We start from the raw sequence: 115,343 nt of genomic DNA, 5'->3' as shown, positions 1-115,343 counted from the left end.
GTGCTAATCCCTGCGGCGGAAAGAAGCGCCAGCGTGACGGGCAGGCCAACCGCGAGTGTCTTTTTGCGTCGCCAGGCGGCCAGCCAGCGCGACATCGCTCTGCTGGCCGGAACCGGGCGTACCGGCATTCCACGGCACAGCCAGGGGTGCCAGAAAATTACCGTCAGACAGGAGGCGCTCAGCCCCACGGCGGCAAACAGCGCCATCTGGCGGATCCCCGGGAAGGGGGCCAGCATCATAATCAGGTACGCCACGACGGTCGTCAGAAGCGCCAGCAGCAGGGCATAACGCACTTTGGCCAGACTTTGCCACGGTGAATTTTCGCCACCGTGCACCAGCCGTTCGGTCAGGTAATAGAGGGTGTAATCGGCCGAAATCCCGATGATGCTCATGCTCATCACCAGCGTCATCAGGTGCAGTTCGCCAAAGAACAGCAGGGTGGCGACCGTGCCCGCCAGCGCGCCGATGGCAATGGAGATCGCGCACAGCAGCAACGGACGCAGGGAGCGGAACGTCGCCACAATCAGCAGGAACACCCCCAGAAGGGTGGCGACACCCAGCGTGGAGATATCCCGTTTGGCCTGCTGGCTGGCGTAATCGCTGTAAAACACCGTGCCGCGAGACAGCAGTTGCGCCTGTGGGTAATGCGTTTTCAGCGTCGCCTGCAGCGCGTTCAGGGTGGTCACCAGCCGGTGGGTTTGCTGCATATCAAAGGAGGAACCGGCCAGCTCGCCGTGCAGCAGATACCAGTAGTTTCCGGCGTCATCCTGTGTCACCAGCCAGCCATCCATCAGCCGCAGCTTCTGGCCGTTTAGCGCCAGCGCGAGCTGCGCGCCGCGCATCAGCATCAGCGGATCGTTTTGCAGCTCCTTGCCGCTCACGCCGGAAAAGGCTGAATAGAGCTGAGATAACACCCACTGCGCCTGCGCTTCACCGCCGTTTTGCAGGCGGGCGCGGGTGGCGGGGTCAATCAGCCCGTTGCGGTGCTGCCAGAAGAACTCGCCCCAGGCTTTTTGCCCGGTGGCGTCCATGGGCCCTTTAACTTCGCTCAGCGCACCGCTGCGTTGCAGCAGCATCAGCCACTGCTGCGCCACGCGCGGATCGGGTTTTTTGCCGGGGCTGACCAGCCAGACAAGCTGACGGTCGAGCCGCTGCATAAACCCGTCGTTAAGCGCCGGAGGGATCGCCCCCAGCGTCTGTGTCGGCAACATAGCCAGCACGCTGCTGTTCAGGCGCGCGCCGGGCAGCAGCGACACCAGCAGGCCCAGCAGGATCAGGCATACCGTGGCCCACAGCAGCGCCGGGCGCAGCGATTTACGGTGCGGCAAAGCGTTGGCGTTCGTCATCGGTCAGGCTGGCGGGTGTCAGTCGGTGGCGGGAGAGGGTGATATCCGTGTGGTCGCCCTGTTTATCGTTAAGACGAACAGACTCCAGATACGTCGCACCGCCCAAATCGAGGGTGGTGAAAAGGGTATTCAGCGGCGTTGTTGTAGGGGTGAGCACCAGCGACCAACGGCCTTCCCCCTGGTCTTTAAAATCGATGCGGAAATTGTCTTTCAGCACCTTGCGGTCGGCCTGGAACAACGCCCGCAGCAGGTGGTTGAACTGGAACATCTGCGGATTATTGTCGGCGGTAATGGTCTGCGGCGGCTGGCCGTTGATGGTCTGCACCATCCGTTTGTCATCCAGCAGCAGCGTCATGGGAAACGGGGCCTTTTGATCCCACAGCAGGCCGCTGTCACGGGCGATCACCATCTCGCCCTGCGAGCGCAGTGGCTGCGGCATGTCTTTAATCGTGCGAACCTGTTCGAAGTGCGCGCGCACCACAGGTTGCTCTGCGAACCGCTGTTGCAGTTCATCCAGCGTCACGGCGCTGACCAGCGGGCTGAATATCAGCGCCAGCAAAGGCAACCATTTCATGGCGTGACTCCCATACGTTCAAACAAGATCCCCGGGCTGACAAAGCACATTTCGCGGGTGGCCTCGTCGACCGCCACCTGGATGGTGTAACCGGTGGTGGTGCGTTTACCGGTCTGCGCATCGAAGATTTGATAGGCAATGCGCAGGCGGTTTTCATACTCTTCAATGTGCGCCCGGACCCGGATGCGTTGCTCAAACGTCACTGCATCGCGGTATTTCACCCGCGTATCGACCACCGGCCAGACATAGCCGGAGGCTTTCATCTGGCGATAGCCGTAGTCGAACTGATTGAGCAGCGCTTCGCGGGCTATTTCAAAGTAGCGGAAATAGTTGCCGTGCCAGACCACGCCCATCATGTCGACGTCGTGGAACGGGACGGTGATTTCAACTTCCGTCGTAAAGCGGGGATCGGTCAACACCCTTTACTCCTTCTCGCTGATTTCGGGCAGTTGCCAGAAATCGAAAAAATTAAACCAGTCGAGCGGCGACAGTAAGGCGTAATGTTCCAGCCGCTGCGCGTAGCGATCGACGGTATGTTGCAGCGCCTGCTGACGTTCACCGCGCGGCAGCAGCAGCGGGTCGGCAAACGGTTCGCAGTGCAGGGTCAGCCTCCCCTGCTGGCTGAGGGCAAAAATCAGCACCACCGGACAGCGCAGAATGGACGCCAGGATAAACGGCCCCTGCGGGAATGGCGCGGGCTGGCCCATAAACTCGCTCCAGATCACGCGCCAGCTGCCGCCGCGCTGTGGCGTGACGGCGATACGATCGCCCACGATGGCCACCCATTCGCCGCGATCCAGCTTTTCTTTGATCAGGATAGCGGTCTCCGGGCCGATGTCAGTGACGGGCATCAGGTGAATGCCCGCCTGCGGCGCCATCTCTTCCATAATCTGCTTAAAGCGTTGGGCGTTATCGCTAAAGACCAGGGCGTTGATGGTTTTCCCCCCTTCACGCTGCGCCAGCGCCCGGCAGGCTTCCACGTCGCCAAGATGCGAGGCCAGCAGCAGTTTACCCTGTGGATCGTCCAGCCCCAGCGCCTCGCGGGCACCCGGTGCAAACACCAGATCGCGATGCAGCTTCATCTCGCCGCGCCAGCTGGCCACCTTGTTCAGCATGGCATGACCAAAACGCAGGAAGTGAAAAAAGCTGTGCAGGCGGGGAGGCTGAGGGATCTGTCGCTGTGCCATGACCTCTTTAACCCGCCTCAGCCATTGCTGCGACGCCTGACGCGCCGGGCGGGCGGTGAGCCAGTAAACGGCGGTGACCGGCCACAGCAGGAGGGTGAAGGCCTTGCGTCCAAGCAACTGCCAGACGCGTAACATCAGGCGCATGCCCCATAGCCCTTTGACCTCCTGCTGTTGCGCCCAGTGCTGCGGGCGACGGCGCATCAGCAGGGAGGGGATGCGCGGCAACATCCCCAGGAACAGACGGGTATGCATCAGCGAGATGCGCACGTTGTCTTTTAGCGCATCGAAGTGGGATACACCGTCTGCCGGATAGGTGACGCGGGTGGGCAGAAAATAGCTGGGCGTGCCCTGCCAGTAGAGGCGGACCATGACTTCAGTATCAAAGTCCATGCGCTTGCCGAGCGGGGTACGTGCGGCAAGCTGCATCACCGGCGCAATCGGGTAGACCCGAAAGCCGCACATGCTGTCTTTAAGCTGCAGGGACAACGTTTCAATCCAGACCCAGACGTGCGTTATCCAGCGACCGTAGAGACGCGAACGGGGTATGGAGTCATCGTAAACGGGCTGACCGGAAATCAGCGCCTCGGGGTGACGTTGCGCCAGCGCCAGAAAGCGGGGGAGATCTTCAATGGCGTGCTGGCCGTCGGCGTCCACCTGGATTGCATGAGTGAAGCCGCGCTCTGCGCAGGCTTTCAGCCCCGCCATCACTGCCGCGCCTTTGCCGCTGTTTTTCGCCAGACGCAGCAGTGTAACCTGCGGATGCTGCTCTGCTAACTGCGCCAGGGTGTGGCGCGTGTTCTCTTCGCTGCCATCGTCAACCACCAGGCACGGGAGGTCAAACGGTGCCAGACGTGCGAGCACCGCGGCCATCATCGCACCGTGGTTGTAGCAGGGGATCAACACGCAGGGGCGGAACGTTACTGACATAGGCGAATCTTCCCGCTGCTGGCGGTATGGCGTTCACTGCCCGCATGGCGCTGGTAGCTGAAGCTGAGCATCTGACGGGCAGGGTGCCAGTCAAGGATCAGCGTCACCGTGTTGTCCGGCAACAGCGGGGCCGCAAACTTCACATTCTGAATGCTGTGAAAACGGTAGCCCGGTGCCATCAGGGTGATGGCGTAATGCATGACCCAGTCGAGTTGTGCAACGCCAGGGAGCAGCGGCTGGACGGCAAAATGCCCCTTAAACCAGAGCAGGTCAGGGTCAAGGTAAAGCGTGATCTCCAGATGCTCCGGATGAGTCTGGTGGCGTTCGATTTCATGAATCTTCATGAAATAACTCCTGTAGCTGTGCAGTCACGCGCTTGTTCATGCTGTTGACCGGGATTTCATCGACAATGCGCCAGTAGCGGGGCACGGCAACCGGTTCAAGGCAGGGGCGAAGGGCGCGACGCCACGCGGATTCCTGGGCATTTTTACCCCCGTTGTCTCTGTGCAAACGCGCCGCGTCACTGAGTACCAGCAGCACGCCAATGGCCTGACGACCACGGCGAGTGACCGCCACTGCGGCGGCGTCACAGATGCCGTCCAGCGCCAGTAACCGCTGCTCAATCTCATCAAGCGAAATGCGTTTATCTTCAATTTTGACCACCCGACCACGGCGTCCAACGATGTTGAACTGCCCGTCAGCCGCGAAATGCAGGATATCATCCAGCACGATTCCTTCAGCCTCGCGGATCAGTGGCGACGTCACCCGATCGCCGTGGAACGTCACGCCAGGAAACGGCTGCCAGAGCGTTGTCTCATCCTGACGGTGACGCCAGGCCATAACGCCCGTTTCGGTGCTGCCGTAAATTTCGTCGGGCCAGACGTTCAGCCAGTCATGACAAGGAATGATGTCGCGCCAGGGCAGTTCGCCCCCGGCCGAGAGCAGCAGGGCAACCGGAGGCGGCACCAGCGAGGTATCGAGCCGCTTGAGGAATGCCGGGCTGCTGATAAAGAGGTACCGTTTGTTCTGCGGCAGCGCTGACAGCTGTTCCGCATACTGCAGCAGGGAGGCGTGCAGCGGCAGGCCAAGCGCCATGGGTAATACAACACGAAACGTCAGGCCATACAGATGATGCAACACCACGGAGGCCACGACGCTACAGCCTGCCAGCCGTTCGCCAAACCGATCAGCGAGCAGACGGGCTTCCCGATCCAGGCCGATCACCGGCTTAATCACCCGCTGCGGCGCGCCGGTGGAGCCAGAGGTGAAAAGCTCGATCACCTGCATATCGTCAATGGCAGGCAAGGGGGAAAAGGGGGTGTTTGTCGGCACAGTGGCGGTGACCAACCGCTGCCGCCCCGAAAAGTCGAGCGCTGCGTCGCTCAGGACGCCGCTGAACATGGCCCGCTGTTCGTTAAGCTGCGCCGCCCGGCTGTGACCGGGGAGCACGGGGGTTTTACCCGCATGAAGCGCCGCCAGCAGAGCGACGATAAAAAGATAGCCGTTTTCAAAACAGAGCGCCCAGCGCTCGCCCTCTTCCTGACGCAGCGCGTCGACCAGTTGCGTAACATCGTGGCGCAGATCGCCCAGCGTCCAGATACGATCGTCAAGCCAGGCGACAGGCGTCTCATCAGGACGTGGGGCGTTTAGCCACTGACTCAGAGGAAGCGGTTTATCCATCGTTTTTTATTACCCGTTGTCGCACCAGCCATTCACCCGCCATTAACGTTCCCATCAGGATGTAGGAAAGCATCCCGTTCCACAGTGTCCACAGGCGCAGGTCGGCGTACAGCACGGTAAACAGCGCGACTGCGCCGTTGCCGATAAAAAAGCCGCACCAGACTTTCGTCACTTTACGCGTGTAACGCACCCCGGCAGGAGACAGGTGGGGCTCCCGTATCCGCGCCAGCCGTTCCACCATCGGCATGGACGTCCACAACGAGCCCCCAAAGACCACCAGCATCACCAGATTAACGACCACCGGATAAAACAGCACCCACAGGTGAGCGTGGAAAAGGCTCGCCACGCACAGCACTGCCCCGGCCAGCGTCACGCTCAGGAAAACGTAGCGTAAGGGGCCGCGCTGCTGGCGCGTCTGCCAGGCACGCAGCAGCAACACCAGCGCCATCAGGGGCAATATCCACGGCAAATGGTGGCTTGCAAGGCCATAACCAATCAAAAACGGCCAGGCCAGCAGCATCAACCCCGTCAGTATCGGGATGAGCGGAATGGCAGGCACGTCAGGCGTCGCGCTGGAGTTGTTCCACAACGTCGACGATGTCCTGAACGGTACGCACCGCTTTGAAGGTTTCAGGCTTAATTTTATGGCCCGTCTTCTTCTGCAGGTTAACCACCATATCCACGGCATCAATGCTGTCGAGATCCAGATCTTCGTAAAGCCGGGCCTGCGGCGTAATGAGCTCAGGGTCGAGTTCAAAAAGTTTAATAAGAAGCGCAGAGACTTCCTGATAAATGGTTTCTTGTTCTGTCATAGCGGGTCATTCTCAGGCGCGTTGTTGATGAATAAAAGCGGCGAGCGTGGCAACGGAATAGAAGTGCTGACGCATCTCGTCGCTCTCGGCAGAAAGCACTACGCCGTACTGATTTTTCACAGCCAGCCCCAGCTCCAGGGCATCAATAGAGTCCAGACCCAGTCCGTCACCAAACAGCGGAGCGTCGGTGTCGATATCCTCTGGGGTAAGTTCTTCCAGATTCAGCGTAGAGATAATGAGATTCTTAATTTCAAGATAGAGCGCTTGCATCTTTCATTCCTGACAAAGATTGAAGACCGGATGTTAATTGCTGCTGCATATGCCGGTTTAACTGCCTTGCCGCCAGCGCAGGTTCGTGCTGGCTCGCATCGTAAAAATCATGAATGTTGATGCGTTCGCGAACATCCACGGTAAAAATGGGTTTATTAGGCGGCACATTGTACCAGCGACTCTGTTTATCCAGCATGCGTTCACTACAGTGGATCACCACCACGCGCAGAGAGCTGTTGCACCGCACGGCAATATTCGCCGCCCCCCGCTGCAGGGTAATGGCTTCGCCCACGCGGGTGCGGGTGCCTTCCGGAAAGATAAGCAGGGTGTCGCCCTGCGCCAGACGCTGCTGGCTGGCACGAAGCAGCGTTTCTGCTTCGCTGTTGATCAGGTAATCGGCTGCACGGATCACGCCGCTGACAAAGGGGTTACCCAGCAGCGCGCTTTTCACCAGACAGTCGGTTTCGTTCATCACCGAGGCGAGGATCACATAGTCCAGCAGCGAAGGATGGTTGGCTATCACCAGGCAGCCGCGCTCGGCGCGCAGCACGTCCAGGTTGTTGAAGCGGTAATCCAGCACGCCGGTTCCGCGAACGACCGCCAGGAACAGCCGAAAACTGGCGGAAATGCTGCGTCGCGCCAGTCGACGGCGTGCCGTGCGATCGCGCTGAAAAATCAGCAGCAGGTTAAACCAGACCAGCGACAGCAGCAGCCCGCCGAGGCCAAACAGGGCGAAGCAGAACCCGGTCATCAGCATGCGCCAAAACCGATCGAGGCGGGAGAGGATCTGGCTCATTGGCGCGTCCACTGCCACTGCAAACGCTCGCCCGCCAGGGCAAATTGCCGCGCGTCGCTCAGGTAATGTCGCAGGAACTGAAGGCTTTGCGGCAGCGCGGGCTCTTCCCCTGTGCTTTCGCGATGGGTTTCACAGCAGAGCGCGTCACCGGCTTCAATCACCAGCGCAAGAGCGTAAGGCCAGACGGGCATCTGCGGCGGGAGCCCGGCGTGATAAAACGCGGGCAGAACGCCGTCAAAATCCACCAGCAAAACGCGGGAATAGCCCGCGTGAAGCAGACTCAACACTTCGCACAAACTTTGCTGGAAGGTGTCCATCCCGGCGGAGACCGAGGATGAGACAATCGGCTGACCTGCGGTGATCGTAAGATTGCCGACCGCGGCGTTATGCACAGACATTGCAAAATCGGTGGGGGAGACGGGTTGCTCCGTCGCCAGCGCTTGCAGAATACGGTAGTTGCGTTCCAGCTCACCATGGCGGCTGCTGTAGACCACGGCATCGATACGATGTTTGCGCAGCATCGCAAGACCAATATCCACCGCCAGCTTACTGCCCGAATTGAGGCGGCGGGCGGTCATCATCGGCAGTTCGGTCAGTTTCGCAAGCGGCGCGGCGGGATCGATGGCGTCAGACTGGCGCGACCATGCCTGCCATGCGCCGGCATCGCTGAGTCCTGGCGCTCTGGCCTGCCAGTCGATAATGGTGAGGGTAAATTTCATCTACGCGCGTCCGCGATAAACCTGTTTCTGTGATTTTTACTTCGCAAGCGCGATGTTACAGCGTACATCGTACAGTGTTGTCGCAGGCTTGCGAATAACGTTTCTCCTAAAAATTTCCCGTAGAGTCATGTTCCGTCTCACCCCAGACGATTAACCGGGAAGCCGACTCTTGGGTCGTCCCGGCCCCAGCAGTATCGCCAGTTTGCTGCCGCCTTTGGTGGTCTCCATCCAGATTTTACAGACGCTGGTGAGCGGTACCGACAGCAGCATCCCAACCGGGCCCAGCAGCCATCCCCAAATCAGTAAGGATAAGAACACCACCAGCGTCGACATCCCCAGCCGGTGGCCCATCATCCGTGGCTCAAGAATATTCCCCAGCACCATATGCACCACGAGGAACAGCGCCCCCACCAGCATGCACTCATAGAAGCCATTAAACAGAAACGCCTGAATCATGGGCGGCACGGCGGAGAGGACCGCGCCAATGTTGGGCACGTAGTTCAGCAAAAACGCCAGCACTCCCCACATCAACGCGAACTGCACGCCCATCAGCATCAGCCCCAGCCAGACAATCACGCCGGTCCAGACGCTCAACAGGGTTTTTAATGCCAGATATTTGGAGACGCCCTTTAACGCGCGGTGTAAACCGGCGATGTGAATTTGCGGATTATTCAGCGCAAAGCGCAGCTTATAGGGCACGTGGCGCACTTCGAACAGCATAAACACCACCGTCATGACCAGCAGCAAAATGCTGGCCATGGCGCCGGACAGGCCGGTCATCAGCGTGGTGGCGTAGGTCATGATTTTTTCGGAATCCATCCGGCGCAACATCCGTTCCGGCGAAATATGCAGGTTCAGAAACGGCATCATCTCCTGAAGCGCCACGATCTTGCGCGTCAGCTCTTTGTTGTATTGCGGCAGCATCGTGGAGAACTCGCTCAGCGAGGCGGCCAGCACGCCGAAGAGGGCGGTGAGGGCAATCAGCATCACGATTACCACAATGGTTATGGCCACCGGGCGGCTGATACCCCGGCGCAAAAACCAGGTCACCAGCGGGTTAAGCACAATGGCAAAAAAGAGCGCCAGCAGAAGCTGGACAATAATATCGGCGGCAGCATGGATACCGGCGAGGATCACCACCAGAGAGGCGAGTTTTAACAGGATGTGGAGTCCTGCTTTGTCGGGCGGGTTAGGGGTCATGCGTGTTCCTTAATGTGATTGCCCGTTAAGTGTAGTGCGCGGGTTCCGCTTCGTCTGGCACCGTTAATCTGAAAGTCGCTGCTGATTTTCTGCTGGCGTCGTGGTAATAGTGAAACACTGTTGCAAAAATCCAGGTAAAACCCCATGCCCGAACCTGCCGCCGAACCGGCATTAAGCGGATTGCGCCTTAATCTGCGCATTGTCTCCGTTGTGATTTTTAACTTTGCCAGTTACCTGACGATTGGCCTGCCGCTGGCGGTCTTGCCGGGCTACGTCCATGACGTGATGGGGTTTAGCGCATTCTGGGCGGGGCTGGTGATTAGCCTGCAGTACTTCGCCACGCTGTTGAGCCGCCCACATGCGGGTCGCTACGCGGATCTGTTCGGGCCGAAGAGCATTGTGATTACGGGATTATGCGGCTGTTTTCTCAGTGGCCTGAGCTACCTGCTGGCGGCAACGACCAGCCACTGGCCGTTGGTCAGCCTGGTGCTGTTGTGCCTGGGCCGGGTGATCCTGGGGATTGGGCAAAGCCTGGCAGGAACCGGTTCGACGCTGTGGGGGGTAGGCGTGGTCGGGGCACCGCACATTGGCCGGGTGATCTCCTGGAACGGCATTGTCACCTACGGGGCAATGGCGCTTGGCGCCCCGCTTGGGGTGATGTGCTATGCGTATGGCGGACTGTACGGCCTGGCGGGCACCATTATGGTGGTCGCGCTGGTGGCGATCCTGTTTGCCCTGCCGCGTCCGAAAGTGAAGGCCAGCAAAGGTAAACCGCTGCCGTTCCGGGCAGTGCTGGGGCGCGTCTGGCCGTATGGTATGGCACTGGCGCTGGCAACCACCGGCTTTGGGGTGATCGCCACCTTTATCACCCTGTTTTATGACGCCAAAGGCTGGGACGGGGCGGCCTTTGCGTTAACCCTGTTCAGCTGTGCGTTTGTGGGTGCCCGTTTGCTCTTCCCGAACGGTATTAACCGCCTGGGCGGGCTGAATGTGGCGATGATCTGCTTTGCCGTTGAGATTGTCGGGCTGCTGCTGACCGGTATCGCTACCGCGCCGTGGACGGCAAAAATTGGCGTGTTCTTCGCCGGAGCCGGTTTTTCGCTGGTCTTCCCGGCGCTGGGCGTGGTGGCGGTGAAAGCCGTGCCGCCGCAGAATCAGGGTGCGGCGCTGGCAACCTACACGGTGTTTATGGATATGTCGTTGGGCATTACCGGGCCGCTGGCAGGGCTGGTAATGGCCTGGGCAGGCGTGCCGGTTATCTATCTTGCGGCTGCGGGTCTGGTGGTGATGGCCCTGATGCTCACGTGGCGGCTAAAAAAATGGCCCCCGGTGCAGGCACCGGAGGCCACGTCATCATCCTGACGCGTTACTGAATCACGATGGTGTTGATGATGTTTTCAGCGGCAGTCTGCGCTTTCTGCTGATCTTCCGCTGGCAGGGTGATCTGCAGGGTCAGCAGTTTGTTATCCACCTTACCCAGCACCACGGAAGAGTAAGCCGTCTGACCTTTCGCAGAGATAATGCTGTCCAGCTGCTGCAGCGTGTGGCCTTTCAGTTCGATGGACTTGTTGGTCACCACCTGCAGCTGCGGGTCGCGGCTGCGCTGCTGATCTTCCAGACGTTTGGACAGCACGGCCAGGTCTTCGCTGGTGTCGTCGCCCACAATCACAATCACTGCTTTCTGCCCGGTTGCATCGGAATAGACGTGCATGTTGTTCGCCTGGGTACCCAGCTTGCCGCTCTGGTCAGTCATATCCGCTGGCAGAGAGAAGCTGAGTTTACCGTCCAGCAGGTTCACCGGCTGACCGGTTGCGTTGCTCTCTGCAGACGCGCCCTGAGCAGGCGTTTTCGTGTCGCTGTTATCACAGGCTGCAAGGCCGACAACCAGCAGGCCAATCCCGACATATTTAACCAGATTGCGCATTGACTTCTTCCTTTCGATAAACGGCCATAACGGCTCATTTGTCCATCTTATCACAACTGATAAAGCGAACCCTTAACCAGCCTGCAATGCTGTGATTTCAGATTTATCTGCCAGTCTTTTCAGCAGCATATTCAGCAACACGCCGTACATCGGCAGGAAGAACACAATGCTGATAAGCACTTTGAAGCAGTAGTCCACCAGCGCAATTTCCATCCAGTGTTCGGCCATAAACGCATCCGGGCTGTGCCAGAAAGCGATAAAGAAGAAGGCCAGCGTATCGCTGACGTTGCCGAACAGCGTCGAGGCGGTGGGCGCCATCCACCAGCGGTGATTCTGACGCAGGCGGTTAAACACATGCACGTCGAGGATCTGCCCCAGCGCATAGGCCATAAAGCTTGCGGTGGCGATACGGGCGACAAACAGGTTGAAGTGGGTTAACGCTTCAAAGCCCTGCCAGCTTCCCATGTAAAACAGGGAGGAAATGACGTACGACACGAACAGCGCCGGCAGCATGACCGCAAAAATAATGCGGCGAGCCAGCGGTGCGCCAAAAATTCGCACGGTCAGATCGGTGGCGAGAAAAATAAACGGGAAGCTGAACGCGCCCCAGGTGGTATGGAAACCAAAGATGGCGATCGGCAACTGCACCAGATAGTTACTGGAGGTGATCACCAGCAGATGAAAAAGCGAAAGCCAGAACAACGCTTTTACGCGCTGCGATTCAGAAAACGGCGTCATATTGTGACCTTTTTATACGTTGGGGTGAGGGAACCCAATAAAAACCGCAGCATGATACTGCTTTGACGGGACTTTGCAATGGTTAGTTTTTACGCAACCGTTAACCTGGTTTGCATTGCTGGCTACGGGGCGTAAACTACAGCCGTTTTTATCTGACCGAGAACACCATGACCGATCTGTTTTCCACTCCAGACCACACCCTTGATGCGCAGGGCCTCCGCTGCCCTGAGCCGGTAATGATGGTGCGCAAAACCGTGCGCAATATGCAAACCGGCGAAACGCTGCTGATCATCGCTGACGATCCGGCAACCACCCGCGATATCCCCGGTTTTTGTACCTTTATGGAGCATGAACTGGTGGCACAGCAGACCGAAGCGCTGCCGTACCGGTATTTGATCCGTAAGGGGTAACCCCCTTACTGCATGCCCAGCAATCCCGGCAGCCACAGCGAAATCGCCGGGATGTACGTTACCATTCCCAGCACCACCAGCAGCATGCCGTAAAACGGTAGCATTGCGCGCACCACATGTTCGATTTTCTGCTTGCTCACCGCACTGGCCACAAACAGCACCGATCCCACCGGCGGCGTGATAAGCCCGATCCCCAGATTCACCATCATGATCATCCCGAAATGCACCGGGTCGATCCCCAACGCATTGGTCACCGGCAACAGCACCGGCGTCAGGATCAGAATGATCGGCGCCATATCCATCAGGGTGCCAATCAGCAGCAGCATGATGTTGAGGTACATCAGGATCACGTACTTGTTATCCGAGAGCGAGGTGAAGAACGCCGTGATGCGCACGGGCAACTGCATGTAGGTCATCACCGCGCCAAACGCCGCCGCAAAGCCAATCAAGATCATCACGATAGTGACCGTTTTCACCGTCCGGCACATCAGCTTCGGCAGTTCGCTCCACTTATAGTCGCGGTAGATAAACATGGTGACAAAGAACGCCCACAGGCAGGCGACTGCCGCGGATTCGGTGGCGGTAAATATCCCGGACAATATGCCGCCGAGGATAATCACCACCGTCATCAGCCCCCACAGGGCATCGAGAAATATCTTCAGCGCCTGTTTAAAGGGGATCTTTTCGCCTTTTGGATAGCCGCGCTTATGGGCAAAGCACAGACATAGCGCCATCAGGCACAGCCCCAGCAGCAGCCCCGGCAGCACGCCTGCGATAAACAGCGTGGCGATGGAGACCGTACCGCCTGCGGCCAGCGAGTAGATCACCGAGTTGTGGCTGGGCGGGATTAAAATCGCCTGCACCGACCCGCTGGCGGTGACCGCCGCCGCATACTCGCGGGGATACCCCTTTCTCTCCATCTCCGGGATCATCACGCTGCCGATGGAGGCCGTATCCGCCACCGATGAACCGGAAATCGCGCCGAAAAAGGTAGAAGCCACAATATTCACCAGCGACAGCCCGCCGCGAATAAAACCGACAAAGACATACGCGAAATTCACCAGCCGCCGGGCGATGCCGCCTTCCGCCATGATCGCCCCCGCCAGGATGAAAAACGGGATCGCCAGCAGGGTAAATTTGTTAACCCCGCTGGTGATTTGGATCATCAGCGCCTCGAGCGGTAACTCGATCCACAACGCGCCCGCAACGGCGCTTAAGCCGACGGCAAACGCCACCGGCATACCCAGCGCCAGCAAAATGGCGAGGGTGAATAACAAAACGAATGCATCCATTGTTCACCCCTTAACTGTGGTTGCCGATCAGCACCACAGGACGGTTTTCCTGTGAGCCAAACAGCAGACGTTCAATGACAAACAGGATCAGCACCGCAGAACCAATCGGCAGCGGCAGATAACTCTCCCCTGACGTCAGGATCGGAAACTCGGCGACCGGCTGCTCCCAGAGCTCGACACACAGCCAGTAGCTGTACCAGAACATAATCAGCGAGATCAGCAGCATCAGCAGATCCACCACGCGCGCACACGCTGTTTTCAGCATGTCCGGCAGTCGGTCGGTCAGCATGTTCACCGCGATGTGTGACCCTGCGCGATAGCTCACCGCCGCGCCGATAAACGTAAAGGTCACCATGCAGATGATGGCAATCGGTTCCGGCCAGGATTCACCGCGATTCAGGACATAGCGCGAGAAGATGCCAATCGGGATCACCACCGTCATGACCAGCAGCGCGCATCCCGCTACGCCCATGGCGAGCAGATACAGCCGGTCCATCCACTTCAGGTAGAGTTCGGACATACGCTCTCCGTTTACTGAACGTCAGCAATGGCTTTCATCAGGTCCTGATGCTTTTCGCCATACTGCGCGCGCACCGGCTCTGTGGCTTTGATAAATACCGATTTGTCGATCTCGTGGAACTGCACGCCACCGGCTTTCATCTTCGCCAGCGCCTCGGCGTTATAGGCCTGCCACAGCTTGCGCTGTTCGAACTGCGCTTCGCGCGCCAGGGTCAGGATTTTCTGCTGTTCGTCTGCGCTGAGCTTGTCCCATTTCACTTTCGAGTAGAGCAGCATTTCCGGGGTAATGAAGTGGCCGCTGAGGGTATAGTTTTTGGCGATCGGCATATAGTTATGGGCGATGAAGGTCGGCGGATTATTCTCAGCGCCGTCGATTACGCCGGTCTGCATGCCGCTGTAGACCTCACTGACCCCCATCGCCACCGAGTTAGCCCCCATGTCTTTCAGTGTCGCCAGCGCCACCGGGCTTCCCTGAACGCGGATTTTTTTGCCTTTCAGATCCTCCGGTTTGACGATCGGCGTTTTGGTGATCGGGTTACGGGTGCCGGAGTCCATCCAGCCAAGAAACACCAGCCGTGATTTGGGATTGGCGGTCAGTTTGTCGCCAATCTGCTTGCCGATATCGCCGTCGATGACGTTGTGCATGTGGTCTTCATCGCGGAACACATAGGGCAGGGTAAAGACTTCGATATCGGGCAGGATCGCCGCCACCGGCGCCATGGAGACACGGATCATGTCGATCGCCCCCATCTGCGCCTGTTCAATCATCTGCTTTTCATCCCCGAGCACGCCGCCGGGAAAGACCTTGATCTCCAGCTTGCCGTCGGTTTGTTGTTTGAGTTTCTCCCCCATGTGCTGCACGGCCACTACGTTCGGGTAGCCTTCAGGATGTACGTCGGCGGCTTTAATGGTTTGTGCAGAGACAGAGCAGGCAAAAGCAGACAGACACAGGGCAGCCAGTAACGGCTTGAAGGTCGTTTTCATCGAGTCAACTCCAGGGTAGTGAGGTAAGCGTTAAAACAGTGTTTTATTTTTGTACGCTTAAAAATTAGACCATGGCCTGGAAAGCGGAGGTGAAGCGCCTCACAAAAGCGCAAATTTATGAAACGATGGTTTAGATTTGTGGGAAAGGAAGGCCGGGTGGCTGTTACACCTTACCCGGCCAGGCGTGCATTGCGTGTTATTTGCGTCGCAGTAAGCGGAGCGCGTTGGCCGTCACCAGCACCGTCGCGCCGGTATCCGCTAGCACCGCCAGCCACAGCCCGGTGATACCGAGCAGGGTGGTGACGAGAAAAATCCCCTTAAGCCCCAGGGCGATGCTGATGTTCTGGCGAATATTGGCGCGCGTGGCGCGGGCCAGGGAAATCATCTGCGCCAGCCCGGTCAGGCGGTTATGGGTGAGCGCGGCATCGGCGGTCTCCAGCGCCACGTCGGTGCCGCTGCCCATGGCAATGCCGATGGTGGACGCTTTCATCGCCGGTGCATCGTTGATCCCGTCGCCGACCATCGCCAGCGGGGCGAATGCGTTCAGTTCCGTGACCGCGCTGACTTTATCCGCGGGCAGCAATCCGGCCTTGAATTCCAGCCCCAGCTCACCGGCAATTGCCGCCGCCGCGCGCGGATTATCGCCGGTCAGGATCACGCCCTGTACGCCAAGCTGATGCAGCGCCGTCACGGCCTCTTTAGCGTCATCGCGCAGGGTGTCGCGCAGCGCCAGCATCCCTTTCGCGACGCCGTCCTGCATGACGGTCACGACAGTTTGTCCGGTCTGTTCTAACGCCTCAACCTCTGGGTTAGAAGACTTACCCGCCGCGACAATCAGCACCTTTTTACCGTCGATGTCGGCCTCAATCCCGGACCCGACCAGCGCCCGCTGTGCCGTTGCCGTCGGAATGGCCAGCCCGCGCGACTGCGCTTCACGCACAATCGCCTGCGCCAGCGGGTGAGTGGAACCCTGCTCAACGGCGGCGGCCAGCGTAAGCAGTTCATCTTCACCGATATCCTGTGGATACACGCCAGTGACCTGCGGCTTGCCGACGGTCAGCGTGCCGGTTTTATCGAACGCGATATGCTGAACCTGGCTCAGCTGCTCCAGCGCCGCGCCGCCCTTAATCAGCGCCCCGCGACGTGCCGCCGCTGCCAGCCCGGAGGTAATCGCCGCAGGCGTGGAGATCACCAGCGCGCACGGGCAGCCAATCAGCAGCAGGGTCAGACCTTTATAAATCCAGCCTTCCCACGGCGCGCCAAAGAACAGCGGCGGGACGATAGTGACCAGCAGGGCAACCAGCATGATGGTGGGGGTGTAAATCCGGCTGAAGCGGTCGATAAATCGCTCGACGGGGGCGCGACGCTCCTCGGCCTCTTCGATCAGCTTCAGGATACGGTCGATAGCGCTGTCACCCGGTTCGGAAAGCACCGTGAGCTGGACCAGACGGTCGACGCTGGTGGCGCCCGCAGGCACTTTTTCACCGGCCGCGCGTTCAACCGGAATCGACTCCCCGGTGAGGGCGCTTTCGTCGAAGCTCGCGGTGGCGGTGAGCAGGGTACCGTCCGCAGGCAGGCGCCCTCCGGCAGCGACTTCAATCACATCGCCCGGACGCAGCGCGTTAATGGCCACCGTCTGGCGTTCGCTTCCGGTCACTCGCGTGGCGGTTTCGGGCTTCAGTGCCATCAGGGCGCTGACCCCTTTACGCGCCCGGCTTGCCGCCCAGCCTTCAAGACGTTCGCCAATTAAGAACAGCAGCAGCACCATGGCCGCTTCCGCTGTGGCACCAATGAACAGCGCGCCGATAGCCGCCACGCTCATCAGCGTTTCGATAGCGAACCAGCTGCCGCTTTTCATCAGCCGCAGCGCCTGGCGGGCAATGGGATACAGCCCGACAAGCGTGGTGGCGATAAACGCCAGATTGCCAAACGGGTGGTTGATCTGCTCCAGACCCCAGCTCAGGGCCATCATAATCACGAGCGCGATAAGGGGCAGATTTTCACGCAGCGGAGCGGTTTTTTCGGCGGGGGCCGTTTCGCTACGCAGGGAGTAACCGGCCTTGCTGACGGCGGACACCACCTGCTGGCTGACGTCATTATCGGCGCTGACCAGCAGTTTTTCGGTGGCAAAGAGCACCTGAACGTGGCTGACGCCTGGGATCTGTTTTACCGCATTTTCGACTTTGCGGGCGCAGGCCGCGCAGTCCATGCCGTTAACCACCCAGCTGTAGCGGTTTCCACTTTCAGGCAGCGGCTGCGCGTTTTGTGTTTCGCACGTCCCTTCACAGCAGCAGTCGTCCTTCGCCGGAACCGGACTGAGCTTAAGTGCGGAAAATTGAGGGACTTTTTTAGGTGTTTCTGGAGTCGACATGGCAGTCTCCGGTAATGATAATTTTCTCATTAACCGCAGCATACACTCTGGAGTCGACTCCAGAGTCAAGGCTTATTTAGATATACAGCGAACGCACAATCAGGAAGTGCCCGGCAAAGTAGCAGGCGGCGGCAATCGCGTTATCAGCCCGGAAACGACGGCGATAGTGGCTGCCCAGCCAGACGATATTCCCGATTAACAGCAGGGCCGCGCCGAAGAAGGCGGACATCGCCGGGGCCGTTGGACGGAAGAACCACAGTTCACCGGCCAGCCACACCATCACCAGCGTCATGGCGATAAACGTGCAGACAGGCAGACGCATCTCTTCCAGCCGCGACCAGATCACCGCAATCAGCAGGGCGCCAATCACCAGCAGCACCAGCGGGAGCGGCCAGAAGAAGGACAGCGTCATCTGGCTGGCGAAGTAGATGGTGTAGAGCAGATGCGACAGGAAGAACGCCCCCACGGCATACAGCAGACGCTGACGCGGCAGCAGGGTTAAGGCATCGCCAATCAGGGAAGCACACAGCCCGGCGAGGACCAGATAGCTGACGGCGTTAAACATCGGCGCTTGCCAGGCAAGCAGCAGGAGCAGCAACAGCGTGACGGGTTTAAACAACCAGCGCTGCCAGGCCGGACCGCGGTACGACGCATCGACATAAAGCCATGCGGAAAAACAGACAGCGATAAATGACCAAAGCATATTAACTCCCTGTATCTGTTAAGGCTGAATAATCAGTTTCATCTTCAGTGTAGTGATGCGGGCAGGCGTTTGGCAATGCCGGGGGAGTCAGGGTATCCTGAATTCCGCATAATCTTATGGGATTGTTGAATGAGCAAGATGCCGCTGTTTTTCATTATCGTGGTGGCGATTATCGTCATTGCCGCCTCGTTCCGTTTTGTGCAGCAGCGCCGCGAGAAGGCGGATAACGACGCCGCGCCGTTGATGCAAAAACGCGTGGTGGTCAGCAACAAACGCGAGAAACCGCTTAACGAACGGCGTTCGCGCCAGCAACAGGTCACCCCTGCGGGAACGACCATGCGCTATGAAGCGAGCTTTAAGCCGGAAACGGGCGGCCTGGAGATGACCTTCCGCCTGGAGGCCCAGCAGTACCATCAGCTGACAGTCGGTGAGAAAGGGATGCTGAGTTACAAAGGGTCGCGGTTTGAGGGGTTTGAACCGGCGCAGTAATCATCCCCTCTCCCTGTGGGAGAGGGCATCAGACCGCACCTTACTTCTTCACCTGCGCCTTAAACTTCTTCATCCACACCAGCAGTTCAAACACGCCGAAAATAAATACGCGCAGCTGCTGCCAGCCGGTCATCTGCGGGCCGTCTTTTGGCAGGCCGTTTTTCAGCATCACCATCTGCAGGGCGTGCATGAACGTGGTAAAGATAAACGCCACGTTCACAAAGATATTCATCGGGCGCGGGAACGGATGCACCAGATTGAGCAGCAAAAATGCCCAGACGCACAGCATCAGCAAACGTCCCAGATTAATCAGTACTGGCATTGGATTCTCCTTGTGCCTGACGATGATACAGACGATAAGCGACCTGACCCGCCACTTTTTCGCGGTGTAAATCCCAGTGAACCGGCACTGGCGGTAGCCCGTTTTCCACTTCGCTTTCAACGTAAATCAGCGCGTCATCCGCCAGCCAGCCGTTGCTTTCCAGCAGGGATAACGTCTCTTCCAGCAGCCCCTTACGGAACGGCGGATCGACAAACACCACGTTGTGCGGCGTGCCTGGCTGCGCGAGGAAGCTGAGCGTATTGGTGTTCACCACTTTGGCGTTGGTGGCTTTCAGCGTCGCCAGATTTTGCTGCAGCGTCTGCGCGACGCCGCGCTCCATCTCCAGCAGCGTGGCGCTGGCGGCGTAGCGCGAGAGGGCTTCCAGCCCTAATGCGCCGCTGCCCGCAAAGCAGTCGAGGCAGTGGGCGTCTACCATTGACGGGGCCAGCCAGTTAAACAGCGTTTCACGCACGCGGTCAGTGGTTGGGCGTAAACCGGGGCTGTCCGGCACCGGGAGTTTCCGGCCTCGCCACTGGCCACCGATAATACGAATTTGACCGGCTGGGGCGCGGTTGGGTTTCTTCATCTCAGGAAAGCTCTGTTAACAATTGGCCTGCGATTGCGGGCGGTGATGTCAATTAAGTAAAGTGTTAGACTATTTCATCATTTTTTTAGCTTCCATGTATATAGCGCCGCGAGGAGTGTAGTCGCAGATGGCAAAACAAAAAAAACGTGGCTTCTTTTCCTGGCTGGGCTTCGGTGAAAAAGAGCAAGAAACAGAACAGAAAACCGAAGAACAACAAGCCGTTGAAGAGCAGTCTCAGCCTGAAACGCCTGTAGAAACCGCCGCGGTTGTTGAAGCGGAAGAGCATGCGCACAGCAAAGAAGAGACTGAAGCCTTTGCTGAAGAGGTGGTTGAGGTCACCGAACAGGTTCAGGAGAGCGAAAAGCCCGAACCTGTTGTTGAAGCGGTTACTGAAGCGCCGCAGGCCGTTATCGAACATGAAGCGTTGCCGCTGCCGGAAGAGGTAAAAGCGGAGGACGTTTCCCCTGAAGAGTGGCAGGCCGAAGCGGAAACCGTGGAAATTGTCGACGCGGTGGAAGAAGAAGCGGCACATGAGCCGGAGCTGACCGACGAAGAGCTGGAAGCCCAGGCGCTGGCCGCTCAGGCGGCTGAAGAAGCGGTTATCGTCGTGCCGGTGGAAGAGCAGGCCGAAGAGGAGATCGTTCAGGAGCAGGAAAAACCGACCAAAGAAGGTTTCTTTGCCCGCCTGAAGCGCAGCCTGTTAAAAACCAAAGAAAACTTAGGTTCCGGATTTATCAGTCTGTTCCGCGGCAAAAAGATCGACGACGATCTGTTTGAAGAGCTGGAAGAGCAACTGCTGATCGCGGACGTTGGGGTGGAAACCACCCGTAAGATCATTACCAACCTGACCGAAGGGGCGAGCCGCAAACAGCTGCGCGACGCCGAAGCGCTGTACGGCTTGCTGAAAGACGAGATGGGTGAAATTCTCGCAAAAGTTGACGAACCGCTTAATATTGAAGGCAAAACGCCATTTGTTATTCTGATGGTTGGCGTTAACGGTGTCGGGAAAACCACCACCATCGGCAAACTGGCGCGTCAGTTCGAGCAGCAGGGTAAATCGGTAATGCTGGCGGCGGGTGATACCTTCCGCGCGGCGGCGGTTGAACAGCTGCAGGTGTGGGGCCAGCGCAACAACATTCCGGTGATTGCGCAGCACACCGGTGCGGATTCCGCGTCCGTGATCTTTGACGCCATCCAGGCGGCGAAGTCTCGTAATGTGGATGTCCTGATTGCCGATACCGCAGGGCGTTTGCAGAACAAATCGCACCTGATGGAAGAGTTGAAGAAAATCGTCCGCGTCATGAAGAAGCTGGACGAAGACGCACCGCATGAAATTATGCTGACCATCGATGCCAGCACCGGACAAAACGCCGTCAGCCAGGCGAAGCTGTTCCATGAAGCGGTAGGACTGACCGGGATCACGCTGACCAAACTGGACGGCACCGCGAAAGGCGGGGTGATCTTCTCTGTGGCCGATCAGTTCGGCATTCCTATTCGTTATATCGGTGTGGGCGAGCGTATTGAGGATTTGCGTCCGTTTAAAGCGGACGACTTTATTGAGGCACTATTTGCCCGAGAGGACTAACAATGATTCGCTTTGAACACGTCAGCAAGGCCTATCTCGGTGGGAGACAAGCGCTGCAGGGGGTGACCTTCCATCTGCAGCCAGGCGAGATGGCATTCCTGACCGGCCATTCCGGCGCGGGGAAAAGTACCCTGCTCAAGCTTATCTGTGGGATTGAACGGCCAAGCGCCGGGAAGATCTTTTTCAGCGGCCATGAGATAAGCCGTCTGAAAAACCGTGAGGTGCCGTTCCTGCGTCGTCAGATCGGGATGATTTTCCAGGATCACCACCTGCTGATGGATCGCACCGTTTTCGATAACGTGGCGATCCCGCTGATTATTGCCGGTGCCAGCTATGATGATATCCGCCGTCGCGTCTCTGCGGCGCTGGATAAGGTCGGGCTGCTGGACAAAGCGAAGAACTTCCCGATCCAGCTCTCCGGCGGTGAACAGCAGCGTGTGGGCATTGCCCGTGCGGTGGTGAACAAACCTGCGGTACTGCTGGCGGATGAACCGACCGGTAACCTGGACGACGCCCTCTCTGAAGGGATTTTGCGTCTGTTTGAGGAATTCAACCGCGTTGGGGTGACGGTATTGATGGCGACGCACGACATCGGGCTGATTTCCCGCCGTTCGTACCGCATGCTGACCCTGAGCGACGGGCATTTGCACGGAGGCCACGGTGAACAAGCGTGATGCAATGAACCAGATTCGGCAGTTCGGGAACCGGTTTGACCGTTTCCGTAAGCCGCAGGGTGGCGGTGACGGTAACCGTAATGCGCCGAAGCGGGCAAAAGCCGCGCCGAAGCCGAATTCCCGCAAAACCAACGTGTTCAATGAACAGGTACGCTACGCCTTCCACGGCGCGTTGCAGGATCTGAAAAGTAAACCGCTGGCGACGTTCCTGACGGTGATGGTTATCGCCATCTCGCTGACGCTGCCAAGCGTCTGCTACATGGTCTATAAGAACGTGAATCAGGCGGCGTCGCAGTATTATCCGTCTCCGCAGATCACGGTCTATCTGGACAAAGCGCTCGACGATAACGCCGCAGCGCAGGTGGTGGGGCAAATCCAGGCCGAGAAGGGCGTGGAGAAGGTGAACTACCTTTCCCGCGAAGAAGCGCTGGGTGAGTTCCGTAACTGGTCAGGCTTTGGCGGTGCGCTGGATATGCTCGAAGAGAACCCGCTACCGGCCGTGGCGGTGGTGATCCCGAAGCTCGACTTCCAGGGGACGGATTCGCTTAATACGCTGCGCGATCGCATCTCTACCATTAAAGGCATTGATGAAGTGCGCATGGACGACAGCTGGTTTGCGCGTCTTGCCGCCCTGACCGGGCTGGTGGGTCGTGTGGCGGCGATGATTGGTGTGCTGATGGTGGCGGCGGTGTTCCTCGTCATCGGTAACAGCGTGCGCCTGAGCATTTTCGCCCGCCGCGACACCATCAACGTGCAAAAGCTGATTGGTGCGACGGATGGCTTCATCCTGCGTCCGTTCCTCTACGGCGGCGCATTGCTCGGTTTTTCCGGCGCATTTCTTTCACTGATATTGTCAGAAATTTTGGTGATGCGGCTCTCCTCCGCCGTGACCGAGGTGGCGCAGGTCTTCGGAACTAAGTTTGATATCAGTGGCTTAGGGTTCGATGAGTGCCTGTTACTGCTGCTGGTTTGCTCCATGATTGGCTGGGTGGCAGCATGGCTGGCGACGGTTCAACATTTACGCCACTTTACTCCCGACTAACAAAAGCGTGATATAATCTTTCCCTGCACCGAGATGTTCGCTCTGCAGGGAAAGCGTCCCTGTTGTCTCTTCCCCTGTTATCATCTCCATGTCACATTTTGTGCGTAATTTATTCACCGTTGCACCTGGAACTTGTGGATAAAATCACTGTCTGATAAAAGAGTGAATGCTAATCTCGTTGCTCAAACGCTTTGGCATGGTTGTTGCCTGATGGGGACAACCTGGACCAGAAGAAACATTGAGAGGAATGAATGACCAAAGAAATGCAAACTTTAGCTTTAGCCCCTGTTGGTAACCTGGAATCGTATATCCGGGCTGCGAACACCTGGCCGATGTTAACGGCCGAGGAAGAAAAGGAGCTTGCTGAAAAGCTGCATTACCAGGGCGATCTGGAAGCAGCGAAAAAGCTGATCCTGTCTCACCTGCGCTTTGTTGTTCACATTGCTCGTAATTATGCGGGCTATGGCCTGCCGCAGGCGGACTTGATTCAGGAAGGTAACATCGGCCTGATGAAGGCTGTACGTCGCTTTAACCCGGAAGTGGGTGTACGACTGGTCTCCTTCGCTGTGCACTGGATCAAAGCAGAGATTCACGAATACGTGCTGCGTAACTGGCGTATCGTGAAAGTCGCCACGACAAAAGCGCAACGCAAACTGTTCTTTAACCTGCGTAAAACCAAGCAGCGTCTGGGCTGGTTCAATCAGGATGAAGTGGAAATGGTGGCGCGCGAGCTGGGTGTTTCCAGCAAAGACGTGCGTGAGATGGAATCCCGTATGGCCGCGCAGGACATGACCTTTGACATGTCTTCTGACGACGATGCGTCCGACAGCCAGCCGATGGCGCCGGTGCTGTATCTGCAGGATAAGACCTCTAACTTTGCTGACGGCATTGAAGAGGACAACTGGGAAGATCAGGCCGCGAACAAGCTGAGCTATGCGATGGAAGGCCTTGACGAGCGTAGCCAGGATATTATCCGTGCCCGCTGGCTGGACGAAGACAACAAGTCCACCCTGCAGGAGCTGGCCGACCGCTACGGCGTCTCCGCTGAACGTGTGCGTCAGCTTGAAAAGAACGCCATGAAGAAACTTCGCGCCGCGATTGAAGCGTAATTTCCGCGAAGTATGACGAGAGCCCCTGGATGCGAATCCGGGGGTTTTGTTTTTTTAACGCCCACTCTGGCGAATTTCTCCCCCCTGGCAAACACTTACTGATGCGCTAAGCAGGCGACTTTCTCAGGGGGACAGGGTGAAAAATAACGAACTGAACGACCGGCGTTTACAGGCGACGCCGCGCGGCATCGGCGTGATGTGTAACTTCTATGCCGATAAAGCTGAAAACGCCACGGTGTGGGACGTCGAGGGCAACGAGTATATCGACTTCGCCGCCGGAATAGCGGTGCTGAACACCGGGCATCGCCATCCAAAAATCATTTCCGCCATTGAAAAACAACTTCACGCCTTCACCCATACGGCGTACCAGATTGTGCCGTACGAAGGTTATGTGTCGCTTGCCGAGCGCATCAACGGGCGCGTGCCGATTGACGGCCCGGCAAAAACCGCTTTCTTCTCAACGGGGGCAGAAGCCGTCGAAAACGCGGTAAAAATTGCCCGCGCATACACCAGACGCCCTGGCCTGATTACCTTTGGTGGCGCCTTCCATGGGCGCACCTTTATGACCATGGCGCTGACCGGGAAAGTCGCACCCTACAAGCTGGGCTTCGGGCCGTTTCCTGGCTCGGTATATCACGCCCAATACCCCAATGAACTGCACGGTGTCAGTACGGTGGAGGCATTAAAAAGCCTGGAGCGTATCTTCAAAGCGGACATTGCCCCGGACCAGGTGGCAGCCATCATTCTTGAACCGGTTCAGGGCGAGGGCGGTTTCAATATCGCACCGGCGGATTTCATGCAGGACCTGCGCGCCCTGTGCGATACCCACGGTATTTTGCTGATCGCCGACGAGGTGCAAAGCGGTTTTGCACGTACCGGGAAACTGTTCTCGATGGAACACCACTGCGTGAAGCCGGATCTGATCACCATGGCGAAAAGCCTGGCGGGCGGGATGCCGCTCTCGGCGGTATCGGGCCGCGCCGAGGTGATGGACGCACCTGCACCTGGCGGACTGGGCGGTACCTATGCCGGTAATCCACTGGCGATCGCCGCCGCACATGCCGTGCTGGACGTGATTGATGAAGAAGACCTCTGCACCCGCTCGGCGCATCTGGGTCATCACCTGGTGGAAGTGCTGAACAAAGCGAAGGAACACTGCCCGTATATCGCGGATATCCGCGCGCAGGGCTCAATGGTGGCGGTGGAGTTTAACGATCCGCAATCCGGGCAGCCGTCACCGGAATTTACCCGTCAGGTGCAGGAGCGAGCCCTGCAGGAAGGCCTTCTGCTTCTGAGTTGCGGTGTGTACGGTAACGTCATCCGCTTCCTTTACCCGCTCACAATCCCTGAAGTGCAGTTCCGTAAAGCGCTGGACATTATTTCTGCGTCGCTGACTCGTTAAAGCCAGAAGCCCGGTGAAATTCCTGCCGGGCTTATCATATATTCATTTCAAATTTGCTATTCCAAAATCATAAAAATGGGGTATGTTTTAGCAGAGTATGCTGAAAAAGCGCGAACAGCACACCTATAAATGAAATAAAGCGCTGCACAACAACATCACAACAATCGTAATAACCATAATAATGGGGAATCTCAGGATGAACATGAAGGGTAAAGCGTTACTGGCAGGATGTATCGCGTTGGCATTCAGCACCATGGCGCAGGCCGATATCAAAGTGGCCGTGGTGGGCGCGATGTCCGGTCCGGTAGCACAGTACGGCGACCAGGAGTTTACGGGCGCAGAGCAGGCGGTTGCCGATATTAATGCGAAGGGCGGTATCAAGGGCGAAAAACTGCAGATCGTAAAATATGATGATGCCTGTGACCCGAAACAAGCGGTTGCCGTGGCGAACAAAGTGGTGAACGACGGCATCAAATACGTTATCGGTCACCTGTGCTCCTCTTCCACCCAGCCTGCGTCTGATATCTACGAAGACGAAGGCATCCTGATGATCACCCCGGCCGCAACGGCGCCGGAGCTGACGTCGCGCGGTTATAAGCTGATCCTGCGCACCACCGGTCTGGACTCCGATCAGGGCCCAACGGCCGCCAAATACATTGTCGAAAAAGTGAAGCCGAAGCGTATCGCGATCGTTCATGACAAACAGCAGTACGGTGAGGGTCTGGCGCGCTCCGTACAGGATAACCTGAAGAAAGCGAATGCTGACGTCGTGTTCTTTGATGGTATCACCGCCGGTGAGAAAGACTTCTCCACCCTGGTGGCGCGTCTGAAGAAAGAGAATATCGACTTCGTATACTACGGTGGCTACCACCCGGAAATGGGCCAGATCCTGCGTCAGGCTCGTGCTGCGGGTCTGAAAACCCAGTTCATGGGGCCGGAAGGGGTGGCGAACGTTTCCCTGTCTAACATCGCCGGTGAGTCTGCGGAAGGCCTGCTGGTGACCAAGCCGAAGAACTACGACCAGGTTCCTGCGAACAAACCTATCGTAGATGCTATCAAGGCGAAGAAACAGGATCCAAGCGGCGCGTTCGTCTGGACCACCTACGCGGCACTGCAGTCTCTGCAGGCGGGTCTGAACCAGTCAGCCGATCCGGCTGAGATTGCCAGCTGGCTGAAAGCGAACTCTGTTGATACCGTGATGGGGCCGCTCTCCTGGGATGAGAAGGGCGATCTGAAGGGCTTCGAGTTCGGCGTGTTTGACTGGCATGCCAACGGTACTGCTACTGACGCAAAATAATGCTGGTGCGGGTTGATGCCCCCCTCACCCCGGCCCTCTCCCACAGGGAGAGGGAGAAAACCGGGCAATTCCCTCTCCCTGTGGGAGAGGGTTAGGGTGAGGGCATCAGGCCGCACAGTTCACCCCAAACGCTTCTCCCATCCATTTTTCTGCGCCGTAAACCCTAACGCCTGCATAAACGCCGCCATCACGCTACGGTCCTCCACGCCTACGTCGGCCATCCACCAGGAGGTAATGCTCGGGTTTTCACGGATCACGTCTTCAATCAGGTACTGTCCTACGCCGCGACGACGGGTGACGTCACGCACGCGCAGAGAGTCCAGCGCCCCTTCCGCGCCGCTCAGCGTCACGCGCACAGCCGCCAGCAGGCGCTCGTTGAAGCGCGCGGCGTAAATACGGTGGGTCTCGTCAACGTTGAGCGACGAAGGGGAATATTCCGGCCAGATCTTGCCCAGGTCGATATGATCCTGGTCGCTAAAGGTCACCAGACGAACGATAGTCAGTTTCATTAGCTGCTTGTCCAAATCAAATTGAGTAGAGGCAGTGTACTCAATTTATTCGCTCAGCGGCTTCCTCTTTTTATTCCCGTTTGCTAGGGGATTAGTTTTTTGCCAGCGCGAAGTGCAGTTTGAAAACACATGGATCGAAAAATAAGCAGAATTTTAACCTGAATGGCAGTGATTTATTCGGCGCTTTGTACCGTTATTTTATGCTGCAAACTGCACTTTTATTTGTTTATCTCTGCCTGATTTCAGAATATTATCTTTGCTTAATCGCCTGAAAAATAGAGATTTTAGTCTGGTTTTTGATAAAAACCTGCGCTAAACCATTAAGGGCACTGGTAAAAATAGCGTTGTGCATTAAAAGTACAGAATGCTTTTTAACCATAATAAAACAAAATATATACACGACATCACGAATGGGGATTCAGAGATGAAAAGGAACGCGAAGACGTTAATCGCGGGCATGGTTGCATTGTCTCTCTCGCATGCAGCTATGGCGGAAGAGATTAAAGTTGCGGTGGTCGGTGCCATGTCCGGGCCTGTTGCCCAGTGGGGGGACATGGAGTTCAACGGCGCACGTCAGGCAATTAAAGACATCAATGCCAAAGGCGGCATCAAAGGCGACAAGCTGGTGGGCGTGGAGTACGACGACGCCTGCGATCCAAAACAGGCCGTCGCGGTGGCGAACAAAATCGTGAACGATGGCATCCAGTATGTGATCGGCCATCTGTGCTCATCATCCACTCAGCCAGCGTCTGATATCTACGAAGACGAAGGTATTCTGATGATTACCCCCGGTGCCACCAACCCGGAGCTGACCCAGCGCGGCTACCAGCACATTATGCGTACAGCCGGTCTGGACTCCTCCCAGGGGCCAACCGCGGCGAAATACATCCTCGAGACGGTTAAACCGCAGCGCATTGCCATTATTCATGACAAACAGCAGTACGGCGAAGGCCTGGCGCGTTCTGTTCAGGACGGGCTGAAAAAAGGTGGCGCAAATATTGTCTTCTTCGACGGGATTACCGCGGGTGAGAAAGATTTCTCCGCGCTGATCGCTCGTCTGCAAAAAGAGAATATCGACTTTGTTTACTACGGTGGTTATTACCCGGAAATGGGCCAGATGCTGCGCCAGGCGCGCTCGGTCGGTCTGAAAACCCAGTTCATGGGGCCAGAAGGCGTGGGTAACGCCTCCCTGTCTAACATCGCCGGTGATGCCGCTGAAGGCATGCTGGTGACGATGCCAAAACGCTATGACCAGGATCCGGCGAACAAAGCTATCGTAGAGGCGCTCAAGGCGCAGAAGAAAGATCCAAGTGGTCCGTATGTCTGGATCACCTACGCGGCCGTGCAGTCTCTGGCCACCGCGCTGGATCGTACCGGCAGCAAAGAGCCGCTGGATCTGGTGAAAGATTTAAAAGCACACGGGGCGAACACCGTGATTGGGCCGCTGAACTGGGATGAGAAAGGCGATCTGAAGGGATTTGAATTTGGTGTCTTTAAGTGGCACGCCGACGGTTCGTCTTCGGCCGCCAAATAATTATCCCACCGCCCGCACCGCCGGGCGGGTATAAAAAGGTTTGCATATGTCCGAGCAGTTTCTCTATTTCCTGCAGCAGATGTTTAACGGCGTCACGCTGGGAAGCACCTACGCGCTGATTGCCATCGGCTATACGATGGTGTACGGCATTATCGGCATGATCAACTTCGCCCACGGCGAGGTGTACATGATCGGTAGCTACGTCTCCTTTATGATCATCGCCGCGCTGATGATGATGGGTATCGACAGCAGCTGGCTGCTGGTCGCCGCCGGTTTTGTCGGCGCGATTGTGATTGCCAGCGCCTACGGCTGGAGCATCGAGCGGGTGGCCTACCGGCCGGTACGCAGCTCCAAGCGCCTGATTGCCCTCATCTCCGCGATTGGGATGTCTATCTTCCTGCAAAACTACGTCAGCCTGACCGAAGGCTCGCGCGACGTGGCGTTGCCAAGCCTGTTTAACGGCCAGTGGATCGTCGGCGCCAGCGAAAACTTCTCTGCCTCCATCACCACCATGCAGCTGGTTATCTGGGTGGTGACCTTTATTGCGATGCTCGCCCTGACGCTCTTCATCCGCTACTCCCGCATGGGACGTGCCTGCCGCGCCTGCGCGGAAGATCTGAAGATGGCGAGCCTGCTCGGGATTAACACTGACCGCGTGATTGCCCTGACCTTTGTGATCGGCGCGGCGATGGCGGCGGTGGCAGGTGTTCTGCTCGGCCAGTTCTACGGCGTGATTAACCCGTACATCGGCTTTATGGCCGGGATGAAAGCCTTTACCGCGGCGGTACTAGGCGGTATTGGCAGTATTCCTGGCGCGATGATTGGCGGCCTGATTCTGGGCGTGGCAGAAGCGCTCTCCTCAGCGTATCTGAGTACCGAGTATAAAGATGTGGTCTCGTTTGCCCTGCTGATTCTGGTTCTGCTGGTGATGCCTACCGGTATTCTGGGTCGTCCGGAGGTAGAGAAAGTATGAAACCGATGCATTTTGCAATGGCGCTGCTCTCTGCCGCCATGTTCTTCGTGCTGGCGGGCGTCTTTATGGGCATTCAGTTAGAGCTGAACGGCACAAAGCTTGTGGTCGACACCGCCGCAGACATTCGCTGGCAGTGGGTCTTTATCGGCACCGCCGTGGTGTTCCTGTTCCAGCTGCTGCGTCCGCTGTTCCAGAAAACGCTGAAAGGCGTCTCGGGACCGAAGTTTGTCCTGCCGGCTATCGACGGCTCCACCGTGAAGCAGAAGCTGTTCCTCGTGGCGCTGCTGGTGGCTGCGGTGGCGTGGCCGTTCGTGGTCTCGCGCGGCACGGTAGATATCGCCACCCTGACCATGATCTACGTTATTCTGGGTCTGGGCCTGAACGTGGTAGTGGGGCTCTCTGGCCTGCTGGTACTGGGCTACGGCGGTTTCTACGCCATTGGCGCGTATACCTTTGCGCTACTCAATCACTATTACGGCCTCGGCTTCTGGACGTGCCTGCCGCTGGCGGGGCTGGTCTCTGCCGCTGCAGGTTTCCTGCTTGGCTTCCCGGTGCTGCGCCTGCGCGGTGACTACCTGGCGATTGTGACCTTAGGCTTCGGCGAAATCGTCCGTATCCTGCTGCTCAACAATACCGAGGTGACCGGCGGCCCGAACGGCATCAGCCAGATCCCGAAACCGACCTTCTTTGGTCTGGAGTTCAGCCGTACCGCCCGTGAAGGCGGCTGGGATACCTTCAGCAACTTCTTTGGCGTGAAGTATGATCCGTCCGACCGCGTTATCTGGCTCTACATGGTGGCGCTGCTGCTGGTGGTCATCACGCTGTTCGTGATTAACCGCCTGCTGCGTATGCCGCTGGGCCGCGCCTGGGAAGCGCTGCGTGAAGATGAAATCGCCTGCCGCTCCCTGGGCCTCAACCCGACCCGCATCAAGCTGACCGCGTTTACCATCAGCGCCGCGTTTGCTGGTTTTGCCGGCACGCTGTTTGCCGCGCGTCAGGGCTTTGTCAGCCCGGAATCGTTCACCTTTGCCGAATCCGCCTTTGTGCTGGCGATTGTGGTGCTCGGCGGGATGGGCTCGCAGTTCGCCGTGATCCTCGCCGCCATTCTGCTGGTGGTCTCGCGCGAGCTGATGCGTGACTTTAACGAATACAGCATGCTGATGCTGGGTGGTTTGATGGTGCTGATGATGATCTGGCGTCCGCAGGGTCTGCTGCCGATGACCCGTCCACAGCTGAAGCTGAAGAACGGGCAAGCGAAAGGAGAGCAGGCATGAGTCAGCCATTATTATCCGTTAACGGTCTGATGATGCGTTTTGGCGGCCTGCTGGCAGTCAACAATGTGAATCTGGATCTGCACAAGAAAGAGATCGTCTCCCTGATTGGCCCGAACGGCGCGGGAAAAACCACGGTCTTTAACTGCCTGACCGGTTTCTACAAGCCGACGGGCGGCACCATCATGCTGCGCGACCAGCACCTGGAAGGGCTGCCGGGCCAGCAGATTGCCCGCATGGGCGTGGTGCGTACCTTCCAGCACGTGCGTCTGTTCCGCGAGATGACGGTGATTGAGAACCTGCTGGTGGCGCAACACCAGCAGCTGAAAACCGGTCTGTTCTCCGGCCTGCTGAAAACGCCGGCCTTTCGCCGGGCGCAGAGCGAAGCGCTGGATCGTGCGGCGACCTGGCTCGACCGTATCGGTCTGCTGCCGCACGCCAACCGTCAGGCAAGTAACCTTGCGTACGGTGACCAGCGTCGCCTTGAGATCGTGCGCTGCATGGTAACGCAGCCGGAAATCCTGATGCTTGATGAACCCGCAGCGGGTCTGAACCCGAAAGAGACCAAAGAGCTGGACGAGCTGATTGCTGAACTTCGCGATCATCACGACACCACTATCCTGCTGATTGAGCACGATATGAAGCTGGTGATGGGCATTTCAGACCGTATCTACGTGGTGAACCAGGGGACGCCGCTGGCAAACGGCACGCCGGAAGAGATCCGCAACAATCCGGACGTGATCCGCGCATACCTGGGTGAGGCATAAGATGGAAAAAGCGATGTTAACGTTTGACAAGGTCAACGCCCACTACGGCAAGATCCAGGCGCTGCACGACGTCAGCCTGCATATCAATCAGGGCGAAATCGTCACCCTGATTGGGGCTAACGGCGCGGGCAAAACCACGCTGCTCGGTACCCTGTGCGGCGACCCGCGCGCCACCAGCGGGCGGATTGTGTTTGATGGTAAAGACATCACCGACTGGCAGACCGCCAGGATCATGCGTGAAGCGGTGGCGATAGTCCCTGAAGGGCGTCGCGTATTTTCCCGCATGACGGTGGAAGAGAACCTGGCGATGGGCGGCTTCTTTGCTCACCGCGATGAATACCAGACCCGCATCAAGTGGGTGTACGAACTCTTCCCACGCCTGTGGGAGCGCCGCATCCAGCGTGCGGGCACCATGTCCGGTGGTGAGCAGCAGATGCTGGCGATCGGCCGCGCGCTGATGAGCCAGCCGCGCCTGCTGCTGCTGGATGAACCGTCGCTGGGTCTTGCGCCAATTATCATTCAGCAGATCTTCGACACCATCGAGCAGTTGCGTAAAGAGGGGATGACCATCTTCCTCGTCGAGCAGAACGCCAACCAGGCGCTGAAGCTCGCCGACCGCGGTTACGTGCTGGAGAACGGCCACGTAGTGCTTGAGGATACCGGCGATGCGCTGCTGGCCAATGAAGCGGTGCGGAGTGCGTATTTAGGCGGATAGGTAAAAGCAAAATGGCAACGCACGTTGCCATTTTTAGTGTTTTCTCCCTCTCCCTGTGGGAGAGGGCCGGGGTGAGGGCATCAGACCGCACCCCACCACACCCAACCACACCCCAAACCCCTTCACACAACCATCATCCCGCTGACCTTTTGTTGTCACTTATCTGTAAACAAACAGTTATTTTTCTGTCATTCGAGCATGTCATGTTACCTCGCGAGCATAAAACGCGTGATATCGCGCATCCGGCACAATAAGAGAGATGACAATGACATCGTTACGACACACAGCTTTGGGTCTGGCACTGGGTCTGGCTTTTGCGACGAACGCAATGGCTGTGACGACCATTCCGTTCTGGCATTCCATGGAAGGGGAGTTGGGTAAAGAGGTTGACTCCCTGGCGCAGCGTTTCAACGACACCCATCCGGATTACAAAATTGTGCCGGTGTACAAAGGTAACTACGAGCAAAGCCTGAGCGCGGGCATTGCCGCCTTCCGTACCGGTAACGCCCCTGCGTTGTTACAGGTTTATGAAGTGGGTACCGCGACCATGATGGCCTCCAAAGCCATCAAACCGGTCTATGAAGTGTTCAAAGAAGCGGGGATCAACTTCGACGAATCCCAGTTTGTACCGACCGTAGCGGGTTATTACACCGATTCTAAAACCGGTCACCTGCTGTCTCAGCCGTTTAACAGCTCGACGCCGGTGCTGTACTACAACAAAGACGCCTTTAAGAAAGCCGGTTTAGACCCGGAGCAACCGCCAAAAACCTGGCAGGATCTGGCGGAGTACACCGCGAAGCTGAAAGCGGCGGGAATGAAGTGCGGCTACGCCAGCGGCTGGCAGGGCTGGATCCAGATTGAAAACTTCAGCGCCTGGCACGGCCTGCCGGTGGCCACCAAAAACAACGGTTTCGACGGCACCGACGCGGTACTGGAGTTCAACAAGCCAGAGCAGGTGAAGCACATCGCGCTGCTGGAAGAGTTGAACAAGAAGGGTGATTTCAGCTACTTCGGACGTAAAGACGAATCCACCGAGAAGTTCTACAACGGTGACTGCGCCATTACCACCGCCTCGTCCGGCTCGCTGGCGGATATCCGTCACTATGCCAAATTCAACTACGGCGTGGGCATGATGCCGTACGACGCAGACGTGAAAGGCGCGCCGCAGAACGCCATCATCGGCGGAGCGAGCCTGTGGGTGATGCAGGGTAAAGACGCCGGCACCTACAAAGGGGTGGCCGAGTTCCTCGACTTCCTGGCGAAACCTGAAAACGCGGCCGAATGGCACCAGAAAACCGGCTACCTGCCGATCACCAAAGCTGCCTATGACCTGACCCGCGAGCAGGGCTTCTACAGCAAGAATCCGGGCGCGGATATCGCGACGCGTCAGATGCTGAACAAGCCGCCGTTGCCGTTCACCAAAGGCCTGCGTCTGGGCAACATGCCGCAGATCCGTACCATCGTCGATGAAGAGCTGGAAAGCGTGTGGACCGGGAAGAAAACACCACAGCAGGCGCTGGATTCAGCGGTAGAGCGCGGGAATCAGCTGCTGCGCCGCTTTGAGCAGTCGACCAAATCGTAATTAAAACCTTACCCCTCACCCCGGCCCTCTCCCCAAAGGGGAGAGGGTGTAATTATCCCCTCGCCCCTTTGGGGAGAGGGTTAGGGTGAGGGGAAACCAACCTGAGCAAACCTATGTCATCATCCCGTCCGGTGTTTCGTTCCCGCTGGCTGCCGTACCTGCTGGTCGCGCCTCAGCTGGTCATCACCGTTATCTTCTTTATCTGGCCTGCGGGCGAAGCGCTGTGGTACTCGGTACAAAGCGTTGATCCCTTCGGGCTCTCCAGCCAGTTTGTCGGGCTGGACAACTTTACCGCGCTGTTCCACGACAGCTACTACCTGGACTCCTTCTGGACGACGATGAAGTTCAGCGCACTGGTCACCGTGAGCGGCCTTGTCGCCTCGCTGTTCTTCGCCGCGCTGGTGGATTACGTGGTGCGCGGCAGCCGTCTGTATCAGACCCTGATGCTGCTGCCCTATGCCGTGGCGCCAGCGGTCGCCGCCGTGCTGTGGATCTTCCTGTTTAACCCCGGTCGCGGGTTGATTACCCATTTCCTGGCCGAACTGGGCTACGACTGGAACCACGCCCAGAACAGCGGCCAGGCGATGTTCCTGGTGGTGTTCGCCTCGGTGTGGAAGCAGATCAGCTACAACTTCCTGTTCTTCTTTGCCGCGCTGCAGTCCATTCCTCGTTCGCTGGTGGAAGCCGCCGCGATTGATGGCGCAGGCCCGATCCGCCGCTTCTTCAGGCTGTCGCTGCCGCTGATTGCTCCGGTGAGTTTCTTCCTGCTGGTGGTGAACCTGGTGTATGCCTTTTTCGACACCTTCCCGGTCATCGACGCGGCCACCGCCGGTGGCCCGGTGCAGGCCACGACGACGCTGATTTATAAAATCTACCGCGAAGGGTTTGCCGGTCTGGATCTCTCGGCTTCCGCCGCGCAGTCCGTTGTGCTGATGTTCCTCGTCATCATCCTCACGGTGGTGCAGTTCCGCTATGTCGAAAGTAAGGTGCGCTACCAATGATTGAGAACCGTCGCGGGCTGACGATTTTCAGCCATACCATGCTGATTCTGGGGATTATCGTCATCCTCTTTCCGCTGTACGTGGCGTTTGTCGCCGCCACGCTGGACACCAAAGCGGTGTTTGATACGCCGATGACGCTGATCCCAGGCACGCATCTGTTCGAGAACATGAAAACCATCTGGACCCAGGGCGTGGGGGCCAACAGCGCGCCGTTCTGGCTGATGATGCTCAACAGCTTCATCATGGCGTTCGGCATTACGGTGGGCAAAATCACGGTGTCGATGCTCTCGGCATTTGCCATCGTCTGGTTCCGCTTTCCGCTGCGCAACCTCTTCTTCTGGATGATTTTCATCACCCTGATGCTGCCGGTGGAGGTGCGTATCTTCCCGACGGTGGAAGTGATCGCCAACCTGAAGATGCTCGACAGCTACGCGGGCTTAACCCTGCCGCTGATGGCGTCTGCGACCGCCACCTTCCTGTTCCGCCAGTTCTTTATGACGCTGCCGGACGAGCTGATTGAAGCCGCGCGCATTGACGGCGCCTCACCGATGCGCTTTTTCCGCGACATCGTGCTGCCGCTGTCGAAAACCAACCTCGCGGCGCTGTTTGTGATCACCTTTATCTACGGCTGGAACCAGTACCTGTGGCCGCTGCTGATTATTCAGGACGTCAACCTCGGCACCGCCGTCGCGGGCATCAAGGGCATGATCGCCACCGGCGAAGGCACCACCCTCTGGAACCAGGTGATGGCGGCGATGCTGCTCACCCTTATCCCCCCGGTCGTTATCGTTTTAGCCATGCAGCGTGCGTTTGTGCGTGGTTTAGTAGACAGTGAGAAATAAGATGGCAGGTTTAAAACTACAGGCAGTGACCAAAAGCTGGGATGGCAAAACCCAGGTGATTCAGCCGCTCACCCTCGACGTGGCGGACGGGGAGTTCATCGTCATGGTCGGCCCGTCCGGCTGCGGCAAATCGACGCTGCTGCGCATGGTGGCCGGGCTGGAGCGCGTGACGTCCGGGGATATCTGGATTGACCGCCAGCGCGTGACCGAGATGGAGCCCAAAGATCGCGGCATTGCGATGGTGTTCCAGAACTACGCCCTCTATCCGCACATGAGCGTGGAAGAGAACATGGCCTGGGGGCTGAAAATCCGCGGCATGGGCAAGGGGCATATCGAGGAGCGGGTGAAAGAGGCGGCACGCATTCTGGAGCTGGATGGCCTGCTTAAGCGTCGTCCGCGTGAGCTCTCCGGCGGCCAGCGCCAGCGCGTGGCGATGGGGCGTGCCATTGTGCGCGATCCGGCGGTGTTCCTGTTCGATGAACCGCTCTCTAACCTCGACGCCAAGCTGCGCGTGCAGATGCGTCTGGAGCTGCAGCAACTGCATCGCCGTCTGAAAACCACCTCCCTGTACGTGACCCACGATCAGGTCGAAGCCATGACCCTCGCCCAACGGGTGATGGTGATGAACAAAGGCATCGCCGAGCAGATTGGCACGCCGGTGGAAGTCTATGAGAAACCGGCCACCCGCTTTGTGGCGAGCTTTATCGGCAGCCCGGCAATGAACCTGCTGGAAGGGCGGATCAGCAGTGCGGGCACCCACTTTGAGCTGGAAAGCGGGATGGCATTACCCATCAACTGGTACTATCGTGGCTACGCCGGGCGTAAGATGACGCTCGGTATCCGCCCGGAGCATATCGGTTTAACCTCTCAGGCGGACGGTGGCGTGCCGCTGGTGATGGACACGCTGGAGATGTTAGGTGCAGATAACCTGGCGCACGGACGCTGGGGCGAGCAAAAAATGGTGGTGCGTCTGCCGCATCAGGAACGCCCGAAAGCAGGCAGTACGCTGTGGCTGCACCTGCCGGAAAATCACCTGCACTTATTTGACGGTGAAACAGGACAACGAGTATGAGCAACTGGCCTTATCCCCACATCGTCGCCCACCGTGGCGGCGGTAAACTGGCGCCGGAAAATACCCTGGCGGCAATTGATGTTGGCGCACGCTACGGCCACACGATGATTGAGTTCGACGCCAAGCTGTCGAAAGACGGCGAAATTTTCCTGCTGCATGATGACAACCTCGAACGCACCAGCAACGGCTGGGGCGTGGCGGGGGAACTGCCGTGGCGCGATCTGCTGAAGGTGGATGCCGGAAGCTGGTTCAGCGGCGAGTACAAAGGCGAACCGCTGCCGCTGCTGGCGGAAGTGGCCGACCGTTGTCGTCAACACGGGATGATGGCCAACATCGAAATCAAACCGACGACCGGTACCGGGCCGCTCACGGGCAACGTGATTGCGCTGGCCGCGCGCGAGCTATGGGAAGGCATGACGCCACCGCTGCTGTCGTCATTTGACATTGATGCCCTTGAAGCGGCACAGGCTGCGGTGCCGGAGCTGCCGCGCGGGCTGCTGCTGGACGAGTGGCGCGAGGACTGGCGTGAGCTGACCACCCGCTTAGCGTGTGTCTCTATTCATCTCAATCATAAGCTGCTGGATGAGGCGCGGGTGAAGATGCTGAAAGCGGCGGGGCTGCATATTCTGGTGTATACCGTCAACAAACCCCAGCGTGCGGCTGAGCTGCTGCGCTGGGGGGTGGACAGCATCTGTACCGATGCGATTGACCTGATCGGCCCGGACTTTAGTTCTGCGGATTAAGCATACTGCCATTCGACTGCGACGGCAGCATATGCTGCTGTCCGCTGCCTGAAGAACTCATCCCCCCTAACATCCCGCCGTTTTTATTCGGCAGCGGCTGCTCGCGCATTTGCCCCTGCTGCACGCGCTGGGTGTTAGTGTTCATCTGATTTTGCAGGCTCTGCTGCTGCATTCGGGTCTGCGTGTTCAACTGCTGATTCAGCATCCCTTTTTGCTGTTGCTGCTGGCTCATCATCTCTGTCTGCATACGCTGCTGGCTCGGAATGACATAGCCCGGCTGGTTAGGGTTATTCATCGTATTGAGTGGCTGTGCAAGTGCGGCAAACGGGAGCAACGCCGTCAGAATAAGTAAGCGTTTCATTGTCATCTCCTTCTGTGAGGTTTCTCTTAAGTTTACCCTGAATTCACCATGACGATGATTTTTTAGGAGTTGTGAACCAGGCTTAAGCGGGGAATATGGCTCCCTTCACCTGGAGAACAATAATGATGAAACCAACCCTTTTGCGCTGGGTCGCCATCGCTGCGCTGATGGCAGGCGGTACATTTAGCGTGGCGGCTAACCCGCCAGCGGCACCTCCGGTCTCTTATGGCGTGGAGGAAGATGTGTTTCATCCCGTGCGGGCAACCCACGGGATGGTGGCCTCGGTGGATGCGCTGGCAACGAAAGTGGGCGTCGATATTCTCAAACAGGGCGGTAATGCGGTGGATGCCGCGGTGGCGGTCGGCTATGCGCTGGCGGTAACACACCCGCAGGCGGGGAATCTGGGCGGTGGCGGTTTTATGATGCTGCGCACCAAAGACGGAAAGACGACGGCTATCGACTTCCGCGAAATGGCGCCTGCTCAGGCCTCCCGCGATATGTTCCTTGACGATCAGGGCAACCCGGACAGTAAAAAATCGCTGACCTCGCACCTTGCGTCCGGCACGCCGGGCACCGTTGCGGGCTTCTCGCTGGCGCTGGAAAAATACGGCACGATGCCGCTGAACAAAGTGGTCCAGCCTGCCATTAAGCTGGCGCGCGACGGCTTTGTGGTGAATGACGCCCTGGCCGATGACCTTAAAACCTACGGCAGTGAAGTCATTCCGAACCATGAAAACAGCAAGGCGATCTTCTGGAAAGACGGAGAGCCGCTGAAGAAGGGCGATAAGCTGGTGCAGAAGAACCTTGCCAAAAGCCTGGAGCTGATTGCGGAGCATGGCCCGGACGCCTTCTACAAAGGGGCGATTGCCGACCAGATTGCCGAAGAGATGCAAAAAAACGGCGGGCTGATCACCAAAGCGGATCTGGCGGAGTATAAGGCGGTGGAGCGCGAGCCGATTAGCGGCACCTACCGTGGCTATGAGGTCTTCTCCATGCCGCCGCCGTCCTCCGGCGGGATCCACATTGTGCAGATCCTCAACATTCTGGAAAACTTCGATATGCACAAGTTCGGCTTCGGCAGTGCCGATGCCATGCAGGTGATGGCCGAGGCGGAAAAACGCGCCTATGCCGACCGCTCGGAATACCTGGGTGACCCGGACTTTGTGAAGGTGCCGTGGCAGGCGCTGACCAACAAAGCGTATGCCAAATCCATTGCCGATCAGATCGACATCAATAAGGCTAAGCCGTCGAGCGAGATCCGCCCTGGCAAGCTGGCACCGTATGAAAGTAACCAGACCACCCACTTCTCGGTGGTGGATAAAGACGGTAACGCGGTGGCGGTGACCTATACGCTCAATACCACCTTTGGAACCGGGATTGTGGCGGGCAACAGCGGCATTCTGCTGAACAACGAGATGGATGACTTCTCTGCCAAACCGGGTGTGCCGAACGTCTACGGGCTGGTCGGTGGCGATGCCAACGCGGTGGGGCCGAAGAAACGTCCGCTGTCGTCGATGTCACCGACCATTGTGGTGAAAGATGGTAAAACCTGGCTGGTGACCGGTAGCCCGGGCGGCAGCCGGATTATCACCACCGTGCTGCAGATGGTGGTAAACAGTATCGACTTTGGGATGAACGTCGCCGAAGCGACCAACGCCCCGCGTTTCCACCACCAGTGGCTGCCGGATGAGCTGCGCGTCGAGAAGGGCTTTAGCCCGGATACGATCAAATTGCTGGAGCAGCGCGGACAGAAGGTGGCGGTGAAAGAGGCGATGGGCAGCACCCAGAGCATTATGGTGGGGCCGGACGGGGCGCTGTTTGGCGCATCAGACCCGCGGTCGGTGGATGATTTAACGGCGGGGTATTAATCTGTTGTGTAATTCCCTCTCCCGGTGGGAGAGGGTTAGGGTGAGGGCAACAAACTACTTCATTCGCGCCATATAATACGCATCCACATACTCGCCGTTGCGCAGGGCATAACGCTTGCCTGTGCCTTCAATCTCAAATCCGTGTTTTTTGTACACCGCAATCGCCGGCTCGTTATCGACAAACACCGTCAGCTCAATGCGGTCAACGCGCAGCCAGTTATCGCACATATCAATCATGGTGCGCATCAGTGCGCTGGCAACGCCCCGGTTTTGCCACTGCGCGCCTACACAAATCCCAAAATCAGCCACATGGCTGCGGCGTGGGCGTTGCGCGACAGCGATGCACAGATGCCCGGTGACATTACCGTCTATACAGGCGACCAGCTGCTTAATGCCGGGCTGGTCGGTGAGTCGTTCTTGCCACATTTGCTCAGACGGATGAGGAACCTGTAGTGTGTTGTGGTACACCTCCGGTTGGGCGTGGATCTGACGAATGGCGTCATAATCTTTCGGTTCCGCATGGCGTATCACTATCTCACTCATTCCTTGTTCCTCAGTCAGTTAAACATCCCTTCCAACATCAGTGACTTTGAAATTTGAGTCAACCGCTATTTTTTGCAAAAAGTATTGGACAAGTGCGAATGAGAATGATTATTATTGCTCTGCATTCAGGAAGACCACTACGGGAACCTGAAAGCACGACATTGCTCACATTGCTTCCAGTATTACTTTAGCCAGCTTTTAGCTGGCTTTTTTTTTGTTATGGTAAGACCCAGTAACCTTCCAAAAGGGCTGAGCCATGACACTACATTGCGCATTTATTGGATTTGGTAAAAGTACGACCCGCTATCACCTTCCGTATGTTCTCAACCGTAAAGACAGCTGGCATGTGGCGCATATCTACCGTCGCCGCGCGAAGCCAGAAGAGCAGTCCCCGCAGTATTCCCACATCCATTTCACCAGCGATCTGGATGAGGTGCTTAACGACCCGCAGGTTAAACTGGTCATCGTCTGTACCCATGCCGACAGCCATTTTGACTATGCGAAACGCGCGCTCGACGCGGGTAAAAACGTGCTGGTCGAAAAACCTTTCACCCCGACCATTGCCGAAGCGAAAACCTTGTTCGCGCTGGCGAAGAGCAAAGGGCTGACCGTCACGCCGTATCAGAACCGCCGCTTTGACAGCTGTTTCCTGACGGCGAAAAAGGCGATAGAAAGCGGCAAGCTCGGCGACATTGTGGAAATGGAAAGCCACTTCGACTACTACCGCCCGGTGGCGGAAACCAAACCCGGCCTGCCGCAGGATGGCTCTTTTTATGGCCTGGGCGTGCACACCATGGATCAGATCATTTCCCTGTTTGGCCGCCCGGACCACGTGGCGTATGACATCCGTAGCCTGCGTAACAAAGCCAACCCGGACGATACTTTTGAAGCGCAGCTGTTCTACGGCGACCTGAAAGCCATCGTCAAAACCAGCCATCTGGTGAAAATCGACTACCCGAAATTTATCGTTCACGGCACGAAAGGTTCGTTTATCAAGTACGGTATCGATCAGCAGGAGACCAGCCTGAAGGCCAATATCATGCCGGGTGAGCCGGGCTTTGCGGCGGATGATTCGGTTGGCGTACTGGAGTATGTGAACGCAGAAGGCGTGACGGTCAGAGAAGAGCTTACGCCAGAAACCGGTGACTATGGCCGCGTCTACGACGCGCTGTATGCAACCCTTACCCGCGGTACGGCAAATTACGTCAAAGAATCTGACGTTCTGACTAATCTCGAAATCCTTGAACGGGCCTTCGAACAGGCTTCTCCTGCCACGGTAACCCTTGCGAAATAAGCAAAAAAAGGCTCCTCTGTACTTGTTCATAATTTTTGAACAGAGGAGTCAATTTTCACCCTCTATGATCCCAGGCGGTTTGCGTCCACACTTACTCCATCGAAACGAACTGAGGGTGAAAACAATGATCTACTTACGCAAAGCAAACGAACGTGGTCACGCGAATCATGGCTGGCTGGACTCATGGCATTCATTCTCGTTTGCCGACTACTACGACCCGAACTTCATGGGCTTCTCCGCACTGCGCGTGATTAACGATGACGTGATTGATGCAGGCCAGGGCTTCGGTACCCACCCGCATAAAGACATGGAAATCCTGACCAATGTGCTGGAAGGGGCGGTTGAGCACCAGGACAGCATGGGCAATAAAGAGCAGGTTCCGGCGGGCGAGTTCCAGATCATGAGCGCGGGTACCGGTGTACGTCACTCCGAGTACAACCCGAGCAAAACGGAAAAACTGCACCTGTATCAAATCTGGATCATTCCAGAAGAGACCGGCATCACGCCGCGCTACGAACAGCGCCGCTTTGACGCCAAACAGGGCAAACAGCTGGTGCTCTCCCCGGATGCGCGTGAAGGTTCGCTGAAAGTGCATCAGGATATGGAGCTGTACCGCTGGGCACTGGCGAAAGACGAACAGTCTGTGCACCAGATTGCCGCAAACCGCCGCGTCTGGATCCAGGTGGTGAAAGGTGACGTGTCCATCAACGGCACCAAAGCGACAACGGCGGATGGTCTGGCCATCTGGGATGAGCAAGCGCTCTCCGTGCATGCCGACAGCGAAAGTGAAATTCTGCTGTTTGATCTGCCACCGGTGTAATAAATCATAAATAAATGCCCATCCTTCCCTTTGACAGGGGAAGGATGGGCTTTGTCCGTGATAAACTGAGCAAATCTCTCTCTTCAAGATTTCTCAGGACGATGAAAAAGAAACGCCCCGTACTTCAGGATGTCGCCGATCGTGTTGGTGTGACCAAAATGACGGTCAGCCGTTTTTTACGTAACCCGGAACAGGTTTCCGTAGCGTTGCGTGGCAAGATTGCCGCTGCTCTCGATGAACTGGGTTATATCCCCAACCGCGCACCTGATATTCTCTCCAATGCCACCAGTCGTGCGGTGGGCGTCCTCCTGCCTTCTTTGACCAACCAGGTCTTTGCCGAAGTGCTGCGCGGTATTGAAAGCGTCACGGATGCGTTTGGTTACCAGACCATGCTGGCGCACTACGGCTACAAACCGGAACTGGAAGAAGAACGTCTTGAATCGATGCTTTCCTGGAACATCGATGGCCTGATTTTAACTGAACGTACTCATACCCCCCGTACGCTGAAGATGATTGAAGTGGCTGGTATTCCGGTGGTGGAACTGATGGACAGCCAGTCGCCGTGCCTTGATATTGCCGTGGGGTTTGACAACTTCGAAGCGGCACGGCAGATGACGGCGGCGATCATCGCGCGCGGTCATCGTCATATCGCCTACCTGGGTGCGCGTCTTGATGAACGTACTATCATCAAACAGAAGGGATACGAGCAGGCGATGCTTGACGCAAATCTGACCCCGTACAGCGTGATGGTGGAGCAGTCCTCGTCCTATACGTCGGGTATTGAGCTGATGCGCCAGGCACGGCGCGAGTATCCACAACTGGACGGTATTTTCTGTACCAACGATGACCTTGCGGTCGGTGCAGCGTTCGAATGCCAGCGTCTGGGGCTGAAGATCCCCGATGATATGGCGATTGCCGGTTTCCACGGCCATGACATCGGTCAGGTGATGGAGCCGCGTCTGGCGAGCGTCCTGACACCGCGTGAACGCATGGGCCGCATTGGCGCAGAACGCTTGCTGGCGCGCATTCGTGGTGAAGCAGTGACCCCGAAAATGTTAGATTTAGGTTTCACCTTGTCACCGGGTGGATCTATTTAATCCGACAAATTTGAAGTAGCTCACACTTATTCACTTCGCGCACGTTTGGATATTGCTTCTCTTTTGCCCCGGCAGGACAATGTTACCGATAACTGTTACCCGTAACAATTGACTGAGGGACACCCTTTGAGCACGACTAATCATGATCACCACGTTTACGTCCTGATGGGCGTTTCCGGTAGCGGTAAATCTGCCGTGGCAAGCGAAGTGGCGCATCAACTTAATGCGGCGTTTCTTGATGGCGACTTCCTCCATCCGCGCAGCAACATCATGAAGATGGCTTCCGGCGAGCCGCTGAACGACGATGATCGTAAACCGTGGTTACAGGCGCTGAACGATGCCGCGTTTGCCATGCAGCGCACCAATAAAGTTTCCCTGATCGTCTGCTCTGCGCTGAAAAAAACCTACCGCGACCTGCTGCGCGACGGCAACCCGAACCTCTCTTTCATCTACCTGAAAGGCGATTTCGAGGTCATTGAAAGCCGTCTCAAGGCGCGTAAAGGCCACTTCTTCAAAACCCAGATGCTGGTCACACAGTTCGAAGCGCTGCAGGAGCCGGGTGAAGATGAAAAAGACGTCTTAGTGGTTGATATCGATCAGTCACTGGAGGGTGTTGTTGCCAGCACCATCGAGGTCATTAACAAAAGGCAGTAAGTTTTGAGTACATTAACGCTAGTGTTGACAGCAGTGGGTTCGGTATTGCTGCTGCTGTTTTTAGTGATGAAAGCGCGTATGCATGCTTTTGTTGCTTTGATGGTGGTTTCTATTGGTGCAGGTCTCTTTTCCGGTATGCCGCTCGACAAGATCGCTGCGACGATGGAAAAAGGGATGGGGGGCACACTGGGCTTCCTGGCTATTGTGGTCGCGCTGGGCGCGATGTTTGGCAAGATCCTGCATGAGACGGGCGCGGTCGACCAGATTGCCGTCAAGATGCTGAAATCATTTGGTCATAGTCGTGCACACTATGCGATTGGCCTGGCCGGTCTGATCTGCGCGCTGCCGTTGTTCTTTGAAGTGGCCGTGGTGCTGCTGATTAGCGTGGCGTTCTCCATGGCGCGCCATACCGGTACTAACCTTGTGAAGCTGGTTATTCCGCTGTTTGCGGGCGTGGCCGCGGCGGCGGCGTTTCTCCTGCCGGGACCGGCACCGATGCTGCTGGCTTCCCAGATGCACGCTGACTTTGGCTGGATGATCCTGATTGGCCTGTGCGCGGCAATCCCGGGAATGATTATCGCCGGTCCGCTGTGGGGCAACTTCATCAGCCGCTACGTTGAACTGCATATTCCTGATGATATTACCGAGCCGCACCTGGGCGAAGGTAAAATGCCGTCCTTCGGCTTCAGCCTGTCTCTGATCCTGCTGCCGCTGGTGCTGGTGGGTCTGAAAACCATTGCCGCGCGCTTTGTACCGGTGGGCTCTACCGCGTACGAATGGTTCGAATTTATCGGTCACCCGTTCACCGCGATCCTGGTGGCGTGCCTGGTGGCGATTTATGGCCTGGCGATGCGTCAGGGGATGCCGAAAGACCGCGTGATGGAAATCTGCGGCGCTGCGTTGCAGCCAGCGGGTATTATCCTGCTGGTGATCGGTGCGGGTGGTGTGTTCAAACAGGTGCTGGTGGATTCCGGTGTTGGTCCGGCACTGGGTGAAGCGCTGACCGGAATGGGTCTGCCCATCGCGGTGACCTGCTTCGTGCTGGCGGCGGCGGTGCGTATCATTCAGGGCTCCGCGACTGTTGCCTGTTTAACGGCGGTTGGCCTGGTGATGCCGGTGATTGAACAGCTTAACTACTCCGGTGCGCAGATGGCGGCGCTGTCTATCTGTATCGCGGGTGGCTCGATTGTGGTGTCGCACGTGAACGACGCCGGTTTCTGGCTGTTCGGTAAATTTACCGGTGCCACCGAAGCGCAAACCCTGAAAACCTGGACGCTGATGGAAACTATCCTCGGCACCACGGGCGCGATTGTCGGGATGATTGCGTTTACGCTGCTGAGCTAACCCCGATTTTCTCCCTCTCCCACGGGGAGAGGGAGCAAACACTAAAAACGGCAATCAAGGATTGCCGTTTTGCTTTTACCTAGCCCTTCATCCACGCCCGGATCCCGTCCAGGAACATCTGCGTCGCCATCATCACCAGAATCAGCCCCATCAACCGTTCCAGCGCATTGACCCCTTTCTCGCCCAGCAGGCGCAGGAACAGCGACGACTGCAGCAGGATGATGAACGTTCCGCCCCAGGCAATCAGCAGGGCAATCACCAGATGGCTCATCTGGTTGGGATACTGATGCGACAGGAGCATCAATGTGGCCAGAATGGTCGGCCCGGCGACCAGCGGGATCGCCAGCGGTACGATAAACGGCTCTTCACCCGCCGGCAGGCCGCTGCTGCCCCCTTCGGCACTCGGGAAAATCATCTTAATGGCAATCAGGAACAGAATAATCCCGCCGGAAATCGAAACGGTTTCGGCGCGCAGATTCAGGAAGGCGAGAATTTTTTCCCCGGCAAACAGGAAGATAAACATCACCAGCAGGGCGATAAGCAGCTCGCGGATCATGATCGCCCGTCGGCGCTTGGGTTCGGTGTGCTTCAGCACCGACATGAAGATCGGCAGGTTTCCCAGAGGATCCATTATCAGGATCAATAAAACCGCCGCAGAAATGATTTCACTCATGTAAATTAGCCCTGAATTTCTCTATGGTTATTAGGATGATTAGCTCTTTTTCTGATTGCCGGGCAATCATCGATTAATTTCGCTTGCGACTTTGGCAGCATTTTGTAATGTGAAGCATATCCCAGTTCAATACTGGCTTGCACAATCAGCACACACCCTCTGCAGGAAACAAATGCTATGAAAAACGTTGGTTTTATCGGCTGGCGCGGTATGGTCGGCTCTGTACTCATGCAACGCATGGTTGAAGAGCGCGATTTCGACGCTATCCGCCCGGTCTTCTTCTCCACTTCCCAGCTCGGCCAGGCTGCACCGTCCTTTGGTGGTACCACAGGGACGTTGCAGGATGCTTACGATCTGGAAGCGCTGAAGGCACTCGACATTATTGTGACCTGCCAGGGCGGCGATTATACCAACGAAATCTATCCAAAGCTGCGTGAAAGCGGCTGGCAGGGCTACTGGATTGACGCAGCCTCTTCGCTGCGCATGAAAGACGATGCCATCATCATCCTCGACCCGGTGAACCAGGACGTGATCACCAAAGGCCTCAACAACGGCGTGAAAACCTTTGTCGGTGGTAACTGTACCGTCAGCCTGATGCTGATGTCCCTCGGCGGCCTGTTCGCGCAGGACCTGGTGGAGTGGGTCTCCGTGGCGACCTACCAGGCCGCGTCCGGCGGCGGTGCGCGTCATATGCGTGAACTGCTGACCCAAATGGGCCAGCTGCACCACAGCGTTGCGGCCGAGCTGGCAAACCCGGCGTCCGCAATCCTCGATATCGAGCGTAAAGTCACCGAGTTGACCCGCAGCGGCGAACTGCCGGTGGATAACTTTGGCGTACCGCTGGCCGGTGGCCTGATCCCGTGGATCGACAAACAGCTGGATAACGGCCAGACCCGTGAAGAGTGGAAGGGTCAGGCGGAGACCAACAAAATCCTCAATACCGCGAACACCATTCCGGTTGACGGTCTGTGCGTACGTATCGGCGCGCTGCGCTGCCATAGCCAGGCCTTCACCATTAAACTGAAAAAAGATGTGTCTATTCCGACCGTGGAAGAGCTGCTCGCCGCGCACAACCCGTGGGCGAAAGTGGTGCCAAACGATCGCGATATCACCATGCGCGAACTGACGCCAGCGGCCGTCACCGGCACGCTGACCACGCCGGTAGGGCGTCTGCGTAAGCTGAACATGGGGCCAGAGTTCCTCTCCGCGTTCACCGTGGGTGACCAGCTCCTGTGGGGCGCCGCCGAGCCGCTACGCCGCATGCTGCGCCAACTGGCGTAATAATTTGTTAACTACCGGGGGTGATTTTCACCCCCTTTTTTTGCGTACTACATGGAGTAAAACGCGTATGTCTTATTTTTTATCAGGAGTCATGTAGAGCGTTGGCTATGCTTTAAGGAAGAGTCATTTCTTACCTGAGGTTAGGACGGGACTAAGTGGAAGCCCGTTCAGGTCACATTAAAGTCGTCCCAGGCGCTTAAAAAGGGCGACATAAAAAACAGGATGAATACCATGTCCGATCGTGTGGATAGAGACGTGATTAATGCGCTTATTGCGGGTCATTTTGCCGACCCCTTTTCTGTGCTGGGGATGCACCAAACAGAGGCGGGACTGGAAGTCCGTGCGCTGTTACCGGATGCCACAGAAGTGTGGGTTATCGAACCTAAAACCGGCCGCAAGGTAGGCAATCTGGAATGCCTCGACTCGCGTGGCTTCTTCTCGGGCGTCATGCCCCGTCGTAAAAACCCTTTTCGTTATCAACTCGCCGTCATCTGGCACGGTCAGCAAAACCTGATCGACGATCCCTACAGTTTTGGTCCGCTGTTACAGGAGATGGATGCCTGGCTGCTGTCTGAAGGTACCCATTTACGCCCGTACGAAACGCTGGGCGCCCATGCGGATACGATGGACGGCATCACCGGCACGCGGTTTGCCGTGTGGGCACCTAACGCCCGGCGCGTCTCCGTTGTCGGGCAGTTCAACTACTGGGATGGTCGCCGTCATCCGATGCGCCTGCGTCGGGAAACGGGCATCTGGGAGCTGTTCATCCCCGGCGCGCAAAACGGTCAGCTCTATAAATTTGAGATGATCGACGCCCACGGAAAGCTGCGCATTAAAGCGGACCCGTACGCGTTCGAAGCGCAGATGCGCCCGGATACTGCCTCGCTGATTTGCGGGCTGCCGGAAAAAGTGGTGCAGAGCGAGGAGCGCAAACAGGCCAACCGTTTCGATGCCCCCATCTCCGTGTATGAAGTGCATCTCGGATCCTGGCGACGCCACACCGATAACAACTTCTGGCTCAGCTACCGGGAGCTTGCCGATCAGCTGGTGCCGTATGCCAAATGGATGGGCTTTACCCACCTTGAGCTGCTGCCAGTCAATGAGCATCCATTTGACGGAAGCTGGGGCTACCAGCCAACCGGGTTGTATGCCCCGACGCGCCGTTTCGGCACGCGCGACGATTTTCGCTATTTTATCAATGCCGCACACGCCGCCGGGCTGAACGTGATCCTCGACTGGGTGCCAGGCCATTTCCCGTCTGATGACTTTGGTCTGTCCGAGTTTGACGGTACGAAGCTGTACGAGCACAGCGACCCGCGCGAAGGCTATCACCAGGACTGGAACACGCTTATCTACAACTACGGTCGCCGTGAAGTCGCGAACTACCTCGTCGGGAATGCGCTGTACTGGATCGAACGTTTTGGCATTGATGCCCTGCGCGTGGATGCGGTGGCATCGATGATTTACCGCGACTACAGCCGTAAAGAGGGGGAGTGGATCCCGAACGAATATGGTGGTCGTGAAAACCTGGAAGCCATCGAATTTTTGCGCAGCACCAACCGCATTATTGGCGAGCAGGTTGAGGGCGCGGTGACGATGGCGGAAGAGTCGACTGACTTTGCCGGTGTTTCGCGTCCACCGTCCATGGGGGGCCTGGGCTTCTGGTACAAGTGGAACCTGGGCTGGATGCACGACACGCTCGACTATATGAAGCTCGACCCGGTCTATCGTCAGTACCATCACGACAAACTCACCTTCGGGCTGCTCTACAACTACACCGAAAACTTCATGCTGCCGCTGTCGCACGATGAAGTGGTGCACGGTAAAAAATCCATCCTCGACCGGATGCCGGGCGACGCGTGGCAGAAGTTCGCCAACCTGCGCGCCTACTACGGCTGGATGTTCGCCTTCCCGGGCAAAAAACTGCTGTTTATGGGCAATGAGTTCGCCCAGGGGCGGGAGTGGAACCACGATACCAGCCTCGACTGGCATCTGCTGGAAGGGGGCGATAACTGGCATCACGGCGTACAGCGACTGGTGCGTGACCTTAACCTGACCTACCGCCACCATAAAGCGCTGCACGAGCTGGACTTCGATCCCTACGGTTTTGAGTGGCTGGTGGTGGACGACAACGAACGCTCGGTGTTTGTCTTTGTGCGCCGGGATAAAGCGGGCAACGAGATTATTGTCGCCAGCAACTTTACGCCGGTACCCCGTCATCATTACCGCTTTGGCATTAATCAGGCCGGTAAGTGGCGCGAAATCCTCAACACCGATTCCATGCATTACCACGGCAGCAATGCCGGTAACGGCGGATGGGTCCAGAGCGATGCCATCGAAAGCCACGGGCGCCCCAACTCTCTGAGCCTGACGCTGCCGCCGCTCGGTACCATCTGGCTGGTGCGGGAGGGCGAATGACGCAGCTTACGGCAGGTAAACCCGAACCGCTCGGGGCGAGTTATGACGGAAAGGGGGTCAATTTCACCCTCTTTTCTGCTCACGCGGAGCGGGTCGAACTCTGTGTGTTTGATGGTGAAGGTAATGAACATCGTTACGATTTACCGGCACGCACCGGGGATACCTGGCACGGCTACCTGGCCGGCGGGCGGCCTGGAATGCACTACGGTTTTCGCGTTCATGGTCCCTGGGAGCCTTCTCAGGGGCACTGGTTTAACCCGGCGAAGCTGCTGATTGATCCTTGTGCCCACCGCGTGGAGGGCGAATTTAAAGATGACCCGATTTTCCACGCCGGCTATGGGGAACCCGACCACCGCGACAGCGCCCATATCGTCCCGAAAAGTGTGGTGGTGGGTGACCACTACGACTGGGAAGACGATGCCCCGCCGGGCACGCCGTGGGGCAACACCGTTATATATGAGGCCCATGTAAAAGGGCTGACCTACCTCCATCCGTCTATCCCCAAAGAGATGCGCGGCACCTATAAGGCGCTCGGCCATCCGACCATGATCGCCTATCTGAAACACCTCGGGATCACCGCTCTGGAGTTGTTGCCCATCGCCCATTTCGCCAGCGAGCCTCGCCTGCAGCGGCTGGGGCTGAGCAACTACTGGGGCTACAACCCGCTGGCAATGTTTGCGCTCGACCCGCGCTATGCCGTCCACCCGGACAAGGCGCGGGATGAGTTTCGCGATGCGGTGAAGGCGCTTCATGCGGCGGGTATCGAAGTGATTCTGGACGTGGTGCTGAACCACAGCGCGGAAAGCGATCTCGACGGTCCGACGCTCTCCATGCGCGGAATTGATAACCGTAGCTATTATTGGATCAGAGAGGATGGTGATTACCACAACTGGACCGGTTGCGGTAACACGCTCAACCTCAGCCATCCGGCGGTGACGCATTTTGCTTATGCATGCCTGAAATATTGGGTGGAAACGTTCCACGTCGACGGTTTTCGTTTTGACCTGGCGCCGGTGATGGGGCGCACGCCGGCGTTCAGCCAGCAGGCGCCGCTGTTTGAGGCGATCAAAAACTGCCCGGTGCTCTCGCAGGTGAAGCTGATTGCCGAGCCGTGGGACATTGGTGAAGGCGGCTACCAGGTGGGCAATTTCCCGCCGCTGTTTGCCGAATGGAACGACCATTATCGCGATGCTGTACGCCGATTCTGGCTGGCGCGAAATCTGTCTCTGGGGGAGTTCGCCGGACGCTTTGCCGCTTCCAGCGATCTGTTTAAACGCGATGGCAAACGACCTTCTGCCACCGTCAACCTGGTGACCGCGCACGACGGTTTTACGCTCCGGGACTGCGTTTGTTTCAATCAGAAACACAATGAGGCAAATGGCGAGGAGAATCGCGATGGCACTAACAATAACCATAGCTTTAATCATGGTATAGAAGGGTTAGGCGGAAGCCTGGACGTTATCGAACGGCGACGTGCCAGCGTGCATGCGCTGCTGACCACGCTGCTGTTGTCGCAGGGCACGCCGATGCTGCTGGCAGGGGATGAACATGGCCACAGCCAGCACGGTAACAACAATGCGTATTGCCAGGACAACACCTTAACCTGGCTCGACTGGGGAGAAGCGAACAGCGGCCTGATCCACTTTACCGCAGCGCTGATCCATCTTCGCCAGCAGATCCCCGCGCTCACCGCCAACCGCTGGTGGGAGGAGGGCGACGGCAACGTTCGCTGGCTGAATCAAGACGCGCAACCGTTAAGCGCGCAAGAGTGGCAACACGGTGTACCGCGCCTGCAGATCCTGCTTTCGGATCGCTGGCTGGTTACGCTGAACGCGACGGATGACGTCGCAGAGATTGTTTTACCTGACGGGGAATGGCGCGCCGTTCCCCCCTTTGCCGGAGCGGATAATCCGGTAGTAATGGCTGTCTGGCACGGGCCTGCGCACGGAGTGTGCGTATTCCAAAGATGATAAAAAAGGAGTTAGTCATGGTTAGATTAGAGAAGAACGATCCCTTAATGTTGGCACGCCAGCTCCCCTTAAAAACGGTTGCCCTGATCCTCGCTGGCGGGCGCGGAACCCGTCTGAAAGATTTGACCATCAAGCGCGCCAAGCCGGCTGTTCACTTTGGTGGTAAGTTTCGAATTATCGATTTTGCACTGTCCAACTGCCTGAACTCCGGTATTCGCCGCATTGGCGTCATTACGCAGTATCAGTCGCACACCCTGGTGCAGCATATTCAGCGCGGCTGGTCATTCTTCAGCGAAGAGATGAATGAGTTTGTCGATCTCCTGCCTGCCCAGCAGCGTGTTCACGGTGAAAACTGGTACCGCGGCACCGCTGATGCGGTGACCCAGAACCTCGATATCATTCGCCGCTACAACGCGGAGTACATCGTGATCCTCGCCGGGGACCACATCTACAAGCAAGACTACTCCCACATGCTCATTGACCACGTCGAGAAAGGGGCGCGCTGCACCGTGGCGTGTCTGCCGGTGCCCGTTGCTGAAGCGACGGCGTTTGGCGTGATGCACGTGGACGCGGACGATAAAATTATCGACTTCGTTGAAAAACCGGCCAACCCGCCCACCATGCCGGGAGATGACACCAAATCGCTCGCCAGCATGGGGATCTATGTCTTTGATGCAGATTACCTTTATGAGCTGCTGGAAGAAGACGACAAAGACGAACACTCCAGCCACGACTTCGGCAAAGACATCATTCCAAAAATTACCAAAGCTGGCATGGCCTATGCACATCCTTTCCCGTTGTCCTGCGTGCAGTCAGATCCGAATGCGGAACCTTACTGGCGCGATGTGGGAACCCTGGAAGCGTACTGGAAAGCCAACCTCGATCTGGCCTCCGTCACGCCTGAGCTGGATATGTACGACCAGAACTGGCCGATCCGTACCCATATGGAATCCCTGCCGCCAGCGAAATTCGTGCAGGACCGCTCCGGCAGCCACGGCATGACGCTGAACTCACTGGTCTCCGGCGGGTGCATTATCTCCGGCTCGGTGGTGGTGCAGTCGGTGCTGTTCCCGCGCGTGCGTATAAACTCATTCTGTAATATCGATTCGGCGGTGCTGCTGCCGGATGTCTGGGTCGGGCGTTCGTGTCGTCTGCGTCGCTGCGTGATCGACCGTGCCTGCGTCATTCCTGAAGGAATGGTGATTGGTGAAAACGCGGAAGAAGATGCACGTCGCTTCTACCGTTCTGAAGAGGGGATCGTGTTAGTCACACGGGAAATGTTGCGGAAGCTGCAGATCAAACAGGAGCGATGATGCAGGTTTTACATGTATGTTCTGAGATGTTCCCGTTGTTAAAAACGGGCGGCCTGGCGGATGTTCTTGGTGCATTACCCGCGGCGCAAATCGCCGGCGGAGTCGATACCCGAGTCCTGCTGCCCGCCTTCCCGGATATCCGGCGCGGCATTCCCGATGCAAAGGTGGTGACGCGCCGTGACACCTTCGCCGGACGCATCACCCTGCTGTATGGACATTACAATGGCGTGGGCATTTACCTGATCGACGCGCCGCACTTATATGACCGGCCAGGTAGCCCGTATCACGATACGAACCTGTTTGCCTATACCGACAACGTGCTGCGTTTTGCGCTGCTCGGTTGGGTTGGGGCTGAAATGGCGGTAGGGCTGGATCCGTTCTGGCGCCCGGACATTGTGCACGCCCACGACTGGCATGCGGGGCTCGCTCCGGCGTACCTGGCGGCGCGGGGCCACCCGGCGAAGTCGGTCTTTACGGTGCATAACCTGGCGTATCAGGGCATGTACTACGCCCATCACATGAATGAAATCGATCTGCCATGGTCGTTCTATAACATGCATGGGCTGGAGTTTAACGGGCAGATCTCTTTCCTGAAAGCCGGGCTTTATTATGCCGATCACATCACGGCCGTGAGCCCGACCTACGCCCGTGAAATCACGCAGCCTGAGTTTGGTTACGGCCTGGAAGGGTTGCTCCGTCAGCGCCATCGTGAAGGGCGTCTGTCGGGTATCCTCAACGGTGTCGATGAGCAGATCTGGAGCCCCGAGACCGATCTGCTGCTGGCGGCCCGCTATGGCCGTGATTCCGTGGAAGATAAAGCGGAAAACAAACGCCAGCTACAGATTGCGATGGGGCTGAAGGTTAACGACAAAGTGCCGTTATTCGCGGTGGTGAGCCGTCTGACCAGCCAGAAAGGGCTGGATCTGGTGCTGGAGGCGTTGCCGGGTCTGCTGGAGCAGGGCGGACAGCTGGCGCTACTCGGCGCGGGCGACCCGGTATTGCAGGAAGGATTCCTGGCGGCCGCGGCGGAACACCCGGGGCAGGTGGGCGTGCAGATTGGCTATCACGAAGCGTTCTCGCACCGGATCATGGGCGGCGCGGACGTCATCCTGGTACCGAGCCGTTTCGAGCCCTGCGGCCTGACGCAGCTCTACGGCCTGAAATACGGCACCCTGCCGCTGGTACGCCGCACGGGCGGGCTGGCGGATACCGTATCTGACAGCTCGCTGGAAAACCTGGCGGACGGTATCGCCAGCGGGTTTGTCTTTGAGGACAGTAATGCCTGGTCGCTGCTACGGGCGATTCGGCGTGCTTTCGTCTTGTGGTCCCGTCCGTCGCTGTGGCGTTACGTTCAACGCCAGGCGATGTCCATGGACTTTAGCTGGCACGTTGCGGCGCAGTCATACCGCGATCTCTATCAACGCTTGATGTAACGAGGCGAAGTTACTGATATGAACGCTCCTTTTAGCTACTCTTCACCCACGCTCAGCGTTGAGGCGTTAAAGCACTCTATCGCCTATAAGCTGATGTTCACCATCGGGAAAGATCCGGTTATCGCCAACAAGCACGAGTGGCTGAACGCCACCCTGTTTGCGGTGCGTGACCGCATGGTCGAACGCTGGCTGCGCTCCAACCGCGCCCAGCTCTCACAGGAAACGCGTCAGGTTTATTACCTGTCGATGGAATTTTTGATTGGCCGCACTCTGTCTAACGCGCTGTTATCGCTGGGTATTTATGACGATGTAAAAAGCGCGCTGGAGGAGATGGGGCTGGATTTAGAAGAGCTGATTGACGAAGAGAACGACCCTGGCCTCGGTAATGGTGGTCTGGGGCGACTTGCTGCCTGCTTCCTGGATTCACTGGCGACGCTGGCCCTGCCGGGCCGTGGCTACGGTATTCGCTACGACTACGGTATGTTCAAACAGAACATCGTTGACGGGCGTCAGAAAGAGTCCCCGGATTACTGGCTGGAATACGGTAACCCGTGGGAGTTTAAACGCCACAATACGCGCTACAAGGTGCGGTTTGGCGGGCGTATTCAGCAGGAAGGGAAAAAGTCCCGCTGGGTGGAAACCGAAGAGATCCTCGCTGTCGCCTATGACCAGATCATTCCCGGTTATGACACCGACGCGACCAATACGCTGCGTCTGTGGAACGCGCAGGCCAGTAGCGAGATCAACCTGGGTAAATTTAACCAGGGCGACTACTTCGCGGCGGTGGAAGATAAAAACCACTCCGAGAACGTCTCCCGCGTGCTCTACCCGGACGACTCGACCTATTCCGGGCGTGAGCTGCGCCTGCGTCAGGAGTATTTCCTCGTCTCCGCGACGATTCAGGACATCCTCAGCCGTCACTATCAGCTGCACAAGACCTACGCGAACCTGGCGGAAAAAACCGCCATTCACCTCAACGACACCCATCCGGTGCTGTCGATCCCGGAGCTGATGCGTCTGCTTATCGACGAGCATAAGTTCAGCTGGGACGACGCGTTCGAGGTGACCTGTCAGGTCTTCTCCTACACCAACCACACGCTGATGAGCGAAGCGCTGGAAACCTGGCCGGTGGATATGCTCGGCAAAATTTTGCCGCGTCACTTGCAGATTATCTTCGAGATCAACGACTACTTCCTCAAGACGTTGCAGGAGCAGTATCCGAACGATACCGGCCTGCTGAGTCGCGCTTCTATCATTGATGAATCGAACGGTCGCCGCGTACGCATGGCCTGGCTGGCGGTGGTGATCAGCCACAAGGTGAACGGGGTGTCAGAGCTGCACTCGAACCTGATGGTGCAGTCGCTGTTTGCGGACTTTGCGAAGATCTTCCCGACGCGTTTCTGCAACGTGACCAACGGGGTTACGCCGCGTCGCTGGCTGGCGCTGGCAAACCAGCCGCTTTCTGAGGTGCTGGATGAACACATTGGCCGCACCTGGCGAACCGATCTCAGCCAACTGAGCGAGCTTGAACAGCATATTGATTTCCCGGCGGTGAACAAGGCCGTACGGGAAGCCAAACTGCTGAACAAGAAACGTCTGTCAGTCTGGCTGGCGCTGCATCTGAACGTGGTGGCGAACCCGAAAGCGCTGTTCGACGTGCAGATCAAGCGTATTCACGAGTACAAGCGCCAGCTGATGAACGTGCTGCACGTCATTACGCACTATAACCGCATCAAGGCCGATCCGTCGGCGGAGTGGGTACCGCGCGTGAAGATCTTTGCCGGTAAGGCGGCGTCCGCCTACTACATGGCGAAGCACATTATTCACCTCATCAACGATGTGGCGAAGGTGGTCAACAACGATCCGGATATCGGCGACAAGCTGAAGGTGGTCTTTGTTCCTAACTACAGCGTCAGCCTCGCGCAGCTGATCATTCCGGCGGCCGATCTCTCTGAGCAGATCTCCACGGCGGGGACGGAAGCGTCCGGCACCAGTAACATGAAGTTTGCCCTTAACGGTGCGCTGACCATCGGCACGCTGGACGGGGCGAATGTCGAAATGCTGGAGCACGTGGGGGCTGAGAATATCTTTATCTTCGGGAATACCACGGAAGAGGTGGAGGCGCTGCGCAAGAAGGGCTACTCGCCGCGTGAGTATTACGAAGAGGATGAGGAGCTACGTCAGGTGCTGACGCAAATCGCCACCGGGGTGTTTAGCCCAGACGAGCCTGGGCGCTATCGGGACCTGGTGGATTCGCTGATTAACTTTGGCGACCACTATCAGGTGCTGGCGGATTACCGCAGCTACGTGGATTGTCAGGACAGGGTGGACGAGCTGTATCGTCAGCAGGAGAAGTGGACCAGCGTCGCGATGCATAACATCGCCAATATGGGGTATTTCTCGTCAGACAGGACCATCAAGGAGTATGCCGAGACGATCTGGCATATCGATCCGGTGCGGTTATAAAAGCAAAACGGCAACCCTGGTTGCCGTTTTTAGTGTTTGTTCCCTCTCCCGGTGGGAGAGGGGCAGGGTGCGGGCATCAGCCCGCACCGATCGCATCACGACGCCAACGACAGCTCACGCTTTCCCGCATGCTGCAGCAACCACTGCGCCACGCGAGACTGCTGTTCGGCGTTCAGCCACATTCCCTCTTTGGTACGACGCCAGATGGCATCATCCAGACGGCGAACCCACTCATGTTCCACCAGATAGCGCAGTTCGGCTTCGTACAACTCGTGGCCAAAATGTTCGCCCAGGTCGGCAATCTCTTTCGCGTCACCCAGGATCAATTCCGTGTTGCTGCCGTAGGTACGGGCATAGTGGCGCGCCATGCCTTCGGTGATGAACGGGTAGCGACGACGCAGTTTCGCAGCGTAATCATCGCGGTTACCGGCAATTTCCCCGCCAGGCAGTACCGCGCCTTTGGTCCACGCCGGGCCAATGCCTTTGTAGTACGGCGCCAGTTTTTCCAGCGCGTGCTCAGCCAGCTTACGGTAGGTGGTGAGCTTGCCGCCAAACACGGAGAGCAGCGGTGCCTGACCGTCCACGTCGTGAATATCGAGCGTGTAGTCGCGGGTAATCGCCTGCGGTGAGTCAGATTCGTCATCGCACAGCGGACGCACGCCGGAGTAAGTCCAGACCACGTCATCGCGGGACAGCTGTTTCTTGAAGTGCGCGTTATACACCTTCAGAAGGTAGCTCACTTCGCTCTCGTCGATCTCGACGTTTTTCGGATCGCCTTTGTACTCCACGTCGGTGGTGCCGATGATGGAGAATTCGTCCATCCATGGGATCACAAACACGATGCGCTTGTCTTCGTTCTGCAGAATGTAGGCCTGCTTCTGGGTGTGCACGCGTGGTACCACAATGTGGCTGCCTTTGATCAGGCGGATACCGTACGGAGAAGGCAGATGCATCCCCTCGTCGAAGAACTGTTTCACCCATGGGCCGGTGGCGTTGACCAGACCGCGCGCTTTCCAGCTGAACTTCTCGCCGGTATCCACGTCTTCCGCTTCGACGATCCACAGGCCGTTTTCACGGCGCGCAGCGGTGGCGCGGGTACGGGTTTTCACTTCCCCGCCTTTCTTCTCAACCATCTGTGCGTTGGCCAGCACCAGACGCGCATCGTCCACCCAGCAGTCGGAATATTCGAAACCGCGCACGATTTCAGGCTTAAGGACCGATTCTGAGCCAAAACGCAAACCGGTTGAACCCGGCAGGCTGGTGCGTTTACCCAGATGATCGTACATAAACAGACCGATTCGAATCATCCACGCCGGACGCAGATGCGGGCGATGGGGCAGGCGGAAGCGCATCGGGATGGCCAGGTGCGGTGCCATCTTCAGCAGCACTTCACGTTCGGCCAGCGCTTCACTGACCAGGCGGAATTCGTAGTGCTCCAGGTAGCGCAGGCCACCGTGAATCAGTTTGGAGCTGGCGGACGACGTCGCGCAGGCGAGGTCGTTAGCTTCCAGCATCAGTACGGATAATCCGCGTCCTGCGGCGTCTGCCGCAATACCGGCACCGTTGATGCCACCGCCTATCACAATCAGATCTTTGGTTTCCATAACACCCTCACGCACTTTCGTTAAAGCTCAGAAATGTTCGATATCGCTCATAATAGCAAAGGAACGCGCTTTTGGTAACATCAAAAAAACAATTTAGAGTGATATGGATAACATAATGGCGTTTACCCGCCGCCAGGACGTACACTACGGGGTAAAATAGTGCGACTAACTTTTCTCCCTCTCCCCGTGGGAGAGGGCTGGGGTGAGGGCATCAGAGCGCACCCAACCTGAACAACAGAAAGAGAACACCATGGATCAGTTTGAATGTATTAACGTAGAAGAAGCCCACCAGAAGATGCACCAGGGAACGGCGGTGCTGGTGGATATCCGCGATCCGCAGAGTTTTGCGATGGGCCACACCCCGGGTGCGTTCCACCTCACCAACGATACGCTGGGCGCGTTTATGCGCGATAACGACTTCGATACGCCGGTGATGGTGATGTGCTATCACGGCAACAGCAGCAAAGGTGCGGCGCAGTACCTTATTCAGCAGGGCTATGATGCGGTCTACAGCGTCGACGGCGGTTTCGATGCCTGGCATCGTCATTTCCCGGCAGAAGTGGAATACGCTTTTGAGCGCTGATCCCGCTATACTGTCCCCTTTTGTGTGGAAATAAGCGACCGCCGCCCATGTTGATGATCACCTCTTTTACCAATCCGCGCGTCGCCCAGGCGTTTGTCGACTATATGGCAACCCAGGGCATCATCCTGACCGTTCAGCAGCACACGAAAACCGATGTCTGGCTGGCGGATGAAAGCCAGGCCGATCGCGTGAATGCGGAACTGGCCCGCTTTCTTGAGAACCCCGCCGATCCCCGCTACCTGGCCGCGAGCTGGCAGTCCGGGCAGACGGGGAGCGGACTGCATTACCGGCGCTTCCCTTTTCTTGCCACCATTCGCGAACGCGCAGGTCCGTTTACGCTGCTGCTGATGGCGGCCTGCATTATCGTCTTCATCATTATGAACGTGGTGGGCGACCAGAGCGTGATGATCGCCCTTGCGTGGCCATACGACCCGTCTCTGGATTTTGACGTCTGGCGCTATTTCACCCACGCGCTGATGCACTTCTCGGTGATGCATATTCTCTTCAACCTGCTGTGGTGGTGGTATCTCGGCGGGGCCGTGGAGAAGCGTCTGGGCAGCGGCAAGCTGATTGTTATCACCATTATTAGCGCCCTGCTGAGCGGCTATGTGCAGCACAAATTCAGCGGCCCGTGGTTCGGTGGTTTATCCGGCGTGGTGTATGCCCTGATGGGCTATGTCTGGCTCAGGGGGGAGCGCGACCCCGAAAGTGGCATCTATCTGCAGCGCGGATTGATAACCTTTGCGTTAATATGGCTAATTGCCGGATGGTTTGATCTGTTTGGTATGTCTATCGCCAATGGTGCGCACGTCACCGGGCTGGCCGTCGGGCTGGCAATGGCGTTTGCCGACACGCTCCATGCGCGAAAACGAACATAATTCCCAGGGATATTTCATGAAACAAACACAACGTCATGACGCCATTATCGAACTGGTAAAAAAACAGGGATACGTCAGTACTGAAGAGCTGGTGGAACAGTTTGCCGTCAGCCCACAAACCATCCGCCGCGACCTGAACGATCTTGCCGATCAAAACCGTATTTTGCGCCACCATGGCGGGGCGGCGCTGCCGTCCAGCTCGGTCAACACCTCGTGGCATGACCGCAAAGCCACGCAAACGGCAGAGAAAGAGCGCATCGCCCGCAAAGTCGCCACCCAGATCCCCAACGGGGCGACGCTGTTTATTGATATCGGCACCACGCCAGAAGCGGTCGCCCATGCGCTGCTGGATCACGAAAACCTGCGCATCGTGACCAACAACCTGAACGTGGCCAATACCCTGATGCAGAAAGACGATTTCCGCATCATCCTCGCCGGGGGCGAACTGCGCAGCCGCGACGGCGGCATCATTGGCGAAGCGACGCTCGATTTTATCTCTCAGTTCCGTCTCGACTTCGGCATTCTGGGGATCAGCGGCATCGACAGCGACGGGTCGTTGCTGGAGTTTGATTATCACGAGGTGCGCACCAAGCGCGCGATCATTGAAAACTCACGTCACGTGATGCTGGTGGTGGACCACTCCAAATTTGGCCGTAACGCGATGGTGAACATGGGCAGCATCAGCATGGTGGATGCGGTCTACACCGACGTGATGCCGCCGGCGGGGGTGCTGCAGGTGATTAAGGATAATAATTTGCAGTTAGAGTTATGTTGAGAAGCCATTCTCCCTCTCCCTGTGGGAGAGGGCCGGGGTGAGGGCATCAGACCGCATAGGACTTACACCCCATACCCCATCATCTTCAACAGCTGCTGCGCATGCTGCACTGCATCCTGACGGTGCGCCACGCCCAGCTTCTGATACAGATTACGAATATGCGTTTTGATGGTGGTTGCCGCCACCGCCAGCTCACCGGCAATCTGCTCATTGCTGTAGCCTGAATAGATAAGCCCCAGCACCTGCCATTCGCGCTGCGTCAGCGGGCTGGTACGAATAAGCTCAGGCACTTCCGGATGATTCAGTAAGCGTTCAACGAAGTTCTCGTCGAAGTGGGCGAACTTGTGGCGATGGTGCTGGTTAATCTCGCGCAGAATACGCTGGGCGCGGTGCTGATCCAGCTCCGGCAGCGTGTTGAGCTGAATAAGCTGACGCAGCTGCTGGGCCATCACTTCACCTTCAATCACAAAGTGACTGATAAACCCGGTGCGGTTTGCCAGCTGTAACGCCTCCAGCAGCACGCGCTGGGCATCATTTTTACGCCCGGCCTGCCAGTAGAGCTGGTTAAGCAGCAGCAGGTTACGGTTGAGATCGCTCATCAGGCGCAGACTGCGGGCGTTCTCGTTCAGCTCTTCCAGCACAATCTCAGCAGGCTCGAACTCACCCAGCAGGATCTGCGCGCGGGCAATATTCCTCCACTGGCTTTGCAGGAAGTGGTTATTGGCAAACTCCGGTTTTGGCGTCTGGCGCAGCCAGTTAGCGGCGGATTTCTTATCACCCGTCATCTGCCAGTAAATCACCCGCACCTTATCGGCGTTCGAAACCCAGTCGCTGTGGTACTGACCATTGCCGAGCAGATTTTCCAGACGGTTCAGGTGGTTGCGGGCATTATCCAGATCCCCGCGCGCCAGCGAGCACTGTACCAGCAGCGCCAGGCACTGCAGCTGTTGCTGCGGCTGGAAGCCAGAGAGCACTTCCACACCCTGACGGGCACAGCTCTCGGCCTCATCCAGGCGCGACCACGCCCACAGAAGCTGGGCGCGAATACGCAACAGGAACTCGTGCATTGGCAGTTGTTCCAGATGCTGCTCGCGGATCAGCTGGAACGCTTTTTCCTGATTCTCCCAGGCTGCCTGCAGGAACCCCTGAGCAAATAAGATTTCGCTTTGCTGGATCAGGCTCCACAGGGCGTAATGCCAGACATCATGACGGCGGGCCATCTGTTCGGTTTGTTGCATCAACGACAGGGAGCGCGTCAGCTCACCCTTGCAGTGGAGTACCTCGCCATGTACCGAGGTCGCCACAATGCGGCTGTAGAAGTTGGCCAGCGGCAGCTCATCCAGCGCGACCATCGCCAGCCGCTCAGCCTCTTCCGGATCGCCATCGTTGATCGCAACCTGTGCCCGCAGGGCGTTAAATTCGCCATGCAGGGTGGTATCCATATCGCTTTCCATCTCCTGCTCGGCACGCGCCAGCAGGGTATTCACTTCGCTGTAGCGGTGCTGGCTTTGCATCAGCCAGGCCTGCAGCAGCACCAGACGCGGGTTCTCCAGCAGGCTCTCCCATGGCAGCGCTTTCAGCGACTCTTCCAGCAGCGTCAGTTCGCTGTGGTTAAACAATCCCCACGCGTGGTTGAGGAGGATATCGCGCAGCATGCTGGCATCACCGGCGGCGAGCGCATGGTGAATGGCCTCGCTCGGGAAGCCCTGCGCCATCCAGCTCTCGGCGGCGGCACGGTGGATTTCCGGCAGCTCAGTCGCCAGCTCCCACTGGCAACGCTGGCGCAGGAAACTGCCAAACAGCGGGTGATAGCTGAACCATTCGCCGGGATCGTCCATCCGCGTCAGGAACAGCCCCTGGCGTTCAATCTCTTCAAGCTGCAGCTGCCCGTTTTCGCAGCCGGTCACGCGCACAATCAGGGCGTCGTTCATGGAACGCAGCAGGGAGCTTTTCAGCAGGAAATTACGGGTCGAAGGATCGACACTGTTCAGCACCTCATCCACCAGGTAGTCAGAAAGGTGGCTGGCGTTGATCCCCGCAAGACGACGTGCAGACTGATGCGCCGGGCTGTTGTTTTGCCGGGCGGAGAGGGCAATCAGCTGCAGCGCTGTCGCCCAGCCGGCGACATCATCGCACAGGCGGCTGCTTTCGGCGGCCTCAATCGGTGAGTTCAGGCGGCAGTCGAAGAACTGTTTGGCTTCCTGATGGGTAAAGGCCAGCTGTTGGCTACCGACTTCCAGCAGCTGGTCGCGCACGCGCAGGTTGGCAATACCCAGCTGCGGCAGGTTACGCGACAGCACCACCAGGGTCAGGTTTTCCGGCTGATGACGCAGGAAAAAGCGCATGGACTCATGGATCACCGGGTTGGTGATCAGATGGTAATCATCAATGACCACGTAAAGCGGGCGATGCCACTCGGCCAGTTCGATAAACAGCTGAGAGAAAAGGGAAGACAGGCTGGCGTACTGGCGCTTTTGCACCATCACTTCGCTGGCCACGCAGTGCCCGTTGGTGGCCTGCTGAATAGCGGCAATCAGATAGCTGGCAAAACGTTCTTGCTGGTTGTCACCCTCATCAAGGGAGTACCAGCCAAGATCACTCTTACCCGCGGCCCATTGCGAAATGAGCGTTGTTTTTCCATAACCTGCAGGGCTCGTAACCAGCGCCAGTCGGAAATTATGCGCGCCGGAAAGTTTAGCCAGCAGACGCTCGCGGACCACTGTATGGTCAAGACGAACCGGGCGACTTAATTTAGACGGAATCAACATAGGTTTCACTTCACTGTGGGGAACGAGAGAATTTATTTTTTTTGCGCTTCGTAATTAATAGATATAAGGTCGGCCAGAAAGGGAACTATTGCAAGTTATGTCTGGATTTGGTGGCTCTGAATTTGCACTCTGTCACAAAACATTCAGACAGATGATGGAACTTTCTGGAAAGGGCTGTAATGCCGCGTCAACGCTGGCTTGTATGGCTGTGCTGCGGCTACGCTGAAACTGGTTTCAGAAAGGTATAGTGACGTCAAATTTAATAAACACGGGGTAAAGTTTAGTGAAATTAATAATCTTCTTCGTTCTGACCCGATTGCAGAAATATTATTCTACGTAAGTAATCATTTCAGCGCGTTTTAATTTCACCCGAAACTGCATTTCATTTTCCTGACACGCTTCCCGGTTATCTTTTTATCTTCCTGACACACTCCGACTATGCTCTCAGAGTGGCCTCGATCACACTTTTATGCTCATCCCCGCTACTCCTCCCTGCCTAATCCCCTGCGGGAGGAGGAAGAGGAGAAATGAGCCAGGCACACTAGCGCCAACTTGTGTTTTCTTTCTAAAGGATGCCGATCCCCTATGTCACAGCCTACCTTCAACAAAGCTCAATTCCAGGCTGCCCTGACGCGTCAGTGGCAGCGTTTTGGCCTTCATGCTGCAAACGAGATGACGCCTCACCAGTGGTGGCAGGCGGTGAGCGGTGCGCTCGCAGAGCAGCTGGATGCTCAACCTCTGGCAAAACCGGTAAAAGGTCAGCGCCACGTCAACTACATCTCAATGGAATTCCTGATCGGTCGTCTGACCGGCAACAACCTGCTGAACCTCGGCTGGTATCAGGAGGTAGGGGATGTGCTGAAAGAACATGACATTAACCTGACCGACCTGCTGGAAGAAGAGATTGACCCGGCGCTGGGCAATGGCGGTCTGGGACGTCTGGCGGCCTGTTTCCTCGATTCGATGGCAACGGTTGGGCAGTCGGCCATTGGTTACGGCCTGAACTATCAATACGGTCTGTTCCGCCAGTCATTTGCAGACGGGCATCAGATGGAAGCGCCGGACGACTGGCACCGTAACACCTACCCGTGGTTCCGCCACAACGCGCAGCTGGATGTGCAGGTGAACATTGGCGGCAAAGTATCAAAACAGGGTCTCTGGGAACCGGCATTTACGTTTATCGGCGAAGCCTGGGACCTGCCGGTGCTTGGTTACCGTAACGGTGTGGCGCAACCGCTGCGTCTGTGGCAGGCGAAGCATGCGCATCCGTTTAACCTGACCAAATTTAACGACGGCGATTTCCTGCGTGCCGAACAGCAGGGCATCGACGCCGAGAAGCTGACCAAAGTGCTCTACCCGAACGACAACCATCTGGCGGGCAAGAAACTGCGTCTGATGCAGCAGTACTTCCAGTGCGCCTGCTCCGTGGCGGATATTCTGCGTCGTCACCACCTGGCGGGCCGCAAGCTGGCACAGCTGCCTGACTTTGAAGTGATTCAGCTTAACGATACGCACCCAACCATTGCGATCCCGGAACTGCTGCGTGTGCTGATCGACGAGCACCAGCTGAGCTGGGATGACGCCTGGGCGATCACCAGCCGCACCTTTGCTTACACCAACCACACCCTGATGCCAGAAGCGCTGGAGTGCTGGGACGAGAAGCTGGTGAAAACGCTGCTGCCGCGCCATATGCAGATCATCAATAAGATCAATGACCAGTTTAAAACGCTGGTGGATAAAACCTGGCCGGGCAACAAAGCGGTCTGGGCGAAGCTGGCCGTGGTGCATGACAAACAGGTGCGCATGGCAAATATGTGCGTGGTGAGCGGCTTTGCGGTGAACGGTGTGGCGGCGCTGCACTCGGATCTGGTGGTGAAAGATCTGTTCCCGGAATATCACCAGCTGTGGCCGACCAAATTCCATAACGTGACCAACGGCATCACGCCGCGTCGCTGGATCAAACAGTGCAACCCGCTGCTGGCCGGTCTGCTGGACAAAACGCTGAAGAAAGAGTGGGCCAACGATCTGGACCAACTGATCAACCTGGAAAAATACGCGGACGACGCGAAATTCCGCGAGCAGTACCGCGCCATCAAGCGGGATAACAAAGTGCGTCTGGCGGCGTTTGTGAAAGCGCGTACCGGTATAGAGATTAACCCGAACGCCATTTTCGACATCCAGATTAAGCGTCTGCACGAATATAAACGTCAGCACCTGAACCTGCTGCATATCCTCGCGCTGTACAAAGAGATCCGCGAGAATCCGCAGGCTGACCGCGTGCCACGCGTGTTCTTGTTCGGCGCGAAAGCGGCACCGGGTTACTACCTGGCGAAAAACATTATCCTCGCCATCAATAAAGTGGCGGCGGCTATCAACAACGATCCGAAAGTGGGCGACAAGCTGAAAGTGGTGTTCCTGCCGGACTACTGCGTCTCTGCCGCAGAGATGCTGATCCCGGCGGCGGATATCTCCGAGCAGATCTCGACCGCGGGTAAAGAAGCGTCCGGTACCGGCAACATGAAGCTGGCGCTGAACGGCGCGCTGACTGTCGGTACGCTCGACGGTGCGAACGTAGAGATTGCCGAGAAGGTCGGAGAAGAGAACATCTTTATCTTTGGTCATACGGTTGAAGAGGTGAAAGCCCTCAAGGCCAAAGGCTACGATCCGGTGAAATGGCGTAAGAAGGACAAAGTGCTGGATGCGGTGCTGAAAGAGCTGGAAAGCGGTAAATACAGCGATGGCGATAAGCACGCGTTTGACCAGATGCTGCACAGCATGAACAAACACGGCGGCGACCCGTATCTGGTGATGGCGGACTTCACGGCCTACGTGGAAGCGCAAAAACAGGTCGACGTGCTGTACCGTGACCAGGAAGCGTGGACCCGGGCGTGCATTCTGAACACCGCCCGCTGCGGAATGTTCAGCTCTGACCGTTCAATCCGTGATTATCAGGCTCGTATCTGGCAGGCAAAACGCTAAGGAAGCGCGATGGAGAGTAAACGTCTGGACAGTGCCGCGCAGGCGGCGGGGATCAGCCTCAGTTACATTAATGCTCACGGCAAACCACAGTCTATTGGCGCCGACACCAAAAGACGTTTGCTGGATGCCATGCACAAAACCGACGCGAAAGCGTCGGCCACGCCGGTACCGAACGTCAAAGTCTTCACTGCGGGCAAGAAGATGTCGCTGGCGGTGGAAGGACGTGGCGAGTTTACCTGGCTGCTGACCACCGAAGAGGGACATCAGCACAAGGGCCACGCCACCGGCGGCAAAGCACTCACCCTTCCGGCGAAGCTGCCGGAGGGTTACCACACCCTAACGCTCACCCAGGACGAACTGCGCTTTCACTGCCGGTTGATCGTGGCGCCAAAACGTTGTTATGAGCCGCAGGCGTTGCTCGAAGGCAAAAAGCTGTGGGGGGCCTGCGTGCAACTCTACACCCTGCGCTCTGACAGCAACTGGGGCATCGGCGATTTTGGTGACCTGAAAAAGATGCTGGCATCGGTGGGGGAGCGCGGTGGCGCGTTTATCGGCCTCAACCCGATCCACGCCCTCTATCCGGCCAACCCGGAGAGCGCCAGCCCGTACAGCCCGTCGTCCCGTCGCTGGCTGAACGTAATTTACATCGACGTGAATGCGTTAGACGATTTCAAAAACAGCCCGGAGGCGCAGGCGTGGTGGGCACTGAGCACCACCCAGCAGGCGCTGAAGCAGGCCCGCGAAGCAGACTGGGTGGACTATTCCACCGTGACGGCGCTGAAGATGGCTGCCCTGCGTCTGGCGTGGAAAGGCTTTTCTCAGCGTGATGATGAAGAGATGGCCGCCTTCCGTCAGTTTGTGGCGCAGGAGGGCGAGAGCCTCTACTGGCAGGCGGCGTTCGATGCGCTGCATGCGTATCAGGTGAAAGAGGACGAAATGCGCTGGGGCTGGCCGGTCTGGCCGGAAGCGTATCAATCCGTCGACACGCCTGAAGTGAAAGCGTTCTGTAAAAAGTACGTCGATGAAGTGGACTTCTACCTGTGGCTGCAGTGGCTGGCGTACAGCCAGTTTGCCGCCTGCTGGCAGGTAAGTCAGGGCTATAAGATGCCGATCGGCCTGTATCGCGACCTGGCCGTTGGCGTGGCAGAAGGCGGGGCGGAAACCTGGTGTGACCGTGAGCTGTACTGCCTGAAGGCCTCCGTAGGCGCACCACCGGATATTCTGGGCCCGCTCGGCCAGAACTGGGGCCTGCCGCCGATGGATCCGCACGTGATGGCGGCGCGTGCCTATGAGCCGTTTATCGACCTGCTGCGCGCCAACATGCAGAACTGTGGTGCGCTGCGTATCGACCACGTGATGTCGGTGCTGCGCCTGTGGTGGATCCCGTACGGTGAAACGGCCGATCACGGGGCGTATGTTCAGTATCCGGTTGACGATCTGCTGTCGATCCTGGCGCTGGAAAGTAAACGTCATCAGTGCATGGTCATCGGCGAAGATCTCGGTACCGTGCCGGTGGAAATCGTCAGCAAGCTCCGCGACAGCGGCGTTTACTCCTATAAAGTGCTCTATTTTGAAAACGACCATGAGAAAACCTTCCGCGCGCCGCAAGCGTACCCGGAACAGTCAATGGCAGTCGCGACGACGCATGACCTTCCTACGCTTCGTGGCTATTGGGAAAGCGGCGATCTGACGCTCGGTAAAACCCTGGGTCTCTATCCCGATGAAGATGTGCTTCGCGGCCTGTATCAGGATCGCGAGCTGGCGAAGCAGGGTCTGCTGGATGCACTGCATAAGCACGGCTGTCTGCCGAAACGCGCCGGGCATAAAGCATCGCTGATGGCGATGACGCCGACGCTCAATCGTGGATTGCAGCGCTACATTGCCGACAGCAACAGCGCCCTGCTGGGCCTGCAGCCGGAAGACTGGATTGATATGGCGGAGCCGGTGAACATCCCGGGCACCAGCTATCAGTACAAGAACTGGCGCCGCAAGTTATCCACCACGCTTGAAATGATGTTTGCCGATGACGGGGTGAACAGGCTGATTAAGGATTTGGATAAGCGCAGAAGGGGGGTGGGTAAGAAGCGGTAGTTTCACCCTCACCCTAACCCTCTCCCAGAGGGAGAGGGAATAGAATATAGGCCGGGTAAGCGTCAGCGCCACCCGGCTTTTTTACATCAAACCACCATATTCAACAGCAGCACCCCGACCAGACCGCACACCGAAATAATGGTTTCCAGCGCGGACCAGGACTTGATGGTTTCACCGATAGTCAGGTTGAAGTACTCCTTGAACAGCCAGAAGCCCGGATCGTTCACGTGAGAGAAAATCACGCTACCGGAACCGACGGCAATAACCATCAGCTCAGGGCTCACTCCTGTCGTAGCAATCAGCGGCGCAACGATACCGCCTGCGGTGATTGCCGCAACGGTTGCAGAACCCAGCGCGATACGCAGAACTGCGGCGATAGACCAGGCCATCAGAAGCGGCGACACGTTGGTTTCATGCATCATGGCCGCGATGTATTTATCCACGCCGCTATCGACCAGCACCTGCTTGAACGCACCGCCACCGCCGATGATCAACAGCATCATGGCAATGATTTTGATGGAAGAGGTCAGCGTGTCGTTGATCTGATCCATGGAACGACCGCGGTTCAGGCCGAAGGTGAACATCGCAATCAGCACCGCAATCAGCGTGGCCATGACCGGGTCGCCGAGGAACTCAGCAACGGACAGGAACGCGTGACCTTTCGGCAGAACCATCTCTGCCACGGCGCGCATCGCCATCAGGATCACCGGGACCAGAGAGGTCCAGACGCTGACGCCAAAGCCAGGCATCTCTTCTTCGGTGAAGGTTTTCGCGCTGTACAGACCTTCCGGAATCGGCTTATCAATGCCTTTCAGGAAGCGGGCATAAACAGGGCCGGCCAGAATCACGGTTGGGATCGCCAGAATCGTACCGAACAGCAGGGTTTTACCCATATCGGCGTGGAAAATGGTGGCGATAGCGGTTGGGCCCGGATGCGGTGGCAGGAAGCCGTGCGTCACGGACAGCGCCGCCGCCATTGGCACACCGACATACAGCAGTGGAATGCTCGCCGCCGCCGCAATGGTGAAGACCAGCGGCAGCATCAGCACGAAGCCCACTTCATAGAACAGTGCGAAACCGACGGTAAAACCGGTTAACACAACTGCCCACTGGATGTTCTTCTTACCAAATTTGTCGATAAGCGTGGTGGCAATACGCTGTGCGCCACCGCAGTCTGCCAGCATTTTGCCGAGCATGGCGCCAAAGCCCATGATCAACGCCAGGCTGCCGAGCGTGCCGCCGACACCCGCTTTAATGGAGCTAATAACTTTGACCAGCGGCATCCCTTGCATCAGACCGACTGCAAGTGCCACCAGAACCAGAGCGATAAACCCGTTCATTTTGAAACGGATCATCAAGAGCAGTAATAACACAACACCGATAGCAACGATGACTAATGGCATGATTTACCTGGCCTTTGAATTGTTATGGGTAACGTCATTGTTTCAACGACACGTTCCGGTTGTCCCAACTGGGAACAGAGTGGTTAACGGCACTAATACTGATACCTTGGAAACTATTTAGTTTAGTCGGCTGTTATGAGTGTGTTTAGTGCCCATGAGAATGATACGGGTAACATGGCGTGATTGAGAATCACCCTGGAGGGCAAAATTTAAATTATGAGACGCAGGTCAACATATAGAGGTAAACGCAAAACGGTAACCATGAGGTTACCGTTTTTTATGTTTTCACCCTCTCCCGCGGGAGAGGGCCGGGGTGAGGGCATCAGACCGCATTGTACTTGTAGGCCCGATAAGCGCAGCGCCACCGGGCAATACAGACGGGCAATGAATCAGTAGTAAGAGTGCTCGCCGCGCTGGTGTTCGGTCAGGTCACGCACGCCTTTCAGTTCCGGGAACTCGTTCAGCAGTTGCTTCTCGATCCCTTCTTTCAGGGTCACATCGACCATGGAACAACCGTTACAGCCGCCGCCAAACTGCAGAATTGCATAGCCTTCGTCGGTGATTTCCATCAGGGAAACGCGACCACCGTGGCCGGCCAGCTGCGGGTTGATCTGGGATTGCAGCAGATACTCTACGCGCTCCATCAGCGGGGCATCGTCAGAGACCTTGCGCATTTTGGCGTTTGGCGCTTTCAGCGTCAGCTGCGAGCCCAGTTGATCGGTGACGAAGTCGATCTCCGCATCTTCAAGATACGGCGCGCTCAGCTCATCAACATAGGCCGTGAGCTGGTCAAATTTAAGGGCAGTGTCAGTTGCTTCCACCGCGTCTGGCGGACAATAGGAGACACCACATTCTGCATTCGGAGTGCCTGGATTGATCACAAACACGCGGATCTGCGTCCCTTCTTCCTGATTTGCCAGCAGTTTGGCAAAGTGCGCTTGTGCAGAATCGGAAATACGGATCATAGCTTTGGCCTAATAGTTGACTAAATTACCTGGGTATAATCATACGCCCATTGGAGAAGGGCTACAAGGTACGGCACAGACACCATACCTGAACCGACGCGGCGCCGCTTTGCAAAAGCAGTCGGGAAAGTTCAGCAACGGTACTGCCTGTGGTGACGACATCATCCACAATCGCGATATGGAGCCCTTTGACGGCGAATTCAAGGCGAAAGGCGTTTTTGAGGTTCCTTTTGCGAAGCCGGGCATTCAGCTGATGCTGAATGGCGGTGGCATGGCGGCGTGTCAGCGCAGCGGCGGGGTACTGACAGCCGAGCCACCGGGCGAGCGGACGGCAGAGCAGGTCGCTCTGGTTGTAGCCACGCCGCCAGTGACGGCGTTGGTATAAGGGCACATTCACCACCATATCCACTTTCGGCAGCGCGCGCGTGCGCCGTGCCTGCAACACCGCCAGCAATAACAGGCGGGCGAGAGGGCGAGCCAGCGCACTCTGGCCGGAAAACTTCAGCGCGTGGATAAGCCTGCTTAACGGTGGAACGTAATCATCAACCGCCACCAGAGCGCTCCACGGCGGTGGTTTTTTCAGGCAACGACCGCAGGGAAACTCTGGGCTGTACGCCGGTAAACCGCACTGTGGACACGTTGTGATGATGCTTGCCAGCGAACGCGTGCAGACAGAACAGACTCCCCACGTGCTCAGCGCAAGCGGCATTCGGCATAGCCAGCACAAGCCGGGCACTGTTAGCATAGGCAACCTCCATGTAAAAAAGAGAACAGTAACTGATGAACACGCTGTGGTGGCAGACCGTCGGGACGGGAAATCGCCATCTTGTGCTGCTGCACGGATGGGGACTGAATGCGGAAGTATGGCATTGCGTAAATGAGGAACTTGCCTCGCATTTCACGCTGCATCTGGTGGATTTACCCGGTTTTGGCCGCAGCCGCGGCTATGGGGCGATGTCGCTTGAAGAGATGGCGCAGCAGGTTCTGGCCGCCGCACCGCAACAGGCCATCTGGCTCGGCTGGAGTCTGGGCGGGCTGGTGGCAAGTGAGGTTGCATTAACGAACCCTGAACGCGTGCAGGCGCTGGTAACGGTGGCCTCGTCGCCGAACTTCAGTGCGCAGGAAGAGTGGCCGGGTATTAAGCCGGACGTACTGAGCAACTTCCAGCGGCAGTTGAGCGAAGATTACCAGCGAACGGTAGAACGCTTCCTGGCCCTGCAGACGATGGGGACGGAGAGCGCCCGTAAGGATGCTCGTCTGCTGAAGCAAACCGTGCTGTCGCTGCCGATGCCGGACGTAGAGGTGCTGAACGGGGGACTCGAGTTACTGAAAACGGTCGACCTGCGTGAGCCGCTGACCGCGCTGGCGCTGCCCCACCTGCGCATTTATGGTTATCTGGATGGGCTGGTTCCACGCAAAGTGGTACCACTGCTGGATGAACTGTGGCCAGAGAGTCAATCGCTGACAATCGCCAAAGCGGCCCATGCGCCGTTTATCTCGCATCCTGCCGAGTTTTGTTCAGCGTTGATCGCCTTCAGTCACGAAGTGCCCACCACTCCCTGAGACAGGCTTTCCCTTCCGGGCAATGTTTACAACTGCCGGACAGACAACCGTCCGGCTCTTCCTGAATACGTATGGCTTTCCCCATCGCTTCCAGTCTTTCCAGCATGGCATCGATCATTGGCTGCGGCGTATGCAGGCTGAGGCTCAGCTGTTTTGCCTCCATACGCCCCTGCAACGCCAGTAAATCACGAACCTGAATCAACGATGCCATGGCTCCCCCTAGTGACAGTCGCCCGCCGGGCTATTGCAGCAGGTCGCGGCGGTTTTACGGTTTGCCAGCAGGTTGATATCGACGCGGCTGCGTGCCCGGCGTAGCAGACCGAGAACGAGCACGTTAAACAGCACAACCGCCAGGATGCAGACCAGGCTGTAGCGCGGATGCTGGCTGAAGTTAACGGTCTGGTAAAAGAGCGTCGCCAGTGAGTAGGCGATGTTTAACCCCCACAGGATGGAGAACCCCATCCAGCCGCGGCTGGACTCACGGGCTATCGCCCCCATCACCGAGATGCACGGAATATAGAGCAGGACAAAGATGAGGTAGCTGTAGGCCGCTGACGCGCTGCCAAATTTCTCGCTCATCACGCCCATGGCACCGGTGGCCATTTCGCCGTCGCCTTTGCTGGCTTCAATCGGGTTCGCCAGTACGCTCAGGCTGAAGGTGTCTTTCAGGCTCTGCCAGGTCTCTTCCACCGCGCCGAGCAGTTCATCACCGAGGTGGAACGCTGCCGGGTTAAACGCTTCTTCCTGGATATTCTCTGCGGTGTACAGCGTGTTCAGGGTGCCGACCACCACCTCTTTTGCCATCGCTCCGGTAAACAGACCAACGGTCGCCTGCCAGTTATCCTCATGCACGCCAATCGGTTTAAACACCGGGGTAATGACGCGGCTGACGGAGGCGAGGGCGGAGTCGTTGATATTATCCGCCGCCTGCCCGCTCAGGGTGAAGCTGTTCAGCGCGCTCAGGAAGATGCTGACGATGACAATCACTTTACCGGCGCGCAGCACAAAACCTTTCAGGCGCTGCCAGGTCTGGATCGCCAGGCTTTTCAGATGCGGCACGTGATACACCGGCAGTTCCATCACAAACGGTGACGCTTCCCCGCGCATGATGGTGTGTTTAAGCATGAGCCCGGTCAGGATCGCCATCACGATGCCCAGCACATACAGCGAGAAGACCGCCAGTGCTCCTTGCTGACCAAAGAAGGCCGCGGCGAAGACCGCAAAGATAGCCAGTCGCGCTCCGCAGGACATAAATGGCGCCATCATGATGGTCATCAGACGTTCGCGGGGGGCATCAAGCGTGCGCGCACCCATTACCGACGGCACGTTACAGCCGAAGCCGACAATCAGCGGGACGAAGGATTTACCCGGCAGGCCCAGGGCCTGCATCAGGCGATCCATCACGAAGGCCGCGCGGGCCATGTACCCGGAGTCCTCAAGGAACGACAGGAACAGGTACATCATGCCGATTTGCGGTACCAGCGGCAGAACGGTGTTGATACCACCACCGATCCCCTGGGCGAGGAAAATGGTCAGCCATTCCGGGAAGTGCAGGGTGTAACCCAGCCACTGAATGCCGTGGACAAATATCGCCACCGAACCGGCATCGAACACAGGCTGTAGTGCGCCGCCGATGTTAATGGCGAGCAGGAACATCAGGTACATCACCAGTAAAAAGATCGGCAAACCGAGGAAGCGGTTAAGCACAATCTTGTCCACGGCGGCCGTAAAGCGGCTTGGCTCGGCCGTCAGGGCGTTACTGACCACGTCACAAATGGCGGAGATGGCCTGATAGCGCGCGTCGGCGATGTGCAGGGCCGGGTCATCGAGCTCATCGCTCAGACGCGCCAGCGCCACGTCCAGTTTGTCGGCGGCATGGCCCGCATAGGCGCGGCTGTAGATATCGCCTTCCAGCATCTGCAGGCCGAGCCACAGGCGCTGTCTGGCGGGCATGCTGTTGTCCATCTCCTGCGCCAGCAGACCGGCTTCGCGCAGCAGCGGTTGCGCATAGTGCACCAGCTCAACGTCGGCGTTGCCCGCGTGGCGGTCAATGGCCAGCTTCAGCGCGTCAATTCCGCGGGCACGGGTAGAAACCAGCGGCACTACCGGGCAGCCCAGACGCGCGGAGAGGGCATCGACGTCGATACGCAGCTTTTGTTTCTCTGCGATGTCGAGCATGTTGAGCGCCACAATGCAGGGGATCCCCAGCTCAAGCAATTGCAGCGTCAGATAGAGGTTACGCTCCAGGTTAGACGCATCGACCACGTTGATTAACAGGTCCGCATCGCCACTCAGAATATAGTGACAGGCAATCTGCTCATCGAGCGAGGTTTGTGACGAAATGGTGGTTAAGGAGTAGGTGCCGGGCAGATCCACCAGGGTGACCTGATTGTCTGTCGTGGTGAACTGGCCTTCTTTACGTTCTACCGTTACGCCCGCCCAGTTACCCACACGCTGGCGTGCACCGGTGAGCTGGTTAAATAACGTTGTCTTGCCGGAATTAGGATTGCCAATTAAGCCAATAGTTAATTTTTTCATTGTTTTCGACTCACTGAAACCGCTGGCTTGTTATTGGGATAAGGCTTCGACTTCAATTAATGCGAGGTCTTTTTTACGCAGTACCAGATTCACACGTCGGGTTTCGATATGAACAGGATCCCCTAACGGGGCCACGCGCACCACCTGGAATGACGAGCCGGGGAGCATGCCCAGCGACAGCAGCTTTTGCCGATAGGCCGGGCTAATTTCGCGGGTAAAACCGGTAATTTTCCATGCACTGTCTGGAGTGAATTGCATAATGCCTGATTCCACGGAAGGTTAAATTATCTACTATGGGATGATAATGAGAATAGTTTTTATCAGCAATATGAAAACTGTGACGGAATGTTGTTGAGCGTATTAATTTACGGCCTGTTTGACCTTGCTCAATATTTGCTGAATTACGGGGCAGGGAATAATAAATGTATTTGTTAACGGAGTGATAAATGGTGGTTTAAATATGGATATGCAATCGGTTTCATCTCTTGCGATATAATTTGTCCTCTCACCCCGGCCCTCTCCCCAAGGGAGAGGGTTAGGGTGAGGGGCATTTACAACCTTAGCGTTTCTTACCCATCGCGGCCGCCAGCGCATCCATCATCGCGCTGTTGCCCGCAGGCTGCGCATCACGTCCGCGTGGCTTCGCGCCTTTGGCGGCCGGGCGCTGCTGCTCACGGCCACCGCCGTTACTGCCGCGGCGCGCGTTGGTTTCACCTGGCTGTTCGTCCAGACGCATGGTCAGCGCGATGCGCTTGCGCTGCAGGTCCACTTCCAGCACTTTCACCTTCACGATGTCGCCCGCTTTGACCACGGTATGCGGGTCTTCAACAAACTTGTCGGCGAGGGAAGAGATATGGACCAGACCGTCCTGATGCACGCCGATATCCACAAACGCGCCAAAGTTGGTGACGTTGGTGACCGCACCTTCCAGCACCATGCCGGGCAGCAGGTCGTTCATGGTCTCCACGCCGTCAGCAAAGGTCGCGGTTTTAAACTCAGGACGCGGATCGCGGCCCGGTTTTTCCAGCTCTTTGATGATGTCGGTCACGGTCGGCACGCCGAACTGCTCGTCGGTGAAATCGACCGCTTTCAGGTTGCGCAGCGCGTTGCTGTCGCCCATCAGGTCTTTGAGTGCCTGCTGGGTCGCTGCCAGTATGCGCTCAACCACCGGGTAGGCTTCCGGATGAACGGTTGACGCATCCAGCGGGTTATCGCCGTGGTTGATGCGCAGGAAGCCCGCACACTGCTCAAACGCTTTCGGCCCCAGACGGCTTACCTTCAGCAACTGCTGGCGGTTCTGGAACTGACCGTTCTCATCACGCCAGGCAACGATGTTCTGCGCCATCATGCGGGTTAAGCCTGCCACGCGGGTCAGCAGAGGAACGGAGGCGGTGTTCAGGTCCACGCCCACGGCGTTTACGCAATCTTCCACCACCGCATCCAGCTTACGCGCCAGCTGCGTCTGGCTCACGTCGTGCTGATACTGGCCCACACCGATGGATTTCGGGTCGATCTTCACCAGTTCCGCCAGCGGATCCTGCAGACGACGGGCGATAGAGACCGCACCGCGCAGGGAGACGTCCAGGTCCGGGAACTCCTGGGCCGCCAGCTCTGACGCAGAATAGACGGACGCCCCGGCCTCGCTGACGATCACTTTCTGCGCCGTCACTTTCGGGAACTGTTTCTGAACGTCGAGGTAGAAACGTTCGGTTTCGCGGGAGGCCGTACCGTTGCCGATAGCCACCAGCTCAACGTTATATTTCTCGCACAGCGCGGCCACCACTACAGCGGCCTTCGCCGCCTGACCGGTATGCGGGTAAATGGTGTCGGTTGCCACCAGCTTGCCGGTGCCGTCAACCACCGCCACTTTTACGCCGGTACGCAGACCCGGATCGAGACCCATGGTCGCACGCAGGCCAGCAGGTGCGGCCATCAGCAGGTCATGCAGGTTACGGGCAAAGACGTTGATTGCTTCGTCTTCAGCGCGCTCGCGCACGGTGCCCATCAGTTCGGTTTCGAGGTGCATCAGCACCTTAATGCGCCACGTCCAGCTCACCACGCCTTTACGCCAGCTGTCTGCCGGGGCGTTATTCAGGCGCAGGCCGAGGTGGTCGGTGATGATCTGCTCGCAGTGGCTCTCTTTTGGCGGCTCATCAAACTGCGGGTCGGCGTTGAGAGAGAGCTGCAGCACGCCTTCATTACGGCCGCGGAACATGGCCAGTGCACGGTGAGAAGGCACGGTTGAAATCGGTTCGTGGTGATCGAAGTAGTCGCGGAATTTCGCGCCTTCCTCTTCTTTGCCTGCCACCACGGTAGAGACGATGTGGGCGTTCTTCCACAGATAATCACGCACACGGGAGAGCAGGGCGGCATCCTCGGAGAAGCGCTCCATCAGAATGTAGCGTGCGCCATCAAGGGCCGCTTTGGTGTCTGCCACGCCTTTGTCAGCGTCGATAAATTTGGCCGCTTCGGTTTCCGGGTCGTGTGACGGTTCGTTCCACAGCAGCTCGGCCAGCGGCTCCAGACCTGCTTCAATTGCAATCTGCCCGCGCGTACGGCGCTTCGGTTTATACGGCAGATAGAGGTCTTCGAGTTCGGTTTTACTCAGGGTGCCGTTAATGGCCTTTTCCAGATCGCTGGTCAGTTTGCCCTGTTCGCCGATGGATTTGAGGATTGCCTGACGGCGGTCTTCCAGTTCGCGGAGGTAGCCCAGACGGGTCTCCAGGTTACGCAGCTGCGTGTCATCCAGACCGCCGGTGACTTCCTTACGATAACGTGCAATAAACGGCACGGTGTTCCCTTCATCAAGCAGGCGAACGGCAGCTTCTACCTGTTCGGCTCTGGCCTGAAGTTCACCCGCAATAATGCGGCAGAGCGAATCTTTCATCATGGCTTTATCATCTGTTGAGTCGAAAAAATCAGGGGATAGTTATACGGGCTGACACGGCAAAATGCCAGCCGTGGAGGGCGCTCTCGGACTATTTTACGTAGGTGATCTCGTTCACGTACCAGCTCGCTTCTCCGGCCGGGGTCTGGACGACGGCTAAATCACCCACCTCCTTTTTCAGCAGCGCGCGGGCCATCGGCGAGTCGATGGAGATGTAATCCTTACGGCCAAAAATTTCGTCGTACCCGACAATGCGAAAGCGCAGGGTATTGCCATCATCATTCTCGATCTCAACCCACGCGCCGAAGAACACTTTGCCCTCCTGCTGCGGCGAATAATCGACAATTTTAAGATTTTCGAGACATTTGGTCAGATAGCGTACCCGGCGGTCGATCTCACGCAGCCGCTTCTTGTTGTACTGGTAGTCAGCATTTTCGCTGCGGTCGCCCAGGCTTGCCGCCCAGGTCACTTTTTTGGTCACTTCCGGACGCTCTTCGCGCCACAGGTAATCCATCTCTTTTTTGAGTTTTTCGTACCCTTCGCGGGTGATCAGGGGCGTTTTCATACTGTGACCTTCAGACTCGACTTCATTGCAAACATTGCGCACATTACGTATCACGTAGTCTATCAGACAGCGTTAATAATCATTTATGTGATGAATTGTGCAGATAAGCTGCTGTTAAATATGCTTTGTAACAATTTCGACTAGAATTTATACCAGAATTCGCTGGTCGAACCCGTGCACTTTTTTAGAATACGCTGTTATTAGACTATCCGAACCTTTGGGAGTACACACAATGCAAGAGAACTACAAAATTCTGGTCGTGGATGACGACATGCGCCTGCGTGCGCTGCTGGAACGTTATCTGACCGAGCAGGGCTTCCAGGTTCGTAGCGTCGCGAACGCTGAGCAGATGGACCGCCTGCTGACCCGTGAATCCTTCCATCTGATGGTCCTCGACCTGATGCTGCCGGGCGAAGACGGGCTCTCTATTTGCCGCCGACTGCGCAGCCAGAGCAACCCCATGCCAATCATTATGGTGACGGCGAAAGGGGAAGAGGTTGACCGTATCGTGGGCCTCGAAATCGGCGCTGACGACTACATTCCTAAACCGTTTAACCCGCGTGAACTGCTGGCGCGTATTCGTGCCGTGCTGCGCCGTCAGGCGAACGAACTGCCAGGCGCACCGTCGCAGGAAGAAGCGGTGATTGCGTTCGGGAAGTTCAAGCTGAACCTCGGTACGCGTGAGATGTTCCGTGAAGACGAGCCAATGCCGCTCACCAGCGGCGAGTTCGCGGTACTGAAAGCGCTGGTCAGCCACCCGCGTGAGCCCCTCTCCCGTGACAAGCTGATGAACCTGGCGCGTGGCCGCGAATATTCCGCAATGGAACGCTCCATCGACGTGCAGATCTCTCGTCTGCGCCGCATGGTGGAAGAAGATCCGGCGCATCCTCGTTATATTCAGACCGTGTGGGGTCTGGGCTACGTGTTCGTCCCGGACGGCGCTAAAGCATGAGGCGAATGCGCTTCTCACCGCGAAGCTCGTTTGCCCGTACCCTGCTTTTGATTGTCACCCTGCTGTTTGTCAGCCTGGTGACAACCTACCTGGTGGTGCTGAACTTTGCGATCCTGCCGAGCCTTCAGCAGTTTAATAAGGTCCTGGCGTACGAAGTGCGTATGCTGATGACCGATAAACTGCAGCTGGAGGACGGCACGCAGTTAGTGGTTCCTCCGGCGTTTCGCCGTGAAATCTACCGTGAACTGGGCATTTCGCTCTACTCGAATGAAGCGGCGGAAGACGCGGGTCTGCGCTGGGCACAGCACTATGAATTCCTCAGCCAGCAGATGGCACAGCAGCTGGGTGGCCCGACGGAAGTGCGTGTTGAGGTCAACAAAAGCTCGCCTGTCGTCTGGCTGAAAACCTGGCTGTCACCCAATATCTGGGTGCGCGTTCCGCTGACAGAAATCCACCAGGGCGACTTCTCGCCGCTGTTCCGCTACACCCTTGCCATCATGCTGTTAGCGATAGGCGGCGCGTGGCTGTTTATCCGTATACAGAACCGACCGCTGGTCGACCTGGAGCACGCAGCGCTGCAGGTCGGTAAAGGCATTATTCCTCCGCCGCTGCGTGAATATGGCGCATCGGAGGTGCGTTCGGTGACGCGCGCGTTTAATCATATGGCGGCTGGCGTCAAACAGCTGGCGGATGACCGTACGCTGCTGATGGCGGGCGTTAGCCATGATCTGCGTACGCCACTCACGCGTATCCGCCTGGCGACGGAGATGATGGGCGAAGAGGACGGTTATCTCGCCGAGTCCATCAACAAGGATATCGAAGAGTGTAACGCCATCATTGAGCAGTTTATTGACTACCTGCGTACCGGGCAGGAGATGCCGATGGAGATGGCTGACCTGAACGCGGTGCTGGGCGAAGTGGTGGCGGCAGAGAGCGGCTACGAGCGCGAGATTGAGACTGACCTTCAGGCCGGTGAGATTCAGGTTCGCATGCATCCGCTCTCCATCAAGCGCGCGGTGGCGAACATGGTGGTGAATGCGGCCCGCTACGGTAATGGCTGGATTAAAGTCAGCAGCGGATCGGAACTTAACCGCGCCTGGTTCCAGGTGGAAGATGACGGTCCGGGTATCAAGCCCGAGCAGCGTAAGCATCTGTTCCAGCCGTTTGTGCGCGGCGACAGCGCGCGCAGCACCAGCGGAACCGGTTTAGGCCTGGCGATTGTGCAGCGTATTGTTGATAACCATAACGGTTTGCTGGAGATTGGTACCAGCGAGCGGGGTGGGTTGAGCATTCGCGCCTGGTTGCCGGTGCCGGTGACGCGGGGGCAGGTGAAAGAGGGTTAATCGGGGTGCGGCCTGATGCCCTACCCCGGCCCTCTCCCACGGGGAGAGGGAGAAACCATTAAAAAAGGCAACTTTCGTTGCCTTTTTGCTTTTACCTACAGCTTCGGTCCCGCACTCACCAGCGCTTCACCCGCCGGGGTATCGGTATACTTCTCGAAGTTCTCAATAAACAGCTTCGCCAGCGTTTCCGCTTTCTCACGCCACTGTTCCGGGGATCCATAGGTGTTACGCGGGTCAAGGATATGCGTATCCACGCCCGGCAGCGCCGTTGGAATAGCCAGATCAAACATCGGCAGGGTGAAGGTTTCAGCGTTATCCAGAGAACCATCCAGAATGGCGTCGATAATGGCGCGGGTATCTTTGATGGAGATACGCTTGCCGGTACCGTTCCAGCCGGTGTTAACCAGGTACGCCTGCGCCCCGGAGGCCTGCATGCGTTTTACCAGCACTTCTGCGTACTGCGTCGGGTGCAGCGACAGGAAGGCCGCGCCGAAGCAGGCGGAGAAAGTTGGGGTTGGCTCCGTCACGCCGCGCTCGGTGCCCGCCAGTTTGGCGGTAAAACCGGAGAGGAAGTGATACTGCGTCTGGCTGGCGGTCAGGCGGGAAACCGGCGGCAGCACGCCGAACGCATCCGCCGTCAGGAAAATCACCTTCGTCGCATGACCCGCTTTCGACACCGGCTTCACAATGTTGTCGATGTGGTAGATCGGGTAGGAAACGCGGGTGTTTTCGGTTTTGGATGCGTCGTCGAAGTCGATAGATCCGTCGGCACGTACGGTGACGTTTTCCAGCAGCGCATCGCGGCGGATGGCATGGAAGATATCCGGCTCAGCTTCTTCAGACAGACGGATGGTCTTCGCGTAGCAACCGCCTTCGAAGTTAAACACGCCGTCGTCATCCCAGCCGTGCTCGTCATCCCCAATCAGACGACGTTTTGGATCGGTAGACAGGGTGGTTTTACCGGTGCCGGACAGGCCGAAGAACACCGCTACATCCCCTTTTTCACCGACGTTCGCTGAGCAGTGCATGGAGGCGATACCGCGCAGCGGCAGCAGGTAGTTCATGACCGAGAACATCCCTTTCTTCATCTCGCCGCCGTACCAGGTACCGCCAATCAGCTGGATACGCTCGGTCAGGTTAAAGGCGATAAAGTTCTCGGAGTTCAGGCCCTGCTCTTGCCACTGTGGGTTGGTGCATTTGGCACCGTTCATCACGATGAAATCGGGTTTGAACGTCTGCAGCTCTTCGTCGGTTGGACGAATAAACATGTTTTTCACGAAATGCGCCTGCCAGGCCACTTCGGTGATAAAACGCACGGAAAGACGGGTGTCGGCGTTAGCGCCGCAGAAAGCGTCGACAATGAACAGACGCTTGCCGGAAAGTTGCTGGGTGACGAGCCCTTTCAGATGCTGCCAGGTTTCCGGGGAGAGCGGTTTGTTATCGTTCTTCCCTTTGCCCTTGTCAGCCCACCACAGCGTGTCGCGGGTGGTTTCGTCTCGGACGATATACTTATCTTTCGGCGAACGACCGGTAAAGATACCGGTATCGACGGCGATAGCACCAAGGTTAGTCAACACACCTCGCTCGTATCCTTCCAGTGCTGGATTGAGCTCTTCCTGATACAGCGTATCGTAATCGGGGTTGTAGACGATTTCCTGGACGTCGTGAATACCATAAGCCTTGAGATCTTGCGGGGTTAAACCAGTAACACGCATATCACTGCTCCTTAGCCAATATGTACTGCCTGAAATTGTAGGGTTTTTCTGAGGTTGTTAACCGCGACGGGGCTCATAGATTTACGTATCTGGTCAAAACCCTTACTAACGGAAAACGCTGCGACTCCAGTCACAGGGCAGGCGGATTATCGCAGGAATCACTTTTTTGTTGGGGAAAATGTTCCGAAAAGGTTAATGGCTGGTGATTTTATCGGAAAGAATGTGAATGTAATCGCATACACGTAAGAAAATTACGTAAGGGTTACAGTATGAAAACGATTCATGTCATTCGCGGATTGATGAAACAATACGCTTTTCTGGAAAAGGGATGAGAGATGGAAAACAGTGAAACGTTATCCCCTTCAACGCGCCTGGCCGTCGTGCTGGTGGGTGCTTTACAGGGACTAATTTGCTACGGGATCAGTGAGTACATCGCGTATGCGAAATTGCCATCCGATACGGTGTGGTCGTTGTGCGTGATGCCTGCAACGGTGGCGATGACCGCCACTGTCGCGCTTTCCGTGACGTCATTCAGAAAACCGTTACTCTGGCTGGCGCTCGCGATCGTTGGCGCTGTTGTCGCCGGGATGGGCGCCTGGCTTAAGTGGAGCGTATCGGGGCTTGAACACTGGGAAATCAAAGAAGCCGTACTCGTCTGGGGCTTTCATCTTCTGTTGATGATGCTATTGATGTTGCCATGGCTGCAAAGGCGTCTGTCGCCTGAGACGACGGCCTCGTTCTACAGTGATTTTTACGATAAGCACTGGCACAACGCGCTGACTGTACTGACTATTTTTATCTCCAACGGCCTCTTCTGGCTGGTGCTTTTCCTCTGGGCTGAACTCTTCAAACTCATTGGCATTCAGTTTTTTGATCGCCTTTTCTTCCAGTCTGACTGGTTTATTTCAGTGGCGATTGGCGTGGTTTCTGCCAGTGTCGCCGTACTGGCGCGCATGCAGGTGCGCTTGATGCGCGCATTACAAAACCTGCTTACCCTGATCGCCACCGGCCTGTTACCTCTGATGGCGGCCTTAGCGCTGCTGTTTATTGGCGCATTGCCCATGATGGGCTTTGAGGCCATTTCCGCACGGATATCCGCGGCGGGCCTGCTGACCGCCTTAGCGCTACTGCTCCTTTTTCTGGTGACGATTGTCTGGCATCCGCAGCGTCAGACGCTACCTTACTATGCGCTTCTCAACGGGATGGTTCGTCTCGCCATCGCTATCGTTCCCACCTATCCGGTGTTAGCAGGGTGGGCGTTATGGCTGCGCATTTCGCAATATGGCTGGTCACCGGAACGTCTCTATGGCGTGCTCATTACGCTGGTGGCGCTGGTCTGGGCGGTAGGATTTTGCATAAGCGTTGTCTTCACCCGCCGCGAAGCGCAAAAGCTGCAGGCTTACGTTATCCCGGTAACGGGATTACTTGCGCTTACTCTTCTTATTCTGGTTCATACGCCGGTGCTTGATCCGTGGCGTATCAGCGTTGAAAGCCACATGTCCCGTTATCATGACGGGCGCATCAACGCGGATCAGGTCAGCCTGTATATGCTCAGCAACAGCGGGCGTAAGGGACGCGAGGCGATGCAGACGCTGCAATACGATCGGCAGTTTATGGCTGAGCCAAAGCGCCAGCGTGAGCTGTACGGCCTTCTCAGCGGAAATCGGGACGGAGCAGGGAAGATGACAGTCGCAGTGCTTGAGAAACAGATCCAGCTCGCACCGGGTACGTCTCGACCCGACAAGGGGTTGTGGCAGGCGATGCTGAATAACCAGTACCGATTTGATTCCTGCAGCCGCGAGCGGAAAACCTGTTTACTGATGTCGCTGGATCTGAACGGCGACGGCAAGCCTGAAGCGGTGATTTATCAGTTTAGCGACCGCACGATTGTGGTGTACACGCAAACCCGTACCGGCTGGAAGCTGGCAGGCGATACCTGGAAAATGCCTGATGGTTTATCACGGGAAGAGCTGGAACGCGCAGTGCAGCAGGGGAAGGTGAAACCCGTTGTGAAGCCGTGGGCAGATATTCAGATCTTCGGGGAACGCGTAGAGATAAATTACGATAATGCGCTGGTGCGTTAACAAAACGGCTCCTTGCGGAGCCGTTGCTTTATGATCAGTGGACCTGCGGATCCGCCGGAGAGGCGTTGTTGCGGATCTCAGCGATATCCATCGAATTGAACACATAGTGCGTACCGCAGTAGTCACAGTGCATATCGATTTCACCGTCTTCAGCCATAATGCTGTCGATCTCTTCATCCGGCAGGGTTTTCAGTGCGCCAGCGCAGCGTTCGCGTGAGCAGGTACACTTAAACTCCACGGCCTGCGGATCGTAAACCGTCACCTCTTCTTCATGATACAGACGCCACAGCACATCGGTCGCCGACAGGTTGAACAGCTCTTCCGCCTTGATGGTTTCGGTCAGCGTCGCCAGGTGCTCAAAATCATTGGTCTGCGCATCCTGTGCAGGCAGAACCTGCAGCAGCATACCGCCTGCAGCGGGTTGACCGTCTACTTCACCGGTACGGATGAACAGGCGAGTTGGCAGCTGTTCGGAACGCATGAAGTAATCTTCCAGGCAGGCGGCCAGGGTATCGCCTTCCAGACCGACCACGCCCTGATAGCGTTCACCTTCTTCCGGGGAGATGGTGATCACCAGGTAGCCATTACCCACCAGTGTTTTCAGGTCGGCATTGTCAGGAACGTCGCCCTGAACGCGCGCGACGCCGCGCATCTGCTGCTGATTGTTACCATTGATCACGGCCAGCGACATCGGGCCATCACCCTGCAGCTGCACGGTGATATCACCAGCAAACTTCAGCGTGGCGGTCAGCAGGCTGGTGGCAACCAGCAGTTCGCCCAACAGGGTTTTCACCGGCAGCGGGTAGTTGTGGTTTTCCAGAATCTGTTTCCAGGTTTCGGATACGGTGACCAGCTCGCCACGCACGGCGAATTGTTCAAACAGATAGCGGTGTAATTGGTCGTGTTGGGCCATAATAGTCTCTCGTGCAGGTGAGGGTTACTCGGTCTCACCGTGTTTAAATTTCATCAGATCGCGGCGCTCTTTTTTATCCGGTCGCCGGTCCGGGTGGGGCATGGTCAGCGCATTCATTTTGCGCGCCAGCGCGGTCTTCTCGCGCTTTTCAATGCTCTCAGCCGTCTCTTCATAAAGCTGTACGGCTTCAGATGCGGGCCGTCGTTGTTCGGTAATGGCTTTAATCACCACCGTTCGTTCATCGTTGCCCTGACGCAGCGTTAAGGTGGCATTCAGTTCAACCAGTTTACTCGGCTTGCTACGCTGGCCGTTGTAATGCACCTTTCCGCCGTCGATCATCTCGCGGGCAAGGGCGCGCGTTTTATAAAAACGGGCTGCCCACAGCCATTTATCCAGTCTTACCCCATCTGAGGGTTTTTCTTTCATGGCGTCTCCTTCACGGTCAGTGAGGGGATCATCTGACGATAGTCACCCAGCCCCGGATGCCGCAGATAGCTTTTGTCCGCCAGGCCGGAGTCAGGATTGGTCACGCCCAGGCAGTAGCGAATGCCAAACGCCGCGGCGGAATCCAGAATGGGCTCGCTGTCATCAATGAACAGCGTGCGTTCCGGCTGTAAACCGGTCTCTTCCTTCACCGCATGCCACAACCGCTGATCCTCTTTCGGATAACCAAATGTGTGGGTGGAAAGTAATAAATCAAGGTGTGACGCAAGACCCGTATGTTCCAGCTTCACGGCCAGATTATGCGGATGGGCGTTGGTCAGCAAAATACGACGCTTGCCGCTTGCTTTCAGCGCATCCAGGAAGGGCACGGTGTCCTCACGCAGTACGGCGCGCGGGCCCTGGGCGGTGGTCATGGCACAAATATCCAAACCGAGTCGTTCGCTCCAGTAGTCCAGACAGTACCAGTTTAGCGTATGTTGCACCGCGCTATATTGCGAACGAATGAATTCCTGCGCTTCTGCCGGGGAGATACCCTGCTGTTCGCCATAGGTTTCCGGGACCAGCTTTTGCCAGAAGTAATTATCGAAGGCGAGATCGAGCAGCGTGCCGTCCATATCCAGCAGGACGGTATCAACCTCCTGCCAGGCGATATCAAGATGCATAGGGGAACTCCAGCCAGAAGAAACGTGCGCGACAGGGTAGCACAACTTGTCGCGCAGGGATGTTATCCGATCAGGCTCTCAGAGGAGGGGACCAGCTTAGGATTGAGGCAATTTTCGTAGTATTGCTGGATCTCGGCAAGCCGGGTGCGTGAACGCTGGTAGCGACGCAGGGCCATGAAACCATTCCAGAAAATGGATGCCAGCATCGCAAACATCAGCAACGATGTACCGATGTAACGCCATAACCCCGCGCTGTCCGGCATCCGGTGCAGGCCGATATGGCGCGTGCCGTTGGCGTCGGTAAAGATACTGGTCACAATCCCTTCGGCGCTGAACGGGGTCTGCATCAGCATCTGCGCCAGACGCTGGAACTGCCCCCATTGCTCCTGTGCCGGGTAGTCATACAGCGCGGTCTGCGGGTAAGGCTGATCGACCAGGTCGCTCCCTTCATCGCTGACAATCACAAAGCCGCCAGGCGCCGGACTGTTCAGCGCCTGGGCCGCACGGGTGGTTTCACGCATCACAAACGGCGCGGTAGAGGTGGCCACCAGGTTATCCAGCGATTCGGCGCTGACCGGACGCAGCAGTACATTTACGCCGTCCAGTCGACCCGCTTCGGCGCGCTTCACCAGCGAGTCCCAGTCCTTGCTATTACCCAGGTTGACGAGCGCGTTTTTAAGGCGAACACATTCGTCCTGCGCGGAACATAAATCCTGCGTTTTCAGCACGATTTCGCCAAAGTCATCCAGCAGTACCATTCCGGATTTCTGAATGGCAGAACGCAGGGCAGGGCTGACGCGTGAATCATCATCGGTTTTCGGGTGCAACTGGCGGTTAAGCGTCTGGGTAAGCGCGGTGGCTTTATTGACGACATCCGACTCCGGTAGCGGTAGCGGCGGTGCATCGTTCCAGACGATTTGCGAGCAATCGAACGGCATGAACGGTGAGTTCTGACGGGTATTCCAGGCTCCCGGTGTGTGGATGTTACACATCCCGGTTCCCTTCAGACGGAGCGTATCCCCCACCCGTACGCCGGCTTCATCCAGTTGCTTAACGCTGGTGGCTTCAACGGTTTGCGCCCCTTTGATCCACGACAGGGTGAATTTGATGGGCATATCCAGCGGCACGAACAGCAGCAACAGGGCAAAGACCAGCGCTGCGCCCCCGGCGATAACCGTGCTGCGTAGCCAGTGCTGAAGCGGGAAGTTCTTCACTTCATCGTGCAGGGACAGGTAGCGTCCCTGACGTACAACGTGGCGGTCAAGATAGATATCAATATCGGTTTTATGCCCTAAATCCTGGGCGATCCACGGCTGCCAGTGGCGCGGATAGATCAGGTCGATAATCCCGAGGGAGATGTTGTTGATATGTTCCTGATCGTTCTCACCAAACAGGCCCCAGCGTTTTGGCGTACCGCGCAGGCAGTGAATTTCACGCAAAGAGGTTTTGGCAGGAGGCGCAAACAGCCCCCACAGCCCGGCGGCCAACAGCAGCACTGCACCGCCAGCAAGCCAGGGGACAAAGACATCCGGCGTCAGCAGGCAGAAGAAAAAGAGCAGGAAGGCGGCCACAATCAGGACCGCCTCGCGAATGCCATCCGGGCGACTCAGGGCGTGCTCTTCATGCGTCTCCTGACGAATGTTCAGCAGTTCAATTTGCTCGGTCTCTTCGCCACGGATGGAGGCCTGCTTTGAGCTCGCGCGTTCCAGAGCAAAGCGCGGCGCTTCCTGAAGGTATTCGCCCAGAGTATGGCCGTTTAGCGAGATAACCAGCGGCAGCGAATCGGTATGGATCAGCTCGACGCTGTTTTCATCGTTAATGTACTGCTCCCAGGACGGAGGCAGATGCACTTCGACGGAATCCAGATAGTAGCGCCATTTATTGGGATCGTCAGTGGTGATGCCATAGCGGGTAATGGAGCGCGTCACGCAGAGCACCGTGTCGCTTTGCGCGTTCAGATTGAGGATTACCGGCGCAGCAGTGGCCCCCGTTGGCCCAGGCGTTAACTGGGAACGGTTGAGGGTCTCAAGGTAGTTTTCAACGGCATCACGCTCTTCTTGCGTGAGTTTACGCGTTGTGGCGCCAGCAAAGGCATTTAAAAAGGGCAGCCGAAAACGCCGCTGTACGCGACGCCTGTATAACCACCCTGCAACCAACGCGCCGGCCAGCATAGCAGCGAGAACGATCAAAATGGTGCTCATGCTTTCCCCATCTTACTTTATCTTCTTACAGGTGTAGTCAGTAGCACCTTTAACAATGAATGAGAGTCTGTGGTTGGCTATCGGCAAGCATGGAGTCGAACTTGAGCATTCTGCAGCGCATCCCAGTGACCGATGATGATAGCAAAGCCTGTGATGGCGCGATATCAGCAAATTCCTGGAAACATTTCAACCTCTTGACATTTGTTTTGAATTGAGGATTGATTCCTGTCAGGTTGCACAAATGTAAATAAAGAACAATTGACATTGCCGAAACCGTGCGGCGTATCGCACAATAAAGTCAGTTCACACTGCAAAGACCCATCAAGATGAGCAAACCACTACAAAAACCCACCATTCTCAATGTTGAAACTGTCGCGAAATCGCGGCTGTTTAATGTCGAAAGTGTGGACCTGGAGTTCAGCAACGGTGTGCGTCGCGTTTATGAGCGTATGCGCCCCTCGTCGCGCGAAGCGGTGATGATTATCCCCATCGTCGACGACCATCTGATTTTGATCCGCGAATATGCAGTGGGCACGGAATCTTATGAACTGGGTTTCTCGAAAGGCCTTATCGACCCGGGTGAAACGGTCTTTGAAGCGGCAAACCGCGAGCTGAAAGAAGAGGTCGGTTTTGGCGCGAATGAGCTGTCGTTCCTGAAAAAACTGAGTATGGCTCCCTCCTATTTTTCCAGCAAAATGAACATTGTGGTGGCTGAAGATCTCTATCCTGAATCGCTGGAAGGGGACGAGCCGGAGCCGCTGCCACAGGTTCGCTGGCCGCTGGCGCACCTGATGGATTTGCTGGAAGATCCTGACTTCAACGAGGCGCGTAACGTGAGCGCGCTGTTCCTGGTACGGGAATGGCTGAAGGGGCAGGGGCGACTGTAGTGGCCTGATGCCCTCACCCCAACCCTCTCCCACGGGAGAGGGAGCAAAAACAAAAACGGCAACCCGAGGTTGCCGTTTTGCTTTGTTGTCAGAACAGCTCGTGCGTCTCGCCGTTATCAATAATCTCTGTACCCACCTCATGTACCGCCTGCGTGGTAGGCTGCGTACCTTCGATGAAATACTCCTCACGACTATTGCCACCGTTAGCTAACTGTCCGGTGCTGCGGTCGATATTGACCGTGACCACACCTGGAGGCGGCGTCAGTGGTTGTTCCGGCACGCCCTCAAGAACGGATTTCATATAGGCATCCCAGGCCGGTTGCGCACTCTTCGCCCCGCCTTCGTAGCCGGAAATCTGATCTTTAATCGCGCCAGACGCCGTGGTGCGGCCTAAATCGCGGCGGTGATCGTCAAAGCCGATCCAGACCGAAGTCACCACGCCCGGACCGTAGCCGGAGAACCAGGCATCTTTCGAGCTGTTGGTGGTCCCGGTTTTACCGCCGATGTCATTGCGCTGTAAATCACGCCCTGCACGCCAGCCGGTACCCTGCCAGCCCGGTTCACCGAAGATGTTGGTGTTCAGCGCGCTCTTGATCAGGAAAGAGAGCGGGGTGTTGATCACATGCGGGGCATATTCCTGCGCACCGGTCTGTGCGACCAGCGCCTGGTTTGCCTGTTCCAGCTGTGGCTGTGGCACCACACCGTTCTGCTGCTCCTGCGACACGGCAACGTCTTCCATGTCCTTGTTCTCAAGCACCTCAGATTTCGGCGTATTGCCGTAAATTACCGGAATATCGCACTCCGCGCAGGCGATTTTAGGCTTCGCTTCGAACAGCACACCGCCCTGGTCATTCTCGATTTTACTGATGAAGTACGGGTCAATCAGGAAGCCGCCGTTAGCCATGACCGAATACCCACGCGCCACCTGCAGCGGCGTGAACGAAGCCGAGCCTAACGCCAGCGATTCGGTACGCACGATATTCTGTGCCGGGAAGCCAAAGCGTTGCAGATACTCTGCCGCGTAGTCGACGCCCATCGCACGCATCGCACGCACCATCACCACGTTTTTCGACTGTCCCAGACCCTGACGAAGACGAATAGGGCCAGCATATTCCGCCGGGGAGTTCTTCGGCTGCCAGTCGGAACCGGCACCGGCATCCCAGCGAGAGATCGGCACGTCGTTGAGGATACTGGCAAGGGTCAGCCCTTTATCCATCGCCGCCGTGTAGAGGAACGGTTTGATATTAGAGCCGACCTGACGCAGCGCCTGAGTGGCGCGGTTAAATTTGCTCTGGTTGAAATCAAACCCACCGACCAGCGCCAGCACGGCACCGTTTTGCGGGTTAATGGAGACCAGCGCGGAGTTCACGTCTGGCACCTGCGCCAGCCACCAGGCATCGCCCACCTGACGCACCCAGATTTGCTGTCCGGTCTGTACTACATCGGTCACCTTGCGTGGTGTTGGCCCTTGCAGGGTGTCAGAGCGATACGGACGCGCCCAGCGGATACCCTCCATGCGCAGGGAGACTGATGTGCCGTCTGCCAGTGTCGCAATGGCTTCCTGAGGGTCGGCTTGCGTGACCACTGCAGGCAGCAACGGGCCATAGGTTGGCAGCGCTTTCAGCGTACTGGTGATTTTTTTACTGTCCCAGGCGCTTTCACCCACCTTCCAGAGTACGTTGGATGGGCCGCGATAGCCGTGGCGCATATCGTAGTCCATCACGTTATTTCTCACCGCCTCCTGTGCCGCCTGCTGCACTTTGCGGGTGACCGTGGTGTACACGCGATAACCATCTTCATAGGCCTTATCGCCATACCGGCTGACCATTTCCTGGCGCACCATTTCGGTCAGATACGGGGCAGAGAAGGCGATCTCCGGCGCATGGTAGTTGGCGTCGATGACATCGTTGCGTGCCTGCTCATATTCACTCTGACTGATGTAGCCTTCGCTCAGCATACGTGACAGGACGACATTGCGACGTGCGGTGGCGCGATCGAGTGAGTAGAGCGGGTTAAACGTGGACGGGGCTTTAGGCAGGCCAGCAATGGTCGCCATTTCGCTTAAGGTCAGCTGCTCCACGGGTTTACCGAAGTACACCTGAGCCGCGGCACCCACGCCATAGGCGCGATAACCGAGATAGATCTTGTTGAGGTAAAGCTCAAGGATTTCGTCTTTACTCAGCAACTGCTCAATGCGGATCGCAAGGAACACCTCTTTTATCTTACGTGTCAGCGTCTTTTCTGGGCTGAGGAAGAAGTTACGTGCCAGCTGCTGCGTGATGGTACTTGCCCCCTGAGAGGCATGCCCGGAGAACATCGCGACGCTTGCGGCGCGGAAAATCCCCACCGGATCAACACCGTGGTGCTCGTAAAAACGGCTGTCCTCAGTGGCGATGAAGGCCTTCACCATCACCGGGGGAATTTGATTTAAGGTCAGCGGGATACGGCGCTTTTCGCCGTACTGCGCCATCAGCTCGCCGTCGGCGCTGTAGACCTGCATTGGGATCTGGAGTCGCACATCACGAAGCGTAGCGACATCAGGTAGCTGCGGCTCAATATATTTGTACAAACCATAAATCGAGCCTGCTCCCAGCAGAATGCAACACACTGCAAGGATTAATAAATACTTTACGAACTTCACCGGAGATTTCCCATCTGGTTTCACTTGGGCAGTTTCTAAACAATCGCGCGGTAGTATAAAGGCAAGCCTGATTCATTGATATAGCCGTCACGGCGACGGGCGATAAGGAGATCGTGAAGCATGGCTTTCAAAACATGGCAAACGGGCGTTCATATTCAACAAGATAGGGTGCTGATTGTCGCGCTGGTTCGCGAGCGTCTCAGCTGGTGTCTGCGCCGCTGGTGGGCGATACCGCTGACGGAAGGCATCATCCTCGACGGGAAAATTTGTCAGCCAGAACAACTGGTTGACGCATTACGCGACTGGCGGCGTACATTGCCGCATCAGCACCGGGTGTTCCTCTCATTTCCGGCCGCGCGTACCCTGCAACGATCGCTGCCCCGCCCGGCTATCGCCCTTTGCGACAGCGAACAGCTCTCCTGGCTGGGGGCTACGCTCTCGCGTGAACTGGAGATGTCCCCTGACGCGCTGTGCTTCGATTACGCACAGGACACGTTCAGCAACACATTTCATGTCACCGCAGCGCAAAACAAAGAGGTTGAAACACTTCTGACGCTCGCGAAAACGCTGCATTTACGTTTGGTGACGATTACCCCGGATGCCAGCGCGCTGGCAAACCTTCTTCCTGCGGTGGCGCCGGCGCAGTGTGTCGCGTGGCGAGACGAGCATCAGTGGTTGTGGGCAATGCGCCACCAGTGGGGGCGCCGCTTCGCTACCGAGGCCAAAAGCGTGGCTGAACTGGCGGCACTGTTGGCCCTCGCGCCGGACGATATCGTGCTGTTTGATAGCCAGCGCGATCCGTGGGAGACCCTCTCTCGCACTCAGCCCCCGCTGCCGGAATGCGGTGCCGATTATACCGTCGCGCTGGCGCTGGCCATGAGCGAGGTGCCTGAATGAGCATGACCAATCTTCTTCCGTGGCGACAGCAACGACGCGCGCGCCGCCTGCGGTTCTGGGGAAAGCTATCTGCAGCCGCGTCTGTTCTGACGCTGATAACGGTTTTCAGCCTGAGAATGCACGCCAACCTGAAGCTGCACGCCCTGCAGACTGAACTGGCGGGCATGCAGACCGTGCAGCGCGTGCTGTCTTCACGTCTGCCTCTTGCCACACCGGCGCCCACGCGCCAGCCCCGGCGTAGGGCGTGGCAGCCGGTGCTGACGTCTCTTTCCGATGCCATTCCGGCGCAGGCCTGGTTCACGGAGCTTCGTTATCAACACCCTTCTGTGACAATCAGCGGCTATGCCTCAGCACTGCCCGCCCTGTCGGCAATGGGTGATGTTCTCCGGCACATAGCGGGGTTTACCTCCGGGCCAGCAGGAGAGATACGGCAGGATGGTCACGGGCGCTGGATGTTCACTTTTCAGCTCACAGACCAGGGGTAACGCGTGAACATGATACTGGAACGCTGGTGTGAGAGCCGTCGCCGGTACCGGGTCCTGTGCGGTGGGCTGGGCGTTGCCTTTCTGTGGGGGACCGCATGGGGCGTATTCCTGAGGCCGCTTAATTCACAGCTTGCTGCACTTCAGATGCAAATGGCCGACGCCGTACAGCGCCATGCGGCGCTGTGGCGTGTCGCCCGCAACGGGCCTCGCCGGACACCAGAGTCTGACGTACGCCCGGTGGTGCGCTTTTCCCCGCTGGACTTTCAGGCTGATGGCGCAACGCTGGTGCACTGGAAACCCCTTCCGGGCGGTGGGGAGCTGGCGCTGGATGCCGACTGGCCGGCAATCCTGACGGTATTCACCCGGCTGGCGCAGCAAGATGTCCGGATTGCCGCCTTTACGCTTGCGCCCCAGGGCGCGGCGTTACGTCTGCGAGTGCAGCTGGAGCAAGACCATGCGAAATAGCCTGCGCTACCTGCTGGTTTGCTCCGTGCTGATTTTGACCGGAATGCGCGATCCATTTCGTCCCCCGGACGATCCCTGTGCCGTTGGCGAGCTGGCGCAGTGGCACTATCGCGGCATGGTCGGTGGGGTTGGCATTTTGCAGGACGGGAAAAATCGCTGGCATCGTCTTTACCTGCAAGAGCGTTTACCGCCGGGCTGGCGGGTCAGTGCAATCAATGAGACGGCGCTCGCCATAGAGCTGGGTGAAACCTGTGAGCCAACGCAATGGTCGTGGCAACGAGAAGGAACGAAGAAAAATGAATTTAAGGATAGCGCTGCTGTTACTAACGATCGTCACTCCGCTGGCCGCCGCACCGAAACCGGTCACGCTGGTGGTGGATGACGTTCCTGTGGTTCAGGTTCTGCAGGCGCTGGTTGCACAGGCGAACCGTAATCTGGTGGTGTCACCCGACGTGAGCGGCACGCTGTCGCTCAATCTGACACATGTTCCGTGGCGACAGGCGCTGCAGACGGTTATCACCAGTGCAGGGCTCGTGCTGCATGAAGAGGGTGGCATTTTTTATGTCCATACGGCGGCCTGGCAGCGCGAACAGCAGGAGCGTAAAGCGCAGGATCGGGCCCGCCGTGAACTGGATGCTCCGCTGCTCTCGCAGAGCATTGCGTTTTCTTACGCCGATGCTGGGGAACTGCAAAAAACTGCGGAAAAACTGCTCAGTCCGAAGGGCAGTTTATCGCTCGATAAGCGCACCAACCGCCTGCTGGTCCGGGATAATAAGGCCGTACTGAAGACGCTACAGCACTGGGCAACACAGATGGATATTCCCGTCGAGCAGGTCGAACTGGCGGCGCATATCGTGACCATCAATGAAAAAAGCCTGCGGGAGTTGGGCGTGAAATGGAGCCTTGCCGAGGCCACGGAGACGGGCAAGGTGGGGCAGGTGACTGCCCTTGGCAGCGATCTGTCCGTTGCCAGCGCCACTACCCACGTGGGGTTTAATATCGGGCGGATTAACGGCAGGCTGCTGGATCTGGAGTTGTCGGCGCTGGAGCAAAAACAGCAGGTCGACATCATCGCCAGCCCGCGATTGCTGGCCTCACATATGCAACCGGCCAGTATCAAACAGGGCAGCGAAATCCCTTATCAGGTCTCCAGCGGTGAGAGTGGGGCCACCTCTGTGGAGTTCAAAGAGGCGGTATTAGGCATGGAGGTCACGCCGGTGGTGCTACCGGGCGGTCGCGTGCGCCTGAAATTACACATCAGCGAAAATATGCCGGGGCAGGTGTTGCAACAGGCCGATGGCGAAACGCTGGCTATCGACAAACAGGAGATAGAAACCCAGGTGGAGGTAAAAAGTGGAGAAACGCTGGCGCTGGGCGGGATTTTCTCGCAAAAGAATAAAACCGGGAGTGATAGCGTACCCGGGCTCGGTAAAATCCCCTGGCTTGGGCAGCTTTTTCGCCATGATGGAAAAGACAACGAACGGCGTGAGTTAGTGGTGTTTATTACGCCACGTCTGGTGGCTATTCGCTGACGGGTAACGATCCCCGCAATGATTTTGCATTCAGTTTGTTGCAGATGTTTGACGTGGGGCATGAATTAGCATACAAGGAGTACCGATTTGAGTTGGACTGACGTCTTGTTGTCTTATGCGTCTGGCGCGGCGATTTAATCAGTTGCCAAACAAGCCGGAGTATTGAGATAATTTTTAGTCTGACTCTCGCTCTATTGCATATGAGGTTTCAGTTCATGTCCTGCTACGCCGGGTGTCTGCGAAGCGGGGATTACCATTAACGAATAGTCTTAGTAGTACCGAAAAAATGGCAGAGAAACGCAATATCTTTCTGGTTGGGCCTATGGGTGCCGGCAAAAGCACTATTGGGCGTCAGTTAGCTCAACAACTCAATATGGAATTTTACGATTCTGATCAAGAGATTGAGAAACGAACCGGAGCTGATGTGGGCTGGGTCTTCGATGTAGAAGGCGAAGAAGGTTTCCGTGACCGAGAAGAAAAAGTGATCAACGAACTCACGGAAAAACAGGGCATCGTGCTGGCAACTGGCGGCGGTTCTGTAAAATCTCGCGAAACCCGCAACCGTCTCTCCGCCCGTGGCGTAGTGGTTTATCTTGAGACGACCATCGAAAAACAGCTGGCACGTACGCAGCGCGATAAAAAGCGCCCGCTGCTGCAGGTTGAAACGCCACCACGGGAAGTTCTGGAAGCGTTGGCCGATGAACGCAATCCTCTGTACGAAGAGATTGCTGATGTGACCATTCGTACTGATGATCAGAGCGCTAAAGTGGTTGCAAACCAGATTATTCATATGCTGGAAAGCAACTGATTCTGGCTTTATATACACTCGCCTGCGGGTAAAAGCATTAAAGGTGGATGTCGCGTCATGGAGAGGATTACAGTTACTCTCGGGGAACGTAGTTACCCTATCACCATCGCGGCTGGTTTGTTTAACGACCCAGCTTCCTTTTTACCACTGAAAGCGGGTGATCAGGCGATGCTGGTCACCAATGAGACACTGGCTCCGCTTTATCTTGACCGCGTTCGCCACCTGCTTGAGCAGGCCGGCGTGAAGGTCGACAGTGTGATTCTGCCCGATGGCGAGCAGTATAAAAGCCTGACGGTACTGGATACCGTCTTTACCGCATTACTGCAAAAACCGCACGGTCGCGATACGACACTGCTTGCCCTGGGCGGCGGTGTTGTGGGCGATCTGACGGGGTTTGCGGCGGCAAGTTATCAACGTGGCGTCCGTTTTATTCAGATTCCAACCACGTTACTGTCTCAGGTCGACTCTTCCGTTGGCGGCAAAACTGCAGTCAACCATCCGCTCGGCAAAAACATGATTGGCGCGTTCTACCAGCCCGCTTCGGTGGTGGTGGATCTCGACTGTCTGAAAACCCTGCCACCACGCGAACTGGCTTCTGGCCTGGCTGAAGTGATCAAATACGGCATTATTCTTGATGGCGAGTTCTTTAACTGGCTGGAAGAGAATATGGATGCGTTGGTGCGCCTGGATGAGGCTAAACTGGCATACTGCATTCGCCGTTGTTGTGAGCTGAAAGCAGAAGTTGTTGCAGCAGACGAGCGTGAAACGGGCTTACGTGCTTTACTGAATCTTGGGCATACGTTTGGCCACGCGATTGAAGCCGAAATGGGTTACGGAAACTGGCTCCACGGTGAAGCTGTCGCGGCTGGCATGGTGATGGCTGCCCGCACCTCCGAACGTCTGGGTCAGTTCAAACCAGAAGAGACGGCGCGTATCATCGCACTGCTGGAACGTGCAGGCTTGCCGGTAACCGGGCCGCAGGAGATGTCGGCGCAAGCGTATTTACCCCACATGATGCGCGATAAAAAAGTATTGGCAGGTGAGATGCGTCTTGTACTCCCGCTTGCAATAGGGAAGAGTGAAGTGCGCGGCGGAGTGCCGCACGATGTCGTTCTTGGCGCTATCGCTGATTGTCAGCAGGCGTAACAACTAGAAAGGTCAGGCCACTGTTACCGGTGGTCGTTTAGCTTCAGGCGAAATGCAAAGTCGTTGGCATAAGCCTTTGAGTGGGGTGTTAAATGGATGAATTCAAACCAGAAGACGAGCTGAAACCCGATCCCAGCGATCGTCGTACTGGTCGTTCTCGTCAATCTTCAGAACGTGATAACGAGCCGCAGATCAACTTTGACGATGTTGATCTGGATGCAGACGATCGTCGCCCTTCACGTAGCCGTAATGCGCGTGATGAGCGAGAAGAAGAGGATTATGAGTCCGAAGAAGATTCAATGGACGAACAGCCAGTAGAGCGTCGCCCGCGTAAACGTAAAAAAGCGGCCGCGCAGAAACCGGCCTCCCGCCAGTACATCATGATGGGACTCGGCGTTCTGGTGCTTGTGCTGCTGATTGTCGGCATTGGCTCCGCGCTGAAAGCACCTTCAACGAATTCTGGCGAGCAAACGGCTTCCGCTGAGAAGAGCATCAACCTCTCCGGTAACGATGCGACAGACCAGGCAAATGGCGCACAGCCAGCGCCGGGTACGACCTCCGCAGAGCAGACCGCCAGTAACACAACGACGCCGCAGGATGTTTCCCTGCCGCCAGTTTCTTCCACGCCTGCTCAGAATCAGGCACCTGTCACGCCAGAGGGCCAGCAGCGTGTAGAGGTTCAGGGCGATCTGAACAACGCGCTGATGCAGCCGCAAAACCAGCAGCAGGTGGATAACGTGGTGGTGAACTCTACGTTGCCAACTGAACCTGCAACCGTTGCGCCTGTTCGCGGTGGCAACGCTCAGCCACAAACCGCGGCAACGGAAACCAAACCGCGTCAGACTCAGACCCAGACGGCACCACGTCAGGAACGTAAGCAGGCGGTCATTGAACCTAAGCGTGAGACCAAACCTCAGGCCGTGGTAAAAGCGCCTGAAGTCAAAGCTGCACCGGCGCAGCCGAAACGCACTGAAACCGCTGCGGCAAGCGAGCCCGCAAAAGCGCCAGTGACGCAGACTGCACCGAAGGCCACGGCGACCACCACGGCGCCTGCGGCGACAACGGCTCCAGCTGCAACTGCCACAGCACCGGCTACCACAGCGGGTAAAACGACGGGTAACGTCGGTTCGCTCAAATCTGCACCGTCCAGTAATTACACGCTGCAACTGAGCAGTTCGTCTAACTATGACAACCTCAACGGTTGGGCGAAGAAATCGAATCTGAAAAACTACGTGGTTTATCAGACGACCCGTAACGGGCAGCCGTGGTATGTGCTGGTGAGCGGTGTGTATGCTTCCAAAGATGAAGCGAAACGTGCCGTGGCGACACTGCCAGCAGACGTTCAGGCGAAAAACCCGTGGGCGAAGCCCATTCATCAGGTTCAGGCCGATCTTAAGTAATGTTTAAAGCGCAGGATGCTGTCGGAGCTTTCTCCACAGCCGGAGAAGGTGTAATCAGTTAGTCAGCATGAAAAAAAATCGCGCTTTTCTGAAATGGGCAGGGGGGAAATACCCCCTGCTCGATGATATTAAAAAGCACCTGCCAAAAGGCGAGTGTCTTATCGAGCCCTTTGTGGGCGCAGGATCGGTGTTCCTGAACACCGATTTTTCTCGTTATATCCTGGCGGATATCAACAGCGATCTCATCAGCCTCTATAACATCGTCAAACTGCGTACCGATGAGTATGTGGAAGAGGCGCGCAAGCTGTTTACGCCCGAGAACAATCACCCGGATGTTTACTACCAGCTGCGCACTGAGTTTAACCAGAGCCAGGATCCGTTCCGCCGGGCACTGTTGTTCCTCTATCTCAACCGCCATGGCTACAACGGCCTGTGCCGGTATAATCTGCGTGGGGAATTTAACGTGCCGTTTGGCCGCTATAAGCGCCCCTATTTCCCGCAGGACGAGCTGTATCACTTTGCTGAAAAAGCGCAGAATGCCGAATTCCACTGTCTCTCATATGAAGAGTGTATGGAGCTGGCGGGCGTAGACTCGGTGGTTTACTGCGATCCGCCGTACGCCCCGCTGTCGGCGACGGCGAATTTTACCGCCTATCACACCAACAGCTTCAGTCCGGCCGAGCAGGCCCGTCTGGCGGAGATGGCGGAAAAGCTGGTCAGCAAAAGAATTCCGGTGTTAATTTCGAATCACGATACCCCTGATACGCGCGAATGGTACAAAGCCGCGAAGCATTTTCAGGTCAAAGTGCGGCGTAGCATTAGCAGCAACGGCGGCACACGTAAAAAGGTGGACGAACTCCTGGCTCTTTATCGCCCCTGAGCCGTTTTGCCCGCCGGTAAACACATTTCAAGGAGATGCGGATGAAACAGTTTTTGATTGCTCCCTCAATTCTGTCGGCCGATTTTGCCCGCCTGGGCGAAGACACTGCTAACGCGCTCGCCGCGGGTGCGGATGTTGTCCATTTCGACGTTATGGACAACCACTACGTTCCCAATCTGACCATCGGCCCGATGGTGCTTAAGGCGCTGCGTAACTACGGTATTACCGCGCCCATTGACGTCCATCTGATGGTGAAACCGGTTGACCGCATCGTGCCTGATTTTGCCGCGGCGGGCGCCAGTATCATCACCTTCCATCCGGAAGCGTCGGAACACGTTGACCGCACGCTGCAGCTGATCAAAGAGAACGGCTGTAAAGCGGGTCTGGTCTTTAACCCGGCAACGCCCCTGAGCTATCTCGACTATGTGATGGATAAGCTGGACGTTATTTTGCTGATGTCCGTTAACCCGGGCTTTGGCGGACAGTCTTTCATCCCTCACACCCTGGATAAACTGCGTGAAGTGCGCCGTCGTATTGATGAGTCAGGCTACGACATTCGTCTGGAAGTGGATGGCGGCGTGAAGGTGAATAACATTGGCGAAATTGCGGCTGCGGGCGCGGATATGTTTGTTGCAGGTTCGGCAATTTTCGACCAACCGGATTACAAAAAAGTCATTGATGAAATGCGCCGCGAGCTGGCGAAGGTAAGTCATGGATAAATTGCAGGCAACCCGGGGTATTGCATTTGACCTCGATGGCACGCTGGTTGACAGCGCGCCGGGCTTAACGAGCGCCGTCGACCAGGCGCTGTACGCCCTTGAACTGCCCGTCGCGGGCGAAGATCGCGTCGTGACGTGGATTGGTAATGGCGCAGATGTCCTGATGGAGCGCGCCCTGACGTGGGCTCGCCAGGAGCGTGCGTCACAACGTTCCGCACAGGGTAAACCGAGCGTTGATCACGCGGATATCCCGCAGGAAGAACAGCTACGTATTCTGCGCAAACTGTTTGACCGTTTCTACGAAGAAACCGTTGAAGAAGGCAGCTTCCTGTTCCCGGATGTCGCGGAAACGCTGAGTGCGCTGCATGAGAAAGGCATTCCGCTGGGGCTGGTTACCAACAAGCCGACGCCGTTTGTTGCGCCACTGCTGGAGGCGCTGGATATCGCGAAATACTTCACCGTGATCGTGGGCGGTGATGACGTTCAGAATAAAAAGCCGCACCCGGAACCGCTGTTGCTGGTGGCAGGAAAATTATCCTTAACACCTGCGGAGCTGCTCTTTGTCGGTGATTCACGCAATGATATTCTGGCTGCCAGAGCGGCGGGTTGTCCCTCCGTGGGGTTAACTTATGGCTACAACTACGGTGAGGCCATTACCCTGAGTGAGCCGGACGTCGTGTTCGATCGCTTCAAAGATTTGTTGCCCGCACTCGGGCTTTCATACAGTGAACATCAGGAATTGAAAAATGACTAAGCCCATCGTTTTTAGTGGCGCCCAGCCGTCAGGTGAATTGACCATTGGTAACTACATGGGTGCGTTACGTCAGTGGGTTAGCATGCAGGATGACTACCATTGCATTTACTGCATCGTGGATCTGCATGCTATTACCGCCCGTCAGGATCCTGAGAAGCTGCGTAAAGCCACGCTGGACACTCTGGCGCTGTATCTGGCATGTGGGATCGATCCTGAAAAGAGCACCATCTTCGTTCAGTCCCATGTGCCGGAGCACGCGCAGCTTGGCTGGGCGCTGAACTGCTACACCTACTTTGGTGAACTGAGCCGCATGACGCAGTTCAAGGACAAATCCGCGCGCTACTCTGAAAACATCAACGCCGGTCTGTTTGACTATCCGGTGCTGATGGCGGCTGACATTCTGCTGTATCAGACTAACCAGGTGCCGGTGGGTGAAGACCAGAAGCAACATCTTGAACTGAGCCGCGATATCGCCCAGCGCTTTAACGCGCTTTATGGCGAAGTGTTCAAAGTGCCAGAGCCATTTATTCCGAAATCCGGTGCGCGTGTGATGTCGCTGCTGGAGCCAACCAAAAAGATGTCCAAGTCTGACGATAACCGCAACAACGTTATCGGCCTGCTGGAAGATCCGAAATCGGTGGTTAAAAAGCTCAAGCGTGCCGTGACCGACTCCGATGAGCCGCCTGTTGTGCGCTACGATGTGCAGAACAAAGCGGGGGTTTCCAACCTGCTGGATATCCTCTCCGGTGTGACCGGCCAGAGCATTCCTGAGCTGGAACAGCACTTTGAAGGCAAGATGTACGGCCACCTGAAAGGCGAAGTGGCGGATGCCGTTTCCGGTATGCTGACCGAGCTGCAGGAGCGTTATCACCGCTACCGTAACGATGAAGCCTTCCTGCAGAAGGTGATGAAAGAGGGCGCTGAAAAAGCCAGCGCGCGCGCGTCAGAAACCCTGAAAGCGGTGTACGAAGCGATTGGGTTTGTGGGTAAGCCGTAGGTAAAAGCAAAACGGTAACGGCGTTACCGTTTTAGGGTTTGTACCCTCTCCCTGTGAGAGAGGGCCTGGGTGAGGGCATCACGCCGCACTTTTCAAAACAAAAAAACCGGGGAGTCCCCGGTTTTTTTACGCCTGTAAAACAGCTTACTGCTGTGCCGCCGGGCCACAACCCCCGATGATCTTCGAAATGGAGATCGCCGGGTGCAGCAGGTAATCGTAGCTGCAGTTGTTTTTGGTGTTTTGCACGTGGCCGGTGCAGGCCGTCAGAGTCGATAACAGGCCTACCAGAACGGCAGCTTTAGCCAGTTTGAACATACGCATTCCTTGTCTTAAAAAAACTAAATTGGATGTAACACGAGGGAATAAATGGAAAAGTTCCATTTCGCGGGAGGTATGTTATCGACAGCAGTAACAGGGGAGTAGTCCGGTTAAGGACTACCCGAAGAAGGGAGAATATGCGCTAGTGATTTGAGAACCAGTTGAGTTTATCGCGCAGTTCAACCACGCGGCCGACAATAATCAGCGCCGGGCTTTCAACCTGCTGCGCCAGCTCACCCAGCTGTGTCAGCACGCCATTTACCACGCGCTGCTTAATGGAGGTGCCGTTTTCCACCAGCGCGACAGGCATATCCGCTTCCATGCCGTGTTCCAGTAATTTCGCCTGGATCGTAGCGGCCTGATTCAGCCCCATATAGAAGACCAGCGTCTGCTTTTCGGCGGCCAGGTTATGCCAGTCCAGTTCGCTGCCGGTTTTCAGGTGCCCCGTCACCAGACGCACGCTCTGCGCGTAATCACGATGGGTCAATGGAATACCGGAGTATGCCGAACAGCCGGATGCTGCCGTAATGCCAGGCACCACAGAGAACGGAATACCTGCGTTGCAGAGGGTTTCCAGTTCCTCGCCGCCGCGACCAAAGATAAACGGATCCCCGCCCTTCAGGCGCACCACACGTTTTCCTTTTTGCGCTTCTCTCAGCAGGATCTGGTTAATCTCTTCCTGCGGCACGCAGTGATAACCCGCACGTTTACCCACAAACACACGGTCCGCATCACGACGTACCAGATTCATGATCTCATCGGAGACCAGACGATCATAGACAACGGTATCGGCCTGCTGTATCTGCTGGAGACCTTTCAGCGTCAGTAATCCCGCATCGCCGGGGCCTGCACCTACCAGCACCACCTCGCCACGATGATCCAGCGGTTCAGAGAGCAACCGATCGGTCGTCTCTTCAACCGCCTTCACATCCTGATTGGCCAGCGACTGGGCCAGCCGGTCATTGACGAAGAATTTTTCCCAGAAGCGACGGCGCTCGCCCACGGTCGCGAAGGTTTGCTTCACCCGGGAACGCAATTGCCCTGCATAGTGGGCAATTTGCCCAAGATGTTGCGGCAGCAGTGCTTCCAGTTTTTCCCGCAGCAGGCGGGCGAGAACCGGCGAGCGGCCACCTGACGACACCGCAATCATCAACGGTGAACGGTCGATTATCGACGGCATGATAAAGCTGGCTTCTTTCGGCGCATCCACCACGTTGCAGAATATACGGCGCGCTTCGCAGGCATCGCTGACGCGCTGATTCACTTCATCGTCATCCGTCGCGGCAATAGTCAGCCAGCAGGTATCCAGCAGGGACTCGTTAAACTCTCCCTGATTCAGCGTGAGCATCCCTTCTTTCGCCCAGGCTTCAAACTGTGGTGCGAAGGCGAGGGCGTTAACCGTAAGACGGGCACCAGCCTCTAACAGCAAGCGGGCTTTACGTTCAGCCACATCGCCGCCACCCACAAGCAGGCAGTCGCGATGGCGTAATTGACAGAAAATCGGCAGGTGGTCCACGACATTACCTCACAGCATTCATGGAGGGGGTAAGAATTGACGTCAGAATAACAGCAGGAATCGCCGGAAACATACGGTTTTTCCTGCCGTTACCCATAAGGGGTCATAAGCCTTTCCTATAGGAAAGGCGGGGGGTTAGGCTTTTAACTGCACCTGGCCGTCCTTCACGCGAACGTCGTAGTGCTTCACCGAGTAGCTTTCATCTTCCATGCACAGTCCGTCGCTTAAACGGAAACGCTGTTTTTTCAGCGGACTGGCGACCCACAGCTCACCCTGATGCTCGGCAATCAGCCCGCGGGAGAGGACGCTGGCCTCAAAAAAAGGGTCAATATTGCTGATGGCAAAAACCTGTTCGTCGTGGCGAGGGCGGAAAATCGCGACCTGCTCGTTTCCCAGCAGCGCACAGACGCCGGTTGCCGGCAGAATGTCGTTAATGTTGCAGATGTTTACCCACTGGCTCATGCGTTTTCCTCCACCAGCGTCACCGGAATACGTTCATAAGGTGTCGCCGGACGATGCTGTTCGCGCTCTGCTACTACCTGCACGTTCGGGTCGCGCTGGGTGCTGTTGATGAAGTGTTTGAAGCGGGTCTGTGCCGCTGACGTGTTGACGGTTTCCGTCCACTCGCAAATCACCGCCGCGCGCAGGCGCGCCATCTCGGCTTCCAGATGTTCGTTAAGCCCCAGCTTGTCGTCGATGATGACCGATTTCAGGTAGTCGATGCCGCCCTCCAGATTATCCAGCCAGGAAGCGGTACGGGTCAGTTTGTCGGCGGTACGGATGTAGAACATCATGAAGCGGTCGAGATACTGAATCAGCGTGTCGTGGTCAAGATCGGCCGCCAGCAGGTCAGCGTGGCGTGGTTTCATCCCGCCGTTACCGCAGACGTACAGGTTCCAGCCTTTCTCGGTGGCGATGATCCCCACGTCTTTCCCCTGCGCTTCGGCACATTCACGGGTACAGCCGGAGACGCCGAACTTCATTTTGTGCGGGGTACGGATGCCTTTGTAGCGGTTTTCCAGCTCGACGCCGAAGCCCACGCTGTCGCCCACGCCGTAGCGGCACCAGGTGCTGCCCACGCAGGTTTTCGCCATGCGCAGCGCTTTGGCATACGCGTGACCGGTTTCGAAGCCCGCCTCAATCAGCTGACGCCAGATTTCCGGCAGGTCATCTTTCTGCGCACCAAACAGGCCGATACGCTGGGAACCGGTGATTTTGGTGTAGAGGTTAAATTCACGCGCGATACGGCCCACGGCCACCAGTCCTTCCGGGGTGATTTCACCGCCCGCGGAGCGTGGGATAACGGAGTAAGTCCCGTCTTTCTGGATATTCGCCAGGAAGTTGTCGTTGGTATCCTGCAGCGGCGTATGTTCGGGTTTGAGGATGTACTCATTCCAGCAGGAGGCCAGCAGGGATCCGACGGTCGGTTTACACACTTCGCAGCCATAGCCCTGGCCGTGCTTGGCCAGCAGTTCGTCGAAGGATTTAATGCCTTCCACGCGGATCAGGTGATACAGCTCCTGGCGAGAGTACGCGAAGTGCTCGCACAGGTTGTTGTTCACTTCGATGCCCTGTTTCGCCAGTTCGGCGTTCAGCACCTGAGTGACCAGAGGAATACAGCCGCCGCAGCCGGTCCCGGCTTTGGTTTCCGCTTTGAGCGCCGCAACGGTGTGACAACCTTTGTTGATGGCGGCGATCAGCATGCCTTTGGTGACGTCGAAGCAGGAGCAGATCTGCGCGCTGTCTGGCAGTTTATCGACGCCGATTGACGGCTTGCCGCTGGAGGCGTGCGCCGGGAGGATCAGCGCGTCCGGGTTCTCCGGCAGTTCGATGGCGTTCAGCACCAGTTGCAGCAGGTTGCCGTAGTCGCTGGTGTCGCCCACCAGCACCGCGCCGAGCAGGGTTTTGTTGTCCTGGCTGACGATCAGGCGTTTATAGATCTCTTTGCTCTCGTCGAGATAAACGTAGCTGCGTGCGCCCGGCGTGCGGCCATGCGCATCGCCAATGCCGCCCACGTCCACGCCCAGCAGCTTCAGCTTGGCGCTTAAGTCCGCGCCTTCGAAGGCGTTTTCGTTACCGAGGATATGGTCAACGGCGACCTGCGCCATTTTGTAGCCCGGCGCCACCAGACCGTACACGCGGTTATTCCAGCTGGCGCATTCGCCGATAGCATAGATATCCGGGTCGGAGGTCTGGCAGGTATCGTTCACCATGATCCCGCCGCGCTGGGCAACCGCCAGACCGCACTGGGTGGCCAGCTTGTCGCGTGGACGAATACCGGTGGAGAAGACGATAAAGTCGACTTCGAGCTCGCTGCCGTCGGCAAAGCGCATGGTTTTACGCGCTTCGGTGCCTTCCTGCACAATCTCTTTGGTGTTTTTGCTGGTGTGGACTTTCACACCCATGCTTTCAATCTTACGGCGCAGCTGATCGCCACCCATGTGGTCCAGCTGTTCGGCCATCAGCATCGGGGCAAATTCGATGACGTGCGTTTCAACGCCGAGGTTTTTCAACGCTCCGGCTGCTTCCAGACCCAGCAGGCCGCCCCCAACCACCGCGCCGCGTTTACTGCGACGTGCGCAGGATTCGATGGCGTTGAGATCTTCAATGGTACGGTAAACGAAGCAATCCTGTGTTTCCGAACCTTTGATAGGCGGGATCCACGGATATGAGCCAGTCGCCATGATCAGCTTGTCGTAAAAAACCGTACGGCCAGCGCTGGAGTGGATCACTTTCTCCTGACGGTTGATGGTGATAGCGCGTTCGCCCACCAGCACTTTTACGCCATGCTTCTCATAGAAACCTTCACGCACCAGAGAGAGCTCTTCGGCGGTATGATGGGAGAAGTAGGAAGACAAGTGCACACGGTCGTACGCCTTGCGGGGTTCTTCACAGAACACGGTAATATCGAACTGCTCAGCGCTGGCTTTATCGAGAAGATCCTCAATAAAGCGGTGGCCGACCATGCCGTTACCGATGATAGCGAGTCTGACTTTGCTCATTTTTGCCTCGATTTCTTTTCTATTACTGCCTACCTTAACGATTCAGCAGGGGCACTTATTGATGCAAATCAAATACGCCTTCGCCTACTCCCTAGGTGGTAGATGTATGATTTGTCAGGATTTTTATAAGTTATGGAAATCGCTGGCTTTTCGTTGTCGTCGATTTTATGTACAAAAAAAGTGGCTATTTTTGGAAAAACAGGTACTCCTTAATTTCAGCCACGTTTTTCAGGGGAAAGGTATGTCTACAACACCGCTTTGGCTTGTGCAGAATGTTCGTTTACCGGATCGCGAAGGGCTGTGGCAGATCGCCATCGAGGATGGTCGGTTTGGTGATATCACGCCCATGGACGAGACCCACAGCGAAAGCTATGAGGTCTTAAATGCCCGCGGCGGACTGGCCATTCCACCGTTTATCGAGCCGCATATTCATCTGGATACCACCCAGACAGCGGGCGAACCCAACTGGAACCAGTCCGGCACGCTGTTTGAAGGGATTGAACGTTGGGCGGAGCGTAAGGCGCTGCTTAGTCATGACGATGTCAAAGCGCGCGCATGGAAAACGCTGAAGTGGCAAATTGCCAACGGGATCCAGTTTGTCCGCACCCACGTGGATGTCTCCGACCCGACGCTTACCGCCCTGAAGGCGATGCTGGAGGTTAAACAGGAGGTCGCCCCATGGGTGACGCTGCAAATCGTGGCATTCCCGTAGGAAGGCATTCTCTCTTACCCGAACGGCGCGGCGCTGCTGGAAGAGGCATTAACGCTGGGCGCGGATGTGGTGGGTGCCATCCCGCACTTCGAATTCACCCGGGAATACGGCGTGCAGTCCCTGCATATCGCCTTTGACCTGGCGAACAAATACGACCGTCCGCTGGATATTCATTGTGATGAAATCGACGATGAGCAGTCCCGCTTTGTGGAGACGGTCGCCACGCTGGCCTATGAAGCTGGCATTGGCGCGCGGGTCACGGCCAGCCACACCACCGCCATGCACTCTTACAACGGCGCGTATACCTCCCGGCTGTTCCGCCTGCTGAAGATGTCGGGCATTAACTTCGTGGCGAATCCGCTGGTGAATATCCACCTGCAGGGGCGTTTTGACGACTATCCGAAGCGTCGGGGCATCACCCGCGTGAAGGAACTGCAGGCGGCGGGCATTAACGTCTGCTTTGGACATGATGATGTGTTTGATCCATGGTATCCGCTCGGTACCGGCAATATGCTGCAGGTGCTGCATATGGGGCTGCACGTCTGTCAGATGATGGGCTACCCGCAAATTGACAGCGGCCTGAACCTGATCACCCATAACAGCGCCCGCACGTTTGGCCTGAGCGATTACGGTATTGAGACGGGTAACCCGGCGAACCTGGTGATTTTGCCTGCAGAGAGTGGGTTTGAGGCGGTACGCTGTCAGGTGCCGGTGCGCTGGTCCATTCGGCAGGGGCGGATTATTGCCACCACGCAACTGGCGCAGACCTGGATCCAGATGGATAACGGGGGAGAAGAGATAAGTTTTGCCAGAAACAGCCCCTCTGCGTAGCGCAGAGGGGCGCGGGGATTAGTGCGACGTCGCAGCAGCGTTATGCTGGCGGTGGCGGGTCACAAAGCCCAGGATGAAGCACATGATGAACACCACAGCGTACAGACCGTTAGCGGTGTGCAGCGCCGCCAGCGGGCCGCTGTGAGCGACGATCGGCCCCGTCACCACAAAGGTCAGCATGGTACCGATGGTGCCGCAGGTCAGGACGAAGTTCACCAGCTTCGGCGAGGCCACTTTGGTCTGCAGGGAGCCCAGGGTGATAATCGATGTGTAAATGGCGCTGGAGAAGAAGCCCAGGGTCAGAATGAACCACGGCATATGCTCCGGGGAACCGTTGATGAACAGATACATCAACACGGTAGCCAGGCCTGCCAGCACGGTCAGGATGCGCTGCAGATCGAAGAAGCGCAGGATGAAGCTAAACGCCCACATGCCGAACATGTAAGACATCCAGAAATCGCTCACCAGTTTGCCCGCGTCGTTCAGGCTCATGCCCAGACCTTTGGCGTATTCCGGCACCCAGGAGATAAAGCCCAGTTGACCCAGGATGTAGCACAGCGCGGCAATGGAGAGGAACAGTACGCCGATACCCCATTTCTCTTTCACCACAGGCTCTGCCGTGGTCTGTGCTTTTTTACCCAGAACCGGGAATTCGCAGCCGAAGGTCAGGATGAAGATGGCCACGTAAACCAGGCCGATACAGGCGTAGACCCAGTACCACTCAATGCTGCGCGCCAGCAGAACGGCCGCGACCATCGGGAAAATCATCCCGGCCATGCTGAAGAAGGAGTCGGTAAACAGCAGGCGCGCGCCGCGCTGACGGCCTTCATACATATGGGTAATCAGGAAGGTACCAATCGACATGGTGATCCCGCTGACCAGACCGAGCACGAACATGGCGGCGGAGAACAGGGCGATGCTGTGGCTCAGCATCAGACCCGCCACGGCGGCGACCATCAGCACAAAACCAAAACGCAGCTGCGTTTTCAGCGGAACAATTTCCATCAGCCAGGCATTCAGGAAAATGGAGATCAGGATCCCCGCGTTGAGGAAGGTGAAGGTGTTACTCATGCTGGAAACGGGCAGATGGAAGTAGTCTGCGATATTTCCCATCACCATCCCGGTGACGATCACCAACGCGCCGGTCAGGGCGTAGGAGAAAAAGCTGATCCATGTGAGCTTGATACGATTGCTGTTAGTCATGTCTGGCCTGTTCAGGAAAAGAAAAGCGCCGGATGGGCGCTGAGAGCGGGCAGATTTTAGTCGCGAAAGTGATCCATTCATATCTTTTAAAGAAAATATGAGCTTCATTGCAGGGTTTTATGTGATCACGATCACATAAAATAGCGCCGTAACCAATCGTTTGCGCGGTAACAACTGTTTCAATTTCGTAAAATTAGGTAAAAGGCTGGTCTCCGTTCATACTGCTCTTTAGAATCAAGCCATTCGCTTTTTATACTGCGCTTTGTTAAGGAATTCTCATGCTCAAATCAACACTGGCGGCTGTCGCAGCTGTGTTTGCTCTTTCTGCCGTTTCCCCGGCCGCGCTGGCAGCAAAAGGGGACCCTCATGTTCTGCTGACCACCTCCGCAGGGAATATTGAGCTGGAACTGAATAGCCAGAAAGCCCCGGTTTCTGTGAAAAACTTCCTCGACTACGTAAACAGCGGCTTTTATAACAACACCACCTTCCACCGCGTGATCCCAGGCTTTATGGTGCAGGGCGGCGGTTTCAACGAGCAGATGCAGCAGAAACAGCCGAACCCCCCGATCAAAAACGAAGCGGACAACGGCCTGCTGAACACCCGCGGCACCATCGCCATGGCGCGTACGGCGGATAAAGACAGCGCCACCAGCCAGTTCTTTATCAACGTGGCGGATAACGCCTTCCTCGACCACGGCCAGCGTGACTTCGGCTATGCGGTGTTTGGTAAAGTGGTAAAAGGGATGGACGTGGCGGACAAGATTTCTCAGGTACAGACCCACGACGTTGGGCCATACCAGAATGTGCCATCCAAACCGGTCGTGATCCTCTCTGCAAAAGTACTGCCGTAATCCTCTTTGACACGGGCGTGTCTCGCCCGTGTTGTTAGCCCTCCCTGCGAAAGCGCGTTTTGCTGCTTATACTTTGGCAAACGGACATATTCAGGGAGGCGTTAAGTGAAAAAACTCACCGATAAGCAAAAATCCCGTCTCTGGGAGCAGCAGCGTAACGTCAATTTTCAGGCCAGTTGTCTCCTTGAAAAGGGTCATGGCCCTTCAGATCCCCAGATTGAGACACTGGAACTTGGGCCTTCAGCGCCTGGGTTGCCCCATCTGTGCCTTATTCACCGCCATCTGTATCGCAGAGAGATGAAACGGGCAGGTGAATACCGTACGGACGATATTTTCAAAGGGGACATCCCTTTTTGCCATTTCGAATACATTGAGAAGATGGGCAATGAATTGATGTCGGCACTGGAAAGCGACCGGTACCTGGTGGGTCTTCAGAAAGAAGAGTTTATCGAGCGGATAAGCCATTACTATTGTGAAATCAATATGCTGCATCCTTTTGCGAGCGGTAATGGCATTGCACAGCGCGTTTTCTTTGAACAGCTGGCGATCCATGCGGGTTACCTGCTGGACTGGCGCGATATCGATCCTGAGCAGTGGGTCGCCGCTAACCAGAGCGGCGCAACGGGAGATTTATCCGCCCTGAACGCTATCTTTGCCAAAGTAGTGAGCGAAGCGCGGGAATCTGAGTAGAATAGGGCGGCATTTTTTTCGGGAGCCGCCATGATTCTGCTGATTGATAACTACGATTCCTTCACCTGGAACCTTTACCAGTATTTTTGTGAGCTGGGTGCAGAGGTGGTTGTCCGCCGTAACGACGACATCAGCCTGACCGGGATTGACGCGCTGGCCCCAAAGAAAATCGTTATCTCGCCGGGGCCGTGTACCCCATCGGAATCGGGCATCTCTCTGGATGTGATCCGCCACTACGCCGGCAGGCTGCCTATCCTTGGCGTCTGCCTTGGCCATCAGGCCATCGGGCAGGTGTTTGGCGCCACCATCGTCCGTGCTGCCAGGGTGATGCACGGTAAAACCTCACCGGTTACCCACACCGGCACGGGCGTGTTTAGTGGGTTAAATAACCCGTTAACCGTCACGCGCTACCACTCTCTGGTGATTGACCCGCCGACGCTGCCCGACTGCTTTGAGGTGACCGCCTGGAGCGAGACGCAGGAGATCATGGGCATTCGCCATCGTGAATGGGATCTCGAAGGGGTGCAGTTCCACCCGGAGAGTATTCTCAGCGAACAGGGACACCAGCTGCTGGCTAATTTCCTCAATCGCTGAATATCTGTTGCCTTGTTGTGATTTTTTATGCATATTTTGTGATTATATTTTCACAATCACTGTGACATAAAATGGATGGTCATGACATGGCAACTGAACAATCTGCAATTACCCGCGCGACATTCGATGAAGTCATTCTGCCGATTTATGCACCGGCCGAGTTTATCCCGGTAAAGGGAAAAGGCAGCCGCGTCTGGGATCAGCAGGGGAAAGAGTACGTGGATTTCGCCGGGGGGATTGCGGTGACGGCGCTGGGGCATTGCCATCCTGCACTGGTCGAGGCGCTGAAAACCCAGGGCGAAACCCTGTGGCACACCAGCAACGTCTTTACCAACGAACCGGCGTTGCGCCTGGGGCGCAAGATCATTGACGCGACTTTCGCCGAGCGCGTGCTGTTTATGAACTCCGGTACGGAAGCCAATGAAACCGCCTTCAAGCTGGCGCGCTACTACGCTTCCACACGCCACAGCCCGTACAAAACCAAAATCATCGCTTTCCATAACGCTTTCCACGGTCGTTCGCTGTTTACCGTTTCCGTTGGCGGCCAGCCGAAGTATTCCGACGGTTTTGGTCCGAAACCCGCCGATATCATTCATGTACCGTTTAACGATCTGCATGCGGTGAAAGCAGTGATGGATGACCATACCTGCGCAGTCGTGGTTGAGCCGATTCAGGGTGAAGGCGGCGTGACGGCGGCAACGCCGGAATTCCTCAAAGGGCTGCGCGCGCTGTGCGATCAGCATCAGGCGCTGCTGGTGTTTGATGAGGTCCAGAGCGGGATGGGGCGTACAGGCTCCCTGTTCGCCTACATGCACTACGGCGTGACGCCGGATATTCTGACCAGCGCCAAAGCGCTCGGCGGCGGCTTCCCGGTCAGCGCGGTGCTCACCACCCAGGAGATCGCCTCCGCCTTCCACGTTGGCTCTCACGGCTCCACCTACGGCGGAAACCCGCTGGCCTGCGCCATCGCCGGTGCGGCGTTTGATATCATCAATACGCCGGAGGTGTTAAGCGGCGTTCAGGCGAAGCGCGAGCTGTTCGTGAAACATCTGCAGCAGATCGACGAAACGTACGACGTCTTCAGCGAGATCCGTGGTATGGGACTGCTGATTGGTGCAGAGCTGAAGCCGCAGTACAAAGGCCGCGCACGCGATTTCCTGCACGCCGCTGCTCACGAAGGGGTGATGGTGCTCAACGCTGGCCCGGACGTTATGCGCTTTGCGCCGTCGCTGGTGGTCGAAGAGAACGATATTGAAGATGGATTAACCCGCTTTGCCGCGGCGGTGGCGAAGATCGTTAAAGGCTAATATTCGGTTCGCTTTAACCGCCGCGTTAACCAGATGCCGTGATGCGGACGCTGACGCCATGCCACCGACGAAATGGTGTGCATGGTGTTCAGATGCCCCAGAATACGCTGCAGATGCTGCTCCAGGGTGCTCATTGGCCCGTGGGTGAGCGTTTCCGGCGCTTCCAGAATGTTCGAATCCCCCGATTCACCCGGTGCGTCATACTCCAGACGCTGCTGACACCGCTGCAGGGCAATCTCACACGACTGCAAATAGCGCTGCGCCAGGTCTGGTGTCAGCATGGTATGTTCACGCGCCAGCGTGGTCATCGCGTTAATATGTTCGACGATGAACTGGCTGTGCGTCACCCAGAGCTTCATATCCGCCAGATAGTGCGAGTTAAAGCCGGGCTCCTGCATCGCCTGATTCAGCGAGTTGAACAGGGCGTTATGCGCCTGGTTGACCTTCATCCGCTGATACGCCAGCGGGGAGGGCTGCGGATCGTCGCTCAGGATCAGGCGGATAGCCTGCTGGTCGGCCTCCAGCGCGTCGTGGGCGTTCTGCCTGAGCAGGCCGCTTTGCCATTGTGGCCACAGCCAGACCATTCCACCAAAGGCAATCAGGCAGCCAATCAGGGTATCGATAAGCCTGGCGACAATAAATTGTTCGCCATTGAGCGTAAGCAACTGCAGGGTGTATACCGCCGTGACCGTAAAGCCCACCATCGCCCAGCCGTAGTTCTTGCGGATGATCAGGTAGCTCACCAGGGTAATCAATAGCATGCCTGCCAGCGTATAGCCTTCCGGCACGTGGAAGTGCAGCGTTACGCCCGCGATAATCAACCCCGCCATGGTTCCGCCCGCCCGGTGCAGAATACGCACCCGCGTGGCGCCGTAGCCGTTCTGGGTGACAAACAGTACCGTCATTAATATCCAGTAGGGTTTGGGCAGATGGAGCGCCATGCCCATCAGGCTGGCGATGCTCAGCATCACGCTAATCCGGGCGGCGTTGCGCAGGGCGGAAGATTTAAACGAGAGATAGCTTTTAAGCGCAGGCAGCAGCGGCAGGCGCTTTTGCTTATCCGCCATCAGGTCACGGGGATAGAGCGGGCGCTGGGTTCGCAGCACGCGGGCAATACGGCTAAAGTGCCAGGCGGCAAACTGACCCACCGGGTTATCCTCGTGCTGGCGGGCGATCTTCTCCAGTGCGCCGAGCTGCTTGTCCATGTTAAAGCGGGTGGGGTAGCGGTGATAAAGAATGTCGTCGGCCAGTACCCGCAGACGTGCGGACACGGTCTGCGCGTTCCAGCGGATC

103 protein-coding genes and 2 pseudogenes (2 of these 105 running past the window's edge) are annotated in these 115,343 nt (G+C 57.0%); 58 read left to right on the top strand and 47 right to left on the bottom strand.

Translation table 11 applies throughout. The annotated features are described in order from the left end of the window. The 12 genes from ACTJJI_RS19800 to ACTJJI_RS19745 form a co-directional block, all read right to left on the bottom strand. A protein-coding gene (locus tag ACTJJI_RS19800) for an MMPL family transporter (RefSeq protein ID WP_440655284.1) crosses the window boundary here: on the bottom strand, positions 1–1,346 show its 5' portion. The gene continues 976 nt to the left of window position 1, outside the view; only the first 1,346 of its 2,322 coding nucleotides appear in the window; it begins with the start codon at positions 1,344–1,346; the stop codon falls past the left edge of the window. Further along, positions 1,315–1,920 carry an outer membrane lipoprotein carrier protein LolA gene (locus ACTJJI_RS19795; protein ID WP_368529980.1) on the bottom strand — a complete coding sequence of 202 codons (606 nt, stop codon included), beginning with the start codon at positions 1,918–1,920 and terminating at the stop codon, positions 1,315–1,317. The genes ACTJJI_RS19800 and ACTJJI_RS19795 overlap by 32 nt, the downstream gene beginning before the upstream one ends. Then, a complete protein-coding gene (locus ACTJJI_RS19790; RefSeq protein WP_050860031.1) occupies positions 1,917–2,339 on the bottom strand; it encodes an acyl-CoA thioesterase in 423 nt (140 codons plus the stop codon). Before ACTJJI_RS19790 ends, ACTJJI_RS19795 begins: the two co-directional genes overlap by 4 nt. A 3-nt stretch (positions 2,340–2,342) precedes the next feature. Further along, positions 2,343–4,034: a glycosyltransferase family 2 protein gene (locus tag ACTJJI_RS19785; protein WP_440655281.1), complete on the bottom strand. Its 1,692-nt coding sequence runs from the start codon at positions 4,032–4,034 to the stop codon at positions 2,343–2,345. Beyond that, entirely contained in the window at positions 4,025–4,378 is a 354-nt protein-coding gene (locus ACTJJI_RS19780) for an ApeI family dehydratase (protein WP_014833610.1), read from the bottom strand. The genes ACTJJI_RS19785 and ACTJJI_RS19780 overlap by 10 nt, the downstream gene beginning before the upstream one ends. Next, positions 4,365–5,714 (bottom strand): AMP-binding protein, encoded by a 1,350-nt coding sequence (locus tag ACTJJI_RS19775; RefSeq protein WP_440655279.1) that lies wholly within the window; start codon positions 5,712–5,714, stop codon positions 4,365–4,367. Before ACTJJI_RS19775 ends, ACTJJI_RS19780 begins: the two co-directional genes overlap by 14 nt. Further along, positions 5,707–6,303, bottom strand: a complete 597-nt coding sequence (locus tag ACTJJI_RS19770) for a hypothetical protein (RefSeq protein WP_047360473.1) — start codon at positions 6,301–6,303, stop codon at positions 5,707–5,709. Before ACTJJI_RS19770 ends, ACTJJI_RS19775 begins: the two co-directional genes overlap by 8 nt. Then, complete coding sequence (locus ACTJJI_RS19765; protein WP_014833607.1) at positions 6,275–6,526, bottom strand: acyl carrier protein; 252 nt, start codon at positions 6,524–6,526, stop codon at positions 6,275–6,277. Before ACTJJI_RS19765 ends, ACTJJI_RS19770 begins: the two co-directional genes overlap by 29 nt. A gap of 12 nt (positions 6,527–6,538) precedes the next feature. Next, positions 6,539–6,796 carry a phosphopantetheine-binding protein gene (locus tag ACTJJI_RS19760; protein ID WP_010436544.1) on the bottom strand — a complete coding sequence of 86 codons (258 nt, stop codon included), beginning with the start codon at positions 6,794–6,796 and terminating at the stop codon, positions 6,539–6,541. Further along, positions 6,777–7,592 carry a lysophospholipid acyltransferase family protein gene (locus ACTJJI_RS19755; RefSeq protein WP_063412837.1) on the bottom strand — a complete coding sequence of 272 codons (816 nt, stop codon included), beginning with the start codon at positions 7,590–7,592 and terminating at the stop codon, positions 6,777–6,779. The genes ACTJJI_RS19760 and ACTJJI_RS19755 overlap by 20 nt, the downstream gene beginning before the upstream one ends. Continuing rightward, positions 7,589–8,311: a beta-ketoacyl synthase chain length factor gene (locus ACTJJI_RS19750; RefSeq protein WP_014833605.1), complete on the bottom strand. Its 723-nt coding sequence runs from the start codon at positions 8,309–8,311 to the stop codon at positions 7,589–7,591. Before ACTJJI_RS19750 ends, ACTJJI_RS19755 begins: the two co-directional genes overlap by 4 nt. Positions 8,312–8,461: 150 nt before the next feature. Continuing rightward, positions 8,462–9,511, bottom strand: a complete 1,050-nt coding sequence (locus ACTJJI_RS19745) for an AI-2E family transporter (protein ID WP_013099154.1) — start codon at positions 9,509–9,511, stop codon at positions 8,462–8,464. 109 nt (positions 9,512–9,620) lie between these two features. Between ACTJJI_RS19745 and ACTJJI_RS19740 the strand changes: the two are divergent. Continuing rightward, positions 9,621–10,873, top strand: a pseudogene (locus tag ACTJJI_RS19740) (MFS transporter). Positions 10,874–10,877: 4 nt separating this feature from the next. Here the strand turns inward: ACTJJI_RS19740 and ACTJJI_RS19735 are convergent. Together ACTJJI_RS19735 and ACTJJI_RS19730 are read right to left on the bottom strand one after the other, a co-directional pair. Beyond that, the gene (locus tag ACTJJI_RS19735) at positions 10,878–11,435 is read right to left on the bottom strand and encodes a DcrB family lipoprotein (RefSeq protein ID WP_013099152.1); all 558 of its coding nucleotides are present in this window, start codon (positions 11,433–11,435) and stop codon (positions 10,878–10,880) included. Positions 11,436–11,507: 72 nt separating this feature from the next. After that, positions 11,508–12,173, bottom strand: a complete 666-nt coding sequence (locus ACTJJI_RS19730; protein WP_013099151.1) for a 7-cyano-7-deazaguanine/7-aminomethyl-7-deazaguanine transporter — start codon at positions 12,171–12,173, stop codon at positions 11,508–11,510. A 167-nt stretch (positions 12,174–12,340) separates the two neighbouring features. Here ACTJJI_RS19730 and tusA point away from each other — a divergent pair, with 167 nt between their 5' ends. After that, positions 12,341–12,583 carry a sulfurtransferase TusA gene (gene tusA, locus ACTJJI_RS19725; protein ID WP_014833603.1) on the top strand — a complete coding sequence of 81 codons (243 nt, stop codon included), beginning with the start codon at positions 12,341–12,343 and terminating at the stop codon, positions 12,581–12,583. 5 nt (positions 12,584–12,588) lie between these two features. Here tusA and ACTJJI_RS19720 read toward each other — a convergent pair whose 3' ends face one another. The 5 genes from ACTJJI_RS19720 to ACTJJI_RS19700 form a co-directional block, all read right to left on the bottom strand. Then, positions 12,589–13,875, bottom strand: a complete 1,287-nt coding sequence (locus ACTJJI_RS19720) for a TRAP transporter large permease (RefSeq protein ID WP_014833602.1) — start codon at positions 13,873–13,875, stop codon at positions 12,589–12,591. Between the two features lie 10 nt (positions 13,876–13,885). Continuing rightward, complete coding sequence (locus ACTJJI_RS19715) at positions 13,886–14,395, bottom strand: TRAP transporter small permease (protein WP_013099148.1); 510 nt, start codon at positions 14,393–14,395, stop codon at positions 13,886–13,888. An 11-nt stretch (positions 14,396–14,406) separates the two neighbouring features. Beyond that, positions 14,407–15,378, bottom strand: a complete 972-nt coding sequence (locus ACTJJI_RS19710; RefSeq protein ID WP_440655273.1) for a TRAP transporter substrate-binding protein — start codon at positions 15,376–15,378, stop codon at positions 14,407–14,409. Between the two features lie 196 nt (positions 15,379–15,574). Further along, on the bottom strand, positions 15,575–17,749 hold the full coding sequence (gene zntA, locus ACTJJI_RS19705) for a Zn(II)/Cd(II)/Pb(II) translocating P-type ATPase ZntA (RefSeq protein WP_440655271.1): 2,175 nt from the start codon (positions 17,747–17,749) through the stop codon (positions 15,575–15,577). A 76-nt stretch (positions 17,750–17,825) separates the two neighbouring features. Beyond that, positions 17,826–18,452: a lysoplasmalogenase gene (locus ACTJJI_RS19700; RefSeq protein ID WP_014833599.1), complete on the bottom strand. Its 627-nt coding sequence runs from the start codon at positions 18,450–18,452 to the stop codon at positions 17,826–17,828. Positions 18,453–18,581: 129 nt separating this feature from the next. On the opposite strand from ACTJJI_RS19700, the gene ACTJJI_RS19695 reads away from it, so the two are divergent. After that, positions 18,582–18,941: a DUF2500 domain-containing protein gene (locus ACTJJI_RS19695; protein ID WP_046889467.1), complete on the top strand. Its 360-nt coding sequence runs from the start codon at positions 18,582–18,584 to the stop codon at positions 18,939–18,941. Between the two features lie 40 nt (positions 18,942–18,981). Here the strand turns inward: ACTJJI_RS19695 and ACTJJI_RS19690 are convergent, their stop codons facing one another. Next, a complete protein-coding gene (locus ACTJJI_RS19690) occupies positions 18,982–19,263 on the bottom strand; it encodes a DUF1145 family protein (RefSeq protein ID WP_013099143.1) in 282 nt (93 codons plus the stop codon). Beyond that, positions 19,247–19,849 (bottom strand): 16S rRNA (guanine(966)-N(2))-methyltransferase, encoded by a 603-nt coding sequence (gene rsmD, locus ACTJJI_RS19685; protein ID WP_029883606.1) that lies wholly within the window; start codon positions 19,847–19,849, stop codon positions 19,247–19,249. Before rsmD ends, ACTJJI_RS19690 begins: the two co-directional genes overlap by 17 nt. A 127-nt stretch (positions 19,850–19,976) precedes the next feature. Between rsmD and ftsY the strand changes: the two genes are divergently transcribed. The 6 genes from ftsY (at position 19,977) to livJ (ending at position 26,958) form a co-directional block, all read left to right on the top strand. Next, entirely contained in the window at positions 19,977–21,434 is a 1,458-nt protein-coding gene (gene ftsY / locus ACTJJI_RS19680) for a signal recognition particle-docking protein FtsY (RefSeq protein WP_046889466.1), read from the top strand. Positions 21,435–21,436: 2 nt separating this feature from the next. Then, positions 21,437–22,108 carry a cell division ATP-binding protein FtsE gene (gene ftsE / locus ACTJJI_RS19675; RefSeq protein WP_008500091.1) on the top strand — a complete coding sequence of 224 codons (672 nt, stop codon included), beginning with the start codon at positions 21,437–21,439 and terminating at the stop codon, positions 22,106–22,108. Beyond that, the gene (gene ftsX / locus ACTJJI_RS19670; protein WP_046889465.1) at positions 22,095–23,150 is read left to right on the top strand and encodes a permease-like cell division protein FtsX; all 1,056 of its coding nucleotides are present in this window, start codon (positions 22,095–22,097) and stop codon (positions 23,148–23,150) included. Before ftsE ends, ftsX begins: the two co-directional genes overlap by 14 nt. 251 nt (positions 23,151–23,401) lie before the next feature. Beyond that, positions 23,402–24,259, top strand: coding sequence for an RNA polymerase sigma factor RpoH (gene rpoH / locus ACTJJI_RS19665; protein ID WP_008500093.1), 858 nt, complete (start codon positions 23,402–23,404; stop codon positions 24,257–24,259). A gap of 136 nt (positions 24,260–24,395) precedes the next feature. After that, a complete protein-coding gene (locus ACTJJI_RS19660; protein WP_440655266.1) occupies positions 24,396–25,661 on the top strand; it encodes a 4-aminobutyrate--2-oxoglutarate transaminase in 1,266 nt (421 codons plus the stop codon). Positions 25,662–25,857: 196 nt separating this feature from the next. After that, positions 25,858–26,958: a branched chain amino acid ABC transporter substrate-binding protein LivJ gene (livJ, locus tag ACTJJI_RS19655; RefSeq protein ID WP_440655264.1), complete on the top strand. Its 1,101-nt coding sequence runs from the start codon at positions 25,858–25,860 to the stop codon at positions 26,956–26,958. A gap of 119 nt (positions 26,959–27,077) precedes the next feature. On the opposite strand, the gene panM is transcribed toward livJ, so the two are convergent. Beyond that, positions 27,078–27,467, bottom strand: coding sequence for an aspartate 1-decarboxylase autocleavage activator PanM (gene panM / locus ACTJJI_RS19650; protein ID WP_262762683.1), 390 nt, complete (start codon positions 27,465–27,467; stop codon positions 27,078–27,080). Between the two features lie 424 nt (positions 27,468–27,891). Between panM and livK the strand changes: the two genes are divergently transcribed. The 10 genes from livK (at position 27,892) to ugpQ (ending at position 37,967) form a co-directional block, all read left to right on the top strand. Further along, a complete protein-coding gene (gene livK / locus ACTJJI_RS19645; protein ID WP_014833591.1) occupies positions 27,892–29,001 on the top strand; it encodes a high-affinity branched-chain amino acid ABC transporter substrate-binding protein LivK in 1,110 nt (369 codons plus the stop codon). 46 nt (positions 29,002–29,047) lie between these two features. Next, complete coding sequence (gene livH / locus ACTJJI_RS19640) at positions 29,048–29,974, top strand: high-affinity branched-chain amino acid ABC transporter permease LivH (protein WP_013099131.1); 927 nt, start codon at positions 29,048–29,050, stop codon at positions 29,972–29,974. Next, on the top strand, positions 29,971–31,248 hold the full coding sequence (locus ACTJJI_RS19635; RefSeq protein ID WP_440655261.1) for a high-affinity branched-chain amino acid ABC transporter permease LivM: 1,278 nt from the start codon (positions 29,971–29,973) through the stop codon (positions 31,246–31,248). The genes livH and ACTJJI_RS19635 overlap by 4 nt, the downstream gene beginning before the upstream one ends. After that, a complete protein-coding gene (gene livG / locus ACTJJI_RS19630; RefSeq protein ID WP_014833589.1) occupies positions 31,245–32,012 on the top strand; it encodes a high-affinity branched-chain amino acid ABC transporter ATP-binding protein LivG in 768 nt (255 codons plus the stop codon). The genes ACTJJI_RS19635 and livG overlap by 4 nt, the downstream gene beginning before the upstream one ends. A gap of 1 nt (position 32,013) precedes the next feature. After that, a complete protein-coding gene (gene livF, locus ACTJJI_RS19625) occupies positions 32,014–32,727 on the top strand; it encodes a high-affinity branched-chain amino acid ABC transporter ATP-binding protein LivF (protein WP_072094969.1) in 714 nt (237 codons plus the stop codon). A 265-nt stretch (positions 32,728–32,992) separates the two neighbouring features. Continuing rightward, positions 32,993–34,309: a sn-glycerol-3-phosphate ABC transporter substrate-binding protein UgpB gene (gene ugpB / locus ACTJJI_RS19620; RefSeq protein ID WP_046889461.1), complete on the top strand. Its 1,317-nt coding sequence runs from the start codon at positions 32,993–32,995 to the stop codon at positions 34,307–34,309. A 113-nt stretch (positions 34,310–34,422) separates the two neighbouring features. After that, the gene (gene ugpA / locus ACTJJI_RS19615; RefSeq protein ID WP_014833586.1) at positions 34,423–35,310 is read left to right on the top strand and encodes a sn-glycerol-3-phosphate ABC transporter permease UgpA; all 888 of its coding nucleotides are present in this window, start codon (positions 34,423–34,425) and stop codon (positions 35,308–35,310) included. After that, complete coding sequence (gene ugpE / locus ACTJJI_RS19610; protein WP_013099125.1) at positions 35,307–36,152, top strand: sn-glycerol-3-phosphate ABC transporter permease UgpE; 846 nt, start codon at positions 35,307–35,309, stop codon at positions 36,150–36,152. Before ugpA ends, ugpE begins: the two co-directional genes overlap by 4 nt. A 1-nt stretch (position 36,153) precedes the next feature. Beyond that, the gene (locus ACTJJI_RS19605; protein WP_095455458.1) at positions 36,154–37,224 is read left to right on the top strand and encodes a sn-glycerol-3-phosphate import ATP-binding protein UgpC; all 1,071 of its coding nucleotides are present in this window, start codon (positions 36,154–36,156) and stop codon (positions 37,222–37,224) included. Beyond that, on the top strand, positions 37,221–37,967 hold the full coding sequence (gene ugpQ / locus ACTJJI_RS19600) for a glycerophosphodiester phosphodiesterase (protein WP_014833584.1): 747 nt from the start codon (positions 37,221–37,223) through the stop codon (positions 37,965–37,967). The genes ACTJJI_RS19605 and ugpQ overlap by 4 nt, the downstream gene beginning before the upstream one ends. Here the strand turns inward: ugpQ and ACTJJI_RS19595 are convergent. After that, on the bottom strand, positions 37,951–38,328 hold the full coding sequence (locus ACTJJI_RS19595; protein WP_046889458.1) for a DUF2756 family protein: 378 nt from the start codon (positions 38,326–38,328) through the stop codon (positions 37,951–37,953). The genes ugpQ and ACTJJI_RS19595 overlap by 17 nt on opposite strands. A gap of 122 nt (positions 38,329–38,450) precedes the next feature. Between ACTJJI_RS19595 and ggt the strand changes: the two genes are divergently transcribed. Further along, on the top strand, positions 38,451–40,196 hold the full coding sequence (gene ggt / locus ACTJJI_RS19590) for a gamma-glutamyltransferase (protein ID WP_072094967.1): 1,746 nt from the start codon (positions 38,451–38,453) through the stop codon (positions 40,194–40,196). 54 nt (positions 40,197–40,250) lie between these two features. On the opposite strand, the gene yhhY is transcribed toward ggt, so the two are convergent. Then, positions 40,251–40,739: an N-acetyltransferase gene (gene yhhY / locus ACTJJI_RS19585; protein WP_014833581.1), complete on the bottom strand. Its 489-nt coding sequence runs from the start codon at positions 40,737–40,739 to the stop codon at positions 40,251–40,253. A 256-nt stretch (positions 40,740–40,995) separates the two neighbouring features. Between yhhY and ACTJJI_RS19580 the strand changes: the two genes are divergently transcribed. The 5 genes from ACTJJI_RS19580 (at position 40,996) to gntU (ending at position 45,948) form a co-directional block, all read left to right on the top strand. Beyond that, positions 40,996–42,033, top strand: coding sequence for an oxidoreductase (locus ACTJJI_RS19580; RefSeq protein ID WP_050860017.1), 1,038 nt, complete (start codon positions 40,996–40,998; stop codon positions 42,031–42,033). 124 nt (positions 42,034–42,157) lie between these two features. Beyond that, complete coding sequence (locus ACTJJI_RS19575; RefSeq protein WP_440655256.1) at positions 42,158–42,853, top strand: pirin family protein; 696 nt, start codon at positions 42,158–42,160, stop codon at positions 42,851–42,853. Positions 42,854–42,954: 101 nt separating this feature from the next. Then, positions 42,955–43,950, top strand: a complete 996-nt coding sequence (gene gntR, locus ACTJJI_RS19570) for a gluconate operon transcriptional repressor GntR (protein WP_014833579.1) — start codon at positions 42,955–42,957, stop codon at positions 43,948–43,950. Between the two features lie 126 nt (positions 43,951–44,076). After that, entirely contained in the window at positions 44,077–44,604 is a 528-nt protein-coding gene (gene gntK / locus ACTJJI_RS19565) for a gluconokinase (protein ID WP_014833578.1), read from the top strand. Between the two features lie 3 nt (positions 44,605–44,607). Next, positions 44,608–45,948 carry a gluconate transporter gene (gene gntU, locus ACTJJI_RS19560; protein ID WP_014833577.1) on the top strand — a complete coding sequence of 447 codons (1,341 nt, stop codon included), beginning with the start codon at positions 44,608–44,610 and terminating at the stop codon, positions 45,946–45,948. Between the two features lie 79 nt (positions 45,949–46,027). On the opposite strand, the gene yhgN is transcribed toward gntU, so the two are convergent. Continuing rightward, a complete protein-coding gene (gene yhgN, locus ACTJJI_RS19555) occupies positions 46,028–46,621 on the bottom strand; it encodes an NAAT family transporter YhgN (protein ID WP_014833576.1) in 594 nt (197 codons plus the stop codon). Positions 46,622–46,798: 177 nt separating this feature from the next. On the opposite strand from yhgN, the gene asd reads away from it, so the two are divergent. The 6 genes from asd to glgP all read left to right on the top strand — a co-directional run bounded on the left by asd (position 46,799) and on the right by glgP (position 57,502). Further along, a complete protein-coding gene (gene asd, locus ACTJJI_RS19550) occupies positions 46,799–47,902 on the top strand; it encodes an aspartate-semialdehyde dehydrogenase (protein ID WP_014833575.1) in 1,104 nt (367 codons plus the stop codon). A gap of 231 nt (positions 47,903–48,133) precedes the next feature. Further along, a complete protein-coding gene (glgB, locus tag ACTJJI_RS19545) occupies positions 48,134–50,320 on the top strand; it encodes a 1,4-alpha-glucan branching enzyme (protein WP_050860015.1) in 2,187 nt (728 codons plus the stop codon). Next, positions 50,317–52,290, top strand: coding sequence for a glycogen debranching protein GlgX (gene glgX, locus ACTJJI_RS19540; RefSeq protein ID WP_440655252.1), 1,974 nt, complete (start codon positions 50,317–50,319; stop codon positions 52,288–52,290). Before glgB ends, glgX begins: the two co-directional genes overlap by 4 nt. A 17-nt stretch (positions 52,291–52,307) precedes the next feature. Next, entirely contained in the window at positions 52,308–53,603 is a 1,296-nt protein-coding gene (gene glgC, locus ACTJJI_RS19535) for a glucose-1-phosphate adenylyltransferase (protein WP_013099110.1), read from the top strand. Continuing rightward, positions 53,603–55,036 carry a glycogen synthase GlgA gene (gene glgA, locus ACTJJI_RS19530; protein WP_014833572.1) on the top strand — a complete coding sequence of 478 codons (1,434 nt, stop codon included), beginning with the start codon at positions 53,603–53,605 and terminating at the stop codon, positions 55,034–55,036. Before glgC ends, glgA begins: the two co-directional genes overlap by 1 nt. Before the next feature lie 18 nt (positions 55,037–55,054). After that, the gene (gene glgP / locus ACTJJI_RS19525) at positions 55,055–57,502 is read left to right on the top strand and encodes a glycogen phosphorylase (RefSeq protein WP_050860012.1); all 2,448 of its coding nucleotides are present in this window, start codon (positions 55,055–55,057) and stop codon (positions 57,500–57,502) included. Positions 57,503–57,597: 95 nt separating this feature from the next. On the opposite strand, the gene glpD is transcribed toward glgP, so the two are convergent. After that, positions 57,598–59,106 (bottom strand): glycerol-3-phosphate dehydrogenase, encoded by a 1,509-nt coding sequence (glpD, locus tag ACTJJI_RS19520; RefSeq protein WP_014833570.1) that lies wholly within the window; start codon positions 59,104–59,106, stop codon positions 57,598–57,600. 250 nt (positions 59,107–59,356) lie between these two features. Between glpD and glpE the strand changes: the two genes are divergently transcribed. The 3 genes from glpE to ACTJJI_RS19505 are packed head-to-tail and all read left to right on the top strand — an operon-like array spanning position 59,357 to position 61,342. Beyond that, the gene (gene glpE, locus ACTJJI_RS19515) at positions 59,357–59,689 is read left to right on the top strand and encodes a thiosulfate sulfurtransferase GlpE (RefSeq protein ID WP_014833569.1); all 333 of its coding nucleotides are present in this window, start codon (positions 59,357–59,359) and stop codon (positions 59,687–59,689) included. A 47-nt stretch (positions 59,690–59,736) separates the two neighbouring features. Continuing rightward, complete coding sequence (gene glpG, locus ACTJJI_RS19510; protein WP_050860010.1) at positions 59,737–60,567, top strand: rhomboid family intramembrane serine protease GlpG; 831 nt, start codon at positions 59,737–59,739, stop codon at positions 60,565–60,567. A gap of 16 nt (positions 60,568–60,583) precedes the next feature. Beyond that, positions 60,584–61,342: a DeoR/GlpR family transcriptional regulator gene (locus tag ACTJJI_RS19505; protein ID WP_014833567.1), complete on the top strand. Its 759-nt coding sequence runs from the start codon at positions 60,584–60,586 to the stop codon at positions 61,340–61,342. Between the two features lie 62 nt (positions 61,343–61,404). On the opposite strand, the gene malT is transcribed toward ACTJJI_RS19505, so the two are convergent. Then, a complete protein-coding gene (gene malT / locus ACTJJI_RS19500; RefSeq protein ID WP_046889450.1) occupies positions 61,405–64,110 on the bottom strand; it encodes an HTH-type transcriptional regulator MalT in 2,706 nt (901 codons plus the stop codon). 585 nt (positions 64,111–64,695) lie between these two features. Here malT and malP point away from each other — a divergent pair. Continuing rightward, complete coding sequence (gene malP, locus ACTJJI_RS19495; protein WP_118283877.1) at positions 64,696–67,089, top strand: maltodextrin phosphorylase; 2,394 nt, start codon at positions 64,696–64,698, stop codon at positions 67,087–67,089. 9 nt (positions 67,090–67,098) lie between these two features. After that, positions 67,099–69,180, top strand: a complete 2,082-nt coding sequence (malQ, locus tag ACTJJI_RS19490) for a 4-alpha-glucanotransferase (RefSeq protein WP_440655248.1) — start codon at positions 67,099–67,101, stop codon at positions 69,178–69,180. Between the two features lie 86 nt (positions 69,181–69,266). Here malQ and gntT read toward each other — a convergent pair whose 3' ends face one another. From gntT to gntX, 3 genes are all read right to left on the bottom strand, one after another. After that, positions 69,267–70,583, bottom strand: coding sequence for a gluconate transporter (gntT, locus tag ACTJJI_RS19485; RefSeq protein ID WP_013099097.1), 1,317 nt, complete (start codon positions 70,581–70,583; stop codon positions 69,267–69,269). A gap of 389 nt (positions 70,584–70,972) precedes the next feature. Continuing rightward, a complete protein-coding gene (gene nfuA, locus ACTJJI_RS19480) occupies positions 70,973–71,548 on the bottom strand; it encodes a Fe-S biogenesis protein NfuA (RefSeq protein WP_013099096.1) in 576 nt (191 codons plus the stop codon). Positions 71,549–71,609: 61 nt separating this feature from the next. Further along, on the bottom strand, positions 71,610–72,293 hold the full coding sequence (gntX, locus tag ACTJJI_RS19475) for a DNA utilization protein GntX (protein ID WP_440655245.1): 684 nt from the start codon (positions 72,291–72,293) through the stop codon (positions 71,610–71,612). Positions 72,294–72,328: 35 nt separating this feature from the next. Here gntX and bioH point away from each other — a divergent pair, with 35 nt between their 5' ends. Further along, positions 72,329–73,111 (top strand): pimeloyl-ACP methyl ester esterase BioH, encoded by a 783-nt coding sequence (gene bioH / locus ACTJJI_RS19470; protein WP_440655243.1) that lies wholly within the window; start codon positions 72,329–72,331, stop codon positions 73,109–73,111. Here the strand turns inward: bioH and feoC are convergent. From feoC to greB, 5 genes are all read right to left on the bottom strand, one after another. Then, the gene (feoC, locus tag ACTJJI_RS19465) at positions 73,083–73,322 is read right to left on the bottom strand and encodes a [Fe-S]-dependent transcriptional repressor FeoC (RefSeq protein WP_013099093.1); all 240 of its coding nucleotides are present in this window, start codon (positions 73,320–73,322) and stop codon (positions 73,083–73,085) included. The two genes, bioH and feoC, sit on opposite strands and share 29 nt — an antisense overlap. Before the next feature lie 8 nt (positions 73,323–73,330). Continuing rightward, the gene (gene feoB / locus ACTJJI_RS19460) at positions 73,331–75,649 is read right to left on the bottom strand and encodes a Fe(2+) transporter permease subunit FeoB (protein ID WP_440655241.1); all 2,319 of its coding nucleotides are present in this window, start codon (positions 75,647–75,649) and stop codon (positions 73,331–73,333) included. A gap of 30 nt (positions 75,650–75,679) precedes the next feature. After that, positions 75,680–75,907 (bottom strand): ferrous iron transporter A, encoded by a 228-nt coding sequence (gene feoA, locus ACTJJI_RS19455; protein ID WP_010436417.1) that lies wholly within the window; start codon positions 75,905–75,907, stop codon positions 75,680–75,682. A 301-nt stretch (positions 75,908–76,208) separates the two neighbouring features. Then, positions 76,209–78,539: a Tex family protein gene (locus tag ACTJJI_RS19450; protein ID WP_046889446.1), complete on the bottom strand. Its 2,331-nt coding sequence runs from the start codon at positions 78,537–78,539 to the stop codon at positions 76,209–76,211. An 88-nt stretch (positions 78,540–78,627) separates the two neighbouring features. Continuing rightward, positions 78,628–79,101 carry a transcription elongation factor GreB gene (gene greB, locus ACTJJI_RS19445; RefSeq protein ID WP_013099090.1) on the bottom strand — a complete coding sequence of 158 codons (474 nt, stop codon included), beginning with the start codon at positions 79,099–79,101 and terminating at the stop codon, positions 78,628–78,630. A gap of 232 nt (positions 79,102–79,333) precedes the next feature. Here greB and ompR point away from each other — a divergent pair, with 232 nt between their 5' ends. Both ompR and envZ read left to right on the top strand, forming a co-directional pair. Beyond that, on the top strand, positions 79,334–80,053 hold the full coding sequence (gene ompR / locus ACTJJI_RS19440; RefSeq protein WP_006177890.1) for an osmolarity response regulator transcription factor OmpR: 720 nt from the start codon (positions 79,334–79,336) through the stop codon (positions 80,051–80,053). After that, positions 80,050–81,396 (top strand): two-component system sensor histidine kinase EnvZ, encoded by a 1,347-nt coding sequence (envZ, locus tag ACTJJI_RS19435; protein ID WP_028027909.1) that lies wholly within the window; start codon positions 80,050–80,052, stop codon positions 81,394–81,396. Before ompR ends, envZ begins: the two co-directional genes overlap by 4 nt. Positions 81,397–81,491: 95 nt before the next feature. Here the strand turns inward: envZ and pckA are convergent, their stop codons facing one another. After that, on the bottom strand, positions 81,492–83,111 hold the full coding sequence (pckA, locus tag ACTJJI_RS19430) for a phosphoenolpyruvate carboxykinase (ATP) (protein WP_014833557.1): 1,620 nt from the start codon (positions 83,109–83,111) through the stop codon (positions 81,492–81,494). A gap of 335 nt (positions 83,112–83,446) precedes the next feature. Between pckA and ACTJJI_RS19425 the strand changes: the two genes are divergently transcribed. Beyond that, positions 83,447–85,195, top strand: a complete 1,749-nt coding sequence (locus ACTJJI_RS19425; RefSeq protein WP_440655237.1) for a DUF4153 domain-containing protein — start codon at positions 83,447–83,449, stop codon at positions 85,193–85,195. 34 nt (positions 85,196–85,229) lie between these two features. Here the strand turns inward: ACTJJI_RS19425 and hslO are convergent, their stop codons facing one another. The 4 genes from hslO to ACTJJI_RS19405 form a co-directional block, all read right to left on the bottom strand. Further along, positions 85,230–86,108 carry an Hsp33 family molecular chaperone HslO gene (gene hslO / locus ACTJJI_RS19420; RefSeq protein WP_040022722.1) on the bottom strand — a complete coding sequence of 293 codons (879 nt, stop codon included), beginning with the start codon at positions 86,106–86,108 and terminating at the stop codon, positions 85,230–85,232. Positions 86,109–86,132: 24 nt separating this feature from the next. Then, on the bottom strand, positions 86,133–86,534 hold the full coding sequence (gene hslR / locus ACTJJI_RS19415; protein WP_013099083.1) for a ribosome-associated heat shock protein Hsp15: 402 nt from the start codon (positions 86,532–86,534) through the stop codon (positions 86,133–86,135). Next, complete coding sequence (gene yrfG, locus ACTJJI_RS19410) at positions 86,531–87,214, bottom strand: GMP/IMP nucleotidase (RefSeq protein WP_013099082.1); 684 nt, start codon at positions 87,212–87,214, stop codon at positions 86,531–86,533. The genes hslR and yrfG overlap by 4 nt, the downstream gene beginning before the upstream one ends. Before the next feature lie 62 nt (positions 87,215–87,276). After that, on the bottom strand, positions 87,277–89,415 hold the full coding sequence (locus ACTJJI_RS19405) for an intracellular growth attenuator family protein (RefSeq protein WP_014833553.1): 2,139 nt from the start codon (positions 89,413–89,415) through the stop codon (positions 87,277–87,279). A 326-nt stretch (positions 89,416–89,741) separates the two neighbouring features. Here ACTJJI_RS19405 and nudE point away from each other — a divergent pair, with 326 nt between their 5' ends. Beyond that, entirely contained in the window at positions 89,742–90,302 is a 561-nt protein-coding gene (gene nudE / locus ACTJJI_RS19400; RefSeq protein ID WP_014833552.1) for an ADP compounds hydrolase NudE, read from the top strand. An 88-nt stretch (positions 90,303–90,390) separates the two neighbouring features. Here the strand turns inward: nudE and mrcA are convergent, their stop codons facing one another. Further along, positions 90,391–92,943 (bottom strand): peptidoglycan glycosyltransferase/peptidoglycan DD-transpeptidase MrcA, encoded by a 2,553-nt coding sequence (gene mrcA, locus ACTJJI_RS19395; protein WP_440655234.1) that lies wholly within the window; start codon positions 92,941–92,943, stop codon positions 90,391–90,393. Positions 92,944–93,063: 120 nt separating this feature from the next. Here mrcA and ACTJJI_RS19390 point away from each other — a divergent pair, with 120 nt between their 5' ends. From ACTJJI_RS19390 to trpS, 12 genes are all read left to right on the top strand, one after another. Further along, the gene (locus ACTJJI_RS19390) at positions 93,064–93,840 is read left to right on the top strand and encodes a hypothetical protein (protein WP_014833550.1); all 777 of its coding nucleotides are present in this window, start codon (positions 93,064–93,066) and stop codon (positions 93,838–93,840) included. Next, positions 93,837–94,325, top strand: coding sequence for a PilN domain-containing protein (locus tag ACTJJI_RS19385; protein WP_118283871.1), 489 nt, complete (start codon positions 93,837–93,839; stop codon positions 94,323–94,325). The genes ACTJJI_RS19390 and ACTJJI_RS19385 overlap by 4 nt, the downstream gene beginning before the upstream one ends. A 9-nt stretch (positions 94,326–94,334) precedes the next feature. After that, positions 94,335–94,790: a HofO family protein gene (locus tag ACTJJI_RS19380; RefSeq protein WP_440655331.1), complete on the top strand. Its 456-nt coding sequence runs from the start codon at positions 94,335–94,337 to the stop codon at positions 94,788–94,790. Continuing rightward, positions 94,780–95,172 (top strand): HofP DNA utilization family protein, encoded by a 393-nt coding sequence (locus tag ACTJJI_RS19375; protein ID WP_046889440.1) that lies wholly within the window; start codon positions 94,780–94,782, stop codon positions 95,170–95,172. The genes ACTJJI_RS19380 and ACTJJI_RS19375 overlap by 11 nt, the downstream gene beginning before the upstream one ends. Then, positions 95,087–96,322 (top strand): DNA uptake porin HofQ, encoded by a 1,236-nt coding sequence (gene hofQ, locus ACTJJI_RS19370; protein ID WP_323282949.1) that lies wholly within the window; start codon positions 95,087–95,089, stop codon positions 96,320–96,322. The genes ACTJJI_RS19375 and hofQ overlap by 86 nt, the downstream gene beginning before the upstream one ends. 286 nt (positions 96,323–96,608) lie before the next feature. Next, positions 96,609–97,130 (top strand): shikimate kinase AroK, encoded by a 522-nt coding sequence (gene aroK, locus ACTJJI_RS19365; protein WP_003861630.1) that lies wholly within the window; start codon positions 96,609–96,611, stop codon positions 97,128–97,130. Positions 97,131–97,187: 57 nt separating this feature from the next. After that, positions 97,188–98,276, top strand: a complete 1,089-nt coding sequence (gene aroB, locus ACTJJI_RS19360; protein ID WP_014833545.1) for a 3-dehydroquinate synthase — start codon at positions 97,188–97,190, stop codon at positions 98,274–98,276. Between the two features lie 92 nt (positions 98,277–98,368). Further along, the gene (gene damX, locus ACTJJI_RS19355) at positions 98,369–99,676 is read left to right on the top strand and encodes a cell division protein DamX (protein ID WP_014833544.1); all 1,308 of its coding nucleotides are present in this window, start codon (positions 98,369–98,371) and stop codon (positions 99,674–99,676) included. Between the two features lie 67 nt (positions 99,677–99,743). Continuing rightward, positions 99,744–100,556: an adenine-specific DNA-methyltransferase gene (dam, locus tag ACTJJI_RS19350; protein WP_013099069.1), complete on the top strand. Its 813-nt coding sequence runs from the start codon at positions 99,744–99,746 to the stop codon at positions 100,554–100,556. A gap of 41 nt (positions 100,557–100,597) precedes the next feature. Then, entirely contained in the window at positions 100,598–101,275 is a 678-nt protein-coding gene (gene rpe, locus ACTJJI_RS19345; protein ID WP_008503032.1) for a ribulose-phosphate 3-epimerase, read from the top strand. Further along, the gene (gph, locus tag ACTJJI_RS19340) at positions 101,268–102,029 is read left to right on the top strand and encodes a phosphoglycolate phosphatase (RefSeq protein WP_153908146.1); all 762 of its coding nucleotides are present in this window, start codon (positions 101,268–101,270) and stop codon (positions 102,027–102,029) included. The genes rpe and gph overlap by 8 nt, the downstream gene beginning before the upstream one ends. After that, complete coding sequence (gene trpS, locus ACTJJI_RS19335) at positions 102,022–103,026, top strand: tryptophan--tRNA ligase (RefSeq protein WP_013099067.1); 1,005 nt, start codon at positions 102,022–102,024, stop codon at positions 103,024–103,026. The genes gph and trpS overlap by 8 nt, the downstream gene beginning before the upstream one ends. A 144-nt stretch (positions 103,027–103,170) precedes the next feature. Here trpS and ACTJJI_RS19330 read toward each other — a convergent pair whose 3' ends face one another. The 4 genes from ACTJJI_RS19330 to nirB form a co-directional block, all read right to left on the bottom strand. After that, positions 103,171–103,341: a YhfL family protein gene (locus ACTJJI_RS19330; protein ID WP_008503029.1), complete on the bottom strand. Its 171-nt coding sequence runs from the start codon at positions 103,339–103,341 to the stop codon at positions 103,171–103,173. Positions 103,342–103,486: 145 nt separating this feature from the next. Continuing rightward, a complete protein-coding gene (gene cysG / locus ACTJJI_RS19325; protein WP_440655228.1) occupies positions 103,487–104,860 on the bottom strand; it encodes a siroheme synthase CysG in 1,374 nt (457 codons plus the stop codon). Positions 104,861–104,995: 135 nt separating this feature from the next. Beyond that, positions 104,996–105,322 (bottom strand): nitrite reductase small subunit NirD, encoded by a 327-nt coding sequence (gene nirD, locus ACTJJI_RS19320; RefSeq protein ID WP_013099065.1) that lies wholly within the window; start codon positions 105,320–105,322, stop codon positions 104,996–104,998. Further along, positions 105,319–107,862 (bottom strand): nitrite reductase large subunit NirB, encoded by a 2,544-nt coding sequence (gene nirB, locus ACTJJI_RS19315; RefSeq protein WP_194516862.1) that lies wholly within the window; start codon positions 107,860–107,862, stop codon positions 105,319–105,321. Before nirB ends, nirD begins: the two co-directional genes overlap by 4 nt. 241 nt (positions 107,863–108,103) lie before the next feature. On the opposite strand from nirB, the pseudogene ACTJJI_RS19310 reads away from it, so the two are divergent. Continuing rightward, positions 108,104–109,405: pseudogene (locus ACTJJI_RS19310) on the top strand (cytosine deaminase). Between the two features lie 18 nt (positions 109,406–109,423). On the opposite strand, the gene tsgA reads toward ACTJJI_RS19310, so the two are convergent. Further along, on the bottom strand, positions 109,424–110,608 hold the full coding sequence (gene tsgA / locus ACTJJI_RS19305; protein WP_196372863.1) for an MFS transporter TsgA: 1,185 nt from the start codon (positions 110,606–110,608) through the stop codon (positions 109,424–109,426). A gap of 278 nt (positions 110,609–110,886) precedes the next feature. Here tsgA and ppiA point away from each other — a divergent pair, with 278 nt between their 5' ends. From ppiA to argD, 4 genes are all read left to right on the top strand, one after another. Further along, the gene (ppiA, locus tag ACTJJI_RS19300; protein ID WP_013099061.1) at positions 110,887–111,459 is read left to right on the top strand and encodes a peptidylprolyl isomerase A; all 573 of its coding nucleotides are present in this window, start codon (positions 110,887–110,889) and stop codon (positions 111,457–111,459) included. Positions 111,460–111,564: 105 nt separating this feature from the next. Beyond that, positions 111,565–112,149, top strand: coding sequence for a putative adenosine monophosphate-protein transferase Fic (locus ACTJJI_RS19295; RefSeq protein ID WP_013099060.1), 585 nt, complete (start codon positions 111,565–111,567; stop codon positions 112,147–112,149). A gap of 30 nt (positions 112,150–112,179) precedes the next feature. Next, the gene (gene pabA / locus ACTJJI_RS19290; RefSeq protein WP_020690475.1) at positions 112,180–112,743 is read left to right on the top strand and encodes an aminodeoxychorismate synthase component 2; all 564 of its coding nucleotides are present in this window, start codon (positions 112,180–112,182) and stop codon (positions 112,741–112,743) included. 86 nt (positions 112,744–112,829) lie between these two features. Continuing rightward, the gene (argD, locus tag ACTJJI_RS19285; protein ID WP_014833535.1) at positions 112,830–114,050 is read left to right on the top strand and encodes a bifunctional acetylornithine/succinyldiaminopimelate transaminase; all 1,221 of its coding nucleotides are present in this window, start codon (positions 112,830–112,832) and stop codon (positions 114,048–114,050) included. Here argD and ACTJJI_RS19280 read toward each other — a convergent pair. Beyond that, positions 114,047–115,343, bottom strand: partial view of a YccS/YhfK family putative transporter gene (locus ACTJJI_RS19280; protein ID WP_014833534.1) — the 3' portion only. It continues 791 nt past the right edge of the window; 1,297 of the gene's 2,088 nt are visible here — the last part of the coding sequence; the start codon falls outside the window, past its right edge; its stop codon occupies positions 114,047–114,049. The two genes, argD and ACTJJI_RS19280, sit on opposite strands and share 4 nt — an antisense overlap.

It is taken from the genome of Enterobacter sp. 22466, from assembly GCF_052044775.1.
Classification (GTDB): Bacteria; Pseudomonadota; Gammaproteobacteria; order Enterobacterales; family Enterobacteriaceae; genus Enterobacter; species Enterobacter dissolvens.
The sequence above is the reverse complement of the archived record's forward strand: the minus strand, read 5'-3'. Positions and strand labels throughout refer to the sequence as shown.

Bases quoted from the DNA above. Each gene is read 5' to 3' on its own strand.
- ACTJJI_RS19390 (WP_014833550.1), top strand. From the start codon at position 93,064: ATGGCTTTCAAAACATGGCAAACGGGCGTTCATATTCAACAAGATAGG.
- glpE (WP_014833569.1), top strand. From the start codon at position 59,357: ATGGATCAGTTTGAATGTATTAACGTAGAAGAAGCCCACCAGAAGATG.
- dam (WP_013099069.1), top strand. From the start codon at position 99,744: ATGAAAAAAAATCGCGCTTTTCTGAAATGGGCAGGGGGGAAATACCCC.
- ACTJJI_RS19730 (WP_013099151.1), bottom strand. From the start codon at position 12,173: ATGACGCCGTTTTCTGAATCGCAGCGCGTAAAAGCGTTGTTCTGGCTT.
- glgX (WP_440655252.1), top strand. From the start codon at position 50,317: ATGACGCAGCTTACGGCAGGTAAACCCGAACCGCTCGGGGCGAGTTAT.
- ftsE (WP_008500091.1), top strand. From the start codon at position 21,437: ATGATTCGCTTTGAACACGTCAGCAAGGCCTATCTCGGTGGGAGACAA.
- ACTJJI_RS19580 (WP_050860017.1), top strand. From the start codon at position 40,996: ATGACACTACATTGCGCATTTATTGGATTTGGTAAAAGTACGACCCGC.
- ACTJJI_RS19780 (WP_014833610.1), bottom strand. From the start codon at position 4,378: ATGAAGATTCATGAAATCGAACGCCACCAGACTCATCCGGAGCATCTG.
- livK (WP_014833591.1), top strand. From the start codon at position 27,892: ATGAAAAGGAACGCGAAGACGTTAATCGCGGGCATGGTTGCATTGTCT.
- ACTJJI_RS19760 (WP_010436544.1), bottom strand. From the start codon at position 6,796: ATGCAAGCGCTCTATCTTGAAATTAAGAATCTCATTATCTCTACGCTG.
- nudE (WP_014833552.1), top strand. From the start codon at position 89,742: ATGAGCAAACCACTACAAAAACCCACCATTCTCAATGTTGAAACTGTC.
- ACTJJI_RS19695 (WP_046889467.1), top strand. From the start codon at position 18,582: ATGAGCAAGATGCCGCTGTTTTTCATTATCGTGGTGGCGATTATCGTC.
- glpG (WP_050860010.1), top strand. From the start codon at position 59,737: ATGTTGATGATCACCTCTTTTACCAATCCGCGCGTCGCCCAGGCGTTT.
- ACTJJI_RS19710 (WP_440655273.1), bottom strand. From the start codon at position 15,378: ATGAAAACGACCTTCAAGCCGTTACTGGCTGCCCTGTGTCTGTCTGCT.
- envZ (WP_028027909.1), top strand. From the start codon at position 80,050: ATGAGGCGAATGCGCTTCTCACCGCGAAGCTCGTTTGCCCGTACCCTG.
- ACTJJI_RS19375 (WP_046889440.1), top strand. From the start codon at position 94,780: ATGCGAAATAGCCTGCGCTACCTGCTGGTTTGCTCCGTGCTGATTTTG.
- ACTJJI_RS19505 (WP_014833567.1), top strand. From the start codon at position 60,584: ATGAAACAAACACAACGTCATGACGCCATTATCGAACTGGTAAAAAAA.
- hslO (WP_040022722.1), bottom strand. From the start codon at position 86,108: ATGGCCCAACACGACCAATTACACCGCTATCTGTTTGAACAATTCGCC.
- ACTJJI_RS19765 (WP_014833607.1), bottom strand. From the start codon at position 6,526: ATGACAGAACAAGAAACCATTTATCAGGAAGTCTCTGCGCTTCTTATT.
- panM (WP_262762683.1), bottom strand. From the start codon at position 27,467: ATGAAACTGACTATCGTTCGTCTGGTGACCTTTAGCGACCAGGATCAT.
- damX (WP_014833544.1), top strand. From the start codon at position 98,369: ATGGATGAATTCAAACCAGAAGACGAGCTGAAACCCGATCCCAGCGAT.
- rsmD (WP_029883606.1), bottom strand. From the start codon at position 19,849: ATGAAGAAACCCAACCGCGCCCCAGCCGGTCAAATTCGTATTATCGGT.
- ACTJJI_RS19450 (WP_046889446.1), bottom strand. From the start codon at position 78,539: ATGATGAAAGATTCGCTCTGCCGCATTATTGCGGGTGAACTTCAGGCC.
- gntR (WP_014833579.1), top strand. From the start codon at position 42,955: ATGAAAAAGAAACGCCCCGTACTTCAGGATGTCGCCGATCGTGTTGGT.
- argD (WP_014833535.1), top strand. From the start codon at position 112,830: ATGGCAACTGAACAATCTGCAATTACCCGCGCGACATTCGATGAAGTC.
- nirD (WP_013099065.1), bottom strand. From the start codon at position 105,322: ATGAGCCAGTGGGTAAACATCTGCAACATTAACGACATTCTGCCGGCA.
- yrfG (WP_013099082.1), bottom strand. From the start codon at position 87,214: ATGCATCTTGATATCGCCTGGCAGGAGGTTGATACCGTCCTGCTGGAT.
- gntX (WP_440655245.1), bottom strand. From the start codon at position 72,293: ATGCTAACAGTGCCCGGCTTGTGCTGGCTATGCCGAATGCCGCTTGCG.
- hslR (WP_013099083.1), bottom strand. From the start codon at position 86,534: ATGAAAGAAAAACCCTCAGATGGGGTAAGACTGGATAAATGGCTGTGG.
- tusA (WP_014833603.1), top strand. From the start codon at position 12,341: ATGACCGATCTGTTTTCCACTCCAGACCACACCCTTGATGCGCAGGGC.
- yhgN (WP_014833576.1), bottom strand. From the start codon at position 46,621: ATGAGTGAAATCATTTCTGCGGCGGTTTTATTGATCCTGATAATGGAT.
- livJ (WP_440655264.1), top strand. From the start codon at position 25,858: ATGAACATGAAGGGTAAAGCGTTACTGGCAGGATGTATCGCGTTGGCA.
- livG (WP_014833589.1), top strand. From the start codon at position 31,245: ATGAGTCAGCCATTATTATCCGTTAACGGTCTGATGATGCGTTTTGGC.
- ACTJJI_RS19720 (WP_014833602.1), bottom strand. From the start codon at position 13,875: ATGGATGCATTCGTTTTGTTATTCACCCTCGCCATTTTGCTGGCGCTG.
- ACTJJI_RS19690 (WP_013099143.1), bottom strand. From the start codon at position 19,263: ATGCCAGTACTGATTAATCTGGGACGTTTGCTGATGCTGTGCGTCTGG.
- feoC (WP_013099093.1), bottom strand. From the start codon at position 73,322: ATGGCATCGTTGATTCAGGTTCGTGATTTACTGGCGTTGCAGGGGCGT.
- greB (WP_013099090.1), bottom strand. From the start codon at position 79,101: ATGAAAACGCCCCTGATCACCCGCGAAGGGTACGAAAAACTCAAAAAA.
- ugpB (WP_046889461.1), top strand. From the start codon at position 32,993: ATGACATCGTTACGACACACAGCTTTGGGTCTGGCACTGGGTCTGGCT.
- trpS (WP_013099067.1), top strand. From the start codon at position 102,022: ATGACTAAGCCCATCGTTTTTAGTGGCGCCCAGCCGTCAGGTGAATTG.
- ugpE (WP_013099125.1), top strand. From the start codon at position 35,307: ATGATTGAGAACCGTCGCGGGCTGACGATTTTCAGCCATACCATGCTG.
- ACTJJI_RS19425 (WP_440655237.1), top strand. From the start codon at position 83,447: ATGGAAAACAGTGAAACGTTATCCCCTTCAACGCGCCTGGCCGTCGTG.
- nirB (WP_194516862.1), bottom strand. From the start codon at position 107,862: ATGAGCAAAGTCAGACTCGCTATCATCGGTAACGGCATGGTCGGCCAC.
- ugpQ (WP_014833584.1), top strand. From the start codon at position 37,221: ATGAGCAACTGGCCTTATCCCCACATCGTCGCCCACCGTGGCGGCGGT.
- ggt (WP_072094967.1), top strand. From the start codon at position 38,451: ATGATGAAACCAACCCTTTTGCGCTGGGTCGCCATCGCTGCGCTGATG.
- gntT (WP_013099097.1), bottom strand. From the start codon at position 70,583: ATGCCATTAGTCATCGTTGCTATCGGTGTTGTGTTATTACTGCTCTTG.
- rpe (WP_008503032.1), top strand. From the start codon at position 100,598: ATGAAACAGTTTTTGATTGCTCCCTCAATTCTGTCGGCCGATTTTGCC.
- ACTJJI_RS19745 (WP_013099154.1), bottom strand. From the start codon at position 9,511: ATGACCCCTAACCCGCCCGACAAAGCAGGACTCCACATCCTGTTAAAA.
- ACTJJI_RS19385 (WP_118283871.1), top strand. From the start codon at position 93,837: ATGAGCATGACCAATCTTCTTCCGTGGCGACAGCAACGACGCGCGCGC.
- zntA (WP_440655271.1), bottom strand. From the start codon at position 17,749: ATGTCGACTCCAGAAACACCTAAAAAAGTCCCTCAATTTTCCGCACTT.
- feoB (WP_440655241.1), bottom strand. From the start codon at position 75,649: ATGAAAAAATTAACTATTGGCTTAATTGGCAATCCTAATTCCGGCAAG.
- livH (WP_013099131.1), top strand. From the start codon at position 29,048: ATGTCCGAGCAGTTTCTCTATTTCCTGCAGCAGATGTTTAACGGCGTC.
- ugpA (WP_014833586.1), top strand. From the start codon at position 34,423: ATGTCATCATCCCGTCCGGTGTTTCGTTCCCGCTGGCTGCCGTACCTG.
- ACTJJI_RS19635 (WP_440655261.1), top strand. From the start codon at position 29,971: ATGAAACCGATGCATTTTGCAATGGCGCTGCTCTCTGCCGCCATGTTC.
- pckA (WP_014833557.1), bottom strand. From the start codon at position 83,111: ATGCGTGTTACTGGTTTAACCCCGCAAGATCTCAAGGCTTATGGTATT.
- ftsY (WP_046889466.1), top strand. From the start codon at position 19,977: ATGGCAAAACAAAAAAAACGTGGCTTCTTTTCCTGGCTGGGCTTCGGT.
- ACTJJI_RS19785 (WP_440655281.1), bottom strand. From the start codon at position 4,034: ATGTCAGTAACGTTCCGCCCCTGCGTGTTGATCCCCTGCTACAACCAC.
- glgC (WP_013099110.1), top strand. From the start codon at position 52,308: ATGGTTAGATTAGAGAAGAACGATCCCTTAATGTTGGCACGCCAGCTC.
- ACTJJI_RS19735 (WP_013099152.1), bottom strand. From the start codon at position 11,435: ATGCGCAATCTGGTTAAATATGTCGGGATTGGCCTGCTGGTTGTCGGC.
- ACTJJI_RS19715 (WP_013099148.1), bottom strand. From the start codon at position 14,395: ATGTCCGAACTCTACCTGAAGTGGATGGACCGGCTGTATCTGCTCGCC.
- ACTJJI_RS19380 (WP_440655331.1), top strand. From the start codon at position 94,335: ATGATACTGGAACGCTGGTGTGAGAGCCGTCGCCGGTACCGGGTCCTG.
- ACTJJI_RS19700 (WP_014833599.1), bottom strand. From the start codon at position 18,452: ATGCTTTGGTCATTTATCGCTGTCTGTTTTTCCGCATGGCTTTATGTC.
- livF (WP_072094969.1), top strand. From the start codon at position 32,014: ATGGAAAAAGCGATGTTAACGTTTGACAAGGTCAACGCCCACTACGGC.
- malP (WP_118283877.1), top strand. From the start codon at position 64,696: ATGTCACAGCCTACCTTCAACAAAGCTCAATTCCAGGCTGCCCTGACG.
- ACTJJI_RS19775 (WP_440655279.1), bottom strand. From the start codon at position 5,714: ATGGATAAACCGCTTCCTCTGAGTCAGTGGCTAAACGCCCCACGTCCT.
- glgB (WP_050860015.1), top strand. From the start codon at position 48,134: ATGTCCGATCGTGTGGATAGAGACGTGATTAATGCGCTTATTGCGGGT.
- bioH (WP_440655243.1), top strand. From the start codon at position 72,329: ATGAACACGCTGTGGTGGCAGACCGTCGGGACGGGAAATCGCCATCTT.
- ompR (WP_006177890.1), top strand. From the start codon at position 79,334: ATGCAAGAGAACTACAAAATTCTGGTCGTGGATGACGACATGCGCCTG.
- ACTJJI_RS19755 (WP_063412837.1), bottom strand. From the start codon at position 7,592: ATGAGCCAGATCCTCTCCCGCCTCGATCGGTTTTGGCGCATGCTGATG.
- pabA (WP_020690475.1), top strand. From the start codon at position 112,180: ATGATTCTGCTGATTGATAACTACGATTCCTTCACCTGGAACCTTTAC.
- asd (WP_014833575.1), top strand. From the start codon at position 46,799: ATGAAAAACGTTGGTTTTATCGGCTGGCGCGGTATGGTCGGCTCTGTA.
- tsgA (WP_196372863.1), bottom strand. From the start codon at position 110,608: ATGACTAACAGCAATCGTATCAAGCTCACATGGATCAGCTTTTTCTCC.
- glgA (WP_014833572.1), top strand. From the start codon at position 53,603: ATGCAGGTTTTACATGTATGTTCTGAGATGTTCCCGTTGTTAAAAACG.
- ACTJJI_RS19750 (WP_014833605.1), bottom strand. From the start codon at position 8,311: ATGAAATTTACCCTCACCATTATCGACTGGCAGGCCAGAGCGCCAGGA.
- glpD (WP_014833570.1), bottom strand. From the start codon at position 59,106: ATGGAAACCAAAGATCTGATTGTGATAGGCGGTGGCATCAACGGTGCC.
- glgP (WP_050860012.1), top strand. From the start codon at position 55,055: ATGAACGCTCCTTTTAGCTACTCTTCACCCACGCTCAGCGTTGAGGCG.
- malQ (WP_440655248.1), top strand. From the start codon at position 67,099: ATGGAGAGTAAACGTCTGGACAGTGCCGCGCAGGCGGCGGGGATCAGC.
- ACTJJI_RS19330 (WP_008503029.1), bottom strand. From the start codon at position 103,341: ATGTTCAAACTGGCTAAAGCTGCCGTTCTGGTAGGCCTGTTATCGACT.
- ACTJJI_RS19405 (WP_014833553.1), bottom strand. From the start codon at position 89,415: ATGAGCACCATTTTGATCGTTCTCGCTGCTATGCTGGCCGGCGCGTTG.
- ppiA (WP_013099061.1), top strand. From the start codon at position 110,887: ATGCTCAAATCAACACTGGCGGCTGTCGCAGCTGTGTTTGCTCTTTCT.
- malT (WP_046889450.1), bottom strand. From the start codon at position 64,110: ATGTTGATTCCGTCTAAATTAAGTCGCCCGGTTCGTCTTGACCATACA.
- nfuA (WP_013099096.1), bottom strand. From the start codon at position 71,548: ATGATCCGTATTTCCGATTCTGCACAAGCGCACTTTGCCAAACTGCTG.
- aroB (WP_014833545.1), top strand. From the start codon at position 97,188: ATGGAGAGGATTACAGTTACTCTCGGGGAACGTAGTTACCCTATCACC.
- rpoH (WP_008500093.1), top strand. From the start codon at position 23,402: ATGACCAAAGAAATGCAAACTTTAGCTTTAGCCCCTGTTGGTAACCTG.
- yhhY (WP_014833581.1), bottom strand. From the start codon at position 40,739: ATGAGTGAGATAGTGATACGCCATGCGGAACCGAAAGATTATGACGCC.
- feoA (WP_010436417.1), bottom strand. From the start codon at position 75,907: ATGCAATTCACTCCAGACAGTGCATGGAAAATTACCGGTTTTACCCGC.
- ACTJJI_RS19795 (WP_368529980.1), bottom strand. From the start codon at position 1,920: ATGAAATGGTTGCCTTTGCTGGCGCTGATATTCAGCCCGCTGGTCAGC.
- gph (WP_153908146.1), top strand. From the start codon at position 101,268: ATGGATAAATTGCAGGCAACCCGGGGTATTGCATTTGACCTCGATGGC.
- hofQ (WP_323282949.1), top strand. From the start codon at position 95,087: ATGAATTTAAGGATAGCGCTGCTGTTACTAACGATCGTCACTCCGCTG.
- ACTJJI_RS19595 (WP_046889458.1), bottom strand. From the start codon at position 38,328: ATGAAACGCTTACTTATTCTGACGGCGTTGCTCCCGTTTGCCGCACTT.
- aroK (WP_003861630.1), top strand. From the start codon at position 96,609: ATGGCAGAGAAACGCAATATCTTTCTGGTTGGGCCTATGGGTGCCGGC.
- ACTJJI_RS19605 (WP_095455458.1), top strand. From the start codon at position 36,154: ATGGCAGGTTTAAAACTACAGGCAGTGACCAAAAGCTGGGATGGCAAA.
- ACTJJI_RS19575 (WP_440655256.1), top strand. From the start codon at position 42,158: ATGATCTACTTACGCAAAGCAAACGAACGTGGTCACGCGAATCATGGC.